Annotated in this window: 82 protein-coding genes and 1 tRNA gene (2 of these 83 cut by a window edge); 49 read left to right on the forward strand and 34 right to left on the reverse strand. The window is 45.3% G+C overall.

The window, feature by feature from the left end; genetic code table 11:
• From grpE to dnm_RS07965, 4 genes are all read right to left on the reverse strand, one after another.
• On the reverse strand, nucleotides 1-2,445 hold the 5' portion of the coding sequence (gene grpE, locus dnm_RS07950; RefSeq protein ID WP_207682141.1) for a nucleotide exchange factor GrpE. It extends 225 nt beyond the left edge of the window; 2,445 of the gene's 2,670 nt are visible here — the first part of the coding sequence; the start codon lies at nucleotides 2,443-2,445; its stop codon lies beyond the left edge, outside the window.
• A 63-nt stretch (nucleotides 2,446-2,508) separates the two neighbouring features.
• Nucleotides 2,509-6,063, reverse strand: coding sequence for a hypothetical protein (locus dnm_RS07955; RefSeq protein WP_207682142.1), 3,555 nt, complete (start codon nucleotides 6,061-6,063; stop codon nucleotides 2,509-2,511).
• 19 nt (nucleotides 6,064-6,082) lie between these two features.
• Nucleotides 6,083-7,696: a hypothetical protein gene (locus dnm_RS07960; protein WP_207682143.1), complete on the reverse strand. Its 1,614-nt coding sequence runs from the start codon at nucleotides 7,694-7,696 to the stop codon at nucleotides 6,083-6,085.
• A complete protein-coding gene (locus dnm_RS07965; RefSeq protein ID WP_207682144.1) occupies nucleotides 7,689-10,535 on the reverse strand; it encodes an Hsp70 family protein in 2,847 nt (948 codons plus the stop codon). The genes dnm_RS07960 and dnm_RS07965 overlap by 8 nt, the downstream gene beginning before the upstream one ends.
• A gap of 667 nt (nucleotides 10,536-11,202) precedes the next feature.
• Here dnm_RS07965 and dnm_RS07970 point away from each other — a divergent pair.
• The 8 genes from dnm_RS07970 (at nucleotide 11,203) to dnm_RS08005 (ending at nucleotide 18,785) form a co-directional block, all read left to right on the forward strand.
• On the forward strand, nucleotides 11,203-12,159 hold the full coding sequence (locus dnm_RS07970; RefSeq protein WP_207682145.1) for a hypothetical protein: 957 nt from the start codon (nucleotides 11,203-11,205) through the stop codon (nucleotides 12,157-12,159).
• Nucleotides 12,160-12,189: 30 nt separating this feature from the next.
• Entirely contained in the window at nucleotides 12,190-13,149 is a 960-nt protein-coding gene (locus dnm_RS07975) for a hypothetical protein (RefSeq protein WP_207682146.1), read from the forward strand.
• Nucleotides 13,150-13,179: 30 nt separating this feature from the next.
• Complete coding sequence (locus tag dnm_RS07980; RefSeq protein ID WP_207682147.1) at nucleotides 13,180-13,686, forward strand: hypothetical protein; 507 nt, start codon at nucleotides 13,180-13,182, stop codon at nucleotides 13,684-13,686.
• Between the two features lie 151 nt (nucleotides 13,687-13,837).
• Entirely contained in the window at nucleotides 13,838-15,313 is a 1,476-nt protein-coding gene (locus dnm_RS07985) for an IS4 family transposase (protein WP_207679109.1), read from the forward strand.
• A gap of 112 nt (nucleotides 15,314-15,425) precedes the next feature.
• Nucleotides 15,426-15,827, forward strand: a complete 402-nt coding sequence (locus dnm_RS07990; protein WP_207682148.1) for a hypothetical protein — start codon at nucleotides 15,426-15,428, stop codon at nucleotides 15,825-15,827.
• Between the two features lie 30 nt (nucleotides 15,828-15,857).
• Nucleotides 15,858-16,826, forward strand: coding sequence for an RpnC/YadD family protein (locus dnm_RS07995; protein WP_207682149.1), 969 nt, complete (start codon nucleotides 15,858-15,860; stop codon nucleotides 16,824-16,826).
• 48 nt (nucleotides 16,827-16,874) lie between these two features.
• Nucleotides 16,875-17,795, forward strand: a complete 921-nt coding sequence (locus tag dnm_RS08000) for a hypothetical protein (RefSeq protein WP_207682150.1) — start codon at nucleotides 16,875-16,877, stop codon at nucleotides 17,793-17,795.
• A 48-nt stretch (nucleotides 17,796-17,843) separates the two neighbouring features.
• The gene (locus dnm_RS08005) at nucleotides 17,844-18,785 is read left to right on the forward strand and encodes a hypothetical protein (protein ID WP_207682151.1); all 942 of its coding nucleotides are present in this window, start codon (nucleotides 17,844-17,846) and stop codon (nucleotides 18,783-18,785) included.
• Between the two features lie 301 nt (nucleotides 18,786-19,086).
• On the opposite strand, the gene dnm_RS08010 is transcribed toward dnm_RS08005, so the two are convergent.
• The 8 genes from dnm_RS08010 to dnm_RS08045 all read right to left on the reverse strand — a co-directional run bounded on the left by dnm_RS08010 (nucleotide 19,087) and on the right by dnm_RS08045 (nucleotide 30,914).
• Nucleotides 19,087-21,165 carry an acetate--CoA ligase family protein gene (locus tag dnm_RS08010; RefSeq protein WP_207682152.1) on the reverse strand — a complete coding sequence of 693 codons (2,079 nt, stop codon included), beginning with the start codon at nucleotides 21,163-21,165 and terminating at the stop codon, nucleotides 19,087-19,089.
• 122 nt (nucleotides 21,166-21,287) lie between these two features.
• Entirely contained in the window at nucleotides 21,288-22,535 is a 1,248-nt protein-coding gene (locus tag dnm_RS08015) for a 2-hydroxyacyl-CoA dehydratase subunit D (protein WP_207682153.1), read from the reverse strand.
• A 201-nt stretch (nucleotides 22,536-22,736) separates the two neighbouring features.
• Nucleotides 22,737-23,510 carry an acyl-CoA dehydratase activase gene (locus dnm_RS08020; RefSeq protein ID WP_207682154.1) on the reverse strand — a complete coding sequence of 258 codons (774 nt, stop codon included), beginning with the start codon at nucleotides 23,508-23,510 and terminating at the stop codon, nucleotides 22,737-22,739.
• Nucleotides 23,511-23,590: 80 nt separating this feature from the next.
• Nucleotides 23,591-24,538, reverse strand: a complete 948-nt coding sequence (locus dnm_RS08025) for a ketopantoate reductase family protein (RefSeq protein WP_207682155.1) — start codon at nucleotides 24,536-24,538, stop codon at nucleotides 23,591-23,593.
• 21 nt (nucleotides 24,539-24,559) lie between these two features.
• Nucleotides 24,560-25,006 carry an ACT domain-containing protein gene (locus tag dnm_RS08030; protein WP_207682156.1) on the reverse strand — a complete coding sequence of 149 codons (447 nt, stop codon included), beginning with the start codon at nucleotides 25,004-25,006 and terminating at the stop codon, nucleotides 24,560-24,562.
• Between the two features lie 1,267 nt (nucleotides 25,007-26,273).
• The gene (locus dnm_RS08035) at nucleotides 26,274-26,963 is read right to left on the reverse strand and encodes an N-formylglutamate amidohydrolase (protein ID WP_207682157.1); all 690 of its coding nucleotides are present in this window, start codon (nucleotides 26,961-26,963) and stop codon (nucleotides 26,274-26,276) included.
• Entirely contained in the window at nucleotides 26,960-28,573 is a 1,614-nt protein-coding gene (gene ggt / locus dnm_RS08040; protein WP_207682158.1) for a gamma-glutamyltransferase, read from the reverse strand. The genes dnm_RS08035 and ggt overlap by 4 nt, the downstream gene beginning before the upstream one ends.
• A gap of 187 nt (nucleotides 28,574-28,760) precedes the next feature.
• Nucleotides 28,761-30,914, reverse strand: coding sequence for an ATP-grasp domain-containing protein (locus tag dnm_RS08045; protein ID WP_207682159.1), 2,154 nt, complete (start codon nucleotides 30,912-30,914; stop codon nucleotides 28,761-28,763).
• 2,469 nt (nucleotides 30,915-33,383) lie between these two features.
• Between dnm_RS08045 and dnm_RS08050 the strand changes: the two genes are divergently transcribed.
• Nucleotides 33,384-34,859: an IS4 family transposase gene (locus dnm_RS08050; protein ID WP_207679109.1), complete on the forward strand. Its 1,476-nt coding sequence runs from the start codon at nucleotides 33,384-33,386 to the stop codon at nucleotides 34,857-34,859.
• A 910-nt stretch (nucleotides 34,860-35,769) separates the two neighbouring features.
• Here the strand turns inward: dnm_RS08050 and dnm_RS08055 are convergent.
• Nucleotides 35,770-36,093, reverse strand: a complete 324-nt coding sequence (locus tag dnm_RS08055) for a type II toxin-antitoxin system PemK/MazF family toxin (protein WP_207682160.1) — start codon at nucleotides 36,091-36,093, stop codon at nucleotides 35,770-35,772.
• Nucleotides 36,087-36,341, reverse strand: a complete 255-nt coding sequence (locus tag dnm_RS08060; RefSeq protein ID WP_207682161.1) for an AbrB/MazE/SpoVT family DNA-binding domain-containing protein — start codon at nucleotides 36,339-36,341, stop codon at nucleotides 36,087-36,089. Before dnm_RS08060 ends, dnm_RS08055 begins: the two co-directional genes overlap by 7 nt.
• 418 nt (nucleotides 36,342-36,759) lie before the next feature.
• Here dnm_RS08060 and dnm_RS08065 point away from each other — a divergent pair, with 418 nt between their 5' ends.
• The 7 genes from dnm_RS08065 (at nucleotide 36,760) to dnm_RS31205 (ending at nucleotide 45,443) form a co-directional block, all read left to right on the forward strand.
• Nucleotides 36,760-36,933, forward strand: a complete 174-nt coding sequence (locus tag dnm_RS08065) for a hypothetical protein (protein ID WP_207682162.1) — start codon at nucleotides 36,760-36,762, stop codon at nucleotides 36,931-36,933.
• A gap of 146 nt (nucleotides 36,934-37,079) precedes the next feature.
• Complete coding sequence (locus tag dnm_RS31190) at nucleotides 37,080-37,214, forward strand: hypothetical protein (protein WP_276571864.1); 135 nt, start codon at nucleotides 37,080-37,082, stop codon at nucleotides 37,212-37,214.
• Nucleotides 37,211-37,591, forward strand: a complete 381-nt coding sequence (locus dnm_RS31195) for a Shedu anti-phage system protein SduA domain-containing protein (protein WP_207682163.1) — start codon at nucleotides 37,211-37,213, stop codon at nucleotides 37,589-37,591. Before dnm_RS31190 ends, dnm_RS31195 begins: the two co-directional genes overlap by 4 nt.
• 61 nt (nucleotides 37,592-37,652) lie before the next feature.
• Complete coding sequence (locus tag dnm_RS31200; RefSeq protein WP_207682164.1) at nucleotides 37,653-37,859, forward strand: Shedu immune nuclease family protein; 207 nt, start codon at nucleotides 37,653-37,655, stop codon at nucleotides 37,857-37,859.
• Between the two features lie 440 nt (nucleotides 37,860-38,299).
• Nucleotides 38,300-38,449 (forward strand): hypothetical protein, encoded by a 150-nt coding sequence (locus tag dnm_RS08080; RefSeq protein ID WP_207682165.1) that lies wholly within the window; start codon nucleotides 38,300-38,302, stop codon nucleotides 38,447-38,449.
• 161 nt (nucleotides 38,450-38,610) lie between these two features.
• Nucleotides 38,611-38,808, forward strand: coding sequence for a hypothetical protein (locus dnm_RS08085; RefSeq protein ID WP_207682166.1), 198 nt, complete (start codon nucleotides 38,611-38,613; stop codon nucleotides 38,806-38,808).
• A 203-nt stretch (nucleotides 38,809-39,011) separates the two neighbouring features.
• Nucleotides 39,012-45,443 carry a carboxypeptidase regulatory-like domain-containing protein gene (locus dnm_RS31205; RefSeq protein WP_207682167.1) on the forward strand — a complete coding sequence of 2,144 codons (6,432 nt, stop codon included), beginning with the start codon at nucleotides 39,012-39,014 and terminating at the stop codon, nucleotides 45,441-45,443.
• Between the two features lie 122 nt (nucleotides 45,444-45,565).
• On the opposite strand, the gene dnm_RS08095 is transcribed toward dnm_RS31205, so the two are convergent.
• Together dnm_RS08095 and dnm_RS08100 are read right to left on the reverse strand one after the other, a co-directional pair.
• On the reverse strand, nucleotides 45,566-45,790 hold the full coding sequence (locus tag dnm_RS08095) for a hypothetical protein (protein ID WP_207682168.1): 225 nt from the start codon (nucleotides 45,788-45,790) through the stop codon (nucleotides 45,566-45,568).
• Between the two features lie 254 nt (nucleotides 45,791-46,044).
• On the reverse strand, nucleotides 46,045-46,185 hold the full coding sequence (locus dnm_RS08100; protein ID WP_207682169.1) for a hypothetical protein: 141 nt from the start codon (nucleotides 46,183-46,185) through the stop codon (nucleotides 46,045-46,047).
• A 963-nt stretch (nucleotides 46,186-47,148) separates the two neighbouring features.
• Here dnm_RS08100 and dnm_RS08105 point away from each other — a divergent pair.
• Entirely contained in the window at nucleotides 47,149-48,045 is an 897-nt protein-coding gene (locus dnm_RS08105) for a YitT family protein (protein ID WP_207682170.1), read from the forward strand.
• A 4-nt stretch (nucleotides 48,046-48,049) separates the two neighbouring features.
• The gene (locus dnm_RS08110) at nucleotides 48,050-48,262 is read left to right on the forward strand and encodes a zinc-ribbon domain containing protein (protein ID WP_207682171.1); all 213 of its coding nucleotides are present in this window, start codon (nucleotides 48,050-48,052) and stop codon (nucleotides 48,260-48,262) included.
• A 145-nt stretch (nucleotides 48,263-48,407) separates the two neighbouring features.
• Here the strand turns inward: dnm_RS08110 and dnm_RS08115 are convergent, their stop codons facing one another.
• Nucleotides 48,408-49,652 carry a DUF418 domain-containing protein gene (locus dnm_RS08115; protein ID WP_207682172.1) on the reverse strand — a complete coding sequence of 415 codons (1,245 nt, stop codon included), beginning with the start codon at nucleotides 49,650-49,652 and terminating at the stop codon, nucleotides 48,408-48,410.
• A 418-nt stretch (nucleotides 49,653-50,070) separates the two neighbouring features.
• Here dnm_RS08115 and dnm_RS08120 point away from each other — a divergent pair, with 418 nt between their 5' ends.
• From dnm_RS08120 to dnm_RS08130, 3 genes are all read left to right on the forward strand, one after another.
• Nucleotides 50,071-50,346, forward strand: a complete 276-nt coding sequence (locus dnm_RS08120) for a hypothetical protein (RefSeq protein WP_207682173.1) — start codon at nucleotides 50,071-50,073, stop codon at nucleotides 50,344-50,346.
• Nucleotides 50,347-50,514: 168 nt separating this feature from the next.
• Nucleotides 50,515-52,518 carry a methyltransferase domain-containing protein gene (locus tag dnm_RS08125; RefSeq protein WP_207682174.1) on the forward strand — a complete coding sequence of 668 codons (2,004 nt, stop codon included), beginning with the start codon at nucleotides 50,515-50,517 and terminating at the stop codon, nucleotides 52,516-52,518.
• Entirely contained in the window at nucleotides 52,502-53,521 is a 1,020-nt protein-coding gene (locus tag dnm_RS08130; protein ID WP_207682175.1) for a succinylglutamate desuccinylase/aspartoacylase family protein, read from the forward strand. Before dnm_RS08125 ends, dnm_RS08130 begins: the two co-directional genes overlap by 17 nt.
• A gap of 133 nt (nucleotides 53,522-53,654) precedes the next feature.
• Here the strand turns inward: dnm_RS08130 and dnm_RS08135 are convergent, their stop codons facing one another.
• Complete coding sequence (locus dnm_RS08135) at nucleotides 53,655-53,930, reverse strand: hypothetical protein (protein ID WP_207682176.1); 276 nt, start codon at nucleotides 53,928-53,930, stop codon at nucleotides 53,655-53,657.
• Between the two features lie 222 nt (nucleotides 53,931-54,152).
• Here dnm_RS08135 and dnm_RS08140 point away from each other — a divergent pair, with 222 nt between their 5' ends.
• Nucleotides 54,153-55,619: a methyl-accepting chemotaxis protein gene (locus dnm_RS08140; protein WP_207682177.1), complete on the forward strand. Its 1,467-nt coding sequence runs from the start codon at nucleotides 54,153-54,155 to the stop codon at nucleotides 55,617-55,619.
• Nucleotides 55,620-55,691: 72 nt separating this feature from the next.
• Here the strand turns inward: dnm_RS08140 and dnm_RS08145 are convergent, their stop codons facing one another.
• The 4 genes from dnm_RS08145 to tadA all read right to left on the reverse strand — a co-directional run bounded on the left by dnm_RS08145 (nucleotide 55,692) and on the right by tadA (nucleotide 59,737).
• Nucleotides 55,692-57,083: a sigma-54-dependent transcriptional regulator gene (locus dnm_RS08145; protein WP_207682178.1), complete on the reverse strand. Its 1,392-nt coding sequence runs from the start codon at nucleotides 57,081-57,083 to the stop codon at nucleotides 55,692-55,694.
• A 164-nt stretch (nucleotides 57,084-57,247) separates the two neighbouring features.
• Nucleotides 57,248-57,661, reverse strand: a complete 414-nt coding sequence (locus dnm_RS08150) for a 2-thiouracil desulfurase family protein (RefSeq protein WP_207682179.1) — start codon at nucleotides 57,659-57,661, stop codon at nucleotides 57,248-57,250.
• Between the two features lie 228 nt (nucleotides 57,662-57,889).
• Nucleotides 57,890-59,179, reverse strand: a complete 1,290-nt coding sequence (locus tag dnm_RS08155) for an adenylosuccinate synthase (protein WP_207682180.1) — start codon at nucleotides 59,177-59,179, stop codon at nucleotides 57,890-57,892.
• Nucleotides 59,180-59,269: 90 nt separating this feature from the next.
• Nucleotides 59,270-59,737 (reverse strand): tRNA adenosine(34) deaminase TadA, encoded by a 468-nt coding sequence (gene tadA, locus dnm_RS08160; RefSeq protein WP_207682181.1) that lies wholly within the window; start codon nucleotides 59,735-59,737, stop codon nucleotides 59,270-59,272.
• Between the two features lie 221 nt (nucleotides 59,738-59,958).
• On the opposite strand from tadA, the gene dnm_RS08165 reads away from it, so the two are divergent.
• Nucleotides 59,959-60,035: transfer RNA gene (locus dnm_RS08165), tRNA-Arg, on the forward strand.
• A gap of 325 nt (nucleotides 60,036-60,360) precedes the next feature.
• A complete protein-coding gene (locus tag dnm_RS08170) occupies nucleotides 60,361-62,253 on the forward strand; it encodes a TonB-dependent receptor plug domain-containing protein (protein WP_207682182.1) in 1,893 nt (630 codons plus the stop codon).
• Nucleotides 62,254-62,385: 132 nt separating this feature from the next.
• On the opposite strand, the gene dnm_RS08175 is transcribed toward dnm_RS08170, so the two are convergent.
• The 4 genes from dnm_RS08175 to dnm_RS08190 form a co-directional block, all read right to left on the reverse strand.
• The gene (locus dnm_RS08175) at nucleotides 62,386-64,356 is read right to left on the reverse strand and encodes a monovalent cation:proton antiporter family protein (RefSeq protein ID WP_207682183.1); all 1,971 of its coding nucleotides are present in this window, start codon (nucleotides 64,354-64,356) and stop codon (nucleotides 62,386-62,388) included.
• Between the two features lie 1,148 nt (nucleotides 64,357-65,504).
• On the reverse strand, nucleotides 65,505-65,729 hold the full coding sequence (locus dnm_RS08180) for a hypothetical protein (RefSeq protein ID WP_207682184.1): 225 nt from the start codon (nucleotides 65,727-65,729) through the stop codon (nucleotides 65,505-65,507).
• Between the two features lie 602 nt (nucleotides 65,730-66,331).
• Nucleotides 66,332-68,365 carry an acetate--CoA ligase gene (acs, locus tag dnm_RS08185; protein WP_207682185.1) on the reverse strand — a complete coding sequence of 678 codons (2,034 nt, stop codon included), beginning with the start codon at nucleotides 68,363-68,365 and terminating at the stop codon, nucleotides 66,332-66,334.
• Nucleotides 68,366-68,576: 211 nt separating this feature from the next.
• Entirely contained in the window at nucleotides 68,577-69,233 is a 657-nt protein-coding gene (locus tag dnm_RS08190; protein ID WP_207682186.1) for a TetR/AcrR family transcriptional regulator, read from the reverse strand.
• Between the two features lie 470 nt (nucleotides 69,234-69,703).
• Here dnm_RS08190 and dnm_RS08195 point away from each other — a divergent pair, with 470 nt between their 5' ends.
• Nucleotides 69,704-69,952, forward strand: coding sequence for a hypothetical protein (locus tag dnm_RS08195; RefSeq protein ID WP_207682187.1), 249 nt, complete (start codon nucleotides 69,704-69,706; stop codon nucleotides 69,950-69,952).
• A gap of 811 nt (nucleotides 69,953-70,763) precedes the next feature.
• Here dnm_RS08195 and dnm_RS08200 read toward each other — a convergent pair.
• Nucleotides 70,764-73,607, reverse strand: a complete 2,844-nt coding sequence (locus dnm_RS08200; RefSeq protein WP_207682188.1) for a response regulator — start codon at nucleotides 73,605-73,607, stop codon at nucleotides 70,764-70,766.
• A 245-nt stretch (nucleotides 73,608-73,852) separates the two neighbouring features.
• Nucleotides 73,853-75,418, reverse strand: coding sequence for an ABC transporter substrate-binding protein (locus dnm_RS08205; RefSeq protein WP_207682189.1), 1,566 nt, complete (start codon nucleotides 75,416-75,418; stop codon nucleotides 73,853-73,855).
• Between the two features lie 1,192 nt (nucleotides 75,419-76,610).
• Here dnm_RS08205 and dnm_RS08210 point away from each other — a divergent pair.
• From dnm_RS08210 to dnm_RS08275, 13 genes are all read left to right on the forward strand, one after another.
• Nucleotides 76,611-78,527, forward strand: coding sequence for a response regulator (locus dnm_RS08210; protein WP_207682190.1), 1,917 nt, complete (start codon nucleotides 76,611-76,613; stop codon nucleotides 78,525-78,527).
• 366 nt (nucleotides 78,528-78,893) lie between these two features.
• Complete coding sequence (locus tag dnm_RS08215; protein WP_207682191.1) at nucleotides 78,894-79,289, forward strand: response regulator; 396 nt, start codon at nucleotides 78,894-78,896, stop codon at nucleotides 79,287-79,289.
• Nucleotides 79,290-79,613: 324 nt separating this feature from the next.
• The gene (locus tag dnm_RS08220) at nucleotides 79,614-81,626 is read left to right on the forward strand and encodes an ABC transporter substrate-binding protein (protein WP_207682192.1); all 2,013 of its coding nucleotides are present in this window, start codon (nucleotides 79,614-79,616) and stop codon (nucleotides 81,624-81,626) included.
• 76 nt (nucleotides 81,627-81,702) lie between these two features.
• A complete protein-coding gene (locus dnm_RS08225; protein ID WP_207682193.1) occupies nucleotides 81,703-83,652 on the forward strand; it encodes an ABC transporter substrate-binding protein in 1,950 nt (649 codons plus the stop codon).
• 834 nt (nucleotides 83,653-84,486) lie between these two features.
• Nucleotides 84,487-84,918, forward strand: a complete 432-nt coding sequence (locus dnm_RS08230) for a PaaI family thioesterase (RefSeq protein WP_207682194.1) — start codon at nucleotides 84,487-84,489, stop codon at nucleotides 84,916-84,918.
• 193 nt (nucleotides 84,919-85,111) lie between these two features.
• Complete coding sequence (locus tag dnm_RS08235; protein ID WP_207682195.1) at nucleotides 85,112-87,781, forward strand: calcium-translocating P-type ATPase, PMCA-type; 2,670 nt, start codon at nucleotides 85,112-85,114, stop codon at nucleotides 87,779-87,781.
• A gap of 560 nt (nucleotides 87,782-88,341) precedes the next feature.
• A complete protein-coding gene (locus dnm_RS08240) occupies nucleotides 88,342-91,449 on the forward strand; it encodes an Eco57I restriction-modification methylase domain-containing protein (RefSeq protein ID WP_207682196.1) in 3,108 nt (1,035 codons plus the stop codon).
• A 450-nt stretch (nucleotides 91,450-91,899) separates the two neighbouring features.
• On the forward strand, nucleotides 91,900-92,802 hold the full coding sequence (map, locus tag dnm_RS08245; protein WP_246556253.1) for a type I methionyl aminopeptidase: 903 nt from the start codon (nucleotides 91,900-91,902) through the stop codon (nucleotides 92,800-92,802).
• A 154-nt stretch (nucleotides 92,803-92,956) separates the two neighbouring features.
• Nucleotides 92,957-93,232: a hypothetical protein gene (locus dnm_RS08250; RefSeq protein ID WP_207682197.1), complete on the forward strand. Its 276-nt coding sequence runs from the start codon at nucleotides 92,957-92,959 to the stop codon at nucleotides 93,230-93,232.
• A complete protein-coding gene (locus tag dnm_RS08255) occupies nucleotides 93,233-93,397 on the forward strand; it encodes a hypothetical protein (protein ID WP_207682198.1) in 165 nt (54 codons plus the stop codon). It begins immediately after the preceding gene.
• A 184-nt stretch (nucleotides 93,398-93,581) separates the two neighbouring features.
• Nucleotides 93,582-94,373 carry an OS_HP2 family (seleno)protein gene (locus tag dnm_RS31210; protein ID WP_268815357.1) on the forward strand — a complete coding sequence of 264 codons (792 nt, stop codon included), beginning with the start codon at nucleotides 93,582-93,584 and terminating at the stop codon, nucleotides 94,371-94,373.
• Nucleotides 94,374-94,451: 78 nt separating this feature from the next.
• Entirely contained in the window at nucleotides 94,452-95,075 is a 624-nt protein-coding gene (locus tag dnm_RS08270) for an HAD family hydrolase (RefSeq protein ID WP_207682200.1), read from the forward strand.
• A 129-nt stretch (nucleotides 95,076-95,204) separates the two neighbouring features.
• Complete coding sequence (locus tag dnm_RS08275; RefSeq protein WP_207682201.1) at nucleotides 95,205-96,629, forward strand: TldD/PmbA family protein; 1,425 nt, start codon at nucleotides 95,205-95,207, stop codon at nucleotides 96,627-96,629.
• Between the two features lie 336 nt (nucleotides 96,630-96,965).
• On the opposite strand, the gene dnm_RS08280 is transcribed toward dnm_RS08275, so the two are convergent.
• Nucleotides 96,966-97,607 (reverse strand): hypothetical protein, encoded by a 642-nt coding sequence (locus dnm_RS08280; protein ID WP_207682202.1) that lies wholly within the window; start codon nucleotides 97,605-97,607, stop codon nucleotides 96,966-96,968.
• 581 nt (nucleotides 97,608-98,188) lie between these two features.
• On the opposite strand from dnm_RS08280, the gene dnm_RS08285 reads away from it, so the two are divergent.
• From dnm_RS08285 to dnm_RS08315, 7 genes are all read left to right on the forward strand, one after another.
• Nucleotides 98,189-99,085: a universal stress protein gene (locus dnm_RS08285; RefSeq protein ID WP_207682203.1), complete on the forward strand. Its 897-nt coding sequence runs from the start codon at nucleotides 98,189-98,191 to the stop codon at nucleotides 99,083-99,085.
• A gap of 41 nt (nucleotides 99,086-99,126) precedes the next feature.
• On the forward strand, nucleotides 99,127-100,494 hold the full coding sequence (gene rsxC, locus dnm_RS08290; RefSeq protein WP_207682204.1) for an electron transport complex subunit RsxC: 1,368 nt from the start codon (nucleotides 99,127-99,129) through the stop codon (nucleotides 100,492-100,494).
• A 16-nt stretch (nucleotides 100,495-100,510) separates the two neighbouring features.
• Nucleotides 100,511-101,497, forward strand: a complete 987-nt coding sequence (locus tag dnm_RS08295) for an RnfABCDGE type electron transport complex subunit D (RefSeq protein WP_207682205.1) — start codon at nucleotides 100,511-100,513, stop codon at nucleotides 101,495-101,497.
• Between the two features lies 1 nt (nucleotide 101,498).
• On the forward strand, nucleotides 101,499-102,164 hold the full coding sequence (locus tag dnm_RS08300) for an RnfABCDGE type electron transport complex subunit G (protein ID WP_207682206.1): 666 nt from the start codon (nucleotides 101,499-101,501) through the stop codon (nucleotides 102,162-102,164).
• The gene (gene rsxE, locus dnm_RS08305) at nucleotides 102,164-102,787 is read left to right on the forward strand and encodes an electron transport complex subunit RsxE (protein WP_207682207.1); all 624 of its coding nucleotides are present in this window, start codon (nucleotides 102,164-102,166) and stop codon (nucleotides 102,785-102,787) included. Before dnm_RS08300 ends, rsxE begins: the two co-directional genes overlap by 1 nt.
• An 81-nt stretch (nucleotides 102,788-102,868) precedes the next feature.
• The gene (locus tag dnm_RS08310; protein ID WP_207682208.1) at nucleotides 102,869-103,633 is read left to right on the forward strand and encodes an electron transport complex protein RnfA; all 765 of its coding nucleotides are present in this window, start codon (nucleotides 102,869-102,871) and stop codon (nucleotides 103,631-103,633) included.
• Between the two features lie 43 nt (nucleotides 103,634-103,676).
• Nucleotides 103,677-104,537 (forward strand): RnfABCDGE type electron transport complex subunit B, encoded by an 861-nt coding sequence (locus dnm_RS08315; RefSeq protein ID WP_246556255.1) that lies wholly within the window; start codon nucleotides 103,677-103,679, stop codon nucleotides 104,535-104,537.
• Nucleotides 104,538-105,023: 486 nt separating this feature from the next.
• On the opposite strand, the gene dnm_RS08320 is transcribed toward dnm_RS08315, so the two are convergent.
• From dnm_RS08320 to dnm_RS08340, 5 genes are all read right to left on the reverse strand, one after another.
• Complete coding sequence (locus dnm_RS08320; protein ID WP_207682209.1) at nucleotides 105,024-105,176, reverse strand: hypothetical protein; 153 nt, start codon at nucleotides 105,174-105,176, stop codon at nucleotides 105,024-105,026.
• 192 nt (nucleotides 105,177-105,368) lie between these two features.
• A complete protein-coding gene (locus tag dnm_RS08325) occupies nucleotides 105,369-106,133 on the reverse strand; it encodes a DUF4405 domain-containing protein (protein WP_207682210.1) in 765 nt (254 codons plus the stop codon).
• Between the two features lie 6 nt (nucleotides 106,134-106,139).
• Complete coding sequence (locus tag dnm_RS08330) at nucleotides 106,140-107,480, reverse strand: sigma-54-dependent transcriptional regulator (RefSeq protein ID WP_207682211.1); 1,341 nt, start codon at nucleotides 107,478-107,480, stop codon at nucleotides 106,140-106,142.
• 450 nt (nucleotides 107,481-107,930) lie between these two features.
• The gene (locus dnm_RS08335; protein WP_207682212.1) at nucleotides 107,931-109,793 is read right to left on the reverse strand and encodes a dockerin type I repeat-containing protein; all 1,863 of its coding nucleotides are present in this window, start codon (nucleotides 109,791-109,793) and stop codon (nucleotides 107,931-107,933) included.
• 401 nt (nucleotides 109,794-110,194) lie between these two features.
• Nucleotides 110,195-111,226, reverse strand: coding sequence for a group II intron reverse transcriptase (locus tag dnm_RS08340; protein WP_337833611.1), 1,032 nt, complete (start codon nucleotides 111,224-111,226; stop codon nucleotides 110,195-110,197).
• 297 nt (nucleotides 111,227-111,523) lie between these two features.
• Between dnm_RS08340 and dnm_RS08345 the strand changes: the two genes are divergently transcribed.
• The 4 genes from dnm_RS08345 to dnm_RS08360 all read left to right on the forward strand — a co-directional run.
• Nucleotides 111,524-112,852 (forward strand): hypothetical protein, encoded by a 1,329-nt coding sequence (locus dnm_RS08345; protein ID WP_207679484.1) that lies wholly within the window; start codon nucleotides 111,524-111,526, stop codon nucleotides 112,850-112,852.
• Entirely contained in the window at nucleotides 112,849-113,784 is a 936-nt protein-coding gene (locus tag dnm_RS08350; protein ID WP_207682214.1) for an ISL3 family transposase, read from the forward strand. The genes dnm_RS08345 and dnm_RS08350 overlap by 4 nt, the downstream gene beginning before the upstream one ends.
• Nucleotides 113,785-114,304: 520 nt before the next feature.
• A complete protein-coding gene (locus dnm_RS08355; protein ID WP_207683628.1) occupies nucleotides 114,305-115,012 on the forward strand; it encodes an IS1 family transposase in 708 nt (235 codons plus the stop codon).
• Between the two features lie 82 nt (nucleotides 115,013-115,094).
• Nucleotides 115,095-115,343: the 5' end (the start) of a hypothetical protein gene (locus tag dnm_RS08360; RefSeq protein WP_207682215.1), read on the forward strand. It continues 639 nt past the right edge of the window; the window shows 249 of its 888 coding nt (coding positions 1-249); it begins with the start codon at nucleotides 115,095-115,097; its stop codon lies beyond the right edge, outside the window.

Raw genomic sequence — 115,343 nt, forward strand, 5'->3', positions numbered from 1 at the left:
CAAGTTCCCGCTTCTTTTCTCAATTTTGGTCTCATGGTATCTGAGCAGCACTTTGTCAGCAATTTCAAGAAACTCCCCGCCTATCCATTTCTCAAGTTTGAAATCAAGCAGCCTTTTCACTTCCCGGGGGTTTTGCAGGGATGTGAGCAACTGAGACCAGTTGCGAAGGTTGGAGAGTTCCTTCTGATCTCCCCATTCCTTTGTTTCCAGGTCTCCTGCCGCATATCTGTCAATAATTGGCAGATTAATCATCTGAGGATAATATTCCTTCAGTTGCAACACGATATCACTATAAGATGAGACAAGCTGTTCGTCATCAGGATCAGCGTCAAGCAAAGCCAAGAGACGCTGTGACAATACCTCCGAATAAAAACTTATCTCACCGGATTCCTTAGTTCTGTTGGCAAGGTCAACAACTTCCCCATACTCTTTCTTAAAGCTGTTCCACCTGCTCTCCAGCATCCCTTTTTCCATTTCTACGATTGCGGACAGGATGGATTCTTTAGGCGGAGCGACCTCCTTATTTGAAACAGCTTCGGATTGTTTCTGGAGTTTAGAGAGTTCCTTTCGAAGCTCCTTAATTTCGCCGTCATTGTCGGGAGGAGATGAAACGTTGACAGGCACAGAGAACTTCTTGTTAAGTTTCTCAATATATCGCCAAATTTTTCCAATATTTTCTTCGATTCCATCAATTTTACTTTCCAAGCTTTTTAATTTGGCGACATCCTGTTTTAATTGGCTCAGGTCTGATTCCTCAAACTTCTTCTGGGCTTCCCCAATCTTTTTTTCCAAGCCCTCTGTTATTATATTCGATACTTCAGGAGCATTAGGAAAATGCGGTTGTTTTTTTTGTCTAATTAACTCTCTTAAACCATTTTTACGTACCTTCAATTCACCTATCTTTTTAGTCAGCTCATCATATATTTCTTTTACATAGCTCTCATGTGAAGGGAGGGAGAACTCTATGACATTTGTTTCAAGTTTTTTTAAGTCTTTTTTTATAGTTTCAAAATCATCAATTGCCTTGTCTGTTATAAATTCTTTTGAAAGTTCTGTCTTTAATTCGTTTATGCTTTTATCCAAGGCTTCTGCCTCACCTTTTAATCGCTTAATCAGTATACGAGCCTCTATAGTCTCTGGCATTCTACGAACCTCCCATTCTAGTTTACTAAAATTACGCTTATGTCTTTTATCAACAAGATATATAATTATAACTGCAACGGATAGAACACTCAATGAAACAATAAAAAGTAAACGAACCGAGATATCTTTATGATCACCTGTACTTTCCTCCAACTTTGTCTGAGTGGTTCCAGTTTTCGGTGGTGTTTCAGATGAGTTGCCTGACTCCTGATTACCTGTTTTGGGGGGAATGGTATTTACGAGACCTTGTCTGATTTTATCTCTCAGAGCCGGAAATCTGACTTTGGCATCCTCATAAGCTTTCGCCCAATAGATTCCGCCTTCGTTTATCTCAGCTTTCTGAATTATTTTCGACAGTTTCTTATAGGTGTCAAACTTTTCTGACATTTTTGTTATAAAACCATTGTAAACTGCGAAATAAGCATCAGAAAATCCCGCTGACTCCAATTCTCCCATTATTTTCTCTGTCAGAGTTATCAGCTTACCAAGTCTTTCGTGATACTTTAAACCCGGGGCTAGAGAATAAGGTTCTTTCTCAATTTCCCAAGCAATCTCGGCAAGCAGACTTCCCAATTCTCCGCCTTTTTCATTCCACTTTGTAGCAACGGCTTCCTTAATCCCAGCTTCTTCGGGTGTTGTCGGAAAAGGCAATTCACTAACTTCCAAAATATATTGCTGTAAATTTCCTTTGTTAACAATGTGTTCAATATATCTTGCCTCTTTCTTTATAGCTTCTTTTATTTGATTTTCAAAATCAGAAAACCTATCTAAAAGAAGCTTTTTGTGTTCATCGCTTTTTAACTCCCAAAAATTTGTTTTTATATCTATTATTTTATCTATTCTTTTATAATTTCCAGTATCCTCTCTTAAAATTCTTATGAAATTATTATAGGTTGCTGTACGTGCAGTTTTGAAGTTGGCTTCTTCAAATTGTTTTAATGTCTTATGTATGAATTCAAGTACTTTTAAAAGATTTTTATCATTATTCTCTTCTTCCCGAAGAATTTCAGCAAATAATTCGCCTAACTTCCGGGCGCATACGCTCTCTTCACAACAAGAATTGTCTTCTTTCCAAAATTTCTCGTTCTCTTTGTTCTCTTTGGCTTTATCATTTTCTGCTATTTCCTCCAATGGAAACATTTCAGCATCAGCTAAAATACGCCTCTTTAATTCTTCCTTATTAACAAGCTTTTCTACATCTTCACAGGTCAGTTTTTTTTCCGCATAAGCAAAATTAGATATTAATATTGTAAAACAAAGTACGCAGGCCAAAACAACATAATTTTTATGGAATAATTTCAAGATACACCTCTTTGTAATTATATGAAATATTTTGGCGTTCCTTCTAAGCTTTGCCAGTTATCATTAAACCTTGTTATATATCACCTGTGGTTGCTGAATCATTCTTCCTTCCGGAGCCTCTCGGAAACCGTTTCGGAGAACCTGCACAATCACACCGTCCCGGGTCATGTTCTGGGATACGGTGGAGCGGGCAGAATGTATCTTTTTGTCAAACAAGGTTTTCCCCAAAACAATTTCAACAGGCTCCAACTCCCCTGTGGAAAGAATGCGGAGTATAATCTCATGAGCTTCCCCCGGGAAATTATTGTGCTTTTTATCCTGGCTCTCCTGGGAAGCGCATAAAAATGTATCTGCAAACTCAATAAAATATTCACGCACCCATTTTTTCATATCAAAATCAAGGAACTGCTGTACCTTCCCAAAATCCTGCAATGATATCAGCAAATGTGTCCAGTTGCGGAGGCGGGAGATTTCTTTTTCCGGTTCCCCTGCTTTTATCGGATTTGATGCAAAATCGCTCTGCTGTTCGTTTATTGCTGCAAGGATAAACAAGGAGGGATAATATTCATTCAGCGGAATCAGCATCTTTTTACAGCGTGAGACAAGTTCTTCATTATGAGAGAGCAATCCGGGCAGGGGGCTTATATTTTGAATATAAAAATCTTTCTCTTCGGACAGACTGACTTTCATGGCAAGTTCTGTCAGTTCTCTATTTTCCGATTTAAAAAACTCCCATTTATCAATCAGTATGTTTTGCTCCATTTGTATGATTGCGGATGAGATGACATCGTTTTTCATTTTATCCGAGCGATTTGGGGCAGCTTGTTCCAGACCTGAAGCCATATCTGTCTGAACCTGATCATTTTGTGTATCTGTTAGCACAGTCCCATTAAGCTTATTCACAATCACCTGAGGCTTTTGAATCACTCTTCCGTCCAGTTCAAATCCGTTTCGGTGGATACCCATAATGATACCATTGGGGAAACAAATGTTGTTTGTTGTGGAATGGACACTATGCCTTGTGCTCTCAAAATATGTTTTCCCCAGAATGATTTTGACTGGTTTCACATTTCCTCTTTCAAGTACCTCAAGCACGGTTTGATAAAGCGTTTCCAAGCTCCCTATTCTCTCTTCAGATTTATATCTGAGCAGCAGTTTTTCAGAAGTCATATGCCGTTGCTCCAGAAAAATTGGATCGGATTTGGTCTCATAGTATCTGACCAGCACTTTGTCCGCAATTTCAAGAAACTCCCCGCCTATCCACTTCTCAAGTTTGAAATCAAGCAGCCTCTTCACTTCCCGGGGGTTTTGTAGGGATGCGAGAAACTGAGACCACATGCGAAGGTTGGAGAGAACTCTTTGCCCTTCCCATTCCTCTGTATCCAACTCTCCTGCCACATATTTGTCAATAATTGGCAGTTTGACCATCTGAGGATAATACTCCCTCAGTTGCAGTACAATTTCATTATAAGATGAAAAAAGCTGCTCGTCATCAGGATCAGCGCCAAGAAATTCCGGCAGACGCTCTGATAATACCTTCAGATAAAAACTTATCTCACCGGATTCCCTTGTTCTGTTAGCAAAATCAACAACTTCCTCATGCTCTTTTTTAAAACTACTCCAATTGTTCTCCAGCATTCCCCTTTCCATTTCTATGATTGCGGACAGGATGAATTCTTTGGACGGAGCAACTTCCTTCTTGGAAACAGCTTCGAATTGTTTTTGGAAGTCGGAGAGTTTATTTTGAAGTTCCTTAATCTCACTGTCATAGTAAGGAGGATCTGATACTTTTTCGGCAGGCTCAGAGAGTTTGTTTTTTAGCTCTTTAATATCTTTCAGAATTTTAATAATCTCTTTTCGGATTATTTCAGTCATTCTATTTTTTAACTTGATGTCCTGTTTTAATTTAATCGGGTCTAAGTCATCAAACTCTCTCCGAATTTCCCCAATCTTTTTTTCCAAGTCCTCTGTTATTTTATTTGGCAGTTCGGGGACATTAGAAATAGGCTGTTGTTTTTTTCTAATTAATTTTCTCAAATCATTTATATTTATTTGCAACTCCCTGATCTTCTCATTCTTCAATCTGTTAAGCTCGGCTCTGATATCGTTATCATCTTCGGGGAAAGAGGACTCTCTGACATTCTTTTCAAATTCAGCAAAACTTTGTTTTATAGTTTCAAATTCATTAATTGCCTTTTCTGTTATAAACTCTTTTGAAAGTTTTTCTTTTAACTTACTTATCGCCTCATCTAAATCCTTTACCCATTCTTTTAGGCGGTTAATTTTAAGAGTAGGAGGTAGTTTCTTATTTAAGTCTCTTACCCATTCTTCTATTTTTCCAACTCCGATAGAAGCAGGCCGTATCTGTGAATTTTTCTTAACCTCCTCTTCTAATTTGCTGCGTTTTTTATCAACAAGATATAATTCAATGGCAAATCCAAATAATATGACAGTCCATAAAGCAATAAAAAACGGAAGAACAGAGTTCTCCTGATCATTTTTCTCCATCGTCTCATCAGATAGCTTTATGGATAGTATGTGAAATCTTAGCTCGAAAAACCTGACTTTGGCATCCTTATAAGTTTCCGCCCAATATGTTCCGCGTTCGTTTATCTCCGATTTCCGAATTATTTTCGCCAATTTATCATAGTTATCAAAGCCTGATGATATTTTTGTTATGAAACTGCGATAAACTGCACCGTAAGCATCAAAAAATTCTGCTCTCTCCAATTCTAACATTATTTTATTTGTCAGAACTATCAGCTTATCAAGCCTCTCATAATATTTTAAATTTGGGCTGGGAGGATAATTTTCATTCTCAATTTCCGAAGCAATCTCGGCAAGCAGGTTTCCCAATTCTTCGGCTTTTTCATTCCACTTTTCTTTAACGGCCTCTTTAATCTTACCTTTTTCGGGTGTTGCCAGAAAAGGCAGTTGTTTATCTTCAAAAATATATTGTTGCAAATTTTCTTTGTTAACAATGTCTTCAATATAACTTAGAGTTTTTATAGCTTCTCTTATCTGACTCTCAAAAGCAGAAAACCTTTCTATAACTAAACGGGACATACGTCTTCGGGACATATCCCTTCTTAAATTTCCGAAAGTTTTTATGTCTATTATATTATTTATTCTTTCGTAACTCTTATTATTGTATATTGTTTTGTATTTTAAGGTTCCTATAAATTTATTGTAAATTGTTGCAGATGCAGTAGCCAAGTTGGCATTTACAAACTGTTTCAAGGTATTATGTGTAAATGTCAGTACTTTTAAAAGGCTTTTATCATTATTCTGTTCTTCCCGAATAATTTCAGCTAATAATTCGCCTAACTCCCAAGCGCACCCACGTTTTTTCTCACAACAAGAGTTTTTTTCTGTCCAGAATTTGCCGTTCTCTTGGTTTTCTTCTGTTTTATCATCTTCTGCTATTTCCTCTAATGGAAACATTTCAGCATCAGCTAAAATACGCCTTTTTAATTCTTCCTTATTAACAAGCTTTTTTATATCTTCACAACTCAGTTTTTTTTCTGCATAAGCAGAATTCATAAAGATCAATGGTAATACGGCAAAACCAAGCAGGCAGGTCAGAAGAACATAAATTTTTTGATATGATTTTAACAAATATCTGACGGATAGCATTTTATAAACCACTCAACACTGTCATATCGCTTGATTTAGGAAAATGGAGTTTTCTCGGTGGCTTGGGCTTTCGTCCTCCCAATGCCGCTGTAACCTCGCCCCTCAGCCCGCCGGATGTTCCTTTCAGGTCAAAGGTAAGCTCCAGCATATTGTCATCCCGGATATCATCGGCAGTGACATCATAGCTTAACGTACACAGGCTTGTATTATATCTCGGAATCAGGTTATTTCCCCATAAGATATCCACCACCAGCAAGTCTCTTTCCATGCCAGGCTCCGCATCCAGCCCCAAAATCTGCTTAACAGACAAGCTCTTTTTTCCTGTTTTCAGTGGAAGAATAACCTCGGTGGGCACCAGTTCAATGCTGGAATCCTGTTCAGATGCGATTCGTACAGAATAATTATGCTGAACCGTAATGCGCCTGCTCTGACGCTCCCCGATCCATTTCAGCATCTCCGCAATCCCATAAGCTGTGCGCTCCATGGCAAGAATGCGCTGCACACGGGCCGGCTGATATTTTCCCACAGCATTCAGCATCAGGTTTTCAAACCCGCCACTCATAAAAAAAGAACCCGAAGTAACAAAAAAGTCCGCATCGTTTAGCCCCAGTTCATCTGTGGCACGCATCAGGTTCACAGATGCCTCATAGCTGAGACTCTCACCCAACTCTCCGCCAAGTTTTTCCGCAAGCAGCCTGTAAGTCATCCGCAGACCCGGATCAGGGGGGATATTCGTTGAAAACATTCCGCCAAAAAGACCGGACAGTGCCATGTCCACCTGCACCTGTTCATCCCGATTCAGCAGCAGGCCATCCCTGTAAAAAGCCTCGGCAATCTCATTCCTCACGGCCCCCCACCCCAGTTCTTTTACAGAACGAGTGCTGACATGCGCCACATTTACATCTTCATCATCCCTCACGACTTCCATCCTGGTCACATGCAGACAGTTTTCGTCCATATTCAGCACACCGATCTTCTGCACAGACGGCAGCCTCAGAAAGTGCATGGCCAGTGCGGCCGCATGATTGAGGATGACAACCCGCCGGAAAGCCATCCGCTTCAGAACCTTATATAAAATCCCCTCAGCCAGACGACTCAGATAAGCAGGCCCTGCCACGACGACATTTAACTCATGCGGATGAAAATTCATTTCACGAACAGAAGTGACCACCGGATACAACAGGAAAGCCAAAAATGCCGACGACATATCTGTAAAGGCTGATCTCTCTTCTCTCTCCTCTGTAATGCCATGTGAGGAAAGGGCATACAGCGGATGTCTCACAGGCATTATCATTTCAGCCGCAGACATTTCATAAGGTCTGAGCCACCCCAATCTTCCATCCCGGAGAAACATATCAGACTCATTTTCAGAAATGACAGCATTCAGTTCGTCCAGCCATTCATCCCCTTTCTGAGACTTCTTCGGATCCAAAAAAATATCAGCGGAGAAATAGCGTGACGTCATGCCGTGTCGTTTAAGGACGCAGGGCATAGTTCTTCCCTCCGGCGTGACGATCAGCGCGACAACATTTCTGCTTGACAGGTCTATGATCAGATAAGGATGCACACAAAAATCTTTCTGAAATTCACCAGATCGGAAAACTTCGTTAAGCAATCCAGCGATCTTCCTCTTCAAGACGTTCCGGTTTAATATCTACAGGTTCATCATTTGCGAATACATCCAATTTTCTATTCGCGTCAATGACAAATCTCACATCACATGTCCGATTTTCATCAGGTAAGTTTGTGGTAATCTCCCCGATTCTTTTGATATCAGGATTTCCACGAATTTTGTTATTTTTACCAGCGTTTTGAAAAAATGTCAGATGCAATATCCTGCCGACAATCTGATTCTCGTCATAATGCCTTATATCCTCAGCCGGATATGTTGATCCGAGTGGTATGATCTCATCAAATATACGCCGTGTTCCCACCTGTTTGGCTATCCCATAACTATGCGGCAGTTTCCTGCCCTCCGCGATCAGATGCACCCCACTTCCGCCGATAGCCCTTTTCTGAGCACCGTACATGGCCGCCCCCCTGGCCACACAGACTTTCAGATGTTCTGCCTCAAGAATGTCGTTCTCATCCGGCAGATGGGAGAAATTGCTTCTGATACGGGAACGAACAGCTGGTGTGAGGCTGGAACGCCCCGTATGGATAAGGTAATCAACAGAATCGGACGCTGTTCCGGCAAACTCAAGTGCGTCCATGACGAGCTTCTCACAGCCTGCAAGAATATCCTCAATCCACCCCTCGAACAGATATCGTGTAACCGTGAGACTGTATTTTTTTCCCCTGATTTCATGCACTTTGCCGTTCTCAATAGAAAATATCGGGAGCATAAGGCGGTCAGTGTCAAAAGACGTTTCCGTGTCAGTTGAAAGGCTCATTTTAATGTCTTCTGCTGCCTTTTTCCAATAATATCTTGATGATAATACAAATTTCCATACATCATCGCTCCACTTTTCTTTTTCTCTGCGATCCACCAGCTTTTTAAAGTTATCCGAGATAATCGTTTCATCAAAATCGGAAATTTCTGCCTTGCATCCCTCGAGCAGTTGCCTCATCAGAGCCAGATCAATACTGTCTCCTCCCAGCATATTATTCCCTTTGTTGGCCAGCACTTTTATACCAATACTGCCATTAGAAAGCCCTTCCACCTGAACAACGGAGACATCCAATGTTCCGCCGCCATAATCAAACACCAGGAAATTGACTTCCTTCTGACTATTCAGTTTGTCGTCCAGTTCCGGGTGTTCATCATAAAACACATCCAGGTAGAAAAGGGCCGCTGCCGAAGGTTCATCTAGGATAATCCCCGCCTGAACATTTTTTCCAACTCGCTGTTGTAAATCTCTGGATATCTCCCGCACAAGTTCTTCTTCTGTATCAAGATTTGCTATTTGGCAGGCTTTCAGAATGCCCCGTATCTGCAAGTCAAAAAAATTGGCAGGAACGGTGACAATGGCATGGGTGATATTATAATAGATACCGGTCATATTGTAATATTCGGTTTCGGCAAGCTCGATCAGTTTTTTGATAATGCAGCCGGCAAGCTCATCCGGTGAAAAATTTTTACCGTAAAATTCCCGGTCATTGCCATATCCCATCACCCTTTTGATGGAACGCACCGCCAATTCCGGCGAAATAACCGCCTCATTCTGCGCTTCCCACCCGACCTTATAATTGTCATGGCCGCCTTCGAAGAGCAACACACTCGGAATCAGACGATCTGTTTTGCCTGTGGCTTTGTCTTTTGTAACCTCCACCACGTATGTGTTATCGTCATTATTGTCATATATGGCGATTACGGAGTTGGTCGTTCCGAAATCAATGCCGATGTAATCCTGGCAGTCTGTCGGCTGGACAACATTTATCCTGATCGGAATTTCCAAAACAGATTCCTGGCCGGCTGTGTAAACAAAGATTTTCCCCTCCTGCCATCCTTCTGACTTATTGGGCAATTTATGAGGCCGCACAAGGGCTTTGAATTTATATGCTCCCAAAATTGTCGGGCCGGAAATGTACTTGGCAGCGGAATCCGATGAAAGCAGGGTGAAGGTCTTATGCTCTTGGATAATCTGAATCCAGTCCGCATCTGTTTCTATCCCGCTTATCTCGACATCCAGATCTCCGGTGTTTGTCACCACAATATCTTCAGTGTAGTTCTGTTTTGAAAGACAGGGATCAATGTCAATTTCTTTCCTGTCCGCAGTAAGCTCCATCCGAACCCCCTGCCCCTTTACAGGAATCCATATATCCTCTTTATAATTTTCAAAGATGAGGTGAAAGCCTGTTTTATCCGAAACAGCGGCAGAATTATAAAGATTGGAATCCCATATCACAGGAATGGTGATGGTGTCATTAATTTTTATTTTGATTGGAAAGTTAATATGTTTTGCGACCTGTAAATGCGCTCCCCCCTCTGGCTTGACCGCTTTCAGTGTCAGCGGAACAGCCCCCTGATTCTGAAGCTCCAATTTTCTTTGAACAACAGCGTCCTCTGTTATTTCACCAAAGTTAATTTTTTCTGACAAAAGAACAGGTTTCGGCCCAGTTTTTACTTTTACAGATAAATTCAAAGCCTTTCGTTCATCATTATTCACAATACACAAAAAGCTGTAATCCTGTTCTGTAAAATCAGATGGTAACACCCCATAATTTAAGGAAATATTAACCTCAGTCTGTGAGTTTGCTTTGACAGTGAAATCATTTGCTGGTTCAAAATGGACAAACTCAGGACTCGGGCCCTTGCACAAAATCCGGATATGGGTATCTTTGCCTCCGGAATTGATGAAAGTCGTTTTTTTCTGGGTAATAATCTGAGAAATCAGAGTCACTTCATCCGGTTTCAGTTCAATATATATGAGCTGATGACCACAATACCCACAATAATTATCACTATCCTTTAAATACCACTGATGACATTTCGGACATTCTGTGCCAGTCATTCAAATCACCTCATAATCTGTTGGGCTACACAGCTAAACTGATAAGCAATGGCTAATGCTTGTTCAAAGAAATTTTTATATACTTGTTTTGAGAGCAATCTGTCAATATTTTTTCTGAAATTCAGCAGATCAGATCGGAACAAGCTCTGTTATTCGAGATTGTTATGCAATGATATAAAAAATAGTCTATATTTGAGAGGGTATCATTATAACTCAGGTTTTGCATTTTGTTATTCGGATTAGAAGCATATTTTTTACTAATCGGAAACGCCGTTCCGATATGTGGGTATGTCCACCGGGCGTATTTAGAATTTAGGGGAGCGATTTTTAGTCCCGGAGGGACGAGTGAAAACAGCCCGGCAATTCACTGATGGGACAGATAGCCCCGTTTTCCCAAGTCCCGTAGGGATGGTTGAAATCCTCGGACTTTTCAGATTTCGGCAATAAATTGCCGGGCTATTTTCAGTCGTCCCTCTGGGACTGAAGACAGCCTCTCTTGTTTCCGATGAAGATATTGTTAATGAAACACCAAATCCCTTCTTATCGCTAATCCGTGCAGCCACGCAATTTGACATTTTTATTGATTCTGACTCTAATATTTGTTAGAAAAATAACAAGACTGAATTGTAAAAGCTGACAAAATACGCAAATTGGTGGGAGAATTTTTTTGAAAAGCAAAGACGGAACAGCATACGCACAGAATTATGACGTGATTGTGAAGTGGCTGGCCGCGGCACTTCGGGGAGAGACCCTGGAGGTGCTGGGTCTGAAAACCGGCCGCATAGAGGAGGTGTTCGCCTTCGAACCGGCGGACATATCCGTGAAGGCCGGCCGGGTGGATGTGATGCTGCGGGACGACACAGGCGCAATATATCATGTTGAGGAGCAGCGGAATCTGAAAAAAACGGACATTTTCCGTTTCGCAGCGTACCATTTTCTCGGAGCGGAGCAGTGGGGCGTGAACCTCACGGACATCATCCTGGCATCCGGCGAAGTTTGGGCTGGTGAGAAAGGCAGCAGGGCGGTCACGACGAAAAGCGGGAAATACGATCCTGTTGTCATTGACTTCACGGAACGGGACGGACGGAAACGGCTCGGAGAAATCCGAGAGGCGGTCAGTGCCGGGACATTTGAGAACTGGCTCGAACTGGTGTTTCTCCCGCTGTACGGCAGGGAGACCGGCGAGGCCCGTTCCGAAATTGCGGAGGAGGTGCTGCGTTTTGAAAACGAACTGTATTGTGAGAAGAAAATATCGGTCAGACTGCTGGCCGCAACCCTGGTCATGTCGAACAGACTCATTGACAAGGAGCGTCTGAGAGCGTTCTGGGAGGAGGTTAAAATGTTAGATATTTTTGAAATTGCCAGAGAGGAAGGCGAAATCATAGGGATCGGGAAAGGCGAAATTATAGGGATCGAGAAAGGAAAAAACCTGGGAATATTGGAGGACAGGCGGGAAATGGTCACGGATGTCCTGATTGAACGGTTCGGCGTAGTTCTGCCACGGATATTGGAGCAAATCAGAGCCATACAGAATCCGGATGTGCTGAAAATGCTGCACCGGCAGGCCCTGAAATGTCAGAATCTTCAGGAATTCGAAGCGGTTCTGGACTTAATTGACAATTGACAAAAGCAGGCAAACCGGTGAGGAATTTTTTTGAAAAGCAAAGACGGAAAAGATTACGCACAGAATTATGATGTGATTGTGAAATGGCTGGCCGCGGCACTGCGGGGGGAGACGCTCAAAGTGCTGGGCGTGAGCACAGGCCGCATCGAGGAGGTGTTCGCCTTCGAACCCGCTGACATATCAGTGAAAGCCGGGCGGGTGGATGTGATGCTGCGGGACGACACGGGCGCAATCTATCATGTGGAGGAGCAACGAAACCTGAAAAAGGCGGACATGTTCCGCTTTGCAGCGTATCATTTTCTCGGAGCGGAGCAGTGGGGCGTGAACCTCACGGACATCATCCTGGCATCCGGCGAAGTTTGGGCTGGTGAGAAAGGCAGCAGGGCGGTCACGACGAAAAGCGGGAGATACGATCCTGTTGTCATTGACTTCACGGAACGGGACGGACGGAAACGTCTCGGAGAAATCCGGGAGGCGGTCAGAGCCGGGACTTTTGAGAACTGGCTCGAACTGGTGTTTCTCCCGCTGTACGGCAGGGAAACCGGCGAGGCACGCTCCGAAATGGCGGAGGAGGTGCTGCGTTTTGAAAACGAGCTGTATCGTGAGAGGAAAATATCGGTCAGGCTGCTGGCCGCCACATTGGTCATGTCGAACAGACTCATTGACAAAAACCGCCTGAGGGCGTTCTGGGAGGAGGTCAAAATGTTGGATATTTTTGAAATTGCCAGAGAGGAAGGCGAGATTATAGGAATGGAGAAGGGCGAAATTCTGGGAATGGAGAAGGGTAAAATCCTGGGAATATTGGAAGACAGACAGGAAATGCTCATGGATGCACTGATTGTAAAATTCGGTGCTGTATCAGAGAAGGTGTCGGAAAAAATAAGATCGCTTCGGAACCCGGATGTGCTCAGGGGGCTGTTTCATCAGGCGATCAGATGCCAGAGCCTGAAAGAATTCGAAACTGTTATGGAATTGGTAATTGACAATTGACAAAAGCAGGCAAACCGGTGAGGAATTTTTTTGAAAAGCAAAGACGGAAAAGATTACGCACAGAATTACGACGTGATTGTGAAATGGCTGGCCGCGGCACTGAAAGGAGAGACGCTGGAGGTGCTGGGCGTGAGCACAGGCCGCATCGAGGAGGTGTTCGCCTTCGAACCCGCTGACATATCAGTGAAAGCCGGTCGGGTGGATGTGATGCTTCGGGACGACACGGGCGCAATATATCATGTTGAGGAGCAGCGGAATCTGAAAAAGGCGGACATGTTCCGCTTTGCGGCGTATCATTTTCTCGGAGCGGAGCAGTGGGGCCTGAAGCTCACGGACATCATTCTGGCATCCGGTGAGGTGTGGCCCGGGGACAGAGGCAGCAGGGCGGTCACTACGAAAAGCGGAAGATACGATCCCGTTGTCATTGATTTCACGGAGCGGGACGGACGGAAACGACTCGGAGAAATCCGGGAGGCGGTCAGTGCCCATAGGTGTAAAGTTAAGGAACTGCTGAATTGTAAAAATATCCTTTTATAACATATGGTTGTTGTTTAAATAAAATGCAAGAAATGCCGTGTCGCAAATTACTTTTTCATTGCATCTCTCAGCACATGCTGATATTCCGGACTGTGTGAAAAAAACAAAATATCCGACAATCTCATAAGATCATATTTGGGAGGACTGTGCAATGATAAATAAACAGATTAAAATTGATGTCAGAACAGTTAAAAAGTTTTTCAAAAAAGGAAAGATCAGAAAAATAGCTGAAAAAACCGGTTTCATAAAGAGAAAACGGAAATTGGACGCATTCGAATTTTTCATATCGCTGACTTTCGGTTCGCTGACAACGACCACAATAACTCTGGGTGCCATAGCGGAAAATCTGTCCGAATGTATTTCAAGGGCGGGAATAAATGACCGTTTTAATCAGTATGCCATTGATTTTCTGACAGAAGTTTTTTCATTTTTTTTCAGAACGGCGACTGAAAACGGACATAATATCAATATTGACGTATTAAATCAGTTCGGCAGAGTGAATATTATTGACAGTTCGTCATGGGAGCTGCCCCCGGGCCTGAAATCCGCATTTCCGGGATATAACATTGCGGGTTGCAAAGTTCAGTTAATGTATGATTACAAAACCGGAGTGATTCAGCTGTTTGATATAAAAAAACAAACGTGTAACGATCAGAGTTATTCGAAGACACTGGGCGATCAGATCAGCGCGGATGATCTGCTTATTTTCGATCTGGGATATTCAATTGCGGACATGCTGAAAATAACTGATGACAAAGAAGCCTTTTTCATATCCCGTTTTAATTATTCCGGAATCGGTCTGTATATAAAGAAAGGGGAAGAATATGAGAGAATCGGAATCTCGGAGATATTGAAAAAGCTGAACGGCAATGAGACAATATTTGAATTCGAATGTTATACGGGAAACAAAGAGAAAAAGATAAAGATACGCTTTTTCGCAGTCAGAGTTCCGGAAGAAGTTGCAAACAAAAAACGGAGAAAAATGTGTCAGAATGCCAAAAAGAAAGGAAGAACCCCCAAGAAAGAATCACTGCGACTGTGTGAGTGGAACTTTATGATGACAAATATTCCTGCTGAGAAAACGGAGGATGTGAGAACCATCCTTGCATTTTATCCGATCAGATGGTCTGTGGAATTATTTTTCAAACAGTTTAAATCGGTATTGAACATTCATAAAACAGAAGTAAGAAACAATGAGGACAGGCTCAGGTGCGAAGTATTGGGAAAAGCGATAGTTGTGATGTTCATATCCTACTGTTATTCGAATGCCAGATCAGAGGCATGGCGGATACTCGGCGAAGAGGTAAGTATTGACAAGACAGTGAAATATTTCAGAAGAAACATAGCCGGTCTGACAGTGCTGCTTTCGGATTCTGCTGACAAAGCGGCAAAACATGTCAGGAAAATGATAGCAAAAATAACTGACACATGCCGGAAAGAGAGGCAGAAAAGCAGAAAAAACTCCCTTGATGTACTTATCGACGGAGCAGTTCTTGAAAACTATAAATATGTAAAGGTAAACCTCTCGGAACTCGGGCAGCCGGGTAAAGGCATGCCTCTGTCTTTCCGTCTTTTCAATCTGATAAATGTGAATTTATTTTTTGAAATCATACCGTTAGCAGGTTAGTTAAGTATCCTTAACTTTACACCTATGGGTCAGTGCCGGGACATTTGAGAACTGGCTCGAGCTGATATTTCTTCCGCTGTACGGCAGGGAGATCGGAGATGCCCGTGCCGAGATGGCGGAAGATGTGCTGCGTTTTGAAAACGAGCTGTATCGTGAGCAAAAAATATCGGTCAGGCTGCTGGCCGCAACCCTGGTCATGTCGAACAGACTCATTGACAAAGAGCGTCTGAGGGCGTTCTGGGAGGAGATCAAAATGCTTGATATTTTTGAGATTGCCAGAGAAGAGGGCGAAATTCTGGGAATAGAAAAGGGAAAAATATTGGGAATATTGGAGGAGAGGCGGGAGACAGTCAAAGAAGACCTGATTGAGCGGTTCGGCGTGGTTCATCCCCGGATACTGGAACAGATCAGAGCCGTACAGAATCCTGATGTGCTGAAAATGCTGCGTCGGCAGGCCATGAAATGTCAGAGTCTTCAGGAATTCGAGGCGGTTCTGGACTTAATTGATAATTGACAAAAACATACAGACCGGTGAGGATTTTCTTTGAAAAGCAAAGACGGAACAGAATACGCACAGAATTATGACGTGATTGTGAAGTGGCTGGCAGCGGCACTCCGGGGGGAGACTCTGGAGGTGCTTGGGCTGAAGACAGGCCGCATTGAAGAGGTGTTCGCATTCGAACCCGCCGACATATCAGTGAAAGCCGGTCGGGTGGATGTGATGCTTCGGGACGACACGGGCGCAATATATCATGTTGAGGAGCAGCGGAATCTGAAAAAGGCGGACATGTTCCGCTTTGCGGCGTATCATTTTCTCGGAGCGGAGCAGTGGGGCCTGAAACTTACGGACATCATTCTGGCATCCGGCGAGGTGTGGGCCGGGGAGAAGGGAAGCCGGGCGGTCACAACCGAAAGCGGGAGATATGATCCTGTTGTCATTGATTTCACGGAACGGGAAGGACGGAAACGGCTCGGAGAAATCCGGGAGGCGATCAGAGCCGGGACTTTTGACAACTGGCTCGAACTTGTGTTTCTCCCGCTGTACGGCAGGGAGATCGGAGACGCCCGTGCCGAGATGGCGGAAGATGTGCTGCGTTTTGAAAATGAGCTGTATCGTGAGCAAAAAATATCGGTCAGGCTGCTGGCCGCAACCCTGGTCATGTCGAACAAACTCATTGACAAAGAGCGTCTGAGGGCGTTTTGGGAGGAGGTCAAAATGTTGGATATTTTTGAGATTGCCAGAGAGGAAGGCATGGAGGAAGGCAAAGCCCTGGGAATAGAGGAAGGCAAAGTCCTGGGAATAGAGGAAGGCAGAGTCCTGGGGATATTGGAGGTCTGGCAGGAAATGGTCACTGATGATCTGATCGAACGCTTCGGGGTGGTTCAGCCCCGGATACTGGAGCAGATCAGAGCCATGCAGAATCCGGATGTGCTGAAAATGCTGCACCGGCAGGCCCTGAAATGTCAGAGCCTTCAGGAATTTGAAGCGGTGCTGAACCTGATTGATAACTGATTCTTGTTGTGGCAAAAATAAGACCACAGAACTCGGTGAGGAACTTCTTTGAAAAGCAAAGACGGAACAGAATATGCTCAGAATTATGACGTGATTGTGAAATGGCTGGCGGCGGCACTTCGGGGAGAAACGCTGGAGGTGCTGGGCGTGAAAACCGGCCGCATCGAGGAGGTGTTCGCCTTCGAACCCGCGGACATCTCAGTGAAAGCCGGGCGGGTGGATGTGATGCTACGGGATGAGATGGGCGCAATATATCATGTTGAGGAGCAGCGGAATCTGAAAAAGGCGGACATGTTCCGTTTTGCGGCGTATCATTTTCTCGGAGCGGAGCAGTGGGGCGTGAAACTCACGGACATCATTCTGGCATCCGGCGAGGTGTGGGCCGGGGAGAAGGGAAGCCGGGCAGTCACAACCGAAAGCGGCAGATATGATCCTGTTGTCATTGACTTCACGGAACGGGACGGACGGAAACGGCTCGGAGAAATCCGGGAGGCGGTCAGAGCCGGGACATTTGAGAACTGGCTCGAACTGATATTTCTCCCACTGTACGGCAGGGAGACCGTGGATGCCCGTGCCGAGATGGCGGAAGATGTGCTGCGTTTTGAAAACGAGCTGTATCGTGAGCAAAAAATATCGGTCAGGCTGCTGGCCGCAACCCTGGTCATGTCGAATAAACTCATTGACAAAGAGCGTCTGAGGGCGTTTTGGGAGGAGGTCAAAATGTTGGATATTTTTGAGATTGCCAGAGAGGAAGGATTAGAGGAGGGGAAAATTCTGGGAATATTGGAGGACAGGAGGGAAATGGTCACGGATGTCCTGATTGAACGATTCGGGGTGGTTCAGCCCAAAATACTGGAGAGGGTCGGAGCCGTTCAGAATCGGGGGGTGCTGAAAATGTTGCACCGGCAGGCCGTCAAATGTGAGGATATTCAGGAATTTGAAGCGGTGCTGAACCTGATTGATAACTGATTCTTGTTGTGGCAAAAATAAGACCATACAACTCGGTGAGGAACTTTTTTGAAAAGCAAAGACGGAACAGAATACGCACAGAATTATGACGTGATTGTGAAGTGGCTGGCCGCGGCACTGAAGGGAGAGACGCTGGAGGTGCTGGGCGTGAGGACGGGCCGCATCGAGGATGTGTTCGCCTTCGAACCCGCCGACATATCAGTGAAAGCCGGGCGGGTGGATGTGATGCTTCGGGATGACACAGGCGCAATATATCATGTTGAGGAGCAGCGGAATCTGAAAAAAGCGGACATGTTTCGTTTCGCAGCGTACCATTTTCTCGGAGCGGAGCAGTGGGGCGTGAAACTCACGGACATCATTCTGGCATCCGGCGAGGTGTGGGCCGGGGAGAAGGGAAGCCGGGCGGTCATAACCGAAAGCGGGAGATATGATCCTGTTGTCATTGATTTCACGGAACGGGACGGACGGAAACGGCTCGGAGAAATCCGGGAGGCGGTCAGATCCGGGACTTTTGACAACTGGCTCGAACTTGTGTTTCTCCCGCTGTACGGCAGGGAGAGCGGGGAGGCCCGTGCTGTGATGGCGGAAGAGGTGCTGCGTTTCGAAAACGAGCTGTATCTTGAGAAGAAAATATCGGTCAGGCTGCTGGCCGCAACCCTGGTCATGTCGAACAGACTCATTGACAAGGAGCGTCTGAGAGCGTTCTGGGAGGAGATTAAGATGTTTGATATTCTTGAGATTGCCAGAGAAAAAGGGATAGAGGAAGGCAAAGCCCTGGGAATAGAGGAAGGCAAAGTCCTGGGGATATTGGAGGTCTGGCAGGAAATGGTCACTGATGATCTGATCGAACGCTTCGGCGTGGTTCAGCCCCGGATACTGGAGCAGATCAGAGACATACAGAATCCGGATGTGCTGAAGATGCTGCGCCGGCAGGCCCTGAAATGTCAGAATCTTCAGGAATTCGAAGCAGTGATGAGCCAGGTGACATAATTGATAATTGACAATTGATAATTGATAATGCTTCACTTGGTAGTGTTCCAGTGCCGGATCAACTTATGGGAATATGGGGAGGGAAATAAGTACCTAACCATAAGTTTTTAATATCTGCCAGGGGAAGAAACCCGGCTTTTTTTTCCGGAATGATGCTTCTCCGATAAAGGAAAAACCCGGGTTTCTCTGCCGCTCACAGAAAAAAAGCTGTATAAAAAACTTTTGCTCAGGTACTTAAATTGCGAATTGCGGATGCTGAGACACTGACACTTTTTTACAGACCCGCAACCCGCAAATTATTTTATATTGCTATCCTGGCATCCACTGCAAAGACTTTGTCTTCATAGGCGATCACAGGATTAAGATCCATTTCCTGAATCGCAGGCAGATCCGTGACTAGCTGGGAAAGCCGCTGAATGATTTCAACAAGCCTGGCCCGATCAACACCCTTTTCTCCTCTCACTCCTTCCAATAACGCTGCGGTTTTGATGGAGGAGAGCATCTCTTCGGCCTCAAACTTCGTGACAGGCGTAAGATTGAAGACCACATCCTTCAGCACTTCCACATAGATCCCCCCGAGTCCGAACATGATCAGATGCCCAAGCCCTTCCTCAGCTTTTGCTCCGATAATGATCTCTTTTCCGCCCGGCATGTATTTCTGGATGAAGAATTTCAGGTCATCAGCCTTCAGCTTCCGCTCCATGTCCTCCACCGCGGCCCGCACAGCAAGACCATCCTCCAGATTCACTGCAACGCCGCCCATGTCGCTTTTATGCACGATGGTTTCCGAGTCCGCTTTGATCACCACGGGATAGCCGATATCTCCGGCAACCTTTTCAGCATCCTCGGCATTAGCAGCCATTCCCCATCCTGCGACAGGAATACGGTACGCCTCCAGAATTTCATAAACCTCGGCCGCTGTGAGAATTTCACGCGCTTTGGCCTTCTCAATAATGCCTGCTGCTTTGGCCTTATCCACATCATTGAAACATGTGGGCTCGCCAATTTCCCGGGAACGAATCTCATTATATTTAACCAGCGCGGACAATGCCCTTGCCGCTTCTCCCGGAAAATTATAACACGGAACCTCAGCTTCCTTGAGTATTTCCACAACCCCTCCCCACTGGTTCGGATCTGTCATCAGGTTGCAGATAATGGGCTTTCTTTTCTGCTTGTTCACCTCGGCGATTTCTTTGGCAATACTTTCCGTATCCACAAAGAACGGCGTGACAAAATTGATGAAAATGCTGTCAATCTGTTCCTCTTCCATCATCATGTCCATTGCGGCCCGGTAATGTTCCGCAAGCCCTGTCGCGAGGAGGTCCGTGGGATTGCTGACCGAAGCTTCGGGAAATACTTTTTTCCTGAGCGTGCTGATTGCTTTCTCACTGAGAGGCGGTATTTCCAGCCCGTTATCTCCGAACACATCTGTGGCAATGACCGCAGGACCGCCTGTGTTTGTGATAATGCCGACCCTGTTCCCTTTCGGGATAGGCTGAGAAGCAAATGCCACGGCTGCCTGACAGAGTTCGGCCTCATCTCTGAATCCGAGAATACCGGCCTTTTTGAAGATCAGTTCTGTGGCAATGTCTGCCTTTGCCAGACCGCCAGTATGAGAAGAAGCAGCTTTCGCACCGAGTTCGGTACGGCCCGCTTTCATGGCAAGCACCGGTTTTTTCGCAGCAACTTCCGTGGCGACTTCCATGAAAGTCGCGGCATCCCTGAGACCCTCCACATATAATATGATGGTCCGGGTCCCGTCATCATTGCCGAGATATCTCACAATCTCCGGGATGGTAATATCACACGCGTTTCCATTGGACGCGTATATCCGTGTGCCAATTCCCATCTGGGCAAAAGCCTGATGGATCACCTCGGCCACGCCGCCGCTCAAAGCGGTGATGGAAATATGGCCCGGGTCCGGTTTTGTAAAAGTAAAATTACAATACGCCCTGATATCAGGGTCAGAATTAATAATTCCCTGGCAGTTGGGACCCAACACCCGGATACCATACTTCTTAGCCCGTTCCATAAAATCATTTTGGATGGCTTCGCCAGCAGGACCGATTTCTGAAAATCCGCCCGAATTAATGATAATATTCTTTACGCCTTTTTTCCCGCAGTCTTCAAAAGCCAGAGGAACAAGTTTGGCAGGGATAACCATGTGAACCACATCAACCCCATCCTCCTCCGGGACATCCATAATAGACTTGTATGCCTTAATCCCCCGAATCTCATCCGCCTTGGGATTGATGGGATAGATCGGCCCTTTAAACCCAAAATCCAAAAGATTCTTAATGACCCGATTTCCAATATGGAGTTCCCTGGTGGATGCGCCGATGACCGCCACTGATTTTGGCCTGAATAATGAGTCTAACATGATATGTTCTCCTGTGGTTAATGATTTGGAATTTGTGATTTGTGATTTGGAATTTGTGATTCGAAATTTGATATTTTCAAATCACCAGTCACCAATCACCAATCACCAATCACCAAATCACATTATTTTTTTTCCTCCAGTTGTTCGATGAATGCCTCGACATTGGTTTTGGTCTGTTCGTCGGACACGAGCCGCATATCATTGAGATCGCCGTTAATGGTCAGACTGGGAAGACCGGTTACCTTTTCAAGACGCTGGGGCATGCCGTAGCGGCAATTGGAGTTGTTGGGACAGGTTTTGGCGTCGTGATAGATGATGCCGTCCACCTTGAAGAAGTCCATCATGTTCTTTATGTATTTTTCCTTGGCCTCGTCCGAGCGAACAATAAACAGCTCGGTGTATGCCTTTGCCATGCTGTTAAAAGGGTCGTCCGCGTCAAACGCAGTGAATATCCAACTGTTGCAGTAAGTGGATGCAAGGACATTTGTCCTGAGTTCGGAAAACAGCTTGGAGTGGTTGCTGAGTCTGCCCCAGACCGGCATACCGTCCCAATAGAGTCTGAAACGCTCATCCTCCACCGCACCGTCCTTGTTTTTGATCCTTTCCTGCAATTCCGCAAGTAACAACTTGTAGTAGTCAACAGGCTGCTGTGTGCCTCTCAGCACCACCGCAGGGCCCATGTGTATGGTTCCGTCAAAAAATGTCAGCGGAGACGGAACTGCGGAAGCCGTGTCCAGCACTTCTTTCCACAGATCAGAACATTCACGGGAAAGCGACACAGTATGCCTGAGCGCATCCATGTCAAATTTGGTGCCTGAAATTTCCTCCAACGGCTCGACCAGCGCCTCCATCTGTTTGGCAACAGATGTGATATGACTCTCTTTGACATCTCCCACGCCTCTGTGGGTGTGGATACCGATACACGGGACATTGAACTCTTTTGCATACCACATGAACCAGTCCTGCACATCCCGGCACTGATTTGTGTTATAAACCAGAACGTCAGGCTTTGGCACACTTTCAATGCCTTTATACGCTTTTGACAGCGGTGTCACGCCTTTCATATACGCGCCCACATCCGCGGTAAGATATGAACAGATGTCAGGAGAATATCCCGCGGCATTGGCAACCGGTATATAATCCGTGGACATGCGGGTGGCCCCCAGCATCGCGCCGTGATTTTCAGGAAAATGAACCAGGAGTCCCATGGCCCTCAGCAGTTCCGCGGGTCCTACGCTTGTACACCAGGCTATCTTTTTTTTACCTGTTTTTGCAGCATCATCCATTTCATAAAAATAGTCAGCCATGATCCGCTGCATTTCGCCAGTGGCTTTTATTTTTTTTCTTACAGGTTTTTTTTCTTCGGCCATAGTGTTTCCTCCATTATATATTTTAATGCGAATTAAGGGTTAATTTAATTCAGCCCCCAATTCGCATATTTAATCAAAAAAAGAAAGAGAACTTAATTGGTGTATATAAATAAAATGAATTTGATTCAGCAAAAAATATATGGCCCCCCTTATTTTAGTCTTTCATGACGCACATAAAAAAACTAAAATACTGCGGAACAGCTACATCGCGTAAATTGCCGCGCCAATGGCCCCGGTAAGCTGAGGATATTCAGGAACCAATATGTTTCTCTCAATGATCTCCTCGGTCATCTTCACCAGCAACGGATTGTGAGCCACCACACCTCCTGTCATGACCACATTCTCACTCAGCGAATCCATCTCCAGAACTCTTTGGATGACTGAAAAGAAAAGACCTTTTACAATATCCGGGACTTTTTTGCCGTTTCTTATGTTTTCCAAAACTTCTGTGGCTGAGAACACCGTGCAGAAGCTTCCCAGTCTGACCATATCTTCGGACTGTCCGGCCAAAGCATTCATTTCCTCAAGGGGAATATCAAGACGCGGGGCCATCTCTTCCAGAAACGCGCCTGTCCCGGCCGCACATTTTCGATTCATCTTAAAACCGGAGCGATTTCCCTCCTCATCCAGTTTGATGATCTTATTATCCTGGCCTCCGATATCAATGATGGTGATGGCTTTGGGAAAATAGGAGTAGCATCCCTTTCCATGACAACTGATTTCCGTTTTGGTTTCCTGGGTGATAAAGGAGACATTTTTTCTGCCATATCCGGTTGATATCGCTCTGATAATATCCTTTTCCTCAGCCTTTGCCATTTCAAGAGATATTTTAAGACAGGCTTTTGCCGTGGCAGAGAAATCTGTTCCGGACTTCTCCACCGCGTGACCAATCAAGTTTTTCTCAGCGTCGAGAATCGCCACTTTTGTTCTCGACGCTCCCACATCAATACCTGCAAAAATCGGTTGTGATGTCATTCGTTGTTCCTGATAGTCTTATGCTGCAAAAAACTGAGTCTTTGCGGAAAACTCAGTTCCTTGCAAAATTCGGTTTCTGATTAGAATTTCGCTTCCAAAGCTTTCACATAAGCTCTGATCGCGGTGTTGCACGGGGTCTCAATGCCGGCCTGTTCCCCATATTCAATGATTTTTCCACTCAGATAATCAATCTCGGTTCTGCGTTTCATGGCAAAATCCGAGGCCATGGAAGGCTTGTGAGCGCCGCCGCCCATCATATATTCCATACAATAAGGATAATAATCCCATCCCAGAGATATCTCATTGCCTCTGGCGACTTTTATACATTCCTTGACCAGACCTCTGACAGCCTGAGAAACAAACGGGTCGGTGAGGGCTTCTCCCAGTGTCATGTCTGTCACCGCACATACGGGATTTGTAGACGCGTTCATGACAGATTTTCGCCAGACCATGGAAACAATTTGGTCTGTACGACTGGTGGCAAGGCCGCTTTTGGTAAATGCTTCTGCAATTGCCTCGGTGGCAGGTGCTGATTCCGGGTCGAGTTCCTGGATATAGTGGGGGGGATGATGGAACGGTATGCGGACATGACCGGGATTCACAAGGCCGCATCCGTAATTCACGACTGCCCGCATCACAGGCTTTTTCCCCAGGATCTTGGCAATATCCAGTTCCGTGTCAATGCCGTTTTGCCAGCTCACCACATACATGCCCTCTTTGTAAAAGCTTTCAATGGCTGAGGCAATCAGCGGTGTTGCTGTTGCTTTTACTGTGATGATGATCACATCAGGAGGATTGGCTGCCAGATCATCCACATTGGTGCATGTGCGGGTGACAGCCTGTTGGAGATTTTCCGCACCTTCGAGAATGATTCCGGGGGTTGTCGCGGGTTCGATCAGTTCGGGAATCACATCGCAAAGGGTCACATCATATCCGCCTTTTGCGAGGAAAGCTGCCACAATGCAACCCACAGGGCCTGCACCTATCACCGCGAATGACTGGGGATTAAATCCTGTTTTTTCTTTCATCTAAACACCCTCCCTTCCTAATTAGCTTCCGTTTTCAAGAATTCCAAAGGCTTTGGCATCCAATATACTAATACCGCTGTTTTGTAAGATTTCAACTGCCTTGTCATTGTCGCTGAAACGAAAAATCATGACAGCGTTTCCCCCTGAAAATCCTACAAAAGCATACGAATAAAGCACATTTACTTTGGCATCTGTAAGCGGCTTGAGTACTTTTGCGAGACATCCGGGCTTATCTTCGATTTCAACGGCAATCACATCATCCACACGGGCGGGCATCTGCTTTTCCATCATAATACGCCGGGCACCAGCCACATCTGAGACAAGAAGCCGTAGTTGTCCGAACAAACCAGTGTCAACCAGATTCAGGGCTCTGAGATTAATTCCCGCTTCACCAAGGGCCTGAGTCACTTCATATAAACGGCCCGGTGAATTCTCAATGGATACGGAAATTTGTTTTAGCTTCTTCATGAGAACCTCCGTTTTTTTCGTTGTGATTAATGTTTCTGTCTGAACTTTTTAAGAAAATGTTTTTGGGGATTACCTGGCTCAACAAAAGGTGAGTTACACTTCACTTCCCTCACCCTGCCATGATCAAAGTGCGTTACACGAATCTGCTCGCGCTTACCTGCTTCCGTTAACAGAGAAGGACTGAACGATGATATAACTATAATGTGACATATAGCCCGTATAGCATAAAGTTATAGTGTAGCTATGATGTAACTAAAAAAAAAAAGCTTGTCAATAATTTTTATGGGCGATTAAAGGTTTTGGTGAGTAAGGTTTTGTCCCCTGTCCCCGTGAGGCAACATTGTTGGCTTAATAACTAAGTATTATTTTATCTCTTTTCGTCTTGTTCCGCGCTCCCCGGGTGGGATCGCGTACACCAACAGCTCAGTCGCCTGCTACCTGACCAAATCGATTTTGGTGTATAAAATATCTGAAAAGGTTTGAAAACCTCGCAGCCCTTTATTTGTCACAGAACAGCCATATGAAATAAATTCAATCTCTAACCACCTGATTATAATTTCAAAAAAATTTGCAGAGCGAGTTTCATAACTGTTAGGTATCATTGAACATGAGAAGGAATTTCTGATTATAACGGAGTTAGGGGAGGCTCCGGGAAAACACAGAATACACGGAAATCCCCCTTCGGCAACCGCGACCGTTCGCTGAACCTGTCGAAGGATTATAACCCGGGCAGGCCGGGCTTGACGCTTGGGCTGGGACCAGTTCGCTCAACCTGTCGAAGCCGCCCCCCTTCGACAAACTCAGGGGACTGAACTGGGGTGATGAAAATGTTTCCAAGGCTCTGAAAAAGCTGATCCCGTTTTTGTTCCCCTCACTTTTTAACTGCCTGATTTTTAAGTCATAAAAAATTTGCGGAATAAAAATGGGATCGCAATTGTCAGCCCGGTTTGTGACATTTTCATCACCCCAGGACTGAACCGGCCTCCCCAACATCCTTTATAATCAGGAAATAAGAAATGGCAATTGGCATAAAAGTTGCTATAGGTGATGTCTGGGGTGATGAAAATGTTTCCAAGGCTCTGAAAAAGCTGATCCCGTTTTTGTTCCCCTCATTTTTTAACTGCCTGATTTTTAAGTCATAAAAAATTTGCGGAATAAAAATGGGATCGCAATTGTCAGCCCGGTTTGTGACATTTTCATCACCCCAGGTGATGTCTGGATCGTCTGAAAAAATTGTCTCGAGTGCCGTATCATTTTCAAATGATTATCAGATACCGTGTTCAAACCATTTTTTTAATGATTCCAGTATGCTTTCAAATTTTTCCGTATTACTCATAAACGGCTCCCTTGACACTTCGATCTGAAACCATGGAATTTTTTCTGAGTGGTGCCGTATGATATAGCCCCCTTTAAAAGGCGTGTTAATCTCTGCCTTTGCCCCAAGTTCTTTTTCAATTATGTGAGCCAGGGAAATCAGCCACGAGTCCGGGCATGTGCCGTGTCCGTTACTGAGACATACTGAAGGACGAATTTTTCCCGGATCCGGACTACCGGGCGGTCCCGAAGCGGCCATGGTATGACAGTCAATACCAACCATTACGCTCCCTGTATATTTATCAAGGCGTTGATGATATGGGCGATGATATCGTTCCAGCAACTGCTCCGCCAGCCTGTCCGAAAGCGGCTCCCGGTATATGGGAACATCCCAGCATGTGTGCGTTTTGACGACCCCGTCCTTTCTGCGGTCATCCTCGGCCCGGTTCATATCAATAACGGCCCGGGCGATCTCGGTGGTAACCAGCGCGTCAACCTGCTCTTTCATGGGAAGGTAAATCTCCGCGGCCCCTTCGTCTCCGTCTCTGATAATGTCATCCTGGCTCAGAATGATTATGTCTGCTACTTCCGGAGGTACGTTCAGACCGGCATGAGGAACGCTCAGAAGAAACGGGAGTCTCATGTTGCGGGTCCTCCCGCGGCTCCGTCTCTTCGGGGATCAGCCACACCGATAAACGAGTCTTCCTCCCTGAGCACCATCTGAACACACCCGAGATAAAAAGACAAAGGCTCACGGATATCTATGGTAAACCCGTGTTTTTTAAGAAGCGGGGGGATGTCGTCACGGAAATAAGCGGCCTCAAGAGAAACCTTGCCGTCAAACGAGCAATGTATCCGCGGCGCAGCCACCGCATCAAAGGGAGACTGTTTTGCCAGCCGTACCACCACCTGGACAATAGTGGAAACGATTCGTTCGCTGCCCGGTGACCCGATTGCCAGCCATGGCTTCTTTTTTCGGAATATGATCGTCGGTGCCACGCTTGCCCAGGGAACAGCATTGGGCCTGAGATAATACGGATGTGAAATATCTTCGTATTCAAAAGCACTCATATAATTATTGTACAGGAAACCGAGTTCAGGACACAGCACTTTTGCACCGTAAACACGCTCAACAGACTGGGTGAGAGAAACAACGTTGCCAGCCTTGTCCATGACAGAGAGGTGCGTTGTCTCACCGCCTGCCTCTGTCCTTTTACGGATCTGTTCAGCCACCAGCCTGGCATAATCATTGTTGAGCATCCTGCGATCCTGAACCTGGGGATAAAAATTAGGGTCAAAGGGACGGTCCCGCCGATCCAACTGCGCTCTTCGCATGATCTCGGCGAAAAGAAGCGCTCCCCGCGGGGTATCAAGATTTCTTTTTTCTTTTGGGAATTTACGTAAAATATTGAACATCTCGATCAGGGACTGGCCAGCACCTGGCGGCGGCATTGTGAAAACTTCCAGGGATCTGAAATGGCATGAAAGCGGCTCGCGCTCAATGGGATAAGGTATTTTTGCCAGATCATCCCTTTGGATCAGCCCGTGATTCTTTTCCATATCCCGATGGATGATATCAGCGATTTCTCCGAGGTAAAAATCTTCAATACCCTTATCAGCAAGGTGTTGTAAGGTTCTGGCGAGTACAGGCTGCTGAAAGACACTGCCCACCGGAAAGGGCCGTTCGCCGTTTTTCAGAAAAAAAGCCCCGCCGCTCCGCTTTTTAAGGGCTTTGCGCTCCCGGCGCTGAAGCCTTTGCTGAAGTTTGGTAATCTGATATCCCTCCTCTGCCAAGGCAATCACCGGCTCTAATATCTGAGCAAGCGTTAATGTGCCAAAGCGTTCCAAAGCATATCCCAATGTTGCCGGTGTGCTCGGTACGGTGGAGGCAGTATGCCCGAACAGCCGCGGCTTTTTCTCCGCATAGAGTTCTTTTAATGCTCTGTTGGGAGCGCGTGAAGAACCGTCAAACGCCACGCTTCTTCCTTCGCTCTCAACATGAATGAGCATCATGGTCTGGCCCCCCAGTCCCGAAGCCTGAGGCTCGCAGACTCCCAGGGCAAATGCGGCAGCAACCGCTGCATCAATGGCGTTTCCGCCCTGTTGCAAAATTTGGGCACCGATTTCTGTTGCCCGAAAATGGGCAGTTGCAATCATCCCGTCTGCTGATGCGGCAATCCGCTGAGGTTCCGGCACCACAGATGGCTCCGGCTCAATAAAATCAGTATCAGTATAAACTTTTTTTCTTGTCATAATTTTAGATGAAACTCGATGATCAAGTTTTCTGACCTGATTCGAACAAAAAGCTTGTCATTCCTGCTTTCGCAGGAATGACAGAAAAAAAATGACTATCGAGTGAAAGTAATTTGTGATTTCAGATAGTTATCAGAATACTTTTAAAAAATTACGACTGACAACTGACAACTTGCGACTGACGAGATTACTGATTCTCCAATTCCTCCGCCAGAAACTCTGTGAGAAGAAGCGTCCGCTGAATCAGACTGATGCGGCTTATTGCTTCCTGCGGTGTGTAACGATCCCTTGCCACAGGGCCAAGCCCGCAAATAACAGGCACCTTAACCGGAATCAGACCCGCGGCCGAGGGCACAACCGATGATTCCACGGTCAAAGGAATATCCCATTTTCGGGCCACTTTGTCCAATGTTTTTGCCAACTGGTCGTTTCCTTTTGTTTTCTTCATGGGCGGGCGCTCTGAGATTTTTTTGAGAGACCATCGGACTCCTTTATGGGCAAGGACAGCATGAACATTTTCTTCGCAGAGATCGGCAAGTTTCGGGTCCAGATAGCTGATCACAAATGTAACTGCCACGCGATGTGCCGGAGAGGACAGAAAGGATTCTGTTTTCATGTCCACCACTGCCAGTGCCAGGCGGTCTTTGCGTGAGGAAAGGCTGATCATCTTCTCCAGCTTGTCAATACACCAACTGACTGCATCGGGTGTTTTTTGCCGAACACCGATTCTCTGAGGCGATCCCTCAACAATCAGATGATATTTCCGCCGGCCTCTTCGCTGAGTTCGTATGTTGGACGGAGGACTTCCAGGCCGAAGCACCAGTACGCGTTTTGCTCCTGATGCGGCAGACCGGATAAGATTAGCACTGTAACAGCAGTCATGCCCCTCGTCAAAATAGTAAAGCACACCAAGGGGCAGTTTGGCCAGACGACGAATATGGCGCAATGCGCGTAATGCGAACAGCATCATGACCAGGGGAGACCGGGACATGGCGATCCCTTCGCCATAGAGCCACTCGGGGTCGCGCCGAAAAGACTGGATGTGAATATTCTGATCAAATGGCACATCCAGATGCCCCACAATGAGTGTTCCTCCGTCCATTCCGGCACGCGTCTCCCAGGCACACACCGAGCGCGTGTCGGTGAGTCGGTTTATTGGCCTCATTTTTAACTCTTGCAGTGCTGAATCCAGTTTTTTAATTACCATGGCATTGCCTACCGGATCAGATGTGCGGCTGGATAATGCGCACCATTCTTTGATCTGCTTTTCAATCAGGTCTCTTCGCTGGGTGATGTATTGAAACACCTTTTGTTCGGCATTGTTCTCTCCCTGCCTGATTTCCGGAGGCGTGGGCGTGCCAAAGTATCGGGCACTGGCCTCCTCAGCCAGCCGATTGATAAGGGCCGGAAAATCAAGTCCCGCGTTCTTTGCCGCGATAGTATAAGACCCGTGTTCTCCGAGACTGGGAAGGCTGTTGATCTCAAGGATATGGAGATTGCCGTCCCTGTCAAGGCGCATGTCCACCCGCGCACAATCGTTGCAACCCAGGGCGGTAAAAGCACCGATAGCGATCTCCCGGGCTTTTTGCGTCAGTTCCTCGCCAATGGGAGCCGGACATATCCAGTCAATCTCACGGCCCGAGTTTCCCTTCTTATCCTCAATGGTATAGATGTTCGGCCCCTCTCCTCTGATCACGATCTCACATGGCGACAGGGCCTCCGGAGGATTGTTTCCGATAATCCCCACGTTAATTTCCCGGCCCTCGATGTACTGCTCCACGAGCGCCCCCTGTTGAAACAGATCAAAAATCGCCTGTACGGCATCCATAAGCTCTTCCTGATTATAGACAACGCGTATGCCCATGGAAACCGCTTCATTTCTGGGTTTTACAATAAGCGGATATGGAAGCCCGGGATATTTCAGCTCCGGCGGATTGATCACGGCAAAACTCGGGGTTGGCAGGTTGTTCTGAACAAAAATCATTTTTGCCACCACCTTGTCCAGCGCGAGCGAATGTGCGAGGGGGCCTGATCCCACATAGGGAATGCCGATCATCTCCAGGATCCCCGGCACATGGGTATAACGGGCCTGCCCCTGAATCCCGTAAGACAGATTAAATGCCATGCCCGGACGTTCACCTTTCAGAACCCGGGGCATGAACTTTTCAAGGTTTTCAATGAGGTCTTTGTCGCCCTCAAAGGCTTTCACCTGATGCCCATATTTTTTGAGGCCGTTAACGATTCTTCTGATGGACTTTTTACCATATTTTTCCCTGTTGGGAAGGCCAAACAGGTTAATGACGCTCTGGCTCTCACGGTTGTAAATGACTGCTACTTTCATGATATCTTTCATCTCATCATATTATTTCGGTTTCTTAGCATAAGTGCCGGTTGAATGCAAGGGAGTCTTTGCAATGCAGTGATTTTGAAATATAAATATTGAGGCGGTAACATCTGTGACAGAACAATTTAATATTATCAGCAGATGAAAACTCCCCCTTTGAAGAGGAGGCCGGGGGTGATGTCCTCTCAAGCACTCACATCTCCCAGGCCCCTTTCAAAAAAAAGGGGGGGCTGATACTTTCCATCTACTGGATTATATAAATAGACCGCAACGCAATTATATGCAAAAATCATTCCAGAACAAAACTGCCGGCAAGCATTTATTAAGCTCGTCCTCCCTTTTCGCGAGGTGGGGCCGGAGATTTTCGTAAGCTTATAACCGTTCCCTGGAATGATATTCACAGAAGAAATAAAAAAACGGTACTCAGAGTTCCTGTTTTCTGATCAAAACAGAACTCGGAATTCTCATGCTTGCGGCGATTTCGGTTGGCGAAGCGAATCCTTTTTTTAAGTCCCGGAGGGACGACCGAAAATAGCCCTGCAATTCATTGCCGGGAGCCGGATTTCTCCTTTTTTTTAAGTCCCGGAGGGACGACTGAGAATAGCCCGGTAATTTATTGCCGGGAAGCGAATTCCCCCCTTTTTTAAGTCCCGGAGGGACGACTGAGAATAGCCCTGCAATTCATTGCCGGGAAGCGAATTCCCCCCTTTTTTTAAGTCCCGGAGGGACGACCGAAAATAGCCCTGCAATTCATTGCCGGGAGCCGGATTTCTCCTTTTTTTTAAGTCCCGGAGGGACGACTGAGAATAGCCCGGTAATTTATTGCCGGGAAGCGAATTCCCCCCTTTTTTAAGTCCCGGAGGGACGACTGAGAATAGCCCTGCAATTCATTGCCGGGAAGCGAATTCCCCCCTTTTTTAAGTCCCGGAGGGACGACTGAGAATAGCCCTGCAATTCATTGCCGGGAAGCGAATTCCCCCCTTTTTTAAGTCCCGGAGGGACGACTGAGAATAGCCCGGTAATTCATTGCCGGGAGGCGAATTCCCCCCTTTTTTAAGTCCCGGAGGGACGACTGAGAATAGCCCGGTAATTCATTGCCGGGAGGCGAATTCCCCCCTTTTTTAAGTCCCGGAGGGACGACTGAGAATAGCCCGGTAATTCATTGCCGGGAAGCGAATTCCCCTTTTTTAAGTCCCGGAGGGACGACTGAGAATAGCCCGGTAATTCATTGCCGGGAGCCGGATTTCTCCTCTTTTTTAAGTCCCGGAGGGACGACTGAGAATAGCCCTGCAATTCATTGCCGGGAGCCGGATTTCTCCTCTTTTTTAAGTCCCGGAGGGACGACTGAGAATAGCCCTGCAATTCATTGCCGGGAAGCGAATTCCCCCCTTTTTTAAGTCCCGGAGGGACGACTGAGAATAGCCCTGCAATTCATTGCCGGGAAGCGAATTCCCCTTTTTTAAGTCCCGGAGGGACGACTGAGAATAGCCCGGTAATTCATTGCCGGGAAGCGAATTCCCCTTTTTTAAGTCCCGGAGGGACGACTGAGAATAGCCCTGTAATTCATTGCCGGGAAGCGAATTCCCCCCTTTTTTAAGTCCCGGAGGGACGACTGAGAATAGCCCGGTAATTTATTGCCGGGAAGCGAATTCCCCCCTTTTTTAAGTCCCGGAGGGACGACTGAGAATAGCCCTGCAATTCATTGCCGGGAAGCGAATTCCCCCCTTTTTTAAGTCCCGGAGGGACGACTGAGAATAGCCCGGTAATTCATTGCCGGGAGGCGAATTCCCCCCTTTTTTAAGTCCCGGAGGGACGACTGAGAATAGCCCGGTAATTCATTGCCGGGAAGCGAATTCCCCTTTTTAAAGTCCCATAGGGACGACTGAAAATAGCCCTGCAATTCATTGCCGGGAAGCGAATTCCCCCCTTTTTTAAGTCCCGGAGGGACGACTGAGAATAGCCCGGTAATTTATTGCCGGGAAGCGAATTCCCCCCTTTTTTAAGTCCCGGAGGGACGACTGAGAATAGCCCGGTAATTTATTGCCGGGAAGCGAATTCCCCCCTTTTTTAAGTCCCGGAGGGACGACTGAGAATAGCCCTGCAATTCATTGCCGGGAAGCGAATTCCCCCCTTTTTTAAGTCCCGGAGGGACGACTGAGAATAGCCCTGCAATTCATTGCCGGGAGCCGGATTTCTCCTCTTTTTTAAGTCCCGGAGGGACGACTGAGAATAGCCCGGTAATTCATTGCCGGGAGGCGAATTCCCATAGGTGTAAAGTTAAGGAACTGCTGAATTGTAAAAATATCCTTTTATAACATATGGTTGTTGTTTAAATAAAATGCAAGAAATGCCGTGTCGCAAATTACTTTTTCATTGCATCTCTCAGCACATGCTGATATTCCGGACTGTGTGAAAAAAACAAAATATCCGACAATCTCATAAGATCATATTTGGGAGGACTGTGCAATGATAAATAAACAGATTAAAATTGATGTCAGAACAGTTAAAAAGTTTTTCAAAAAAGGAAAGATCAGAAAAATAGCTGAAAAAACCGGTTTCATAAAGAGAAAACGGAAATTGGACGCATTCGAATTTTTCATATCGCTGACTTTCGGTTCGCTGACAACGACCACAATAACTCTGGGTGCCATAGCGGAAAATCTGTCCGAATGTATTTCAAGGGCGGGAATAAATGACCGTTTTAATCAGTATGCCATTGATTTTCTGACAGAAGTTTTTTCATTTTTTTTCAGAACGGCGACTGAAAACGGACATAATATCAATATTGACGTATTAAATCAGTTCGGCAGAGTGAATATTATTGACAGTTCGTCATGGGAGCTGCCCCCGGGCCTGAAATCCGCATTTCCGGGATATAACATTGCGGGTTGCAAAGTTCAGTTAATGTATGATTACAAAACCGGAGTGATTCAGCTGTTTGATATAAAAAAACAAACGTGTAACGATCAGAGTTATTCGAAGACACTGGGCGATCAGATCAGCGCGGATGATCTGCTTATTTTCGATCTGGGATATTCAATTGCGGACATGCTGAAAATAACTGATGACAAAGAAGCCTTTTTCATATCCCGTTTTAATTATTCCGGAATCGGTCTGTATATAAAGAAAGGGGAAGAATATGAGAGAATCGGAATCTCGGAGATATTGAAAAAGCTGAACGGCAATGAGACAATATTTGAATTCGAATGTTATACGGGAAACAAAGAGAAAAAGATAAAGATACGCTTTTTCGCAGTCAGAGTTCCGGAAGAAGTTGCAAACAAAAAACGGAGAAAAATGTGTCAGAATGCCAAAAAGAAAGGAAGAACCCCCAAGAAAGAATCACTGCGACTGTGTGAGTGGAACTTTATGATGACAAATATTCCTGCTGAGAAAACGGAGGATGTGAGAACCATCCTTGCATTTTATCCGATCAGATGGTCTGTGGAATTATTTTTCAAACAGTTTAAATCGGTATTGAACATTCATAAAACAGAAGTAAGAAACAATGAGGACAGGCTCAGGTGCGAAGTATTGGGAAAAGCGATAGTTGTGATGTTCATATCCTACTGTTATTCGAATGCCAGATCAGAGGCATGGCGGATACTCGGCGAAGAGGTAAGTATTGACAAGACAGTGAAATATTTCAGAAGAAACATAGCCGGTCTGACAGTGCTGCTTTCGGATTCTGCTGACAAAGCGGCAAAACATGTCAGGAAAATGATAGCAAAAATAACTGACACATGCCGGAAAGAGAGGCAGAAAAGCAGAAAAAACTCCCTTGATGTACTTATCGACGGAGCAGTTCTTGAAAACTATAAATATGTAAAGGTAAACCTCTCGGAACTCGGGCAGCCGGGTAAAGGCATGCCTCTGTCTTTCCGTCTTTTCAATCTGATAAATGTGAATTTATTTTTTGAAATCATACCGTTAGCAGGTTAGTTAAGTATCCTTAACTTTACACCTATGGGCGAATTCCCCCCTTTTTTAAGTCCCGGAGGGACGACTGAGAATAGCCCGGTAATTCATTGCCGGGAAGCGAATTCCCCTTTTTTAAGTCCCGGAGGGACGACTGAGAATAGCCCGGTAATTCATTGCCGGGAGGCGAATTCCCCCCTTTTTTAAGTCCCGGAGGGACGACTGAGAATAGCCCTGCAATTCATTGCCGGGAAGCGAATTCCCCTTTTTAAAGTCCCATAGGGACGACTGAAAATAGCCCTGCAATTCATTGCCGGGAAGCGAATTCCCCCCTTTTTTAAGTCCCGGAGGGACGACTGAGAATAGCCCGGTAATTCATTGCCGGGAAGCGAATTCCCCCCTTTTTTAAGTCCCGGAGGGACGACTGAGAATAGCCCGGTAATTCATTGCCGGGAAGCGAATTCCCCCCTTTTTTAAGTCCCGGAGGGACGACTGAGAATAGCCCTGCAATTCATTGCCGGGAGCCGGATTTCTCCTCTTTTTTAAGTCCCGGAGGGACGACTGAGAATAGCCCGGTAATTTATTGCCGGGAAGCGAATTCCCCCCTTTTTTAAGTCCCGGAGGGACGACTGAGAATAGCCCTGCAATTCATTGCCGGGAGCCGGATTTCTCCTCTTTTTTAAGTCCCGGAGGGACGACTGAGAATAGCCCGGTAATTCATTGCCGGGAAGCGAATTCCCCCCTTTTTTAAGTCCCGGAGGGACGACTGAGAATAGCCCTGCAATTCATTGCCGGGAAGCGAATTCCCCTTTTTTAAGTCCCGCATGGACGGCCGATAATAGCCCGACGATTCATTGAAATTGTTACTTTGATCAGTCAATTGTTGAAGGTGATATTTTGTCCCGTTCAAACACTCCTTCTGCCCCGGCCGATATCAGAACGAAAATAACTGCTGTAAGACGGAGATAACTTCTGTCTGAGTTTTCAGATCAATAACGCCGAGCTTTTTAATGACTCGGGTTTTGTCAACAGTGCGTATCTGATCAAGAACAATCTGTCCCTTTTTTCTTTTGAACATGCATTGAACCCGCGTGGGGTAATTTTTTCCGGCCGTGGTCATGGGGGCGACAATTACCGTGCGTATATTATGATTCATCTCGTCCGGGGAAATGACCAGACATGGTCTGACTTTTTTTATCTCGGACCCGACAGTGGGATCAAGATTGACAAGACATACATCGAATCTGCTGACTACCATTCCCATTCATCCTCATCCCATGAATGCGAGATGACATCCGCACCGCTTTCAAGGGAATCATCGCCATTCTGAGCCATCTGTTTGAAGGCATTGTCCCATCCGGCTCTCACATCCGGGACCGGGCGAATGATTATCCGATGCTTCTCCACTTCCAACTCGACATCCGTGCTTATCCCGCTCTGATCCAGCAAGGGCTTCGGAATTCTGATGCCCTGCGAATTGCCAATTTTTATAATACGCGCTCTCATTATGTGACCTCCTGTCGTTCATAAGTAAACACATTGTAATTACATTTGTAAAAAAGTCAAGCTCTGTTTTATCCGTGTTTTCGGATTTGTCCTTTGTCCCGGAAGGACGACTAAAAACAATCCGACAATTCATTGCCGGGAACCCGGCTTCCCTTTTTTTTAGTCCCGTGGGGACAGGGCTGAATAGTGTCAGTTATCAGGCTGTTACAATTACAAAACAGTTCTTGACCTGTTCATATTTTCTGGCTATCATTACACTTATTATGACCCGAGTTTTTCATCTCGGTTCGTTGATTTCCATTGAGTTCATATTTTCTGGCTATCATTACACTCATTATGACTCCGGCAACCCGACGATATTTTCCTGGCCGGAGATGAAAATAGCTTGCTGATGAAAACTAAAATTACGGAGTCCGACATGATTCATTTAACAAAATCGTCAAGAATCGCATTTGAGGCGCTCGGGAATAATGACAAGGAGGAATTCATGAGGTTATATCGTCATGAAGATGATCCCGGGGCTGTGCTTGACTTGTTTAAGGCAATAAAACTGCCAGATATGGAAAATATATATATGTTGAAGCTGGGGTGATGAAAATGTTTCCAAGACTCTGAAAAAGCTGATCCCGTTTTTGTTCCCCGCATTTTTTAACTGGCTGATTTTTAAGTCATAAAAAAAATACGGAATAAAAATGGGATCGCAATTATCAGCCCGGTTTGTGACATTTTCATCACCCCATGTTGAAGCTTTCTGACCAGTTAAGAGCCATAGCAAAGATTTCTGAAGGTAAGCTGACAATCCTGGAGGTTGTAAAACAGAATACGCTTCAACGAATGTTCTCCTCATCCAAACTCGGCGGGGAATCTTTATGAAGGATTTCGAGACGCTTGAGTTTGATATAAAAAAATGTATGAAGGAGATGGATGACTTGAAAATTTTATTGGATTCGAAGTCGGACATCAGTGAAAAAGACGATATCCTCCCTTTTTTCAGACAAAGGAAACATCTTTCCGCATTTACAGGCTCTTTTAATCCGAATATATCTGTGTGTGATAAAATCGCTTATGAATTTGATATCTGGGGCGATTTTAAAACAGATCTGGCTGTCGGAGATTCTTATTCCAAAGCATATTGTTTTGTTGAGTTTGAAGATGCCAAAAAAGACAGTGTTTTCAGAAAGGTGGCTAACAGAGCAACAACGGAGTGGTCTCCCCGGTTTGAACATGGATTAAGCCAACTGGTTGACTGATTTTATAAATTGGAGGATCAGAGGCCGATCAGGGATTTCAGCGTCAGATTCGGCGGCGAGGATGTCACCTATTACAGGCATTCTGGTTGTGGGACGTTCTTATGCCATAAGCGAAAAGGTTCAGTCAAGGCTGAATTGGCGATCAGACAAGATGGTTCTGAATTCTGTTCCCATCCTGTGCATAACATTCGATGAATTATATGAAAGGTTGGATAACCGACTTAAATTGTTCAGACCCGCTTACGAGATTGAAGAAGCAGGACGTTGATTTCTCGTATATTTCAGTCCCGCAGGGACGACAGATAATAGCCCTTCAATTTTTTTCGGAAAATGAACTTATGCAAAACCCCGTCAATTGTATATCCAACTGGCAGATATTTTTGTTCAGCCCAATTATCAATTGGTAGCATTTTGTCCCCCAAATACTCCTTTCACCCCATTGACCCCTCTTCTTGTCTTATAAAATAAAACCTCAGAGTCTGTTCAATACAATTCGATCATAAATTATTGTAATTACAAGATTCAGATATGTCATACAGTGTTGATCTCCCTGTGTGAGATTCGGACAATCCGTCGAAATCTCTCGCTTCTGTCTATCAGTGGGCCGTGAAAAAGGCATGAGAGAACATTGACTGGTATGTCAAAAGGCAGGAGGAAATTCAGTCTTATTCGGATATTGAGATTTGGAATTTATTTGGAAATTGGTGTTTGGAATTTGTTATTTCCGGTTTATCAGGCTCAATGGCCGCCGCCTTTGTAAGTTATAACAGATTGCTCGGGTTGTCCATCGGATGGATGCACTATGCCATGACACAGTTGTCGCTGGAAAAGACGTTAAAGGAGTTTCAGTATCAGTAGATCGAAAAGTTTTCGGGCTGTCGCGGGACAGACACGGCGAACGGGGGAGAAACCCGGCTTTTTCCGGCGGGGGGAGCCTTCTGTCCGGGGAAAAAAAGCCGGGTTTCTCTGCCATGCCCGCACACAGTCCGGAAACTTTTCGATCTACTGAGTATGATTGGATGATGCTGATTGCCGAGCGGCAAAGTAATGAGCCGCTGAAGCTGATTCAACGGGTGAGGGATTTCAGCCTTCAGATTGACGCGGCAGTTCAGAGGAAGACAGATGCATGGGTGGCTGAATTTCAGAGGAACATCATAAATCGGATTATATCCGGAATCACCACAGCTCTGATTTCAAAAAAAGCCGTTTGCTTTTAGTAAACGGTCTTTTTAATTTGATTCTCTTCTCTCATAATTATAGGCTCTTACAAAATTAGGTAGCATTTAGCACCCCTGAAATACTCTTTTCACCCCATTGACTTCTTATGATTTATGAAATAACCAGCACAATCTGATTATTTGATTAGAAATATCCCGTATGGTGAACTAATTGAAGTCGTTACAGAAAAGGAGGCAGTGTGATGAACAGGCTCAAAAAATCATCAACGAGCATAGGGATGGAAGCGTTAGCATTTGCAGTATTGATGCTGACAATTTTGACATCAGCGGTACAGGCGCAATCCACAAGCGGAATTTCTGGAAAAATAACCGCAAGCGACGGACAGCCAATTCCGAGTATATGTGTGAATGCTTCCGAAGATAAATACGGAGCCGTATGGAAAGGCGGAGGAACTTCTGATGAGAACGGAAATTATTCCTTTGAGGTTCCGGCGGGGAGTTATTTTGTTGGTACAGAAGTTTTATGCAACAGTGAAAACATTCATCTGAACTTTCATAATGAGTTATGGAATGGTGAAGACGGTACGTTTGATGTCGAGCAAGCCAAAGCGGTAACTGTTGTTTCAGAGAAAATTACTTCGGATATCAATTTTTCATTGGCTGAAGGCGGCAGAATTTCCGGGAAAGTCACCTCAAAAGACGGTCAGCCAATCGCGGGTATGGGGCTGACCGCACGTTTTGAGTGTGAGAGTTTTTCACCTTTTATGACTGAGACTGATGAAAACGGGGATTATGTTTTCGTAGTACCGGAAGGTACTTATTATGTGGAAACATGGAACGGTGTTCAAAATTATCTGGGGCAATGGTGGAACAATGGAGAGGGAGCAAGTGAATGTAATAAAGCTGAACCAGTAAGTGTAATTAAAGGACAGACCACATCAGACATCAACTTTTCACCGATTGAAGGCGGCACAATTTCCGGGAAGGTGACCACAAAAGACGGTCAGCCCATTGCCAATCTTGAAATAGGAGCTTATTCAAACTGTGACGATGTGTCTAAAGACATATACTATGGATGTTTCACTGACGAGAACGGAAATTACTCTGTCACGGTGTCCGATGGAGAATATTATCTCACCGCATGGACTTATAATGCCCCGGAATATTTCATGGAATGGTGGGACGGCGGAGAGGGAACAACTGACTGCAATGACGCAGAACCAATAACTGCAAAAACGGGACAGACCACATCGGATATCAACTTTTCACTGGCTGAAAGCAGCGGGGTTTCAGGAAGAATAACAGCAGTCGACGGACAGCCGATTGCGAATGTATGCGTATATGCTTCTGATAGTGAGAGAAGCTGGGGAGCCAAGACAGATGAAGACGGGAAGTATCTGATTGCCGAAATGCCCGAAGGGAAGTATCGAATTCAAACGGATTCGTCATGTGAGATTCGTCAGAATTATGCGGATAAGTCATGGACTGGCGACGGCGGGGTAGGCAATTTGGACGGCGGCGAGCTGGTGTCCGTTATTTCGGGACAGACTGCCGGTGGAATCAATTTCGTACTGGAACGGGGCGGCTTTATCGAGGGAAGTATTGTCTCGGCCGACAACCGGCCCTTAAAGGACATATGCAGCGTGGATGTCTATGATGATGAGGGCGCAAGGGTCGGCGGACACGGTGCGGATGAAAACGGCGACTATTTTGTCGTGGCTCCGCCCGGAAGCTATTATGTGTGTGTCAATGCGTCATGTGTTCAGGAAGCCAGCTACGTCAATGAGTGCTGGAACGGTGAGGAGGGCGTGCCAGTTCCTGAAGAAGCCTCGCCTGTGAATGTCACAACAGGACAGACCACACCGGATATCAACTTCTCGCTGAACCAAGGCGGCAGAATTTCAGGAAAGGTAATCACGGCCGACGGGGAGCCGGTTCCCAATATATGTGTAAATGCGACAGATTCATGCGGTGGCCAGTTGCAAGGTGGCAATGTGACGGATGAGAACGGAATCTATTCCTTTTCTGTTCCCGAAGGCATCTATTTTGTCAATACAGATATATTTTGCGGCGGAGGGAACACCTCGTCAAATCTGGTTGACGAGTTCTGGAACGAAGCGGGCCAGACAGTCGGATGCAACGGAGCTGACTCGGTGACCGTGGCAGCCGGACAGATCACATCGGATATTAATTTTTCACTGGAGGAGGGCGGCAGGATTTCAGGAAAGGTAATCACAGCCGACGGGGATCCGGTTCCCAATATATGTGTAAATGCGACAGATTCATGTGGCGGCAGCTTGCAGGGTGGCAATGTGACGGATGAGAACGGAATCTATTCCTTTTCTGTTCCCGAAGGCATCTATTTTGTCAATACGGATATATCTTGCGGCGGAGGGAACACCTCGTCAAATCTGGTTGACGAGTTCTGGAACGAAGCGGGCCAGACAGTCGGATGCAACGGAGCTGACTCGGTGACCGTGGCAGCCGGACAGACCACATCGGATATTAATTTTTCACTGGAGGAGGGCGGCTGGATTTCAGGGAAAATCACCACGGCCAACGGACAGCCGCTTCCAAATGCACATATAGGAGCTAATGAAACACAATGCGGCGGAAGCGTGTGGTTTGAAACCGGTACTGATGAAAATGGCAATTATTCCGTTGTGGTTCCCGAAGGCGATTATTATATTAATACGGAAGTTGGTTGCAGTCTTAGTAATACCTCACTGAATTCTGCTGGTGAATTCTGGAACGGGAAAGAAGGCACATACAAATGCAGTGAATCTGTTCCGGTAAACGTTGTCAAGGGAGAAATTACTCCGAATATTGATTTTTTACTGGCAGACGGTGGCAGAATTTCAGGAAGGGTAACCACAAGTGACGGCCAAGCTGTTTCCAATATATATGTATATGCTTCCAAAACAGGCCATTGGTGGGGGGTAGAGTACACTACTGATAAAGACGGATATTATTGTCTCATTGTTCCGGAAGGCAGTTGCTATGTTTGCACCAATAATTCATGGAGCGAAAGCAGTCTGCCGCTGGATTACGTTAACGAATGCTGGGACGGTGAGGACGGCGTGGCAAACGCCAATGATGCCAAGCTTGTGAATGTTATTGCAGGACAGACCACACCGGATATCAATTTCTCTCTGGAACAAGGCGGAGTAATTTCCGGAAAAGTAACCTCTGCTGACGGACAGCCGATTCCGAATGTGTGTGTGAACGCCAGCACCGGAGGGCAGTGCGGAAATGTGTGGCAGGGAGGCAGTGTCACCGATGGAAACGGAAATTATTCTTTTGCAGTTCCTGAAGGTTCCCATTTCATCGCCACTGATGTTGCGTGCGGAAACAGTAATCCCCCGAGAAATTTCGTTAATGAGATATGGAACGGTGGAAACGGAACATTTCACTGTCCCAACGCTGCGCCGGTAGATGTGAAAACAGGAGAAACCACAGAGAATATCAATTTTTCTTTGGAAGAAGGCGGAATAATTTCTGGAAAAGTGACTTCAAGTGATGATCAGCCAATAGCAAATATAGAAATAGGAACTTTTACGAACTGCAAAGATGAGTACAATTCAGGTTTCAGCGATGAGAACGGAGATTATTATGTTGCCCTGCCCGAAGGTGAATATCAGCTTCTGGCCTGGACGTATAATGTGCCGAATTATCTCAGAGAGTGGTGGAACATTGAAGATGGAGCCTCTCAATGCGATGAAGCCTCGTCAGTAGAAGTGAAAACAGGAGAGACCACATCGGATATCAACTTTTCACTCGCAACAGGAAGTTCGGCAATTTTATCTGTCACTCCGACTTCCCGGCAAGTTTCTGAAACAGGCGGAACAACAAGGTTCTCTGTTGCGAATACAGATACAGTTATGATGGAGTGGACAGCATCGGGAAATGCTGACTGGTTCTCCATTGAACCCAGTTCCGGCACAAATAACGGGAAGATTACTGTAAATTATGACAGCAACCCTGACAAAGCAAGGACTGGGACAATTACTGTTACGGCTCCCGGAGCAATGAACAGCCCTCAGACGGTTGAACTGAGACAGTCTCCCGGATTCCAACCGATTCTGTCTGTTATCCCGCCTTCCGGTGACTTGCCCGAAACAGGCGGCACAGCCACAGTGGAAATCACAAACACAGGCACAGGCACAATGGAATGGACAGCATCGGGAAATGCTGACTGGTTCTCCATTGACCCGAGTTCCGGCACAGATGATGGGACAATTACAATAAATTACGATGCGAATACTGATGATATAAGAGTGGGGAAGATTACCGTCACAGCACCCGAAGCAGTGAACAGTCCTCAGATTGTTGAAATAAGGCAGGTTTCCGGGTTCCAACCGGTCTTATCAGTTACTCCGGCTTTACAGGAGATTCCTGAAACAGACGGAACAACAAGCTTTACTGTTGCAAACACAGGCACAGGCACAATGGAGTGGACAGTATCGGAAAATGCGGACTGGCTTTCAGTTGATCCGATTTCCGGCACAAATGACGGCATAATTACTGTGAGTTATGATGCCAATTCCGGAGAAATCAGAACTGGCAAAATTACAATTACGGCTACTGATACAGCCGACAGTCCTCAGACTGTTGAAGTAAAACAGAGCAGCGGTTTGCAGCCTGTCATATCAGTCATACCGGAAAGTCATGATTTTGGAAGTCTGCCAGTACAAACTTCATCAAAACGCAGATCATCACAATATCTCACATCCCAGATGTTTTCATCTGAATTTGAAAAACCGACACCCGCTATCCAAATTGCCAGCGAATATATTGAAAATCAGGTTATTATCAAAATGAAACCTGGCAAACGCAGATCACGCGGTCCCATAATCCAGAAGAGCCTTAATGCCACTGCAATCGCCGAACTTCCCAGTATTGGTGCCGAGGTATGGGAAGTGCCTGAAGATGTTGAGGATGTATTGACACGCTACTGGAACGATCCGGCCGTTGAGTACATTGAGCCGAACTATATTATTCGGCTTAACAATGCAACACCTGACGATCCTGGTTTTTCCGAACTTTGGGGCTTGAACAATACGGGACAGACCAGCGGACAGACAGATGCGGATATTGACGCGCCTGAAGCATGGGAAATTGAAACCGGAAACGAGGTTGTTGTTGCAGTAATTGATAGTGGCGTAGATTATAATCATCCTGATCTCGCAACAAACATGTGGAAAAATCCGGGTGAAATTCCTGATAACGGTATTGATGATGATGGAAATGATTACGTTGATGATGTGTATGGCTATGATTTTATAAATGGGGATAGTGATCCCTATGACGGTGATTACCATGGAACCCATTGTGCCGGAACCATTGCTGCTGTCGGAAATAATGGAATTGGTATTACCGGAGTCAATTGGTCGGCAAAAATAATGGCACTGAAAGCAGGTCGGGTGACGGATGCTGTACGAGCTATAGGGTATGCAGTAAAGATGGGTGCAAAAATTACCAGTAATAGCTGGGGGATAGATGAATATTCCAGATCGTTACACGAGGCTATTCAAAAAGCGAACGATGCGGGACAACTTTTTATTGCAGCAGCAGGAAACGATGGTTTGGATAATGATAGCTCTCCTCATTATCCCTCCAGTTACACCTTGGATAATATTATTGCTGTTGCATCAACAGATCGCCATGACCATCGTTCTTCTTTTTCTAACTATGGACTAACATCGGTTGATCTCGGAGCTCCGGGCTCGGCCATTTACAGCACAATACCAAATGGATATCGTACCATTAGCGGAACCTCAATGGCAACCCCCCATGTTTCCGGTGTTGCGAGCCTGATATGGTCAAAATATCCTTGGCTAACGGCAACTCAGGTAAAAGAAGCGATTCTTTCCTCTGTTGACCCGGTTGCTGACTTACAGGGCAAAACTGTAACCGGCGGGAGGCTGAACGCTTACAACGCACTTGTCCGTGCCGGGCAGAATCAGCAGATATTTACCGTTTCCAATATCGGAGGCGATGATCTGGCTATTGGTCAGCTTTCTGTCTCCAGCGCAGATTTTTATATGCAGGATGACACCTGCTCCGGTCAGACTATAACACCAGGGGAAAGCCGTACTGTGAAAGTATTTTTTAAACCAAAATCCACAGGCATGAAAACAGCTTCGCTCATCATTCCGTCAAATGATCCGGATGTGCCGACACTCAATGTGACATTAACCGGGCAGGGTGTAACTGATGATGATGACAACGACGGCATGACAAACCAGTTTGAATCGCAATATGGCCTTAATCTGAACAGTGCTGACGATGCCTCCGAAGACAGTGATAATGACGGTCTGACAAATCTGGAAGAATCGGAATTGGGAACCAATCCGGTTCAGGAAGATACGGACGGAGACGGGATGCCGGATGACTATGAATTTCGCTATAATCTCAACCCGTTTAATCCTTTTGATGCACAAAGCGATTCCGACGGGGACGGTTACACAAACTTTCAGGAATATAGAGTTGGCACTGCCCCGAGTTCCTATATTGTCGGAGAAATTGATTTGGGTGATGCCATATTAGGTTTGAAGATGCTGGTTGGTATAGATGCAGATACTCATTATCTTGATTCAGATATAAACGGAGATGGAAAAATCACGTTGAGCGAAGTCATTTATATATTGCAAAAAGCTTCTGGTATGAGGTGATAAACGAAGGCAACAGTTCCGTAGGTTGGGTTGAGGAATGAAACTCCAACCTACGGTGTCCATAAAAATGTCGAGTTTCGTTCCTTAACCCAAGCTACATTGGCTAAATCCTGATGAGCCGGTCATGCGGTTCGGGAATGTCCGTCATCTCCGAGGCCGTTTTCGGAATCTCCGGTGTCAGCGCCTCGAATTGGCAATTCCCGCCCTCCACAAGCTTCTCCGTCCGAAGCGATCTGGTCAGAACGGACAAAAACCCTGTGCGCCGACATGCCGGGGAATGCTTCTTCCCAACAGTGGCGGTGTCCGCCCGCCCTGAGAATTCTGAAAGCGGCTTGACTTCTGAACATATTTATGATTTAAATATCTGTGTCAGCAATGAATTGCCGGGCTGTTTTCAGCCGTCCCTTCGGGACTGAAGCCTCATGGGGAGAATCCGTGCCGTCTTTCTGAATATCTGGGATCGGAGTAGTTGTAGGGTGGGTGAAGCGGAGCGAAACCCACCATTTTCCAGAGAAGGTCATCATTTCTGACGATGACGGCGGGTTACGCTGCGCCTCACCACCCTGCAACCACTTTAGACAATTTCGAGAAATTCGGAATCTCAGATAACAGGATCATTTATAACAATCGGAATATTGAAATATCCTGCGGTGACGGCGACAAGCCGGTCATGCAGTTCAGGATATCCGTTATTTCCGGTCAGCAGTCTGTTTTCTGAGAATCGCCAGTCCTGCGCTTCCACACGGAGGCAAGGTCTCTCACGCCATGTATGAAAGCTGGAACAAACACCTTATGAGTTGTAACCTGACATATCAGTCTGCAGCTTTTTATGAATATTTCCCGAATGTCCGTTCTGCCGCTTTCCGGCACACCCTCGCCTTTCCGAAGAAAAATTGAGAGGACGTGTTGCTTTGCGAACTTCTCTCACCAAGGCGGAGAATCTCCTGCAATAAATTTCGGGTAGTGTTCTAAAACTGGACTTAAACTTTTTAACCCCTTGAATCAATTTAGCAAATATCGGATCAAGTCCAGTTTTAGAACACCACCAAATTTCGCAGCCTCATTAAGATGTCCTTAACGGCCGTCTCTGTCCATCTTACGGTTCCAGCCTTAACCGCATGCTCCCATCTTTCGTGTGTGGCTGAGGCCGGTCTGGCTGTCACTCTCCTCATAACCGTTCCTTGGAATGATATTCACAGAAGAAATGAAAAAATGGTACTCCGAGTTCCTCTTTTCTGATTAAAACAGAACTCAGAATTCTCATTAATGAGTGCTTTATTATCCAAAAAGATTTGTTTTTATCATATCACTGTCATCTGCATTCAGGAATGATAATTTCCTGACTGTATTTTTTATAATTATATCAGATAATATAATCAAATTTTTCTGGTAATACTGACGCTCTCCTGTTCTGTTAAAATATCAGCGTTTCGAAGTTTTGAATTAAGAAATAGCGGTTGGCATAAAAGTTGCTATAGGTAAAGTCTGACATATTTTTTCATTCAAAACTGCCTATAAAAAATTGTCCGGTGCCAAACTTACAGTTTGGCAAAGTCAGCAGATGGGAAGTGTCTGTGAATTGCTCGATCGGGATTGATAAGTCCCAAGCATTTCAGGCGGATTTGTCAATCCGCCCGAAGCGATTTAAGGATATTTTCCATCTGCTGAAAATATAAAAAATAATTTGCAAAGGATTTACATTAATATGGAAGCAATTGCCTTACCTAAAAGAATAGAATTTCACAAACATCTCATGTCTGCCAGATCAGTTCTGACAAATGCGGGGCTGATAGCTCTGGGAAGTATTGTATATGCCATCGGGATAAACAGCATTCAGGTTCCTCACGGGTTTCTGAGCGGGGGAGTTTTGGGCATATCCATACTTGTTCACTATCTGTTTTCCCACATTGAAATCGGATGGAGCTATTTTATGCTGAACATACCGCTGATTATTCTGGGATGGGGTCATATCAGCCGAAGATTTATGCTATATACATTGTTTGGCATGATTTTTTTCTCTTATGCTGCCAATACTGTTCACCTGCCGATCCCTGAGATCAGAGACCCCATGCTTGCGGCGATTTCGGCTGGCGTGGTCTGCGGCACCGGATGGGGACTGATTCTGCGTTCCGTGGGTTCGGCCGGGGGACTGGACATACTCAGCATTTATCTGAACAAGAACTTCGGATTCCGGATCGGCTCAATCAGCTTTGTTTCCAATACCTCGGTTCTCATAGCAGGTGCTTATATTTACGATGTGCAGGTGCTTCTCTATTCAATTGTATTTCTGTTTGTCAGTTGCAGAGTATGTGATACCATTCTTTCCGGTTTCAACGCAAGGAAATCTCTGATTGTCATTTCTGACTATGCGGATATGATTGCAAAAGCCATAAATGAGACCAAAAGCCGGGGAGTGACTTTTCTCAGAGGGGAGGGGGCTTTTACCGGAAAAGAAAAAAAAGTAATTTTTACAATCACTGCCATGACCGAACTCAGCAAAATGAAGGCGCTTGTTCTGGAACTGGATCCTGACGCGTTTATGGTGGTGAATGATACATTGGAAGTATTGGGTAAAAGACATGGAACAGGACGAGTATATTAAAAAAATGGAAGACAAGGTAATCTATTGCATTCAGTGTGACGAGCCGTTTAATTTCAGTATTTCGGAACAGAACTATTTTGCAGCCAAAGGCTTTGACGAGCCAACGCGCTGTTCGGAATGCAGGAAAAAGAAGCGGTCTGCCGGAAACGGCTTCCAGGGAAAAAGAAAGAAAAAGTACAACAAAAAAATTCATCATAATGATGAATGGGATGAATAAGGTTTTAGTTAATTCGAGCAGCTCTTTATCATCCGGAGTACAAACCTTGCTTTGTGAGTCTCTGGAATTCGGAGGCTTCCGGGGCATGACTCGCAAAGCAGGCTTTACACTCCGGATAATCTTTTTCTTAAAAGCCATATTTCTCTCAATGCGGTCGGACCCGCGAGGTTTTGGAAACTCCGAAGGTCTTTATCCTGAGATTCCTAAAAGGCACTGGAAAATCTGAAAACTCGCGCATTACCCATTCCAGCGGGCCTTTTTTCCATCTTTTTTTCCAGAAAGACGCGAACATAAAAGCCCCTGTTAAAAAAACAAGCGCGGAGGTGACAGAGAAAACAATACCTTCTTCCTCACCGTATTCGAGCATATCCAAAATATTTATTCCAAGAAGCACATGAGCCGCATAAAAAGTCAGTGACAACTGTCCTGCTGTTTCAAAAAGTTTGAGCCATTTTGCAGTCGGATATTTTTCTGCAAGAATGATACTCAGCATGATAACAATCAGGGCTGTTGCTCCGCCGGAGATCATGAACAGAGGACTTGGCGGAAAAGGAGCTACGTCAGCCCAAAGACTCACCTCATCGGGAACCGTGCTGTAAGATATGACTTTTCCCTGACCTGTCTCAAAATTATTAACAGTCGAATACGCCTGGTTCAGATAAAATGAAGCAAATTCCGCTGCAAAAATCATACAAAGACTTGCAAATATGATCTTTTTTCGGAATTGAACATTGCCAGCGTCCTTTCTGCCAAGCCACATACCGACAAATAGAAAAACAGTCCACGGAAAAATCGGGTAAAATCCATTGAAACACAGATTGCGGATCATTCCCTTAATGGTAAAAATGTCAGCATAGTAAGATGTTTCACCATCCCAGCCTGCCCCGTAGTCAAAAAAGAACAAAAGAACATAAAATACAATTGCGGAAAAAAAAGCTGTCATTAATAAACGCCGGTCAGAAGCAGTCAGAAAGAACACTGCTATAATCAGATAAATACCATAAAAATGCAATATGTCAGGGGGCCATGTATAACAAAAGGACAGGCCGGTAATAATAAGAAAAAAGGCTCGCCTGAGCAGCATTTTCTGATTGTTCCTTATGCCCGCCTTGTCATTTGCCAATCGGGCCGGTCTGCAAAGAAGTGAGATTCCCACACCTGCAAGAATAACAAATGTAGCGGCCGCCCTCCCTTCAAATGTCTCTACGATCCGAAAAAGCCAAAGGGGATCAGATTCAGTAACTGAAAACACGCAGCTGAAGTTTATAATAATCATGAAAAAGATTGCCACTCCCCGGGCGATGTCGTAGCCTGCGATACGTTCAAGAACAGCCTTGGGAGTCTGAGAATCCGCCAGGGGATGATTTCTGATATTTTTATTTTTTTTCATATGGTTTGGTTTCCTTCTGTTTTGAAATGATTAAAGTCCGGCCAGATGAATATTTAGCAAAATACATGCCAGAGATGTTCAGCAGGCTCAAAAAATTACACATCACCGCCATATTTTTTCATCCCTTATTCCAATTTGTTTCTTTTGCATTTTTGTGGATGGGCTAGTGTTTAGCGAAATCGGACATATGAGTTCCGATTTTGACAGATGATAGGAAATCAGATTTCCGATTCTGATTTCACAGACAGGTCTGATCAAAATTATTTTTTTTTAACTATCTAATATTTATTTAATTTTTGAATTTGAAGTTTGAAAAAATATTATTTGGCAGGGATTTTGCTTATGATAAAATTCAGGGAGCGGTTTACTGAATCAGAAAACCAGAAAAACTGTTAAACCAAAATTAAGGAGTAGAAAAATGAAAAACAGAATGATTATAATTGCGTGTCTTATTGGCGCAATATGTTTGTTTCAATTTGTCGGCGCAGTTTATGCGAATGAAAAAACAGCAGATGTGATCATTGCAACTGCTGAAAATACAAGTGACGAGGCAGCGGTTTCCGGAGATGAGGAAGGATCGCTTGAAGGCGGGACGGAAACAGAAATGCCGGATGATGAACTCCCCCCGGCTGATGAAGAATTACCGGCTGATGAGGAATTACCGGCTGATGAGGAAAATTCGAACTCGGATTAAAAATCAGCAGATCAAAAATTGGGACTCTTTTTTTAAGAAAAATTTTCGGTCTGCCTGACTGAGAAGTTCATCTGTGTAAACCAACCCCCTTTTCCCGGGCAGCTTTCTGATATCATAAGGCTGCCCGGTTTTTCTTTTAACCTTCCTGAATATCAGGGATAAATAACAATGGACGCTTTTCATAAGAAGTCTTCTGAAAAAGCTTCAAAACAAACTAAAAGCAGCAAAGCTGTCTCAAAATCACTGGGGCCTGTTTCCTCTCTTGAGGATTATGTTCACCCGGAATGGTGGCGGCACATATTCAACGCGCTCTATCTGAAAACCGATGCGGATGTGGTGGAAGATACAAAAATCACCAGGAGGGAAGCTGACACATTTATAAATGTTCTGAAACTTACGCCTGAAGATACAATACTTGATTTATGCTGCGGTCAGGGGCGTCATGTTCTTGAACTGGCACAAAGAGGCTTCAAAATCGAAGGATTGGATCGTTCCAGGTATCTGATTCAGAAAGCCAAAGCCCTTGCCAAAAAAGAGAACCTGCATGTCAGATTTCGAGAAGGGGATGTGAGGAAACTCCCTTATCCTGCGGATAAGTTTGAAGTTGTCACAGTGCTTGGCAACAGCTTCGGGTATTTTGAGGCAGCCTCGGATGACCACAGAGTGCTGAGGGAGATATTCAGGGTTCTCACTCCCTGGGGAAGACTGCTTCTTGACGTGACGGACGGGGAATATCTCAGGAAAAATTTTCAGGCCCGTTCATGGGAATGGGTGGACAGAAAACATTTTGTCTGCCGGGAGCGTTCTCTTTCTGCTGGCACTCAACGTCTTATATCAAGAGAAGTGATAACGGACATAACAAAAGGTGTGATCGCGGATCAGTTCTATGCGGAACGACTTTATAATAAAGACGAACTGATAACGCTGCTGGAAAAAGCTGGCTTCAGCAATGTGGAAATACACGGTGAAATGCTGACAGACTCTGTGAGAAACCAGGATCTGGGGATGATGGAGAAACGCATCACTGTCACTGCCCAGGTCAGAAAAGAATGGACACCGGTTAAGAAAAAAGCCAGAAAATCTCAGAGGAAAAATTTTGTTGTACTCTTCGGAGATCCGAACAAACCAGATCCGCTGAAACCGTGTGCTGTTTTTGATGATGATGATTTTTACACCATTGACCAGCTCAAGTCCGCGCTACGCACGCTCAAAGGTTATAATTTCAAATATTTGACAAATCACAACACCGTCATTCAGGATCTTCAGAAGCTGTCAGAAAAGCCTGTTTTTGTTTTAAACCTGTGTGACGAAGGATATAATAATGACCCTCGTATGGAGCTTCATATTCCGGCTCTGCTGGATATGCTGAATATTCCCTACACAGGATCATCTTCCCAGTGTCTGGCCTTCTGCTATGACAAATCTCTGGTTCGCGGGATTGCCAAGGAAATGGGCATTCCTGTTCCCCAGGCTTTTTTCATCGAACCGGAGGATACGATGTTCAACCTGCCGTTTTCTTTTCCTGTGATTGTCAAACCCAATTTCGGAGATTCCAGTTTCGGCATCACACAGCAAAGCGTGACAGAGAACTACGAAGACCTGATCAATGCGATTTCAATCATACGGGAGAAATTCGGATATGAAAAGCCGATTCTGGTGGAGGAATTTCTCACCGGAAAAGATCTGAGTGTCGGAATTATCGGGAATTCTTTTACTTCTTACACGGTTCTCCCCATTACCGAGGAGGATTATTCGGAAGTTCCGCCTGATCTGCCCAGGGTCTGCGGTTATGAGGCAAAATGGCTCCCGGATTCTCCGTATTTCAAAATTAAATCTGTTCCGGCAAACCTGCCGGATGCAACTGAAAAATATATTACAGAATGCTGCATGAAACTGCTGGATCGTCTGGAGTGCAGAGATTATACCCGCATGGACTGGAGGCTGGATGCAGAGGGAAATCCCAGGCTTCTGGAAGTGAATCCGAATCCGGGGTGGTGCTGGGACGGGCATCTGGCAAAAATGGCAAAGTTTGCAGGCATATCATATGCAGAAATGCTGGAGATGATTTTGCAGGCCGGGGAAGAGAGAATCGAACAAACGCGAATGACAGACTCCTCGTTAATATATAACGGTAATGCTTTGAAAACAGAAGCAAATGGAATGCCGAACTAAAATGCCTGGCACATCCGCAAAAATCAAATATTCGTTTATTAAAATATTTACCGGTTCCGACCTGACCCGGAGACGCCTGCCTTTTATGTCAGCAGAAAGCAGCGATCCGGGTCCTTCGGTCTGGCTCACCGCATGCGGGCACGGCGATGAAGTGGGCGGTATCGTCATTATCCAGGAGCTGTTTAAAAAGATAAGAAAAACCGGCCTGATTCGAGGGGCGGTTTACGCTTTCCCCCTCATGAACCCTATTGGATTTGAGAATGTCACACGCCATATCACATTAAGCAAAGAAGACCTGAACCGCTCTTTCCCCGGAGATAAAAACGGATCCCTGGGGGAGAGGATAGCAGACACAATATTGACCACAATCCTGGAAAAAGATCCTGTTCTTGTTCTGGATCTTCACAATGACTGGATAAAATCCATACCTTATGCCCTGATAGACCCGAATCCCGGAGTCTGTTGCCAGGAAATATATGACAAAACCAGAATGTTCATTAAGAAGACAGGTTTCTTAATTATCCGGGACTCGGAAACGCTCCATAAAAGCCTTTCTTTCAATCTGCTAAGAAAGAAGATTCCTGCTCTGACGCTCGAACTGGGCGAATCTTACATCGTTAATGAAAAAAATATTGAATACGGAGTGAAATCGGTTTGGAATATTTTGTCATATCTGAAAATGACAGAATCAGCGGACCGGCCTTTTGCTTATCCGCTGCCGGAAATTTTTAAAAATAAAATTCTGACATACACCGACAAACCTTTCAGTTCTTCAAGCGGCATTGTCAGATTTATGGCAACCCCCGGGGATGTTGTAAAAAAAGATCAGCCCATTGCCAGAGTATATAATATGTTTGGAAAACTACGGGAAACAATTGTTGCTCTCAATGACAGCATTGTGCTGGGACACTCGGATTCTTCAATGGCTTTTCCGGGGATGCCTGTCATGGCGTTTGGCATATTTGGAAGATCGAAAAGCACCCGCCTGAGAATTGAGAATTGAGAATTGAGAATTCTGCTCTCATTTTCATTTTTCGTTGTGAGCGACAGTCCATGGCCGTTTATATGAAACTTGAAACTCGGAATTTAAAGCTGATCATGTTTCATGCTTTGTTGTGATCATCAGTTCATGGCCGCTATTCGGAACTCCGAATAAAATATTTTTTGACAGTGATTGTCCTGCGATTTTTTACTTTCTTTCCAAGCACGCCTGTGAGTTCTATCTCCTGATGTAAAATTTCCAGTAATTCATCTGATTTTTCATCATTTTTATCAATAAGATATTCCTGTTCTTCGTGTGTGGCGACTGCAATTACAGTGGGATTTCCTTTTTCATCCCATTCAGCCGGAATGACGATGCCTTTTGTTGTGATTTCACGGTAACCTGTCCGTCCGCTTTTCTGCCCTTTCATATATCCCTCTCCGATTTTCAGTTTCCACATTCTTTCCCAAATATGATGCAATATCTGTGCCAAAATGAAAAAAATCGAAACATGATATTGAGAAGGTATGAAAACTGCTCCTAAGCATATAAATACGCTCCTTTTCAAATGGCATATTTTTTGCATATACTTTGAACAGGCAGCGATCTCCGATGGCCTAACACAGATCACATAAGAGAAAGGGTTTATCAAATGAACAATATCAGCCTCGCAGCAAAGCTGGGAAGCATTTTGATCTTTATGACATTGGCAGGACTGGTTATTTCCCTGACAGCGATTTATAAATTGGACGCTATGAACCAGCGTCTCAATCATATCGTTGACGTATCCGCTGAAAAAGTAAAACTTGGCGCAAGAATCAGTCAGGATATCATAGCGTTGTCCAGAGCGGAAAAGAATATTATTCTGGCACACAGCAAACACGAAATGGAAATATATCTGAAAAACACCATTAAAATAAAAGATGATATGAAGGAAAGGCTAAGGAGGCTTCGTGAATTGCTTGATGATGCAGGCAGGAAGAAGATGGATGAATTCGGAGACATCTGGAAAAATTATCTGGAAATTCATGATGAGACTGTAAAACTGACACGTTCGGGACGGAATGCGGAAGCTTTTGAATTATCACGCAGCAAAGCCCGGGAATTGACTGACCAAGCCAAAGCTGCCATGGTTTATATCGTTGACAGGAACCTGAAAGATATGGAAAATGACAGAGTCATAAGTGATGAAAACTATTCAACTTCAAAAAATTATATGATTCTTATAAGCATTCTGGGATTGATATTACCTCTCGGTGCAGGCTTTTATATAATAAAATCTGTTGTCATGTCATTCAAAAATGTTTTCAAAGGGTTGAACAAATTAAGCAGCGGAGAATTGAAAAGAACAGCCTATGCCTTCAGAAAAGTGATTGATGGTGTGAATGATTCTTCCAGACAGGTGAATGCCGCTTCCTCACAAGTCGCTTCATCAAGTCAGTTTCTGGCGGAAGGAACTTTGGAACAGGCAGCCAGCATAGAGGAAACCTCAGCATCCACGGAGGAAATATCAGCAATGACAAAAAGTAATTCAGATAACGCATTACAGTCTGACAAGCTCATGAAAATATCTGCAAAACTTATGTCCGAACTGACAGACACAATGAAAGAGATTTTTCAGGCAAGTGAGAATACATCGAAGATTATAAAAACAATAGATGAAATTGCCTTTCAGACCAGTCTTCTTGCATTAAACGCGGCAGTGGAAGCCGCACGCTCGGGTGTGAGCGGGTCAGGATTTGCTGTCGTCGCGGGGGAAGTCAGAAATCTTGCCCTCCGTTCCGCAGACGCTGTCAGAGACACAACTCAGTTGATTGAATCCATCGTGGAAAAAATAAGACAGGGATCTGAAATCGTCATCAGAACCAATGAAGGTTTCATCAGGGCAAAACAACTGAGTGATGAAATTGCAAATACCTCAAAATACCAGGCCCAGGGAATTGAAGAGGTGAACAGAGCCATAGCAGCATCTGAAAAGGTTGTTCAGCAAAACGCAGGAAATGCCGAAGAATTAGCATCAGCCTCGGAAGAACTCAGTTCTCAGGCAGAACAGATGAGAGAATTCGTAAAAGAACTGGCAGCGATCGTGGATGGGAAAACAGCCCATCCGCACATTTAAAAATCGGCCATGCTCATCATTCCGCCCTTTAGCTCGGCTTCGGATTGACACACAAGTTTCAAGTTTCAAGTTTCAAGTCTTAAATTCTTCTTTTCTGAGGCTGTATTTCTGCATCAGTTTATTCAGTTGGCGGGTGCTTATCCCGGAATCTTCGGCAGATTTATTTATTTTTCCCTTGTTACGGGACAGGACATCTTTGAGATACTGCCGTTCAAAATCCTCAACAGCTTTTCGTCTTGCTTCTGCAAGCGGAATCGCAGAATCCACAGGAAAAAATGCTGCCGAAGGTTCGGCTTCAAAGAGTTCTGTGGGAAAGCTCTCAGGCGTAAGCACAGATGATGTTTCAAGTATATATGCTCTCTCCATGAGATTCTCCATTTCTCTTATATTCCCGGGCCAAGAATATTTTTCAAAGGCCTGAAAGACCCGGGAATGAACACTGTGTATTTCCTTTGTATAGGACTTATTCAGCCTTTTTAAAAAAATATCTGCCAGAAAAGAAATATCCTCGGTTCTTTCTCTCAGTGGCGGAATTTCAATGGGAAACACATTCAGGCGATAATAGAGATCTTTTCTGAACATACCGTCATCGCTCATTTTCTTCAGGTCCGCATTTGTGGCCGCGATGATTCTCACATCTGTTTCAATGGTTTCATCGCCTCCCACAAGACACAGTGTTCCGTCCTGCAGCACCTGTAAAAGTTTGATCTGAACCGACGGAGAAATGGTGCCTATTTCATCCAGGAAAATTGTCCCGCCCCTGGCAATTTCAAATTTGCCCGGCTTTTTTCGAACGGCCCCGGTAAACGCTCCTTTTTCGTGTCCGAACAGATCACTTTCAATAAGCGTCTCAGGAATTGCCCCGCAATGGATTCCTATGAACTGGGCATTTCCCCGGTTGCTGTGCCAGTGGATAAGTTTTGCCAAAACACCTTTTCCCGTGCCTGTCTCGCCGGTAAGCAGAACAGTTGTCTTTGTGGGCGCGGCAGACCTGATCTTATCGAAAACTTTTTTCATCGCGTTATTTTTTGTCCGGACAATTTCCTGAAAATCTGATTTCCAAAATTTGTCTCTCAGGTAATCAAGCTCCGACTGCAGAATAAAAGATTCTTTTATATTTTCAACAACAAGCCTTACTTCCGCAGGATCAATAGGATAAGTAAGATAGTCACTTGCCCCTGCTTTGACAGCTCTGACAGCCTCTCTGATCGTGTTTTGGGATGACATGACCACAATTTCAACTGAGGGATAGAGGTCCCAAAAAATGTTCAGTGCCTTTTTGCAGTCACCTCCTGAATTAAGGATTTTAAGATCAATAAAAATAATATCATAACGTTTTTTTCTGAGTATTTCCAATGCGTCTTCTTTTCCGGACGACTTATTTATTCTATATTTTGAACCCAGAGAAGTTTTAATGATACGGAAAACTTCAGGTTCCGCTGATACAATAAAGGCAGACCTCACCTATTCCTCCCCACAATCATAATTTTTTCTCGGTCCCACAATTTTCGTCCCCGGATTTTGACATAAAAATGCAATTCAGGGACCTCAACGTCCCATGAGCAGGGCGAATTTTTCTCCATGCCTTCAAATTTTTCGTCTGAGTTTGGAGGTGTTTAATTCTCAATTCACAGCATTTCTTCCGAAATAACCCGGATTCCATTTTCCATGAGAATCTGAGCTGTTTTTCCGGAACCGGGCCGCAATATCCCTGAAAACGTGCCGTCATAAACCATTCCGCAGCCGCATGACGGGGACATGGCTTTGAGAACAGCTTCTGTCACACAGGCCATTTTCGTAAGTTTCAGAATTTCCTTTGCGCCCTTCTCAAATGCCTCGGTCACATCTTTTCCGCTCAGAGACAGGACGCGGTTTCCCACAATCTCAGCCCGTTCCCGGGGGGTGGGCAGCCCGCCCATCTGTTCCGGGCAGACAGGAATCCACTGTTTATCCTGAATATATTGAATAACTTTTTCATCGGCTTTGCTCATACCGTCATAACGGCACGCTATGCCGATGAGACACGCACTCACGATAATCATTTGTCACCGTTCTTTTCTTTGCTCGGAGTTTCAAGGCCTGCAAGCTTTTAGCGATTGGGAACACCTATTCAGTTACCGGACAGGACCTTGATAACGAGCGGATAAAAGCTAAAACGTATAAGTCAGCTTCCCCATAAAATGCCGGTCCCGCCAAGGCAAAATCCCTCCGCATCATGGCTGCCCTGCTCTCTCCCTGTAAAGGGAGAGAAGCAGAGAGAGGAAATATAATTAACAAAATGGATTGGTTACAATAATTGTTTCATCTCTTCCCGGTCCCACGGATATAATATATATAGGTATCTCTGTAATTTCTTCAATACGACTGAGATACTTCCTCGTGTTATAAGGAAGGTCTTCTTTTTTCCGCACATTTGAAATATCTTCTGACCAGCCCGGAAGGGTTTCGTATATCGGTTTGCACGCGCCAAGGACGTTGAGGCTTGCCGGAAAATTATGCAGAATTTCTCCCTCATATTCATAGCCTGTGCAGATATTAAGAGATTCCAGACCGCCTAGGACATCCAGCTTGGTGACTGCCATGCCTGTCAGGCCGTTCAGACGTACTGCATTGTTCAAAATAACAGTGTCAAGCCATCCGCATCGCCGCCTTCTGCCGGTGGTGGCTCCGAATTCCGCCCCCTTTTCCTGGATTTTATTACCGATATCATCAAAAAGTTCTGAAGGAAAAGGCCCTGCCCCGACCCGGGTTGTGTAAGCTTTGACAATACCGATGACCTCTGTAATGTCTTTCGGGCCTACGCCTGCTCCCGCACATGCGTTTCCTGAAACCGTGTTGGATGAGGTGACATATGGGTAAGTACCATGATCAATATCAAGATGAGTTCCCTGGGCACCTTCAAAAAGAATCTGCCCGCCAGCTTTGAGCGTTTCCTGAAGTGTCACGGAAATATTTGTCACATGAGGGGCAAGCCGTTCCCCATATTTTTTGTATTCGTCAATGATAGCTTCCGCGTCCAAGGTCTCGGATGAAAGGTAATTTTTAAGGTAAAAATTTTTTTCCTCCAGGATTGTTTTCACCCTTTCGCTGAAAACTTCCGGGTCCAGCAGTTCAACAAATCGTATTCCCCTGCGGGTGGCCTTATCTTCATAAGCAGGCCCGATGCCGCGGCCCGTGGTTCCGATTTTTTTATCCCCTTTCATTTTTTCCCGGGCATGGTCAACCTGTTTATGATAAGGCATAATAATATGCGCTCTTTCACTGATTTTCAGATTATCAGGCCCGGCAGCCGTCCCCTTCTCGGTCAGATAATCCAGCTCTTCCACCAGCACTGCGGGATCAACCACCACCCCGTTTCCGATAAAGCAGGTTTTTTTCTGTAAAATTCCCGAAGGCACCAGATGGCTGATAAACTGTTCACCATTGACAACCATGGTATGACCGGCATTATTTCCGCCCTGAAACCGTACAACAGCATTGGCAAATTCAGCCAGAAGATCCACAATTTTGCCCTTGCCTTCATCTCCCCATTGTGTTCCGACAATAACAATATTTGACACGAGTTACTCCTTTCCTTTCCTTACACTTTAATTTTCAATACTCGAATTTCAAGTTTCGAGTTTCAAGTTTCAAGCATCAAGTTTCAAGCATCAAGTTTCAAGTTTCCGTCTTGCCCGGAAAAAATCCTGAATCAGTGTTCTGCATTCTGCCTCACATATACCAGGTATGATGCTGAGGCGGTGATTTAACCGGCTGTCATTTGAAAAATCATATAAAGAACCGGCACTGCCCCATTTGGGATCATTTGCGCCAAAAACAACTGCTGATATTCTGGCATGAATAATGGCTCCCATGCACATCATACACGGTTCAATCGTCACATACAAGGTTGTATTTAATAACCTGTAATTCTGAATTTTCCGGGCGGCTTCACGTAAAGCCAGTATTTCCGCATGTGCCGTAGGGTCTGAGCGCGTTATGGTCTGATTATGGGCCGCAGAAAGGATGTTTCCTGTTTCAGCAACAATGACTGCCCCCACAGGAACCTCCTCTTTTTGTCCGGCTTTTTGGGCCTCGGTTAATGCCAGTTTCATCATTTCTATGTGATTTTTATCCATGATATTGATCATTATCAATATTTTTCGTTTTGATCAAAAAATATTTTTCAAAAAAATAGTATAAAAAATTCAAATGTTCAAAATCCAATTATAATTTTTTGATATTTAAATAAATATAAATTTTAATGCAATTGTTATAAAAATATTTCAACTTATCATTGACATTGCGATTAATATAGCGTAAAAGGCATTTAAACATGCTTCAGAGAGGTGTTTTTTGTGCGCCCGTAGCTCAGCTGGATAGAGTGCCGGACTACGAATCCGTAGGTCGCAGGTTCGAATCCTGCCGGGCGCGCCACTGAATTTAAAGGGTTATGGCTTTTATTGCCATAACCCTTTTTTGTTTTTTGTAAAGAGGGGTTAAGAGGGTCGGGCCACGCCAACCAATGGAAAAATCAGCAACCTTGTTCCGATTTCAGGCATTTTCAGGGGCTATGTCGTGTTTTTTTTGCTATCAAAAAGGGAGTGATAGGATCGGACCCGGGACAGCTATATAAAATTAAATAAAAAAAAGGGGCAGGAAAGCTTTCAGTTAGCCGGGATTATTTATGAATTTGATGATTTTTTCAATTGGCCGGCGTGGCCCGATCCTGGTACCCCTAACAAACAAGAAGCGAGAAATTATGATGAAATATTTTAATATCGTGTTCTGTATTCTGATTTGTCTGTCTTTATGCACCAGCTTTTCCCTGCCGGCTGCGGCTCAACATCATTCCCCGGATACAGAGGCGCATACACTGGAAGCTGTCACTGTGACCGCTGAAAAGCTGGAAGAATACGTCAGAAATCATCCCCGGCGGGTGACGATTCTTGAACGAAAAGAGATACAGGAACGCCATTTCATGGATATCGGAGAAGCCATTGACACCATGCCGGGAGTGGATGTGCGCCAGTCCGGCACAGGCATGGGCACCCGGATTTCAATCCGCGGTTCTGCCGGGTCGGGCAGCGTGCTGGTACTCATCAACGGCAGACCCATGAACACCAGTCAGTATGGCAGTGTTGATCTGAGTACGATTCCCATTGACATTGTGAAATCCGTCACCGTATTTAAGCCGCCGGTTCCGGTGTGGCTGGGTCCCGGGGCTTCTGCCGGAGCCATCAGTATCATCACGCATGAATTGGAGGAAACGCAGACTGAGAAAAAGAAAAAACATGCCATACAACTGAAGATAAACGGCGGTTCTTATGGTAATGCAAGCATCGCAGGGAGTTATGTCATTCCCCGGTCTGAGGGCACTGTCATGCTGACGGCAGGCGGAGGACATCGTGACGGCAAACGGGAAAACAGCGACAAAGATACCGGAAATTTCAGCTTTCACTGGGATAAAAAAACAGAAAACCAGAGTCAGTATGATCTGAACGGCAGATATTATCACTCAGAACACGGTTCAGCAGGTCCGACTGACAATCCCACGCCCGATGCCAGGCAGCAATACGACAAAGGCTCGCTTGATTTTCGCTTTAAAGGTTTTATCGGGGAAACTGGTGATTTTTCTCTTAAAACTTATACAGATGCGGTGCGTCTCGAAGACACCTCTCAGTCCGGTGCCACCTCCACATTGGATGTTTTCAAAATCGGAATAAAGGGAGACAGTGTATGGGCCAAAGATGACACGCACGCGCTCCGTGTGGGGGGAATCCTTGAAAGAGATGCTGTGGACCATACTCTTTCCGGGGATCATCACCGGGAAAAACTTTCTCTCCATACCCAGTTTGACCGGGATATCAGCAACATCACCGGGACCTTCGGGCTTCGGGGAGACTATACCAATGACTTTGGATGGTTTCCCGCGTTTTCTTCGGGAATGAGCTATGCCCCGGGGAAAAACAGCTTACTGAAAGCAAATGTCGGATATTCTGTAAAAGTGCCGAGTTTCAGCCAGTTGTATCAGCCTGCTCACGGATCAATGGACCAGGTCGGGGGGAACCCGGACTTAACCGAAGAAAACATATGGTCATACGATATTGGGATTGAGCATAAATTCGGGAAAAACTCAGTTTTTGAAGCCAGCCTGTTCAGAACAGATAACAAGAACCTGATTGCTTATGACAGAGATAAAGATATGATTTACCGCCCGAGAAATATTTACAAGGCTTACAGACAGGGCGCGGAGCTTTCCCTGAAATACCAGGGATGGGAAAATGTTTCCACAGATATCAGCTATATTTTACAAAAAACTGAAAACAGGGAAACTGACAAAGAACTGACGTATGCGCCCCGCCATAAATTCAAACTTACGCTCAAGTATTCGCTGCCTGACGCGGATACAAAAATCGAGGCCATATTCAGAGCAGTCAGCCGTCATTACGGCAGTCTGGATAACAGCAATACTCAAAAGCTGGACGCGTACCATTCCGCAGACCTGAAAATCATTCAGCCGTTTACTTATAAAGCCCTTTCATCCGAAGCTTTTGTCCATTTCCAAAACCTGTTTGACAATGATTTTGAAGTCCATCACGGATATCCGGATGACGGATTCAGGGTTATGTGCGGATTTGTACTGAATTTCTGAAAGTTCCTCGATTTTTTTCTCCTCGTTCCCACGCTTTGCGTGGGAATGCAGAGAGGACGTTTCACGTCCCGTATCTCAATTTGTAAGAGAAAGAGAAAACAAGAAAAAAGTTTTTCGCCTATCAGTTCTGAATCATCTCTCGGCAGATTCGGATAATGTCTGAAATGCACCGCACTCCTGATAACAGCCGATCACTGCGGCTATATCGCCTTCTGCAAAGCGGTATTCTGCATCGGGATTGGGAAAAAATGTTCCGTCACGCAACACCCCCACAACAGAGGCACCGGTACGGCTCCGTATGTCTGCTTCTCCGATAGTCTGTCCGTTCAGAGAACTGGCAGAATCCAGTTTCACCCATGTCAGTTCCAGCAGATTTCCGGCGTTTTGAAGTTGAGCAATTGTCCGGTATTCATAGGTTGTCTCATAAAGCGGCGCGTATAATTCCCGCCGTATTTCGTCGGTATATCGCTGGATATCAGGCGCGGGAATCTGTAAATGAAGCAATGCCTGCCGGGTGATTTCCAGACCGGCTTCGAATTCTGGCTGCACCACTTCGTAAACCCCGCTGTCATACAATGCTTTCATCTGATCTATGCCTTCGGCTCTGGCAACAACATTCAGCATCGGATTCAGCTGGCGGGCATGTCGGACAATGGTTTGTGAGACAATGATCGCTGGCACGGTGATCAGCAGCAGACGGGCGGTTTTGATTTTCGCTGCTTCCAGAACAATCGTCTGGCTTGCATCTCCGTAAATCACTGGCAGCCCCTCGGCTTTGAATGCTTCAAAGCAACGGTAATCCGATTCTGTGATGACAAAGGCCAGTTTCAGCCCTTGCAGAACCTTTGCCACATGCTGACCGACTCGTCCGCCGCCGGCAATAACCACATGATCCCGGAGTCCTGTTCGGGGCAGGTTGACAGTCTGTAATGGCTCATGTCTGAAATGACGCCTTCGGAATGCGTACAGAGGCGCGGTCAGTCCGGAGACAAAAGGCGTGAGAATCATGGTCATAATAGCTGTCGTGAGGATTAAGGAATATACCTCGGGGCCGATGGATTTTGTATGAATACCCATTCTGGCCAGCACAAAAGAAAATTCTCCGATCTGAAAAAGCCCCAGCCCCACGGCCAGCGGAACAACATTCCCATATCCGAAGGCTTTGGGCAACACAGCAAATATAATGCCTTTTCCCAGGGCAACAAGCACTACCATGGCCAGCACTTTGCCCAGATTGGCGATTAAAAATCCCGGGTCCAGGAGCATGCCCACGGATGCGAAAAACAGCAGTCCGAAAAGGTCTCGCAGAGGAATGATGTCACTTAGTGCCTGATATCCGTAATCAGACTCGCTCAGAACCATGCCGGCCACAAACGCGCCAAAAGCAAATGACAGTCCGAACAGGTAAGTGGCATAGCCGATTCCCAGCCCGATGCCGGTGATTGCCAGAATAAATAATTCCCGTGAGTTCCATTGGGCAATATGACGCATCAGTCGGGGAAGCAGCCGGGTGCCGATGAAAATCATCAGCACCAGAAACAGGGCGGCTTTCAGAAATGCCGGTATCAGAAGCGGAAGACCGGTCTTGGGATTGTTCAGCTGGGGCAGAATGATCATCATGGGCACGACTGCCAGGTCCTGAACAATCAGCATCCCGATCATCACCCGGCTGGAGAGCGTTCCCATCCATCCCTGGTTCATCAGTGTTTTCAGAATGACCATGGTGCTGGACAGTGACATCAGCGAACCTAACCAGAGTGAGGAAATCCAGTCCCATTCCAGCAGCCACCACCCGATGGCAAAACCGTAAGCAATGGTCAGGATGATTTGTATGGGCGTGCCGATGAGCGCGACATGGCGCACGGGTTTCAGTTTTTTCAAAGAGAATTCCAGGCCCAGTGCAAAAAGCAGCAAGGCTACGCCGATTTCGGCCAGCAGCTCGATTTCATGTATTCCGGAAACCGTCACACCGCCGGTGTAAGGGCCGACCAGCACTCCGGCCAGAATATAGCCCAGAATCAGGGGCTGTCTGAGTTTTTGGGCAATCAGGCCGCCGACTAGCGAGGCCACCACAATAATGACAATATCTCCTGCTATTCCCATAGATTTATGTTTTCCTTCATGGTTTCGTTCCCACGATCCGGAGTGGGAACTCAAGTTCGAGATGCTCCGCGGTGAGTGAGGATACATGCCTCGGACCAGTATCGCACATTGAGTGTTAAGTACCAGGCCATAATTTTTTTGATATTTCCCTGGAAAAGAAACACGGTTTTTCCTGGGATTATGCGCTCTCCTTCACAGGAAAAACTCGGTTTTTTTCGCCGTTCGCAGGAAAAAATATATAAGAACTTTTGCTCAGGTACTTATTTATACTGATTATAACTCGATGATCAAGTTTTTTTGATCCGATTCGGACAAAAAAAACTGTCATTCCGTCCGACGGTCCGACTGAGCTTGCCGAAGTCTGAGCTCACGCTGAACGGAATGACAGCAAAAACTTGAACATCGAGATCGAATATAACGGATTTAGGCAGGCAAAGCCCCATATGCATCAGGCTAAGATCGTAACTCATTGTTTTTATTAACTCGTGATCTGCCGGACGGGGTTTGCAACCCCGTCCGAAATATTTTCCGACCCCCGAAAACAAACGTTTCGGACGGGGTTGCAAACCCCGTCCGGCAGTCTTAGCCTGATGCATATGAGGCAAAGCCCCGCGGGGCGACATATTTGGGCAAATCATGCCGCGAATAGACCGCCCTTACGGGGCCTGTCGGGCAATACTGTTGACTTAAGCGTAAGCGGGTTTTCCGGTATCTTTTCCGGAGTGCGAAAAATGCTTTTTCGCAGGCGCAAAAATATAATTTTTGCACTCCGGATCTGTTCGGAATTGCCGAAGTCAACAGCATTGGGCCTGTCGGGGGGGCTGTGAGCCTGCTGCTGCAAATATGCCCGCCCTTACAAGGCTTGGTCGTCCCTCCTCTAAATCCGTTATAATCAGTGTTTATGCAGGACGCGAAGCGTCTTTGCTGCATTCCCACGCAAAGCGTGGGAACGAGAATTTGAAAAAAATTTTCATGGGATGTTATGCAGGACGCGAAGCCTCTTGCTGCATTCCCACGCAAAGCGTGGGAACGAGAAACGAGAATTTGAGAAATCAAAAAAACAAGATCGGATTTGAATTTTAATAATAATATCAATTGGCGCTTCATCAGTTTCCACTACTGCGACATTATTCATTCTTCACTTATATTTACCCCCAAGTTCCCCATCCCAATGATGCGGTAAACAGTATTGAAAAAATAATAATGCCTGCTATCCATAACGCTTCTGCTTTCATGCCTGTTCCCTCCTTATTGATGATTTCCGATTTTAAGATTGACGAGTTTCCAATGGTCAGTCTTAACTCGCTAAGTGATAACAGGGATACATAACCAAAAATAAAATACCCGACATGCAGGACAGGCGCGGAGAACATGACATTTTCTGATTGAAAAGCCAGGTTTTTTATCTGAAAATATTTTCATAACCGGGGGCGAAAAACCCGGGTTTTTCATGAGCGTTTATTTGAAGTTCCCTGAGTACCTGTCCATCATTTTTCAGGTACTTTTATCATCAAAAATGATAAACTTGTATCTCTTACCTGACAGTCATGTTCTTTTGGAAAAAAAGTCCCGCTGGTGGGAAAGGTGAGGATGTAAGACAAGGCAAAAATATAAGCCGGACCGTATCTCCGAATGAGACCCGAGGGACTGATAACTATCCGACCGCCAAGAAAACACCTGTCGTAAGTATGAGAAAAGATGAGCCATCAGCTTTCAGGAGTCAGCGTTTACCAAATATATGTTTCCGCATCTGTCACCCCTCCTTTTTGCAGGCAATGCTGTCAGACCGAAAAAGTTCCGGGCGGCTCCGGAGTGCAAAAATTATATTTTTGCAATTGCGAAAAAACATTTTTCGCACTCCGGAGCCTTAGGTCAACCGCATTGCCTTTTTACCGGACGGGGTCTCTGTTCCGTCATAACAATCCTGATAGCTGCATGAATGTGATAGCTGATCGCTCAATCTTCAGGCGGATGATTATCCCTGAACCATCTTCGTAATTTCCTCAACAATCTCAGGATTTGCCAGTGTCATGACATCTCCCACATCCGCTTTGTTGGAAATGGCACCAAGTACCCTGCGCATGATTTTACCGGACCGGGTTTTTGGCATATCAGACACAAGCCAGACTTTTCTGGGCCTGGCAATGGCTCCGATTTCATCCACAATCGTCTTTGAAACTTTGGCAGCCAGTTCATCAGTGGCCTCAAATCCCGGTTTCAAAGAAACATAAAGATCCGGTTCTTTTCCTTTGATATCATGGGCCACAGGAACAACTGCCGCTTCTGCCACTTCCGGCACAACCAAGGCGGCAGACTCAATTTCTTTGGTTCCCAGACGGTGTCCTGAAACATTGATCACATCGTCAATCCGGCCCAGAATACGATAATAGCCGTCCTCGGCCTGTGTTGCCGCGTCACCGGTAAGATAAGGCCAGTCCCGCCAGTCCTTGCTGTCCGGATTCTTGCAATATCTTTCATAATAATTTGTGACAAACCGGTCCCGGTCCCCCCATATGGTCTGGAATGCCCCGGGCCACGGATTTTGTATGCAGATATTCCCTGCCTTGCCCGCGCCGGCCGGAAGCTCATTTCCATCTTCATCATAGATGATCGGATGAATACCCGGCATACCCGGACCCGCGCTGCCCGGTTTCATGGGTGTAAGTGCCGGCAGTGTGCTACAGAGAAAACCGCCGGTTTCTGTCTGCCACCATGTATCCACGATAATGGCCTCACCTTTTCCGACCTCTTTGTGATACCATTTCCAGACTTCAGGCTCAATCGGCTCTCCCACGGTGGTCATATGTTTGAAGTGGTAAGTGTATTTTGCAGGTTCATCAGGACCGACTTTCCGCAGTGCGCGGATGGCGGTGGGGGCAGTATGGAAAATATTGACATCAAGGTCCTGGGCAATTCGCCAGCAACGGCCCGCGTCCGGATAGGTGGGGACGCCTTCGTAAATGACAGTGGACGCGCCTAAGGACAGGGGACCATAGACAATGTAGGAATGGCCGGTGATCCATCCGATATCCGCCATGCACCAGTAAACATCTTCGGGATGAATATCCTGGACAAATTTTGATGTGCCAGTCACATAGGCAAGATAACCGCCGGTGCTGTGCTGGCATCCCTTGGGTTTTCCCGTGGTGCCGCTGGTGTACATAAGAAAGAGGGGATCTTCGGCCGGCACGGGAACCGGGTCCACTCTTTTGCCGTAATAGTCTTTCAGTACATCATTTACAAAATAATCACGGCCCTCAACCATGGGGGTTTCTGCGGAAACCTTCCCCGGATAGCGTTGCCAAATCAATACCTTGTCAACAGTCTGCCCTTCTTTTTTGGCTTCCTCAAAAGCAGTATCTGCTTTTTCTTTGTGGTCAATGAGTTTGCCGCCCCGGTAGTATGCATCCATGGTGATCAGAACATTGCTTCCGGAATCCACAATTCTGTCCGCGCACGATTTGCCGCTGAAACCGCCGAATACCTGGGAGTGAATCACACCGAGCCGGGCGCAGGCCAGCATGGTGATGGGGAGTTCCGGACTCATTGGCAGATGAAGCGTGACCCGGTCTCCTTTTTTTAAACCTGCAAAATCCTGAAGAAGCGCGGCCATCTCGTTCACCCTTACATAAAGTTCCTGATAGGTGACGTGTTCGACTTTTTCTTCTTCAAGTTCCGGGACAAAATGAATGGCTGTTTTATTTTTGTGTTTGGCAAGATGTCTGTCAACACAATTGTAGCTGGCGTTGATTTTTCCGCCCACAAACCATTTCCAACACGGCGCGTCACTGGTGTCAAGGATCGTGTCCCAGTATTCGTACCAGTCTAAAAGGTCCGCATATTCTTTAAAGCAATTAGGAAAATTATCCAGACTGAACCGGTCATAAATGTCCGCATCTGTCATGTTTGCCTGTGCAATAAACTGCGGAGAAGGATGATAATATTCCTCTTCCCCCCAATGAACAGCAATCTGAGCCTCGGATGTTTCCATAACTTCTTTCTCTGCCATGTGTCCTCCTTAAAAAGTGTCGGGAGTGTTCCAAATCTGGATATCCTCTGATATTTACCAAATTGATTTAAGGTATTACATCGCTTATATCCGGAACTGGAACACAACCAATGTGTTTAAGTGTTTTTAATTTTTTTAATGTGTTAGGTGTTAAGTACCGAGGTTTAAGTCCTTTCATGACTCAAATCTTCGGACACTCAGATACCAACACCTATTTGTTATATTTTTTATTCCTTTCTGATTTTATTCCCCTTCCGAATATTTCAAATGCAACTTCAAGGGTCTCTTTTAAATAGTTTTTATCATCATTAATAATTCGTTTGCTTTCTTCCCAGAGAACAAGGCCCGAAAATATCGCCCAGACGATATCAGCAAGTGCTATCGGATGCTTATCTGTAAAATCCCCTTTTTTTATTCCCTCTTCAAATATCCTGGCCATGAGGCCAAGAGAGTTGCGAGACAGGCTTTTAAGGTCAGCCAGAAGCTGAGGGGATAAGTTTTTAAGCGTATCACTTGACTGAAGATGAAACATGTTGATAAGAATTAACGGATCAAACTCGTAAACATCGTACATGACTTCCTTTAATGCCTCAATTTTCTGGTCAGAAGTCATTTCTTTCTCGTTATTGACAACATGCTCCAGTCTCAGATTCAGATATTGAAGGATTCTGATAGACAGGGACGAAAACAGTTCATCTTTGTTTTTGAAATAAAGATAAAGGGTACCCGGGCTAAGTTCCGCTTCTTTGGCAATATCTTCCATGGTTGCCCTGTTAAAGCCCCTGACAGAAAACACCCTTTTGGCAGCGATCATGATCTGTTGCCGCCTTCTTTCTCTTTCCCGTTTTTTTCTTTCTTGTATTCCCATAATTAACTGAACCGTATTTATTTGTTAAAGACCGTATATATTATTCCTTATTTTTAGTCAAGAAAAAAAATCATAAATTTATATATCATTCATTTTTTAATTATTCGAGCAGAAATTTGATAATATTCCATTTATAACTGATATTTTATTTAAATGATAAAAAAACAAATAGTTATCTTTTGATGCGCAAGCAGTCTTTCCCCTTATGTCAACAGACATTTTCATGTCTCCTGATATCAAAAAAAATGTGTCAGAATTCTTTCGATAAAAACAGGAAAGTGTAATACAAAAGTTATATTTTGAGGATCGGATATATGAGAGATGTCGGGGAACCGGGCAAAATCATCAGAAATCAGTTTTCCTTCCCTTCCCTTCGACAAGCTCAGGGAACGCGTGAGCCTGCCGAAGGAACGCCGTGCCCTGAGCCTGCCGAAGGAACGCCGTGCCCCTGAGCCTGCCGAAGGAACGCCGTGCCCCTGAGCCTGCCGAAGGAACGCCGTGCCCTGAGCCTGCCGGGGGAACGCCGTGCCCTGAGCCTGCCGGGGGAACGCCGTGCCCTGAGCCTGCCGGGGGAACGCCGTGCCCTGAGCCTGCCGGGGGAACGCCGTGCCCTGAGCCTGCCGAAGGAACGCCGTGCCCCTGAGCCTGCCGAAGGGGGAACAGAAAGCGGACAAATAAAACTCAGTAAATCGAAAATCTTTTCCGGAGTGCAAAAATAGAGCGAAGCGGTTTTTCGGACAAATAAAACTCAGTAAGTCGAAAATCTTTTCCGGAGTGCAAAAATAGAGCGAAGCGGTTTTTCGGACAAATAAAACTCAGTAAGTCGAAAATCTTTTCCGGAGTGCAAAAATAGAGCGAAGCGGTTTTTCGGACAAATAAAAGTCAGTAAGTCGAAAATCTTTTCCGGAGTGCAAAAATAGAGCGAAGCGGTTTTTCGGACAAATAAAACTCAGTAAATCGAAAATCTTTTCCGGAGTGCAAAAATAGAGCGAAGCGGTTTTTCGGACAAATAAAAGTCAGTAAGTCGAAAATCTTTTCCGGAGTGCAAAAATAGAGCGAAGCGGTTTTTCGGACAAATAAAAGTCAGTAAGTCGAAAATCTTTTCCGGAGTGCAAAAATAGAGCGAAGCGGTTTTTCGGACAAATAAAAGTCAGTAAGTCGAAAATCTTTTCCGGAGTGCAAAAATAGAGCGAAGCGGTTTTTCGGACAAATAAAACTCAGTAAATCGAAAATCTTTTCCGGAGTGCAAAAATAGAGCGAAGCGGTTTTTCGGACAAATAAAACTCAGTAAGTCGAAAATCTTTTCCGGAGTGCAAAAATAGAGCGAAGCGGTTTTTTGCATCCTGCCGGAATTTTTTTAATACACGGTGCAAAAAACCGCTTCGCTCTATTTTTGCACTCCTTTTGTGCCGAAAACTTTTCGATCTGCTGAAAGCAGGTAATTTAGACGGCCTGGTCCTCAGCCTTCAAAATTTATTTAATCGTGTGGTCCGTAAGTCAGACGGCATAGGAAGATCAGACATTCGAAAGTTATGGCTTTTCAGCTAATTTCCCTGAGCGGCCAGCAGCTATCAGATCACGCACTTCTCTGAGCAGCGTTTCCCGGGTATAAACGCCTTTCTGAAGAATCTTATGCACATATCCGTTTAACTGCTGACGCTCTTCCCGGGTGATATCTTTGGCAGTAATGACCACCACAGGAATGGATCGCCAGGACTCATTGGCCCGCAATTCAGTTATAAACTGAAATCCGTCCATTTCCGGCATCATAAGGTCCAGTAAAATCAGACCGGGCCGGGTTTCGGCAACCCGCTCCAATGCCACGCGCCCATTCTCCGCCTCAATCACCGCACACCCTTCTTTCTCCAATATCTTCCGAAGCATGTTACGCATGGGATCAGAATCCTCAATCACCAATACATGGAAAGGCGGGGCAGTGCTTCGGTATTTTCGCAGAATAGAAACAAGACGATCACGGTCAACCGGCTTGGCCATATAATCGGACGCGCCCAGCGCATAGCCCATGTTTTTGTCATCTATAATGGTGAGCATAATTACCGGAATATCCGCCAGTTCGGGATCAGCCTTGAGCCTTGTCAGAACAGTCCAGCCATCCATGCTGGGCATCATCACATCCAGGGTGATGGCATCAGGGTGCAGCTCCCTGGCCAGCTGAAGCCCCTCCTCGCCGCCTGAACTGGTCTCCACCCGAAAACCTTCTTTACTGAGGAAACGATACATCATGTCACACACGCTCGGGTCATCATCAATCACCAGGATCGTCGTCGCTCTTTCCGAGACCGGCACTTCCGAAGAGGTTGCTGCGACATCTGCCGGTTCATTTTCGGATTCGGTAACTTCTGTTGGGATTCGGATGGTAAAGGTGGTTCCCTTTTCATATTCACTTTCCACGGTGATATCTCCGCCCATCATCTGGCAGAATCGTTTGGTGATCAGCAGGCCCAGGCCCGTGCCGCCGAACTTGCGTGTGGTTGAAGCATCAGCCTGGGAAAAAGCCTGAAACAGCTTTCCCATCTGCTCCTCAGTCATACCAATGCCAGTGTCACTCACACTGAAAATGAACCAATTTTCAGGTCTCATGTGTTCCGAAGCCTCGGAAATATCAGCCAGACTCACGGTCTCTCTTGCCACGGTCACGGTAATTGTCCCATGATCCGTGAATTTGCAGGCATTGCTTAACAGATTAAAAAGTCCCTGTCGGATTTTGGTGAGATCCGCATGCATTTCCCCGATATCATCGGGGCAGCGGATTTCCAGGGTATTGCCATTCTTTTCTACCAGAGGTCGGATGGTGTTTGTCACGTCTTTAATAAGACTTGGAACGTCAAAGGTTTCCAGATAAATATCCATTTTTCCGGCTTCAATCTTTGACAGATCAAGGATATCATTGATAAGGGCCAGGAGATGCTTTCCTGCCGCGTGAATTTTTTCCAGGTCTGGAACGGCCTCTTCCAAAGAGGCCTCCTCCCCCATGTCCTCGGCATCCTCCATGAGCATTTCACTGTAGCCGATGATGGCGTTCAGCGGGGTACGCAGTTCATGGCTCATATTTGCCAAAAATCCGCTTTTGGCCTGGTTCGCGGATTCTGCCAGCTCTTTGGCTTTTTCCAATTCCTCCTGAACTATTTTTCGTTCGGTAATTTCCCGCCAGTTGACAATGGTACCGATAAACTCCGCGTCAGTCAACGGCTTGTTGGCAACACATTCAAAAAAACACCAGGAACCGTCCTTATGGCGAAAGCGGAACTCTGCCGCCCGTATGATACCGGGATTCTGGTTCACTTCCGTAAAAACATCCATCACCTCCGGCAAATCGTCCGGATGAATAAAGTCGTAAATCTGCTTGTTCATCAGGGTTTCTGTTGAATATCCGAGGACCCGTTCAACAGAGGGACTCTCATAATGTATGAAGCCGTCATCGTTTAGGATGGTGATGATATCCGAAGCATTTTCAATAAGGGAACGGAAACGCTCTTCATTGTGCCGTAACACTTTGAGATTCTGCTGCAACTGGGCGGCCATTTTGTTGAAAGCATCCGCGAGCTTGCCAAATTCATCCCGGGTAAACACGGGAATATAAATCTCCAAATTTTCATTACTGATCTGCTCTGCCCCCTCTGTGAGCAGGCGCAGCGGCGATATGAGACGCCGGGTGAGACGCATCAGCGCCAGGGCCATAATAACCAAAACCGCGACCGCCAGAATCAGCACATAGCTTCCTATTTCACTGACCTGCCCGTAGATCTCTTTTTCCGGGCCTGCAACGAAGATATACCAATCCCAGTGTTGAAAATGTTCATACATTGCCAGATGATTCTCACCTTGTTGTGAGGGATAGAGGATCCGCTCCTTCGAGGAAGAGAGGTGGGAAATGTTCACAGGCAGTTCAATCTTCAGAACAGATAACAAATAAGCAATGCCGGATGACACTTTGGACGCGATGGCAGGGGGGGAAGAACTGTGATTCGGGTTCTGATTAATGATGTTCTCATACCATTTTTGTTTTGTCACGTCGCTTCCTACCAGGGACGCATCAGAATGTTTGATAATGGTTCCCTGACTGATGACAAAGACATAACCGTTTTCGCCGATTCTGACGGATTCCATGTTCGCGAGCGTGTCGTTTTGAACTTCCCGCACAAGGGGAACAGAGTCGTCCATACCGTACCGGATCAGTTCTTCTTTATATTTTTCAGCGATATCTGTCACTTCGGCCAGTCTGTCTTTCAGCCAGGTGTCGCCCATGCTGTTCAGGGCATTAAGCGAAAAAAAATAGGTCATGCCCGCGACCAGCAACAGGGGAAAAAGAACCAGAGGGAAAGTGGTAAGCAGTATTTTGGGATAAATTTTCATTGTCAGATCAAAGGAGGTGTTAAGTGTTAGGTGTTAAGCGTTAAGTGCCAGGCGATTTCCGGAAAAGAACAGACCCGGCATGTTCATTCTTGGAAATCGCCCTAAGTATCAGCAGATCAAAAACTTTTCAGAATAAAAAAGGAGTGCAAAAATGAAGCGAACGCGGAATTTTTGCAAAAATTCCGCGTTCGCTTCATTTTTGCACTCCTCGAAACTGCTGTCGGAAACAGTATGTATGCTGAAAATTACTTAACAATTCTGGTTTTTTCTGTAATATAAGGATAAGGTGTCATCCGCGTAATATCGTATCCATAATCAACATATTTCCTGCGCGCGTGAACCGGCTTTATGTAATGAAGCGGATAGGCTGCCATATCATCAAGGACTTTTATCTGGGCATATTTCCAAAGCCTGTTTTGTTCTTCTGTGCTGATTTCGGTCCGGGCCGCGTTAATTAATTTGTCTGTTTTATCATAATGCGAGAAATTAGCGTCCGGCTTCGCTCCTGTCAGCACAACAGAATCAGAGTGAAAAAAACGGGTCAGAATCGCATCAGCATCAGGACGCCAGGCAATGTAAATCACAATGGGATTTTCCCCCTGTCGAATCCGTGTGTGCATGGAAGAGTGGGCCAGCACATTAAGATCACAGTCAATCCCTATCTCCTCCAACTGATCTCTCAGGCATTCATAATACTTGCGGTAAACTGGTCTTTCAGAAGTCACCAGCTCCAGAGAGAACCCGTCGGCATACTCTGTTTTATCCAATAAGGACATGGCTTTTTCCAGGTCCGCTGTATAATCCAGTTTAAGTTCTTTAACCTTTTCTTGTTTCAGTCCTCCGGTCAGTTGCGCAGGCACAGGAGAATAAAGTTTCTCAAGCAGGTGACCGCCAAAACAGTTCAGAAATTCGTTTCTGTCCAGCGCGTAAGCAATGGCTTTGCGAACCCGCATGTCATTCATGGGTTTTACCGAGGTATTAAAATGGAGCATGGTTGCCTCGCCGATTCCTTGCAGATCAACGGTAACATCAGCCAGGCGTTTCATCTTCCGAATCCATTTAGTGTCAGACACACCGTCAATGATATGCAGACGACCTGCTTTTAAACCTGCCTCCCGTGTTTTGAGTTTGGGAATAAAACGGATATCAATGCTTCTGAGAAGCGGCCGGCTCCGGAAGTAGTCTTTATTGGCTCTCAGTCTGAGGCTCTTTTTGGGGGTGAGTTTGTCAATCATAAAGGGGCCTGTGCCTACGGGATGGGTTTTAAAGTCTTCGTAACGCATTGCCAGGAGCGCTTTTTTACTGACAATAAAACCGCCCGGATAGGCTGCCAGTCTGGGGATAAAAAGGGTGGGGGACATGGGTTTTTCCAAAATAATTTTCACGGAATAGTCACCTGCTTTTTCCACGGTCATGCCGCTGTAGTCACCTGCGTAGATCGGGCTTACCCATTCCGCGGCTTTTTGCAGAGAATAGACCACATCATCAGCTGTCATTTCATAGGGGTCTGTTTCCGGTCCCTTGTGGAACATCACCCCTTTTCGCAGCTTAAATGTCCAGACTTGTCTGCCATCTGCAATTTCAGGTTCCCGGGGGATATTTTCAGCCAGATCAGGTTCAAGCGTTCCGGTTTCATCACCTGGTTTGTAACGGATCAGCCTGTTAAAAACCATTTCCGCGATGGCACGTTTCCGGGAGTCATTGGCAAAATGCGGGTCCAGCGTAGTCATATCTTTAATGTTAAACCCGAGTCTGAGAATCTCTGCTTTTGCTGAAACTTGGCAAACCAGGAGAACAGAAAGGATTATCATTAAAGTTTTCAGGCAAGGTGTTAAATTCACTAAAGGCAATGCAGAAATTTTATGTTTCATAAGCTGTTTTTTATAAAAAAAATAAAGTGTTTCAGACGGATTGGCTGACAAAATTCAGAAAAAACATATGTTAATTAACATAAATTCTGACACTCGGCAATAAAAATTCTGCATATCGGGGTCGGACCACGATAATTGTCTGTAAAATAAATAAAATCATTCCATTTATAGGCGGTTTTGGGGCCTATGTCGCATTTTTTGCCGCCAGAATGAGCGTTATGGGATTCCATTTTTTTATAAAGCAGGCTGCCTTTGCTACGAGGATTTGATATAAGAAACGCTCATGACAAAGCCGGGTTTCTCACCCCATATGCATCAGGCTAAGATCGTAACTCATTGTTTTTATTAACCCGTGATCTGCCGGACGGGGTTTGCAACCCCGTCCGAAATATTTTCCGACCCCCGAAAACAAACGTTTCGGACGGGGTTGCAAACCCCGTCCGGCAGTCTTAGCCTGATGCATATGGTTTCTCACCCCCGGTCATGAAAATATGTGGTGGGAACAGACAAAAAAACCCGGCTTTTCCGAATGTATTTTCATGGTAAAAGGATTTATAATGAATATGTCAGAATCTTTTTTATATCAAATCCTTGTAGTGAAAAGTCCGACCCGGTTGTGATAAAATTCCATAACTCCCTTTTTGATAGTAAAAAATGCAATATGGCCCCTGAAAAAATCTGTTATTTAAATGATTTTTTTATTTTTCAATTAGTTGACGTGGCCCGATCCTCTTGATTCTGTCAAAAGTTTTGCTAAACATCGGCTTGACGGCGAACTGAAAATAGTTAAAAATAAAAGAATCTAATTTATCATCAACTTTCAGAACATATAAAAAAAGTTAGTTTCCGGTTTCAAGTTTAAACTTTAAACTTTAAAATATCAAGTTTCCAGTATCAAGTATCAAGTTTCCAGTATCAAGTTTCCAGTATCAAGTTTCCAGTATCAAGTTTCCAGTATCAAGTTTCCAGTATCAAGTTTCCAGTATCAAGTTTCCAGTATCAAGTTTCCAGTATCAAGTTTCCAGTATCAAGTTTTCAGTATCAAGTTTCCAGTATCAAGTTTCCAGTATCAAGTTTCCAGTATCAAGTTTCCAGTTTCCAGTATCAAGTTTCAAATATTAGGAGAGCACAAATGGATAAACAACACCTTCTTATTATTGATGATAATTCAGGAATTCGTGAAACCCTGAGCCTGATTCTGAAGGCAAAGGGATATGCTCCGATTTCTGTCAGCAACGGAAAAGAAGCGATTGAGATGGTATCGGACAGATTTTTTCACCTGGCTCTGATAGACCTGATGCTCCCTGATATGTCAGGCACGGAGGTTCTTGAAGAAATCAGGACATTATCTCCCGAGACCGAGGCTGTGATCATCACCGGACATGCTTCGGTGGATACAGCAGTTCAGACAATGCACAAGGGCGCTTTCAGTTATGTGACCAAACCGATTGATATGGATTACCTGCTGGCGATTATTGCCAGGGCCATGGAAAAACAGAAATTGCAGAGAGAACATAACAATGCCCTTGCAGCATTGCGGGAAAGCGAGGAACGTTATCGTCAGTTCTTTGAAGACAATCTTTCAGGGGCATATATATCGGACCCGGAAGGACATCTGATTGCATGCAACCCCGCATTTGTAAACATCTTCGGGTTTTCATCTGTTGATGAGGCAATGAATACAAATACTGAATCTCTTTATGCTGATCCTTCTGAACTGACGGTATTTCTGGATCAGCTCAGAAAAGAAAAAAAGCTGGAACATTTTGAATTAAAAATGCGCCGTACTGATGGCACGCCTGTCCACATTGTTACAAACACTGTGGGGGTTTTTAATGAGCAGGCTGAATTAAAAGAGATCAAAGGATATCTCATGGATGTGACGAATCGCAAACATCTTGAAATGCAGCTGCGCCAGTCCAAAAAAATGGAGGCCATAGGTACCCTGGCAGGCGGCATTGCCCATGATTTCAATAACATTCTTTTTCCTGTTATTGGTTACACAGATATGGCAATGGGATCACTTCCTGAGGATAGCCCTGTCCGAAGCGATCTGGAAGAGGTGTACAAGGGAGCGAATCGCGCCAAGGAACTGGTGAAACAGATTCTTACCCTCACCCGTTGGACCGAGTATAAAAAGACATCAGTTAAAATTCAGCCCGTCATCAAGGAAGCAATGAGGCTGCTGAGATCCTCACTGCCTTCAACCATTGAGATACGCCAGAATATCAGCAAAGAATGCGGCTATGTTTTTGCCGATTCGACCCAGATACATCAGGTGATAATGAACCTCTGCACCAATGCCTACCATGCCATGCGTGAAAAATACGGCGTTCTGGAGGTGTCTCTGGAAGAAAAACAAATCAGTTCCCAAGACATTGCTTTAAAAGATGATCTGGCCTCCGGGTCATATCTGAAGCTGACTGTGAAAGACAGCGGGCAGGGCATGTCTCCTGAAGTCATGGAAAGGATATTTGATCCCTATTTCACCACCAAAGATACTGGCAAAGGCACCGGCATAGGACTCTCTGTTGTGCATGGGATTGTCAAAAGCCATAAAGGGCATATCACAGTTCACAGCGAACCCGGCAAAGGCAGCGTATTTCATGTGTATCTGCCCTGCACTCATTCAGAGACCCGGACATCAGAAACGACATCCGATGAATCTGTTATCTCCACAGGACACGAGCATATTTTGCTTGTTGATGATGAGGATAAGATTGTTCAGATGGAAAAACGGATGTTGGAGCAGTTAGGTTATCATGTCACAACTTTCACTGACAGCAGAGACGCTTTGGAAGCATTCGGTGAACAACCGGAAAAATTTGATCTTGTCATCACTGATATGACCATGCCATATATGACAGGTGCGGAATTATCCAGAAAAATGATGCGGATCCGGCCTGATATACCCATCATCCTTTGTACCGGATTCAGCGAGATGATTACTAAAGAAAAAGCCCGGGATATGGGAATCCGAGAGTTTATAACAAAGCCTGCCCGTAGAAATCAGATAGCGAATACGATCAGGCGGGCTTTGGGGAATTGAGAATTGAGAATTGAGAATTGAGAATTGAGAATTGAGTTTTTTTAAAAAACAGCTATGGTTTTTCAGACAATGTTTTTCAGGAATTCGTAGGGTGGGGTTCTACCCTATCAAAGATAATTATCTGAAATTAAACGGAAAGTGTGTGTGGGGGGGTAGAACCCCATATGCATCAGGCTAAGATCGTAACTCATTGTTTTTATTAATCCGTGATCTGCCGGACGGGGTTTGCAACCCCGTCCGGCAAAATCAGAGTTAATAAAAACAGTAGGTTGTAATCTTAGCCTGATGCATATGGGGTAGAACCCGACCCTACGAATTCCTCGGCTTCCGACAATCTTTTGCTTAAAAGCTATAGCTGGAGATGATATGGAGGAAACTGTCATGGGAGAGAAAGCCAGCATTCTGATTGTGGATGATAATACCAGCCTGAGCATGACCATGTCGTTTGTGCTGAAGCACAAAGGCTACAGCGTCGCTACTGCTGCTGACGGGCCCGAGGCTCTCGAAAAAATCAGGGAAGAATTCTTTGACATTATTTTTATAGATATCAAGATGACTCCCATAAATGGCGTGGAGACTTACAAAAAGATCAGAGATATCAGGAGTGAGTCTGTGGCGATCATGATGACTGCCTATACTGTTGATGAACTGGTTCAGGAGGCTTTGCAGGAAGGCGCGTATGGTGTTTTGTATAAGCCTCTGGATATGGATGAGATTCTTACCTTGCTTGAAGATATTCAGAAAAAAAAAGCCATGGATTAAAATGAAAAAGAAAGATACAGACGCTAAAAAAGATTTTCCGGACTGCAAAGCCTGCTTTGTGAGTGATCTGACAGAATACCTACGGCAGAGGCTTTTCGCAAAGCAGGCTTTGCAGTCCGGATAGCCCGATAATTTAAATATCTGAGCAAAAATTTTTATACATCTTTTTCCGAGGACAGGGGAGAAGCCCGGGGTTTTCCGAAAGGGGAGGCGAATCATTTCAGGGGAAAAAAGCCGGGTTTCTTCACCGGGCAGCTATCGAAAACTTGTAATGAGGTACTTAATTCCTGATTGTTGCCACCTGAGCCATTTAAGGACATTCTTATGATACAAAAAATAATTCTGACACTTTTGAGAGGATTTTTCTGCAACTTCGAAAAAAGTTTTCAGGCTTTTCGGGGAAACATACGGTGTCTGAACACTGAAACTCGGATGTCTCTCAATGTGCTGTTCGTCGGTCTGATCATCTTCGTTTTTCTGATTCTCATTTCTTTTAAAAATGTAAATGCCACGGAAAAAGTGACGCTCCAGCTGCGCTGGGACCATCAGTTTCAATTTGCCGGGTATTATGCAGCCAAATGGCAGGGCTATTATGAGCGGGCCGGTTTTGATGTGGCAATACAATCTGCTGTCACACCGGACGGGCAGATTGTCAGCTCGGTGGAAGCAGTTGCCAAAGGAGACGCTGATTTCGGTGTGGGTGCGGCTGATATTATCATGGGAAGGGACAAAGGATATCCGCTGGTGGTCCTGGCTGTGATTTTCCAACAGAGCGCGGCTGAGTTTTACGTCAGGGAAGGAACAGAACTGAATTCTCTGGCAGATCTGACCCGTCTGCGCGTGGCCCGGAATGTCAATGATCTGATTGATGTGGAGTTTCAGGCCATGCTCCAGTCCGAAGGGATAGACTCCGCACTTGTTCCTCCCTATCCCCATGAAATCGGGCTTGAGCATCTCCTAAAGGGGCGTGTTGATGTGATGCCCGGATATAGAATCTCAGTACCTTATCACGCACACTTCAGGGGAGTGAAGCTGAAGAGTTTTCGGCCTTCAAGCTATGGCATAGATTTTTACGGAGACTCGCTTTTTACGCGTAAACAGCTGATTAAAGAAAATCAGGAGGCAGTCAGACGTTTTGCCAAGGCAACGCTGGAAGGTTGGAAATATGCCCTTGATTATCCTGATGAGGTTGCCGACAGAATTACTCATGAATTAACTCGTTCGGCTCCTTCAGTTAATCTCATTGGTCTGAATAAGTTTCAGATCAAAGGTATAAGGGAACTCACTCTGTATCCGGTTGTGCAGCTGGGACACGTCAATCCGAACCGATGGCGGCGTATGCATACCTTCCTGAAAAGAGCCGGGGTGGTTGAAAGCGAATTTTCTGAAGATATTATCTTTGATCCTGTGCGACGGGGGCAGGAGAGAGCAAGCAGAATTCAGAAAATACTGCTTACCGGACTTTTCTCCATTTTCATGGTTGCGCTGCTCTCTTTATGCTGGATAATACTACTTCGCAAGGCAGTGGCAAAACGAACCCGGGCCCTGATTTCGGCCAATAAAGAACTTGAAGATGAAATCGAAGAACGTAAACACGCGGAAAAACTGCTGGAGGAAACTGTAAAAGACCTCAGAGAGACCCGGGACAAACTGGGCAGACAGGAAAAGCTGGTCATGCTGGGGCAGTTGTCCGGAGGCATTGCCCACGAACTTCGAAACCCCCTGGGAGCCATCAGGAATGCGGTCTATTTTCTCAATATGATCATGGATGATGCAAAGCCGGAGATGAAAGAGACAGTCGGGATCATTGCAAAGGAAGTGGGAATCTCTGAGCGGATCATTAACAGCCTTCTTGGCTTTGCCCGTTCAAAACCGCCTTGCTTTCAAAAAACAGACATCAGCAGTCTTATTCAGGAAATTCTGGCTCAGACCTCAGTTCCGAAAACTATTGAAGTGATCATCCGAACAGATGACATCCCCACCGATTTTCAGGCGGATGCGGACCATCTCAGCCAGATATTCAGAAATTTGATCCGAAATGCCGTACAGGCCATGCCTGAAGGTGGAAAACTGATCATCGGCTCAGAAATTCAATCCCCGGATTGGATGATCATTTTTTTCACGGACACAGGAGAAGGCATTGCCGAGGAGCATTTGGATAAAATTTTTGAGCCGCTGTTTACCACAAAATCCAGGGGAACCGGCATTGGTCTGTCGTTGAGCAAGTCACTGGCAGAGGGACACGGTGGTGACATCGAAGTACGGAGCGAAGTGGGAAAAGGGAGTACATTTATGGTAAAACTTCCTTTGGAGAAAAAAATAAAAGGAGATGTCTGATGATAGCATTTTTCTTTGACATTAAATACTTATTTTATAAATTACGGAAACCTGGCTGCTTACCAAATGTAAATATATGGTCTCCCCGATCTCTGGCATCCGCTTTGTTTATGTGGGGGGGGTCTTTCTCTTTTCTGTTACCGTTGCAAATGCCTCGGAAAAAGTGACGCTCCAACTGCGCTGGGACCATCAGTTTCAGTTTGCCGGATATTATGCAGCCAAATGGCAGGGCTATTATGAGCAGGCCGGTTTTGATGTGGAAATACGATCCGCCCTTGAAGCTGACGGTAAGATACTCAGCGCGGTGGAAGCGGTCGCCAAAGGAGAGGCGGATTTTGGCGTGGGTGCGGCTGATATTATCATGGGCAAGGACAAAGGCTATCCCCTGGTGGTGCTGGCTGTGATTTTTCAGCAGAGCGCGGCGGAATTCTATGCCAAAGAAGGAACAGAACTGAATTCTCTGGCAGATCTGACCCGCCTACGGGTGGCCCGGAAGGTCAATGACCTGATTGATGTGGAGTTTCAGGCCATGCTCAAATCAGAAGGCATAGATATTTCCCTTGTGCCGCCGTATCCCCATGAAAGCGGATTCACCCATCTGATTCCGGGGCGTGTGGATGTGATGCCCGGATACAAAATATCTGTTCCTTATGAAGCTGAACACGCGGGGCTGAAACTGATCACCTTTCGTCCGTCAAGTTATGGCATAGATTTTTACGGGGATTCGCTTTTCACGCGCCAGGACTGGCTTGAACACCATCAGGATTCTGTCAGACAGTTTATTGATGCAAGCTTGAAAGGTTGGAAATATGCCTTGGAGCATCCGGAAAAAATCACGGAAAAAATCACCCGTGAACTGCCGCGTATTTATATGGTCAAGGGAAATTTTCTTGATTTCAATCGGTTTCAAAGCAAAGGCGTGCGTGAACTCACGCTGTATCCCATTGTGCAGCTGGGACATATGAATCCGAACCGCTGGCGGCGTATGCATGGGTTTTTGAAAGATGTCGGGGTGATAAAAGGCGAATTTGATGCCGGAGATTTTGTCTTTGATCCGATTCGGAAGCAGCAGGAAAAAGCAAAGCGGATTCAGAGAATGCTTTTTATCGGGCTTTCTTCCATACTCGCACTTGCGGCACTGGCATTGTGCTGGGTAATGATGCTGCGAAGGACCGTAGCCAAACGAACAGAAGCCCTGGCCTCTGCAAACAAAGTGCTTGAAAGTGAAATCGAAAAACGAAAGCAGGCTGAAACAGAGATAAAGATCTATTCAGAGCGTCTTGAAGAAATGGTTGAGGATCGCACCAAGGAACTCCGGGAGGCTCAGGATCAGTTGGTATATCAGGAAAAACTGGTCACGCTGGGGCAATTGGCTGGCAATATCGCCCACGAGCTGCGGAATCCTCTGGCGGCAATTAAAAACGCCATTTATTTTCTCAACATGGTTATCAAAGAGAGAAAAGAAGAGGTGAATTCATCTCTTGAAATTATGGAGAGGGAAGTGGCGGTCTCTGATAAGATCATCAGCACGATTCTCAGCTTTGCCAGGCTCAAGGAGCCGGTCCTGCATCATACAGATATCAACGAGGTTATCCGGAAATCGCTGTCCTGTGCGAATATGCCTGGAAATATTAATATTGTCAAACATCTCTCTGAAAGCCCTCCTGGGGTCATTACGATGACAGACGCGGACCAGATCGAGCAGATATTTGGAAATCTTATCTGCAACGCAATTCAGGCAATGCCCCGGGGAGGAGAACTCATCATCAGCTCGGAATGTTCAGGAACGGAAAGGGTGGTCTCTTTTAAAGATACCGGTGAGGGGGTCCCTGAAGAGAATCTGGAAAAGATTTTTGAGCCGCTTTTCTCGAGCCGGGCCAAAGGCATTGGTCTGGGTCTGGCATTTGCCAAAATTCTGGCAGAAGGTCATGGCGGCACGATTGAAGTTCAAAGCAACCTGGGAAAAGGCAGCACCTTTACGGTAAGACTGCCTTTTTCGGATATTGGGGTCAGTTCTGAAGCATGAAATTTAATTCGTTGATACACAAAGCTTTAATTAAAACCTTAATTTTTTTGTCGCGCTGTTTTTTGGGGAAGACAAAATTTATTTTTTGTACTATATTGGCACATATATTGCGTCAGATATTTATATTGCATCAGAAAGGAAAAATCATACCTGAAAAACAGACAGCATCCGGCCGTCCTGACACCGCTGAACTGACAAATCAGAGAGCGGAGAAAAAAAAGGTTGAAAAGCAGCTGCGCGAGCATCAGAAAACAGAAGGTCTGAAACCCGCATACCGGGACTCCCTTCCGAACTGCGAATGTGTCTGTAAGCTGGACCGCCTGAATTTTTTTTGACATGATACCCTCCTCTCTGATATTATTATTTTTTATGTCAGAATTCAGGAGATCATTTTATACTGTTATGATTCAAGCTCAAGAAATTTTTAATATTTTATCTTAACTTAATGGCAGTGACGCCTCGCGTGGGAATGCAGGACAGACGCTTCGCGTCACGAAGAAGCTGCAAATATGCCGCCCCCACGGGGCGTGCAGGGGATTGCAAACCTGTTGCTGCAAATATGCCGCCCTTACAGGGTCTGGTCGGCCCTCCCTTAAATCCGTTATAATCAGGGTTTTTCTATTGACAATCTTCAAAATATGAGACATTCATCCTGAATTCATATCACTCGATGATGATGCAGCGTTTCCGGAAACTGTGGATTCCTGCTTTCACAGGAATGACAGAAAAAGACTTGATCATCGAATATCAGCGTATGAGCGGTCAGACCGTGAGAGGAAATGGCAATTGTTAAAGGTTTCATTCCGTGCAGCAGAGTAAGGGAGAATAGAAATTATGGAATTATCACAAGAACTTAAAAATAACATACTTACTGAGATAAATAAGATTCCGATAGTTGACACGTTAAAAATTGAAATTGTTTCTCTTGCTGATGGATATTGTGAGACAAAGGTTCAGAGAAAGTTAAGCTATGACGGGGTGTTTAAATCATTCCACGGCGGATTGTTAATGACCATTGCCGACAGTACGGCCTGCTTTGCAATTTTCACGAAAACAGGACCCTTTGTCAAGCTGACGACCACGGATATGAACATACGGTTTCTTGCTCCGTGTTTCAGCGATGTTACTGTAAAAGCAAAAGTGATAAAGTTAGGTCGGACTTTGTGCCCGGTTTCAGTTGATCTTTATGATGCAACAGAAAAGCATGTTGCTGTGGCCCAGGTGAATTATATTTTGATAGACAGCTTATCAATAAATGACGTTTAACAAGGAATTTCATTTTTGCCGGATTTTCCGGACAGGGTTGCCCCGTCCGGAAAAAGAAACCCTGTCCTGCAAAATAAGCTGATATGTCATGGTCATTTGGCGTTCTTTCCGAACTCACATCAAAGTATTAGCGGAAAGGGGCCTGTTTTTATATGAAACAAATGAATTCAACACTTATTGAGGAGGAAAATGAATGATTAAGATCAAGGGGCTTACGGACCAGCAAGTCGAAGAATCAAGGCGTAAGCACGGCACAAATCAGCTCACGGTTCAGGAAGTGGAAACCTTCTGGGACAAACTCATGGATAATCTTAAAGATCCCATGATCGTTATCCTTGTGGTTGCACTCGTGGTTGTGATTGTGCTTGCAATTCTCGGTTTTACCGAATGGTATGAGGGGGTCGGAATCGCAGTGGCAGTGGCGTTGGCAACGCTCGTTTCCACCGCTTCCGAGTTTAAGAATGAACAGACCTTCCAAAAACTCCAGGAAGAGGCTTCAAGGATATTTATCAATGTCTTTCGTGGTGCGGAACTGAGGCTTATCGGAATTGCTGATATTGTTGCCGAAGACAAAGTGTTTCTGCAGCCAGGGGATAAAATCCCGGCTGATGGAAAACTGATCCAGGGAAAAATCAAGGTCAACCAGGCAATGCTCACCGGAGAGCCTGAAGCAGTTACCAAAACCCCCGGGGATACAGATGATACAAATCTGGAAAATCCCCATGTGGTGTATCGCGGCACCATTGTCGAAGACGGTGAGGCAGTCATGGAAGTTCAGACGGTGGGTGATGAAACCCATTTTGGAAAACTTGCCAAAGACCTGGTGTCTGAAGAAAGACCCGGGCCGCTTCGTCTGAAACTCGCAAAATTAGCTGATGACATAGCCAAATTCGGCTATATCGGCGCGTCATTTATTGCAGTCGCGTTTATGTTCAAAGTGATCTATATGGATCATACCGGAGAGTTCGCACTCTACTTTTCCCAGTGGGGACAGGTGATAAAAGATGTTGTGACCGCACTGATTCTGGCTGTGATCATTATCGTTGTGGCCGTGCCTGAGGGACTTCCCATGATGATTGCCATCGTGCTGGCGCAGAACATGAAAAAGCTTCTGAAATCAAACGTGCTTGTCCGGCAGCTCCTCGGCATCGAAACCTCAGGAAGTCTGAACCTGCTTTTCAGTGACAAAACCGGAACCATTACCCAGGGACAGTTGGAAGCAGTGGGCTTTCTTTCGGTAAACGAAGACAACGAAGATCATCTGAATACTTATAAAAAATTTGATGAAATGCCCTCAAAACTCAGCCATCTTCTGAACATCTCCTTCAGGGAAAACACCTCCTGTGTTGTCAATCCCGGGGCAGAGAGGGAAGCTGAACGTATTCTGGGCGGCAATACAACAGAAAGGGCTTTGCTTAAATTTGTCAAAGCTGACAAAAATGGTTATGACTCAGACGGACTGGAGATGATTTCCCAGGTTCTTTTTAATTCCACACGAAAATTTTCCGCTTCCCGTCTGAAGATGAAAGACAGCAGTGAAATAAGCTTTGTAAAAGGGGCTGCGGAAAAGATTCTGGCCCAATGTTCTTTTTATTACGATGCGGACGGAAATATCCAGGAACTGGCTGAAGAGACAAAAGCCTCGCTTTCGGATCAGATGGATAAAAAAGCAGATGACGGATTTCGGATCATTGCCGCGGCAACCACGGAAAAAGAGGTTGCGGAAGATGAACTGTCAAACAGTCTGGCGCTGCTGGGCTTCAGCCTGATCCGTGATGATCTGAGAGAAGATTCCAAACCTGCCATTGAAACCCTCCAGGGTGCGGGCATTCATGTGGTCATGCTTACGGGAGACCGGCACGGCACGGCAAAGGCCATTGCAAAAGATGTGGGACTGAAAACATCTGATGATGACATTGCCATAGAATCTGCGGAAATGGCAAAGCTTTCTGATGAGGAAGTCAAAAAGATACTTCCGAATCTCAAGGTGGTGTCCAGATGTCTTCCCCAGGATAAAACCCGTCTGGTAAAGCTGGCTCAGGAAATTGGTCTTGTCGTGGGCATGACCGGTGACGGTGTGAATGACAGTCCGGCCCTGAGCAACGCGGATATCGGTTTTGGTCTGGGAAGCGGCACCGAAGTGGCAAAAGAAGCATCTGATATTGTCATCCTGGATGATAATATTCATTCCATAGCCAATGCGGTTCATTACGGCAGAACCATTTACAGGTCCGTACAGAAGTTTATCACGTTCCAGCTTACAGTAAACGTCAGCGCGATTATGATCGCTTTTCTGGGGCCGTTTCTGGGGTTTGAACTTCCCCTGACAATGATCCAATTGCTCTGGGTGAACCTGATCATGGACACGCTGGCAGCGTTGGCATTCAGCGGAGAACCGCCGCTTCCCAAGCATATGGAAGAAAAACCCAAAGCCAGAGAGGAAAAACTCATTACCAAGAGCATGTGGTCTTCTATTCTGTGTAACGGGATTTTTATTGCCATCCTTTCCATTATTTTTCTGAAAAGCGATTTTATGCGATCTCTTTTCCAGAGAGACGGCGCATTCAGTCAGGAAGCTTTTCTTACGGCCTTTTTTGCCATGTTTGTTTTCCTGAACAATTTTAATAAATTCAATGTCCGTGTGGAAGAATTTAACCTGTTTCACCATATTTTTCAGAACAAGGGATTCCTTCAGGTGGTGGGGATGATTTTTATCATTCAGGTGCTGATCACCTATTTTGGCGGGAATATGTTCCGAACCATCGGGCTGTATCCGGTGGAATGGTTGTATGTTCTCATCTTGTCCGTTGTCATCATTCCTTTTGATCTTATGAGGAAATATATCTACTGGATTCTTGAATAAATCCTGGTTAATGCTATATGCAACTTTTTTTAATGCCACAAAGGCACGAAGGCTCAAAGGAACACAAAGAGCCTTCGTAAGCCTTCGTGGCATTATAAAGTCGCACATTTCTTGAATAAATCCTGGTTAATGCTATATGCAACTTTTTTTTAAATGCCACAAAGGCACGAAGGCTCAAAGGGACACAAAGAGCCTTCGTGGCATTATAAAGTCGCACATTTTTTTGAATGCCACAAAGAGACAAAGGGGCACAAAGAGCCTTTGTGAGCCTTCGCGCCTTCGTGCCTTTGTGGCATTATAAAGTCACACATTTTTTTGAATGCCACAAAGAGACAAAGGGGCACAAAGAGCCTTTGTGAGCCTTCGTGCCTTTGTGGCATTATAAAGTCGCACATTTTTTTGAATGCCACAAGAGACAAAGGGGCACAAAGAGCCTTTGTGAGCCTTCGCGCCTTCGTGCCTTTGTGGCATTATAAGTTGCACATAGCGTCTGTTTAGCATTTTCATTAAGAAACCGGGTTGTTCCAAAAAACCCGGTTTTTGTCTGATTGTGAAAAAACATGCCACAAGTCACAACACATATTTTTAACAGAAAAAAACTCCGTTTAATTCTGAATACGGTTTCAACAGATGATCTGACAGCGCATTCCTCCCTTTCTGAAATAAAGACAAAAATAAAAAACTGGCAGACCTTGTCTCAAGAGAACATTTTAAAAGGGAAAAATGAAATTTCCCTCCAGGATGCTTTCTTATCTGACATTTTCGGGAAAATCCTGGATTACAAATCCATCCATGAAAGCCCGGATGAATGGCATTTGTTCAGAGAAAAGAAAACCATTACAGATGCCACGAGAAGTGACGGCGCGTTAGGCTTTTTTACCTCGGAGACTGAAGATGTCAGGGCAGTGATTGAATTAAAAGACGCAAGAACCCCTCTGGATGCCAGGCAAAAGCGGAAAAGTGCCAATTACACACCAGTTGAGCAGGCGTTTTTGTATGCAGGCAAATTCGGCAAAAAATGCAGATGGGTCATTGTCAGCAATTACAAAGAGATAAGACTTTATAATCGAAACGCTTCCATGAACGAATATGAATCATTCCTGATTCAGCATCTGGAAGATGAAGCATTGCTGACAAAATTCCTGTATCTCCTTTCACGAAAAAACCTCATTGAAAAAGACAAAGAAAGTGTCATTGACCTGCTCTACAATTCAGATGAGGCGGAACAGGAGAAGATATCAAAAGCCTTTTATAAAAAATACAAAACGTTGAGAATTCATCTGTATGAGCATTTAAAAGAAAAAAATGCGGATTCTGATGAATTCATACTCTTGGAAAAAACTCAGAAAATTTTGGATCGGTTCATTTTTATCTGTTATTGTGAAGACTTCGGGTTGCTGCCGGAACAGATTTTCAGAAAAATGATGGACGCGGCCAGGAATCCGAATATGCTTGTAAATGTCACCCTATGGGATCAGTTGAAAAGCCTTTTCAGGGCAATAGATCAGGGCAGCCCGTCTCACAATATCAATAAATTTAACGGCGGACTTTTTGAGTATGATGAAATGCTTGACGGGAAGCTGATTATCGGAGATGATATTTTTGACGAGCTTGCAGAAATCACCAACTATGATTTTCATTCGGAACTGAACGTCAATGTGCTGGGTCATATCTTTGAACAGAGCATAAGCGATATTGAGGAAATAAAATCTTCAATTGCCGGACAGTCCTTTGATAAAAAAAAGGGAAAAAGAAAAAAAGACGGCATTTATTACACCCCGGAATATGTCACCCGCTATATTGTGGAGCAGGCTGTGGGCGGCTGGCTTGAGTACAGGAAAAAAGAAATCGGATTTGACAAACTGCCCGAACTTACAGAAGATGATTTTAACTCTGTAAAATATTTCAAACAGAAAGCCGGTATCAGATCATCCAATCGGAATATAAAAAATTATCTTGAATGCTGGCAATTATACAAAGAAAGCCTTTCAAATATCAGAGTGCTTGATCCCGCGTGCGGCAGCGGCGCGTTTCTTAACCAGGCATTTGATTATCTTTACAAAGAAGGACAGCGTGTCAACGACCAGATTGCCAAACTGCAAAAAGGACAATTGGAAGTCTTTAAACTTGACGAACATATTTTAAAGAACAATCTTTATGGGGTTGATCTTAATCCTGAATCTGTTGAAATCACAAAACTCAGTCTGTGGCTGAAAACCGCAAACAGACGCTCGGAACTCACTGCCCTTGACAGCAATATCAAATGCGGAAATTCACTCACAGATGATCCTGAAGTGGCCGGAAAAAGAGCGTTTCAGTGGGAGAAAGCATTCCCTGAAATCATGGAAAATGGCGGGTTTGATGTGATCATTGGAAATCCGCCGTATCTGAACATGACGAAAAATAATACCCGGGCACAGGATCTGGCTTTTTATAATGATAGATTTATAAGTATCAGAAAGGCAAACTCGAAAAATATTTTTGTGTTGTTTATTGAAAAATCAATCGGTCTGATGAAAGAAAAATCTGTTTTATCGTTTATTGTCCCTGAAGGACTGTTTGACACAAGAAGCTATTCGGGCTGTGCAAATATGATTTACAAAAACGGGGCTGTTGAGGCCATCGTCAGATTTGAGGACCGGGTTTTTGAAGATGCGGTGACAGGAAGCATTATCTTTAAATTTATTAAAGGATTATCAGATACAGAAACAAATTCTTTTTTATTCACAAAACAGAGACATCTGAAAAAAATCACAAAATCTGTTGATCCTGTTATTGAAAAAATAGATAATGATCATGTTGAAAATCTTGGCGACATTGCAATGTTGTTTAAAGGAATGGTTGTCAAGGACAGAAAAAAAGTTTTGTTTCATAAAGATAAAAAAAAACTGACCCCTGATATTTTTCTGTTAGGAAACTGCATAAACAAATATATCATACATGATAAATATTATTGCAAATATGAAAACCTGAACATTGTCGGGGGAACAAAAGACAGGAAAAAATATGATATTTTTCCAAGAATTTTAATCCGAAGAACCGGGAACCGTCTTTGCTGTTCTTTGCTGCCTTACAAAGCCTTGTCTGAAAGCACGTTATATTCTCTGATAGCAAATTCAGATAACTGTCATTTGAATTTTCTGTTAGCTGTTCTGAATTCAAAACTATATACTTATTACATCAGACAAAAAATGGTAACAAATCAGCAGGCGTTTCCCCAAATTTTAATGGCGGATTTAAAGGCATTGCCCATAAAAAAAATAACAAAAAATCGTCAACAGCCTTTCATAGAAAAAACAGGCAACATGCTGGAACTCAGAAAAAAATTTCATAAAAACACAGATCGTTTCATCCGATTTATTGAATCCGCCCACAGCCCCGAAAAAGTTTCAAACACGCTTAAAACATTTCATACCCTTTCATTCAAAAATTTTTGCAAAGAACTCAGAAAACAGAATGTGAAACTGGCCCAAAAAGACGCGTTTGAACTCATGGACCTCTTTGAGCAGGAGAAAGACAACGCACTTCACTTGAAAGAACAAATCCGTCAGACAGATAAAGAAATTGACCAGATGGTTTATAAGCTTTACAACCTGACAGATGAAGAAATAAATATGGTGGAAAATACAATAGAACTACAAGGAAGAGAGATAAGAAAAGGAAAATAATTCCTTTTTCTTATCTCTCTTCCCTGTACTTTTTTGGTATAGAAAATTATAAAAATTGTTTTTATTTTGCCACAAGGATTTCATATAAGAAGAGGATGATAAAAAAGGCATTGAATCCTTTACCATGAAAATACATTTGGAAAACCCGGGTTTTTTCTCTGTTTTTACCACATATTTTCATGATCGGGGGAAAACCCGGCTTTTTCATGAGCATTTCTTATACAAAATCCCTGTAGCTAAGAGCCATGGCTCTGCGGTCTCAACGAAACATAAAAGATTCAGAGTCTTTTTCTAACACCTAACATTTAGCACCTAACATTTAGCACCTAACACTTAACACCTGACACTTAACACCTGACACCTAACACCTAACACCTAACACCTAACACCTAACACTTAACACTTAACACCTAACACTTAACACTTAAATCAACTTTTACAATGGGTTAAATGATGAAATTCCAGACAAACAAAAAAAAGCTGAAAATAGGCAGAAACGATCCCTGTCCCTGCGGAAGCGGACTGAAGTATAAAAAATGCTGTCTCCGCAAAGAGAAAACCCAGGGGTTTCAAAGTAATAAGGACCTGTATTACAAAAAATACAGAATCCGGTTAAAAGGCGAGGATGATATTCAAGGTATCCGAAAAGCCGGCCGTCTGGTACTGGACACCCTTGACTTGGTGGAGGCAGCAATAAAACCGGGAATGACCACCAATGAGATTAACACCCTGGTTCATGAATACACCATTAAAAACGGTGCCACGCCTGCCCCGCTTCACTATCGGGGATTTCCCAAAAGCGTTTGTGTTTCCGTTAATGAAGTCATCTGCCACGGAATCCCCGGAGAAAGGGTTTTAAAAGAAGGGGATATTGCCAATGTGGATGTCACCTCTATTTTGAACGGATATTATGCTGATGCCAATAAAACCTTTTTTGTAGGAACCCCCGGGCCGGATGCAAAAAAAATTGTTGAGATATGCAAGGAAAGCATGAAATTAGGCATATCAATGGTGAAACCCGGAAACACCATTGGTGATATTGGCTGGGCCATTCAGAATTATGCAGAAGGAAAGGGAGCGTCAGTTGTCAGAGAATTTGTGGGACACGGTGTGGGCTTTGATTTTCACGAGTCTCCCCAAATTCCGCATTACGGTCAGGAAGGAGAAGGGATTGTCCTGATACCCGGTATGGTATTTACCATCGAACCGATGATCAATCTCGGGAAAAAAGAACTTCGTGTCCTTAAAGACAACTGGACCGCCGTGACTCAGGACGGATCGCTTTCCGCACAGTTTGAACAAACCATCCTTGTCACCAAAGATGGCTTTGAAAGCCTGACGCCTTATAATTGAGAATTGAGAATTGGGAATTGAGAATTGAGAACTGAACCTGTCAATGATTTAGCTGAGGGTGTGTTTGAAAAGTCCCGATAGGCACGGTATATTTGCAGAGATATGTTGTCCCCGCGCGGGACTCGGGAGGGAAGGAGGATATTATGCTACAAATATGCTGTCCCTATCGGGACTTTTCAAACAGAATCTGACCTGTAAGTTTCAAGTTTCAAGTTTCAAGTTTCAAGTTTCAAGTTTCAAGTTTCAAGTTTCAAGTTTCAAGTTTCAAGTTTCAAGTTTCCAGTTTCCAGTTTCCAGTTTCCAGTTTCCAGTTTCCAGTTTCCAGTTTCAAGTTTCCAGTTTCAAGTTTCAAGTTTCAAGTTTCAAGTTTCAAGTTTCAAGTTTCAAGTTTCAAGTTTCAAGTTTCCAGTTACAAAAAAAGGAGGGTTAAATGGGAAATGTTGATGAACAGATTCTCAGAGCATCTAAAGAAATTATTGTCAAATTTATCGAAACCGGGAGAGTCTCTCCGACGACCTTCTCAGAAGCATTTAAAAATATATATAATACTATTGAAAAAACTGTAAAAAGCACAAAAGAAGTATCCGAAGAATAAAATTCCAAAAGTTTTTCATACGTCAGACATGCGAAAAAGAAGCATGATTTAAATAAGCAGGTCTTGACATTTTCTGAAAAAGTGTAAATTATTTTTTTTATAGTTGAAAAATGTTATCTTGTCACCATGAGTTTCCGGGTGAGGGAAGATAACTGTTAATCCATTATGTTATAAGGAGTTAGCTATGAAATTGAAAACATTTGTCACTGCCTTTGCAAGTTGTGTTTTGCTCTTTGTATCGGTTTCTTTCGGAGCCGAAAACGAAAGTCGGCCGCTTGTCGAAAGTCAGTTGTCTCTTGAAATTCAGGATGTTCCGTCCGCGTTTGTGCCGTCAGATAAAATTGAGTTTCCGTCTGCTATTGAGGGGGACAGTGTCAGTCATACATTTATCATACAGAACAGAGGCACTGCTCCGCTGAAAATTAAAAAAGTCAGAACGGGCTGAGGGTGTTCAGCGACCTCTTATACAAAAGGGGATATCCCTCCCGGTGGTGAGGGAAATGTTACTGTCAAAGTGAATACAACCGGTCGTGTCGGAAAACTGACGAAAAGCGCAACTGTCCATACAAATGATAAAAAGCATCCGAGACTTAAACTGACAATTTCGACCCATGTGGAGAAGTTTGCCAACATCACCCCCAAGAGAGTAAGGCTGAACGGTCTGGTGGGAGATCAGATCAGCTCATCTGTTACGATTGTACCTAAAAAGAAATATCCGTTCAGGATTGTTGAAGCCAAGGCATCAAGGGGAGAGAACATCAGCATAAAGTTGGAGGAAAAAAAACAGGAAAAAGGGGATGAATACCTGCTGGCGATTCAAAATATGAAAAAAGAAAAAGGCCGTTATTTTGACACGGTTCTCCTGAAAACAGACAGCAAGGTTAAGCCGGAAATTAAGATAAGTGTTTATGGCAATATTTCCGATCCCAAACCTAAAAAGAAACCCTCTGACACCAAAGATAAAACAATGAAATAGTCCGTGTCTCAGAAAAAAAACCGGGTCTTATGAAACACCCGGTTTTTTCGATAAAGAAAAAAGGGAAAAAAGCCCGCTATGAAAGATATCAAACTTGTTATTTTTGACTGTGACGGCGTCATGTTTGACACAGTAAAGGCAAATACTGCTTTTTATAATCGGATTCTGGCGCATTTTGGCAAACCTGAAATGACACCTGAGCAGTTTGATTTTGTCCATATGCATACCGTGAACGAGTCTGTTGCCAATCTTTTTGATGATGAAAAGGAACGTGAAGCCGCAAATGTTTACCGAAAAGCCATGAGCTACGATCCCTTTTTCAAAGAGATGGAAATCGAACCTTATCTGAAGCCGCTGCTTGAAAACCTGAGACCCGAATACAAAACAGCCATTGCCACAAACCGGACAGATACAATGGATCGGGTTCTGTCTGAATTCGGTCTTGAAGATGATTTTGACTTAGTTGTCACAGCCCTTGATGTGGACCGTCCCAAGCCTTATCCTGATGAGCTCGTCAAAATTTTAGAGCATTTTAAGACCGAGTCGCATCAGGCGGTTTATGTAGGCGATTCGCAACTGGATGAAATAGCGGCAAAAGGGGCAAACATCCCTCTGATTGCATATGACAATCCTTCCCTTGACGGGGCATTTCATATTAAAAGTCTGAGAGAAATTGAAGAGATACTGGATGTCAGTTCGTAGGCCACAGGTTTCATTTTTGTATCATCTACATGGATTAGCGATAAGCAAGGATTTTTTTCCGGCTCTCTTTTAATCCCTGCTTATCACTAATCCTTGTAGATAAAAAAGGATGTCAATAGCAAATCACAAATGGACTTAGCATATTATTACAATCAGTTTGGTGTTGATGAAAAAATTATCCATGATATCATGTCCCTGGCGATGTCCCGAGGGGGCGATTATTGTGACCTGTTTTTTCAGCACAGCATCGGAAATCATATCAGACTACAGGACAAGGCTGTCAACAGTGCCAGTCACAGGGCGGTTCTCGGTGTGGGCATCCGTGTTTTAAAAGGCGACCAGACCGGCTACTCTTTTACAGATGAAATGATGCCCGAGGCCATGAAACTGGCGGCAAAAACCGCTGCAAACATTGCGGATTCAGGTAAAAAAACTGAACCTGCCCAGGTAAAATTACATAAGATTCCGAATTATTATCCTATTGAAACATCCTGGGAAGATGTTTCCATTGATCAGAAAATTCCTTTTCTGGAACAAATTAATGACAAAGTCTTTGCCCAGGATAACCGGGTGATTAAATGCAATATTTCATTTAGTGACGCAACCGCCTATATTCTGATTGCAACTTCCGAGGGAAGAATTGTGCATGATTATAAGCCCATGGTACAAATTTCCGTTAGCTGCACAGCCGAACAAAAGGGCCGGCGGGAGCAGAATTATCTAAATCTGTCAGGCCGCAATGGTATTGAATTTTTAACACCGGAGATCGTTGACCGGCTGGCAAAAGAACCTGTCCGCCGAACCGTGGCGCTTTTTGACGCGGTGAAGCCTGATGCCGGAGAAATGGAGGTGGTTCTGGCAGCAGGCCGTTCCGGCATACTTCTGCACGAGGCAATCGGCCACGGCATGGAAGCGGATTTTAATCGGAAAGCAGTTTCAATTTTTTCCGACAAGATGAACACACCGATTGCGGAAAAATTCGTCACCATTGTGGATGACGGCACAAATCCCAATGTCCGAGGGTCTGTGAACGTGGATGACGAGGGAAATGACACGGAAAAGACTTATCTTGTGGAAGAAGGCGTGCTGCGGAATTATCTGCATGACCGAATCAGCGCCAGGCATTACAAGGTGAAGCCCACAGGCAATGGCCGACGCCAGTCCTTCCGTTTTGCGCCGATACCCCGTATGAGAAACACTTATATGCTCCCGGGACCGCACAAAAAAGAAGAGATCATCCGCAGTGTTAAAAAAGGGCTGTATGCTGAAACATTTACCAACGGCGAAGTGCTTATCGGCGCGGGAGATTTCACGTTTTATGTAAAATCCGGGTATCTGATTGAAGACGGCAGGCTGACAAGACCGGTCAAGGATGTCAATATCATCGGTAACGGTCCCGAGGTGCTGAGAAACATTGTCATGGTAGGGGATGATCTTAAAATGGCAGAAGCCGGGGGAACTTGCGGTAAGGAGGGGCAGCGGGTTCCTGTATCCCTGGGACAGCCCACGGTAAAGGTTTCAAGGATGACTGTTGGCGGCATCAGCTCTTCGTAACAGCGTATCTTTCAGCGTCTTTTGCCTGTCCGTATGACCGGAAGGATATTTACGGGAAAATCCGTCAGAACAGAGGAATCCCTGTCATAAGCCACAATCCCCGCAACAAAAATTTCTCCGAAGATGCGTTGCCGTCCCGGGGCTATGACGAAAACGGCACACCTTACGCTCCGTGCGGACGGCTTTGCCGTTCCAACAGATACGACCACGGCTCGGAAAGCCGTCGGTACGTCCTCGGACAGGTCTGGCCGATGAACGGGAAGAGTGCCCTCACGATCATAAGGTCAGAGGCTACAGCCGCCGGATGTCCTTCGACAATAACCCCCGTCTTGTCGGTCATCCGGATAATTGCCAACTGAATTGCGAAAATTCCGCTTCGCTCCATTTCCCCACGCCGGATAATGCCATCTGAATTGTGAAAATTCCGCTTCGCTTCATTTCCGCACTCCGGATAATTGTCATCTGAATTGCGAAAATTCCGCACTCCGGATAATGCCATCTGAATTGCGAAAATTCCGCTTCGCTCCATTTCCCCACGCCGGATAATGCCATCTGAATTGCGAAAATTCCGCTTCGCTCCATTTCCGCACGCCGGATAATGCCATCTGAATTGCGAAAATTCCGCTTCGCTCCATTTCCGCACTCCGGATAATTGTCATCTGAATTGCGAAAATTCCGCTTCGCTCCATTTCCGCACTCCGGATAATTGTCATCTGAATTGCGAAAAATCCGCACTCCGGATAATGCCATCTGAATTGCGAAAATTCCGCTTCGCTTCATTTCCGCACTCCGGATAATTGTCATCTGAATTGCGAAAATTCCGCACTCCGGATAATGCCAACTGAATTGCGAAAATTCCGCTTCGCTCCATTTCCGCACTCCGAATAATGCCATCTGAATTGCGAAAATTCCGCTTCGCTTCATTTCCGCACTCCGGATAATTGTCATCTGAATTGCGAAAATTCCGCTTCGCTCCATTTCCGCACTCCGGATAATGCCATCTGAATTGCGAAAAATCCGCTTTGCTTCATTTCCGCACTCCGGATAATGCCATCTGAATTGCGAAAATTCCGCTTCGCTTCATTTCCGCACTCCGGATAATTGTCATCTGAATTGCGAAAATTCCGCTTCGCTCCATTTCCGCACGCCGGATAATGCCATCTGAAACAAAAAAGAATTTGATCTGCTGGTTTTATTTAACATTATGATAATAAATGGAAAATAACGCTTAAAATTTTTCATTTATTTTTTATGATTTTTTTTCTTGCTTTCTGTTATATGATCTGATATAGAAAACGGTTTGAAAAATTGGAGCATGTTTTCCATGTTTTGGGGTGTGATGTGGGAGAGCATATGGAAAATTCTCCATCGTATAAGAGGATTGTATGGAAAACTGACAGCCTTATGATGATGGTATGGTTACAGAACTATAGGTAATCCTTTTGTATTTATGGGTGAATGTTTAATATATAACTATGGTAATATACGACTATGGTGATAAAAATAACATTTGGTCAGCCCCGATCCATGGTGTAAACTAAAACAGGATATTATTTGCCATGACAGAGTTAAAAAAAATTAAGATTCTGCTTGCCTATGACGGTTCAAATTTCGCCTTGGATGCAGTGCAATACATAGGAACAGTTTTTCCCAGTGACAGAACTGAAGTTGTTATTTTCTATGTGGAAACGAAGCTGCCCATATCCTTCTGGCATATGGAAAAGGAACTTGACTTCCGTTTTCATACACCTGAAATCAGAGCCAGCATGGCAACAAGGAAAAAAACAGTCAACCTTGCCATGGAAAAGGCCCGAAAAGTGCTGACAGACTCAGGCTTCCCGTCAGATTCGGTTCATACGGTGATTTATAGAAAAAATCAGGGAATTATCCAGGATATCATTGAAGAATCCCATCAGGGATATGACGCTCTGATTATCGGACGGAAGGGGCACAGCAGGATAAAGGACTTTTTCATAGATACGTTGCCAATCAGACTGTTGGGAAAAATTAAAAATATTCCCCTGATCGTTGTCGGAAGAAAACCTTCCCATAAAAATATCCTGGTTGCCTTTGACGGGACCCGGGAGATTATGAAGGCTGTAGAACGCATGAGTTCCCTGATTGATACCAGCGGATGCAAATTGTTGTTATGTCATTCGCAACAGCCCCTGAGGATGTTCCGAACCCCCCCGGAAAAATCTCCATCAGAACTGTTTGATTTGTCTGTGAATTATTTTTTAGAAGCAGGCTTTTCCCCTGATCAGGTCTCCTTTGAGATTATAGAGGATGAAAAAGATCCCACGCGCTGTATCCTGAATAAGGCCAAATATGGTGGTTACGGTACCATTGTTATTGGAAGACGGGCGCTTACGACTTTGAAAAGAATGATGTTAAACAGGGTTGGCAACAGGATTTTCAGATATGCGGAGGGTCATGTTGTCTGGGTCGTTCAATAATTATTTTTAGATGAAAACATGAGAAAGGGTAATACTGGCTTATGGGTCTATTCAGGTTAAAAGGTTTTCCAGGTACCGGCAATTTTCGCCATGGCATCCATCCTCCTGATAATAAAAGCTTATCAGCCGAATCAAAAGTTGAAGTGATGCAGACACCTGAAACTGTTGTCTTACCATTGCTTCAGCATATAGGGGCGCAGTGCAAACCTGTTGTGAAGCCGCGGCAGATCGTAAGATATGGAGAAGTTGTCGGGGTCGGCAGGGCATTTATTTCAGCCTCCCTTCATTCACCTGTTGCAGGAAAAGTAAAAAAAATCGGAATGGTCACCCTGCCCAACAGCATGCATCTTCCTGCCATATCCATTAAGACTGAAGGTGATCAGATCAACCCTCAGAGATTATGGGATGAGATGACAGCAATGGACTGGCCAAGGGACTGTATTTCAATCTATGCCCCTGAGACCATTGCCAAGATAATTCATAATTCAGGGATTGTCGGGTTGGGCGGTGCGGCATTTCCGACCCATGTGAAGGTCGCACCGAATGATTCAAGGATGATTGACACCCTCCTGATTAACGGCTGTGAATGCGAGCCTTATCTCTCCTGTGATGACAGACTGATGAGGGAGGCGCCAAAGGCCATTGTCACAGGCGCTCTTTTGGCAGGTCGTGCCGTGGCAGCAAAGGAGATCGTCATCTGTGTGGAGAATAACAAGCCTGAGGCTATCCTAAAACTGCAACAAGCCACTGAGAAGACGCTGATAAAGATTGCCGTGTTAAAGACCAAATATCCCCAGGGAAGTGAGAAACAACTGGTCAAATCCGTACTCGGCCTGGAGATTCCCCTGGGGGGGCTGCCGTCAGATGCGGGGGTTGCCATAAGCAATGTCGCAACCATAGCGAGCGTGGCAAGGGGCGTGATTAAGGAGGGGCCTCTGACCCACAGGGTGATCAGTGTCTCCGGCAGGGGCATAAAACATCCGAAAAACCTTTTTGTTCCCATTGGTATTTCCATGGGAGAGGTGATCGAATACTGCGGCGGCATCACAGAGGATGCGGCGAGAATCATCTCAGGCGGCCCTATGATGGGATTTGCCTTTTCAGATATGACCACTCCGGTCACCAAGGGGACTTCCGGTATCACAGTGCTGACCCATGATGAGATTTCCGATGAGCAGGAAACCTCCTGTGTCCGGTGCGGACGCTGTGTTGACGCCTGCCCCATGAATCTTGTTCCCACACGGCTTGCTTTGGCTGCGAGATATAATAATCCGTCCATTGCAATCCGATATCATATTAACGCGTGTTTTGAATGTGGCTGTTGCACTTATGTTTGTCCTGCAAAGATCAAACTTGTCCAGCTGATTCGGACCGGAAAAAAACTGGTTGCCGCCATGGCAAAAAGTTAACACAAGGGATTTTTGCGTGTCAGATACAATAAAACAATCAGAAGACATATTAAAGGAGGCTGCCATTCATGTGGCACCGTCTCCGCACATCCTCAATACTGCAAACACCACACAAAGGATGATGAAGGATGTCCTGATAGGACTTTTACCCATTATATGCATGTCCGTCTGGCTGTTCAGGGCCTACGCCGTAAAACAGCTAATTATCTGCACATTGGCATGTCTTATCTCGGAGTTCCTTTTTGTAAGAATGCGAGGCAGGTCCGCATCTCTTGGCGATTGTTCGGCTGTGGTAACCGGCATTATTCTTGCGCTTTCCTTGCCAGGGTCAGCCCCTTGGTTTGTCGGTGTTATTGCTTCAATGATTGCCATGGGCATCGGAAAGATCATCTTTGGTGGCCTTGGCATGAACATTTTCAATCCTGCCATGGTCGGCAGGGCCTTTGTTATGATCGCCTTTGCCCAGTTGATGGGAGCCTCTGCTTATGAGAATATGACGGGCCTTGCGGATGCTGTCTCAGGGGCAACCCCCCTGAGTGCATTAAAATTCAGCGGTTCCGCGATTAAGATTTCAGAGCTTTTCTGGGGTGTCACCAACGGATCGCTGGGTGAGACAAGTGCCTTTGCCTGTCTTGTGGGAGGCCTGTTTATTGTGCTCAGAAAAACAGCTTCCTGGCAGATCCCTCTGAGCATCATTTTAACGGTCACAGGCATTGCCGGCATCACAGATATTGCGGGTTCCCATTCTGGTGAATTCCTTTTTCACCATCTCTTTGGCGGTGCCCTGATGTTCGGCGCATTTTTCATCGCGACGGATCCGGTCACATCTCCCCTTACTGCAAAGGGAAAATGGTATTTCGGATTTGGCACAGGAGTCTTAATCATGGTCATCAGACTTTTCAGCGGTTATCCCGAGGGGGTGATGTTCGCGATTCTCCTTATGAATGCCGTGACACCGTTGATTAATCGCTGGACAACCCCTTTACCGATGGGAGAAGCCTGATATGGAATCATCAATTAAAAACACTAATCTGTTCCAGGCATGGCTGGTACTCCTGCTTGCCACTGTTTTCGGGACAACCCTTGCCGGTGTTCAGACCAAGCTGGGCCCCGTGATTGAGGCAAACAAGATCAATGAGACCATGGAAAAAATTCCAACGCTTACCCTGGGCGAAGCTCAGGCTGAAAAAATGACTGAGCAGGGCAATGCCCTTGTCATTGAGCCTCGTCTTATTGAAATCAGCAAAAATGGCATCAAAAAGTTTTATACGGTCTATGATGCGTATTATAAAGACGGCACCAGGGCAGGATTTGTGGCCAAGGCCTCAGGCCAGGGCTATGCGGATAAGATTGAATTGCTCCTGGGTCTTGATGCGGATGCCAGTACCATCACAGGTCTCTTTATCCTGGACCAGAAAGAGACCCCGGGCCTTGGAAATAAAGTCATAGAAAAACACTGGCGGGACCAGTTTCTGAACCAATCCTCAGACAAGGGCCTTGTCGTCGTAAAAGGGAAATCAGAAGGGTCCCATGAAATTGGCGCGGTCTCAGGGGCAACCATTTCATCCAAAAGCGTCACCGGCATTGTGAACAGAACCATTGCCGACATAAAGCACCAGCTTATTTTGCCCCCGGTAAGTGAGAATGATAAAATTAAGGAGAACAAGTAATGGCTGATCAACCCACAGCCTTTGAAAGATTCGTTCAGGGCATTTTGCCTGAAAATCCGGTATATCGTCAGTTGCTTGGTCTTTGTCCGACCCTGGCTGTCTCCAATGGTATGAAACCGGCACTGACCATGGCCTGTTCCGTTGCCTTTGTGCTCTTGTGTGCCAATGTTGTCACCAGCCTGATCAGGAATCTTTTGAAGCCTCATCTCCGCATTGTTGTTTTCACGCTGACCATTGCAACGTTTGTGACAATAGCGGACCGCTTTCTTGCGGCGTATCTGTTTCAGATGAGCAAAACCCTGGGCCCCTATATTCCTCTGATCATTGTGAACTGCCTTATTATCTGCCGATGTGAGGTGTGCGCTTCCAAACAGTCTGTGTTCACGGCCGCATCCGACGCCCTGGGCCAGGCCCTGGGCTTTGGTCTTGCCCTTTCAAGCATTGCCACGGTCCGGGAAATCTTTGGCACGGGCATGTTTTTTGGCATAAGGCTGCTTCCTTCAGCCTGGCCCGACTGGGTCATAATGGTGCTGCCTCCCGGAGCGTTTATCACACTGGGCCTGCTTCTTGGTCTTGTCAACTGGATTGGCATCGTTAAATCAAGGCGGTCCGTCAATGACTAATGGCTGCCTGAGGATTTCAATCCCGGGATTTTGCCAACAAGTATTCTTCCCAACAAGCTTAATTTTTTACAGGCGGTTTTTATGATTTATTTTTTGGATATAATGCTTATTGCCCTGACAGCATCTTTGATTAATAATTTTGTACTTTACTATTTTGTGGGCATCTGTCCCTTTGTCGGTGTTTCAAGAAAGGTTGAGATGGCCTTTGGCATGGGATGTGCCGTCACCTTTGTCATCAGCATCGCTGCCCTGATCAGTTGGACGATAACCACCATGGTGCTGATACCCGGTGCGCCATTGTCTTCCTTTATTGCGGGTTTCTTTCTTCCGGAGGAGGCCGCCGGAAAGATAGACCTTACCGTATTAAGTTATATTGTTTACATCTTTGCAATCGCTTCCTCTGTTCAGTTTGTGGAAATGTATGTAAGAAAATTTTTTCCCCTTCTGTATCGGTCCTTTGGTGTCTTTCTTCCTCTGATCACCACCAATTGTGCCATCCTTTTTGCCTGTCTCACCATCATGAGCCATATTGTCGGCGTTGACAACCCTGCGGATGCATGGGATATCGGACGCTCCATGACCCTGGCTTTCTTCGGTGGTGTGGGGTTTACCATTGCCATTGTGATTATGTCCGGCATCAGGGAAGAACTGGAGATTTGTGATATTCCCGAACCTTTTCAGGGTGCTGCGATAACACTTATCATCGGCGGCATCCTTGCGCTTGCCTTCATGGGATTCACAGGGGTTGATTCTGGCATAAGGGACACTATAATGCCAGCTCCGACAGAGCAAAATCTGACGATGGCTCCCCTGCAAGCAGAAATTCTTGCACAATCTGATTTTTAATTCGACTTAATCCTGAAATCTTTGTTTCCCAAGTGAGGTTATCATGATCGTTATCACTCTTGCCATAGCTTCCGGAACCATGTTGCTTATGGCAATCATACTCTCTTATATTCTTGGCTGGGCAAATGAGAAATTTAAAGTTGAGGTTGATCCCAGAATCGAAGCGGTGCTGGAAATACTTCCAGGTGCCAACTGCGGCGGATGCGGGTATCTCGGATGCAGTGACTATGCCGTGGCCATTGTCACGGACAATGATCCTGTCAATAAATGTACTGTGGGAGGAGAAGCCTGTGCCAAGCAGCTTGCTGAGATCATGGGGGTTGAAGCCACTAAGACCAATCCGCTTTATGCCGTTGTCCATTGCGGTGCCCATAGCGATGACCGCCTTATGCCAACGGAATACCGCGGGGAAAAGCGATGTTCCGCGGCCCATCAGGTGGCAGGGGTTCAGGGCTGCACCTTTGGCTGTCTGGGGTTCGGGGACTGTGTCAGGGCCTGTAATTATGATGCCATTCATATTGTGGATTCTCTTGCAACAGTTGATTATGAAAAATGTATCGGCTGTGGTGCCTGTGCAAAGGTCTGTCCCAGAAACATTATCACCATCGTGGGGTTTCAGGAGGATATGATTCCCACAGTTGCCTGCTCCAATAAGGATAAGCCAAAGGAAGCAAAGGCTGTCTGCCAGGTATCCTGTATCGGTTGCAAGATATGTTCTAAATCTTCAGATATTTTCAATGTCAATGACAACCTCTCAGAATGTGATTATGAGAGGTACACGGCAGATAATTATGAAGAGGTGGTAGAAGCGATGGAAAAATGCGCCAGAAAAAGTATCTGCTTCATTGGCAAAGGCATTGGTCAGAAAGCTGATTCCAGGCCCTCCGTTTTAATGCAAAAGTAATTCTGATGATAACGGATTTAAGGGAGGCCGACCAAGCCCCGCAGGGGCGGTGTATTTGTAGCAGCAGGTTTTTTGCCGGACGGGGTTTGCAACCCCGTCCGGAATATTTTCCGGATCGCCGCCCGCAAACGTTTCGGACGGGGTTGCAAACCCCGTCCGGCAGCCGTCCCTCATTCTTAGCCTGATGCATATGCGACCAAGCCCCGCAGGGGCGGTGTATTCGTAGCAGCAGGTTTGCGCCCCCCCCGCAGAGGGCGGTATATTTGCAGCATGCCGTCCCTGCGGGGCTTTCCCGCATATGCATCAGGCTAAGACTGCCGGACGGGGTTTGCAACCCCGTCCGAAACGTTTGTTTTCGGGGGTCGGAAAATATTTCGGACGGGGTTGCAAACCCCGTCCGGCAGATCACGAGTTAATAAAAACAATGAGTTACGATCTTAGCCTGATGCATATGGGCTTTCCCGGCCTCCCCTGAATCCGTTATAATCAGTCAATATCATCGGTAACGGCCCCGATATGCTGAGAAACATTGTCATGGTCGCGGATGATCTTAAAATGGCAGAAGCCGGGGAGACTGGTTCCTGTGTCATTGGGACTGCCCACGGTCAAAGTTTCCAGACGGATATGGAATAAACACATTTCCCCATCCTGTTTTTAAATTTAAACTGCATCTTATCAACGAATCATATTTTACTTATTATAACGGATGGTAAGAGAACCTGTTTCAGGAGAAAATAATCCAATGCCTCCTTTTCCCTTCTCAATGTCCTCTCATTTGTTCAAACACCTCCATAGGAGATAATCCTCCGGCCTCTGCCACTTCTCTGAATGTCATGTCCGGTGACGCTTTGATGTTTTGTTCCGAAAGCTTTGAAATCCCGGCTTCCAAATCAAAATGATATTCCCTGGCCCCTGAGCCAATGTTTTTCTTCCCAGACCCGAAGGCATCAGTCCGCTGCCATTTCCTGAAGGCTGATGCTCTGAAATTTTGTTTGACGCTTTGATAAACAAATATACCTGCTGGGGGGCGATACCGTTTGTTTTGGCGATCTCCTTCAGTGTCTTATTTTTGCTTATCTCCCTGAGATTTTGCTGATTCAGTAGTTTTACAGCGTTATCCGCGTCAAGCTCCATTTTCTTACAAAAAAATTGTAGGGAGGAGAGTTCCGCATGTCCGTAAGGCGGACTTCCCCACACCCTTTCATGTCTGGCTTTAATGCTGTCGTTGATGTCAATGACAGTCTGAAACGGCGGTATGCTGAAATAGGTTCCCAGAACAAAAATAACGGCCACGGAAAGAGATATGACAAACTCTGTGTTAAAGACCACCAGTTGCTTCAGTTTGTTTTTAAGATACGCAAGAAGGGTGTTCCAGTTGTAGTAAAGGTGGAACCCCGAGGCAATCAGAAACAAAAGCGATATGTTGATGTGAATGTTTGTCCAATCTGTTTTACTTAATCCGAGTAATCGCCAATCTGCCCAGTACGCCACCCTGCCCTGGGGAACAATGTAAAGCATAATACCTGTCAGCCCCAGAAAAAAGAATGATGTCAGAGAAGTCAGAGAGACAATTCTCCGAAATCTGATCTCCTTCATAAATTATTACCTCCTGATTAAATTTTTTTTTATGTTATATTTTTTCATCTTATACCTTAACACTCGTTCACTGATTCCCAAAGATTCAGCCGCCTTTGTCTGAACCCATTCATTTTTTTCCAGCGAGGACATCAGCATCTCCCGCTCCACAGCTTCCAGCCGTTCCACAAGATTTCCCTCTTCTGTCACCTGCTGGTATCTGACTTCGGGAGGCAAATCCCTTGCCTGAATCACTCTGCCGCGGCCCAGGGTCACGGTGCGTTGAATCATATGTTCCAGTTCTCTGACATTCCCGGGAAACGAATATTTTACCAGCGTTGTCATGGCGTCCGCACCAAAAACCACCGGGCGGGAACTGTATTTCTCAAGAAAAAACTCGATCAGATCAGGAATATCCTCTTTGCGCCGGCGTAACGGGGGGAGTTCAATGTCAAACACATTGAGGCGATAATAAAGGTCTTCCCGAAACAGTCCTTGTTCAACCAGGGTTCTGAGATCACGATTTGTGGCCGTTATCACCCGCACATCCGCTGAAATCTCTTTTTCACTTCCCACTCGGGATATCTGTTTTTCCTGAAGTGCGCGCAGGAGTTTGGGCTGCAAGCTCAGGGGCAGTTCTCCGATTTCGTCTAAAAAAAGACTGCCGTTCCGCGCCAGTTCAAAACGTCCCCGCCGGTTTGAGGTCGCACCGGTAAACGCGCCTTTTTCATGTCCGAACAGTTCTGATTCAAACAGATTTTCAGGAATCGCACCGCAATTGACTTCAATAAAAGGACCGTCACTGACCGGACTGAGCAGATGAATAAGGCGGGCGATAAGTTCCTTTCCTGTGCCGCTTTCTCCCCGGAGCAGGACGCTCCACGGCGTGGGGGCAACCCGTCTGACCAGAGAAAGCACCTCTTTCATGGCCGCGCCCTGACCGACAATTTTAATGGGAAGTTCGCTCTGATCCAGGGTGTCGGCCGCATCCGCGGCTTCTTCTTCAACAATGATATGCTGTTCAGTCATCTGAATTTTATCCAGTAGCTGAACCAGATCAACAGGTTTCTCAAGAAAATCGTCCGCACCGAGTTTCATCACTTCAACCGCGGTGTCCACAGTGCCGTAAGCTGTGATCATAATCGCCCGCACCAGGGGATTGATGGCTTTCATATTGGCAAGCACTTCATCCCCCGTAAGATCGGGCATCCGGTGATCCAACAGCACCAGTTGGAAGGGAAGCTCCATAAAACGCCGCAATGCCTCCTGACCGTTTGCCGCGGTAACGACTTCATATCCCTTTTTCCTGAGAAAACCTTTTAAAATATCGCGCTGCATATCTTCGTCATCTACGATGAGAATTTTCATGGTGTCCTATTCTTTCGTGTCTTAAATACATTCCCAGCCAGCCGAAAGTAGAAGCAATGGAAAAATGCGCCAGAAAAAGTATCTGCTTCATTGGCAAAGGCATTGGTCAGAAAGCTGATTCCAGGCCCTCCGTTTTAATGCAAAAGTAATTCTGATGATAACGGATTTAAGGGAGGCCGACCAAGCCCATATGTATCAGGCTAAGATTACAACCTACTGTTTTTATTAACTCTGATTTTGCCGGACGGGGTTTGCAACCCCGTCCGGAATATTTTCCGGATCGCCGCCCGCAAACGTTTCGGACGGGGTTGCAAACCCCGTCCGGCAGCGGAAGCAATTCATTGATATTTTTAATTAAAATCATATAATTAAGTCCTTAGCTTGATGCATATGCGGTGAATGCCCCCCGAAAATGTACCCAAAGGAGTGGCGTTTGCCTCAGTGTTTTCTTTATAGGCTTCCAAGTATTGCGAGAACTTCGGCCATGCCGATTTTTCCGTCGCAATTGACATCCGCAGCTATCAGATAATTATCCGGCAAACCTGTCGGAACCATGCCTGCAATGATTTGCAAAGCCAAAACAGCATCTGTCAGACTGACACCGTTCCCATCAATATCTCCGTTGCCGGGCATGCAATACTGATCCCAGAATATTCCGACCCAACCGGTCGTGCTGGTTGAACCTTTGGGCGCTCCCAGGATGAAATCTTTTGAGCCGCCATTATTGAATTCGCCAATCAGAAAGCTTGATCCCATGCGGCCGGATGAGTAATTGTGCGGCGGATCCGGTGTTATGAACGCTATGTCATAAGTTGTTGCCAGATCATACTCGGAGCTGAGTGATGATTTTCCGAAAACGGTATAGAGATATCCGTTATAGGCCGTCTGCGCTCTTGCCTGGGGAGCGCTCATCGTGATATCGGCAATTCCGTCATCATTCACATCTTCCGCAGAGACTGCAAAACCGAGTTTGGTGTCCGGTCTTGACGTATCTAATGTAATGCGGATATCGGCATTGTCACGCATACTGTGCAATTCGGTCACTTGCGGAAAGGAAGCCTGTCCGAACACCACCTCGACCTTGCCTGTCCCGGTTGTTTTGGTGCCGTCAATCTTTGACATGGGTGAACCAATGATAATATCGTTTATCTGATCCCCGTTCACATCACCGATGGCAATTGATCCGCGGCCGGTCAGGGGGGTAACTTCGGTTATATTGTGAAATGGCCCGCCTAGTTGATCTTCCTTCCATCCTCCATAAATCACTTTACAGGCAAGCTCTCCACCCGGAGCTATATCAACAACCTTTCCCGAAGCGGCAAAATCCGCGCCCACGGCTTGCATGAAAACAGCGCCCGCATTTTCAGAACTTGTCGGATTTGTTTCATACTGATGACCCATCAGAAGCTCGGCCTGCGCATCGCCGTCAATATCGCCCACAGCCAGACTTGTGACCTGAAAACGGTCATCTCCTTCATTTTTCAAGATATAAATGTCGGCATCTGTCACCAGATTGATGGGACCGCCTGCGGAAAGGGGGCCTTTGACGACATATACGCCCCCATTGATACCTTTTTGAGAATCCGTGGGATGAAGGTGAGTCGTAACCAGAGGCGTCCAGCCAGTTTCCAAAGCGCAGATATCCGCAATAAGAAGATCTTCCTGATTGTCACCGGTGACGTCTTCAACGATGATGGCGCTGATCCACATTTCATCGTTGTCCCGTTTCAACACCAAATCAGCGTCCTTCTCCAGCTGATAGGTTGCATTCAGGTTCTGGGAGCCGAACACCACATAGACCTGACTGGCTGATGTGTCAGTTGCGTTCTGCTCCACGATCAACAGGTCATCAATATTGTCGCCGTTCAGTTCTCCAGCCGCCAATTTTGAACCTGTCTTGGCACCGTCGGTAACTCCGAAAAGCCGGACATCCGCATGATGTTCGGTCTGATTTCCTGTGTTAAACGAGGCCGGGAGGTTGCTCATGTCTGATCCGCCATAAAAGATCATAACCATTCCGCAGGGGTCGCCTGAGAAGGGGTTTGGTTCTCCCGCGGCTGAAACGGCAACGTCGTCAACCGAATCTCCGTTGAAATCACCTTTTACCATTGCATAACCAAGGTTGGACCCCTGCAAGCCTTCCGTGCTGATAAAAACATCCGGATCAACGCTTTCCAAGTCTGTCAGGGTTTGTGCAAAGCTGGTTGTCACAAAACCAAAAAAGAACACCAAGGACAGTATGGCATATACTTCAATTGCTCCAGTCCTCCTGTTTCCGATCAAATGATTAATTACGTTTGTTTTCTTCAGCATTTTTACAATCTCCTTTCATTTTTTGCAATTAAAAAACTGAACAGTAAAGAGTTCCTTTGACATTATGGATGCCAATATACGATAACCTTCTGAAATCATTAATATCAAATTCTGGTAGTCCTGCAAAGGTAGTGATGAATCCCGTTCAGTCCCCCGGTTATCAGGACACTGAATCTCATTCATCACTACTTGTGCAGGACTACCCAAATTCTTAAGATCTCATCTTGCTGATTCCAATCATTTCAGTATGTTAACCGAGGCAATCACAATGAAAAAAAATATATAGTCGGGTAGGTGAGGGCTGTTGCCAGCCCGTAGAATTGTTACCAATTCACTCACCCCCCTAAGAACCGAGTATGTAAGTTTCCAAACTGACGGCTCAGGCCTTTCAAAGACCCTGTTTAGAAATCCGGCTTTTCAACTTTCAACTTCAGGCTGTGAACTTGTCTGTGGCAGTTTGGGTGCAGCAGAACGAGATTATCAAGCGTGTCTTTACCCCCATGTACTTTCCATCTGATGTGGTGTTTATGCCATTTGGTCCTGTCATCTGTTCTTTGCTGACAGACCGGACATATGCCGTTCTGCTTCTTCCACAGAGAGAACATCCGCCCCCGATCTTTCAGGTTTTCGGCAGCCTGCCTGTTCAGGTGCCGTTTAAAATAAATCTCCCATTCCGGATCGTATGGGTTGGCCAGCCCTCTGATTTTAACATGACGCTTGATCCTGACATCCATAGCCTTCGTCAAAGTAGCCTTTTTCTCACGTTCCCTGCCAAAGAAGCACCAGTCTCTTCCTCTTTCAGTTTGGTAAAAATACTTTGCTTTGATTTTCTTCACAGGCATATTCTGATGTCTGCTTTTTGCCCATTTCCAAAGCGTTTTTGTTATTTCAAAATCCACATGGCCGAATACGACTTTGCTGACCACATGACGGTGAAAATTTGCCCATCCCCTGATTACAGGGTTGAGTTCCCATATCAGATGAACGGGTTTCCCGCTCGGACTGTTTCTGATGATCCCCTTCACTTTATGCAGGAAATTTCTCACATTTTTCTCTGACGGTTTTATCAGAAGTCTGCCATCATATTTTCGGATATTTTGCCCCAGAAAGTCAAAACCTTTGCTGATATGCGTTATATGGGTCTTTTCCTCGGAGAGTTCCGGACCTCTTTCCCCGTAATGCTGTTTTACTATGGGAGCGACCTCATCTTCAAGTATTTCTTTTGTGTTGCCTGTGATGATGAAGTCATCCGCAAATCTGATCAGATGTACTTTGTCCTGCTTGGGAAAGGCATCCTTCAGTTTGCTTTCCAGACCGTCCAGTGCGATGTTGGCCAACAGAGGTGAAATAATTCCCCCCTGGGGAGTGCCGTCTTCTGTCGGATAACGTTTGCCTTTTTCAATAAAACCGGCTTTCAACCACTGGCTGAGAATCGTATTATCAGTAGATGGAAACTAAAAAAAACTCTTGATTTTTAAAATTGACCTTTCCAGTATTGAAATTAACATGCTGTTTATATTGAGTTTACATAAATTAATCTCATGAAAATGCGTTTGAAACCAGCTTATATTTTAAGAATGCGAATCTGTAGTCAGACACTCGGATTTAAAATTTTTCTTGGCATACGACGGACTTCGTGATATACTGTACAAATATACGGTTCGGAAATATATGTCCGAGCCTCTGACCGCCCTGATTCCGGGTGCCGATATTATAAGGAGGTTCTTATTATGACAACGAAAACCGCTGAGGAACATTTTACCGAAGAAATGCTTCGTGCCGCCGAGGAGTTCGGAAAAATACTCCGCCCGTATTTCCGCCGGATGCCTGATGAGGATATGGAAACCCTTCTTCTCATCAGCATGGCGGTATTTCTCGGAGCGGACAATGTTTACCAGGTTATGCAGGTGCTCGGACTCCCGAAAACCGCCACCTATGACCGTGTTAAAAACGTCAGTGTTTACTGCTGGCGTAAGTTCCTGCAGAATCACCTTTACAGCATCGCTGTTCCTCTCCTGCGGGAGAGGCTCACCATGAGCGATGCCACAAAAAGCCGGGACGGACTGATTATGGCAGTCGATGACTCCGTGATTGCCCGTATTGCCACGGAACTCGGCTATGTATGGAAATGGTGGAGCGGCCAGCTTAAACGCGTGGCGAACGGGCAGAACGTGATCGCTCTGATTCTGGTAATCGGTGACATTATTCTCCCTCTCGACGTGCGGATAGTCTCCAAACAGGGCAGGGGGCTTAAAACCAAGCCTGAGATATATGAGGAGATGCTGAAAGCCGCCGAAGCAAAATTCGAAGCCGCGGGCATTGACATCAGCCGCCTCGGAACTACAGGTGATGCGGCATATTTTTCTCAGGATATCGCGGCATTCTGCCGCGGTGAATGTTCGGAAGAAGCCTCGTCCGAATCGGATGCGTCAGCTACAGACACCGGCCTTGCGAACGAAGATGCCGAATCGTCCGATCCCGCACTCTTACTGACTCTTACCGGAATTTTCCGCGGCAAGGACAACTACGTCTTTGAAATTGACGGAGAAATCCGGAAGGCCGGCCAGTGGCGGAAAAATTTCAAAGATCGTCTTACTCCCGGATGGGGAACAGACGGACAGCCGGTGTATCGAACCGAAGCAGTAAGCGAAACCTTCGGCGAGGTTATTCTCGTCTTCTATATTCCGAAGGGGAAACGGGCGGTCAGCTACCTTATTATAGCAGGACGACCTCTGCGTAGCAGCGAGGCACTGCATGCCTTCGCCTTCCATCATCGCATCGAAGAATTCCGGAAGCTCCTCAAAGACACTCTCGAACTGGGAGCAATGCATCTCCGAGATCGGAAGGGGGCTCATGCCTGCGTCGGCGTCAAAGTCATCGCATACCTCGTCGTCAATATGATGAAGCAGAATCTGAGGAAGCTCCGACGCTTCCGAAATGTGACCATTAACAAGTTAGTCAGACTCTGCCCGAAGTTCGTTGACGTCCGAAAAATTTTCAAAGAGCATTTTCAGAGTATTATTCCCAATAATCACACGTTGGATAAGGCTTTAGCGTGATTTCAGAAAGGTCAATATTACTTCAGACGGTTAACAGCACCACAGAAGATGTGAGTGTCAGGGAAAATCTCGGATACGAGGCTGTGACAGGAATTATCAGCCGTCGGATTGCCGCCGAAGCAAAGTGGGACGAAATAAAGAGAATCGATATCATAGGAACTGATGAAATTTCTCTGAGAAAAGGGCATAAGGATTTTGTGACAATTGTGACATCGCTTACACAAGGAGATATCCTGATATTGGCAGTTCCCGGAGACCGTAAAAAGGAAACTGTGAGGAAATTTCTGAAAACAATTCCGAAAAGGCTGAGGAAGACAGTCCGGGGAGTATGTTCGGACATGTACGAAGGTTTTATCAATGCGGCGAAGGAGGTTTTCGGAAAAAGAATGAGAATCATAGCAGACCGGTTTCATGTCGCGAAGTTGTACAGAAAAGACTTTGACGGACTTCGCAAAAAGGAGATGAGGCGTCTGAAAAAGGAATTGTCGGAAGAGGAATACGGAAAACTGAAAGGAGCAATGCGGGCATTGCGGAAAAAAAAGGAGAAACTGAGCGATAAGGAAAAGGAGGTTCTGAAACGTCTGTTCGGATATTCTCCTGACCTGAAACTCGCTTACGATTTCTGCAGAGAACTCACAGATATTTTCGAAGAAGATATTTCAAAGAGCGAAGCGAAGCGGAAAATCAGGATCTGGAAAATACGGGTCGGAGTGAGCGGGCTGAACTGTTTTGACAACTTCCTCAAAACATTGAAGAAACGCCATAATGAGATAATAAATTATTTTACTGACCGACAGACAGGCGGCTTCGCGGAAGGACTGAATAACAAGATAAAAGTGATAAAACGGCGGTGTTACGGTATTACGAATATTGAAAATTTATTTCGAAGAATATTTCTCGATCTCAGAGGATATTCTTTGTTTGCCTCATAATAATGAGAACAATAAAAATGAATTGTCAAAGAGCTACTAAAAACGATAACATATTATTTTGTATGATAAAAAGCTTTAACACGAATTACCAGAGAACCAAGGATATCTCTGCTGTCTGCGAATGTTCTCCGCCTCGGATGCGAAAGTCATGTTCCTGCCTCCCTGTTCTTTATTTCTGATTTTTAATATATATTGACAAAATGTCATACAGTATAATACAGGTTTGTCGTCAGGTCATCCGAAAACCTTGTCAGACAGGAAAGAGAAGACATAAAACTGCCACCCTGCCACCCGGATATTTATGATAACATTCTGATTTGCAAACAATTTATTTTAAACACGAATTGCCAGAGAGCCAAAATTATCCGGCGATGTGGTTCAGGATGAAGAGCAGCTCTTCGTCATCCACGGTGAGAATTTTCATGGTGTCCTATCTAAGTAAATCAAAAATTGGTAGTCCTGAACAAGTAATGATGATATGTTGAATGTAAATACATAAAAAAAATAAAAGGAGCAAAAGCTGACGAACTGTCCCAAATGTAAATCTGACAATATTGTAAAAAACGGAAATATTCACAACGGAAAACAGGGATTTCTGTGCAAAAAATGCGGAAGGCGGTTTGTTGAGAATCCTTCCAAAAAAATTATTTCTCAGGAGACAGAGGATGTCATTGACAGACTTCTGAGGGAACGCATCCCGCTTGCCGGTATAGCAAGAGCTGTCGGGGTTTCCGAGCGTTGGCTTCATAATTATGTCAATGAGAAATATAAAAATATTCCGAAGAAAGCGGATGTAAAAAAAAAGTCGAAAGGACGGCTCACTCCCGAATGTGACGAACTGCGGTCCTTTGTTGATAATAAAGGCAATAAGGTCCTGATATGGCTGGAAAAAGACCGGGACACGGGTGAAATTGTCGGTGTTCATATCGGAAGCCGGGACAAAGCGGGCGCAAAGGGTCTCCGGGATTCCCTGCCTCCTGTATATCGTCAGTGTGCGGTCTGTCACACTGATTTCCGGGAAGCGTATAATTCTGTCTTTCCATCGGAAAGGCATCGTGCTGTCGGCAAAGAGACAGGGCAGACCAGCCATATTGAAAGATTTAACAACACGCTTCGGCAGAGAGTTTCGCGTCTTGTGAGAAAAACGCTTTCCTTTTCCAAAAAAATTGAGAATCATATCGGTGCGATATGGTATTTTATTCATCACTATAATGCTTCGCTTGGTTAATTCGTAATATATGCCATCATTACTTGTTCAGGACTACCCAAAAAATTTTTCCGGAGTGCAAAAATTGCATTTTTGCAAGCGCATGCAAAAAACCGCTTCGCTTTATTTTTGCACTCCGGATATAAAAAAACCGTCCGGTGAAATATTTCACTGTGTGCTTATGCAAAAATACAATTTTTGCACTCCGGATATAAAAAAACCGTCCGGTGAAATATTTCACTGTGTGCTTATGCAAAAATACAATTTTTGCACTCCGGATATAAAAAAACCGTCCGGTGAAATATTTCACTGTGTGCTTATGCAAAAATACAATTTTTGCACTCCGGATATA

This window comes from Desulfonema magnum, from assembly GCF_017377395.1.
Lineage (GTDB): Bacteria > Desulfobacterota > Desulfobacteria > Desulfobacterales > 4be13 > Desulfonema_C > Desulfonema_C magnum.

What these genes read in the sequence shown, in the direction of transcription:
- dnm_RS08020 (WP_207682154.1), bottom strand. Translation starts at nt 23,510, where the DNA reads ATGACATCACAACCGATTTTTGCAGGTATTGATGTGGGAGCGTCGAGA.
- dnm_RS08105 (WP_207682170.1), top strand. Translation starts at nt 47,149, where the DNA reads ATGGAAGCAATTGCCTTACCTAAAAGAATAGAATTTCACAAACATCTC.
- dnm_RS08270 (WP_207682200.1), top strand. Translation starts at nt 94,452, where the DNA reads ATGAAAGATATCAAACTTGTTATTTTTGACTGTGACGGCGTCATGTTT.
- dnm_RS08180 (WP_207682184.1), bottom strand. Translation starts at nt 65,729, where the DNA reads ATGTTCTCCGCGCCTGTCCTGCATGTCGGGTATTTTATTTTTGGTTAT.
- rsxE (WP_207682207.1), top strand. Translation starts at nt 102,164, where the DNA reads ATGGCTGATCAACCCACAGCCTTTGAAAGATTCGTTCAGGGCATTTTG.
- dnm_RS31205 (WP_207682167.1), top strand. Translation starts at nt 39,012, where the DNA reads ATGAACAGGCTCAAAAAATCATCAACGAGCATAGGGATGGAAGCGTTA.
- tadA (WP_207682181.1), bottom strand. Translation starts at nt 59,737, where the DNA reads ATGGATAAAAATCACATAGAAATGATGAAACTGGCATTAACCGAGGCC.
- dnm_RS08150 (WP_207682179.1), bottom strand. Translation starts at nt 57,661, where the DNA reads ATGATTATCGTGAGTGCGTGTCTCATCGGCATAGCGTGCCGTTATGAC.
- dnm_RS08095 (WP_207682168.1), bottom strand. Translation starts at nt 45,790, where the DNA reads ATGTTCAGAAGTCAAGCCGCTTTCAGAATTCTCAGGGCGGGCGGACAC.
- acs (WP_207682185.1), bottom strand. Translation starts at nt 68,365, where the DNA reads ATGGCAGAGAAAGAAGTTATGGAAACATCCGAGGCTCAGATTGCTGTT.
- dnm_RS08045 (WP_207682159.1), bottom strand. Translation starts at nt 30,914, where the DNA reads ATGAAAGTAGCAGTCATTTACAACCGTGAGAGCCAGAGCGTCATTAAC.
- dnm_RS08015 (WP_207682153.1), bottom strand. Translation starts at nt 22,535, where the DNA reads ATGGCCGAAGAAAAAAAACCTGTAAGAAAAAAAATAAAAGCCACTGGC.
- dnm_RS08280 (WP_207682202.1), bottom strand. Translation starts at nt 97,607, where the DNA reads ATGGAGCGAAGCGGAATTTTCGCAATTCAGATGACAATTATCCGGAGT.
- dnm_RS07985 (WP_207679109.1), top strand. Translation starts at nt 13,838, where the DNA reads ATGATAAATAAACAGATTAAAATTGATGTCAGAACAGTTAAAAAGTTT.
- dnm_RS08225 (WP_207682193.1), top strand. Translation starts at nt 81,703, where the DNA reads ATGGTCTCCCCGATCTCTGGCATCCGCTTTGTTTATGTGGGGGGGGTC.
- dnm_RS08205 (WP_207682189.1), bottom strand. Translation starts at nt 75,418, where the DNA reads ATGATAATCCTTTCTGTTCTCCTGGTTTGCCAAGTTTCAGCAAAAGCA.
- dnm_RS08285 (WP_207682203.1), top strand. Translation starts at nt 98,189, where the DNA reads ATGACAGAGTTAAAAAAAATTAAGATTCTGCTTGCCTATGACGGTTCA.
- dnm_RS08310 (WP_207682208.1), top strand. Translation starts at nt 102,869, where the DNA reads ATGATTTATTTTTTGGATATAATGCTTATTGCCCTGACAGCATCTTTG.
- dnm_RS08320 (WP_207682209.1), bottom strand. Translation starts at nt 105,176, where the DNA reads ATGTGTTTATTCCATATCCGTCTGGAAACTTTGACCGTGGGCAGTCCC.
- dnm_RS08335 (WP_207682212.1), bottom strand. Translation starts at nt 109,793, where the DNA reads ATGCTGAAGAAAACAAACGTAATTAATCATTTGATCGGAAACAGGAGG.
- dnm_RS08230 (WP_207682194.1), top strand. Translation starts at nt 84,487, where the DNA reads ATGGAATTATCACAAGAACTTAAAAATAACATACTTACTGAGATAAAT.
- dnm_RS08175 (WP_207682183.1), bottom strand. Translation starts at nt 64,356, where the DNA reads ATGGGAATAGCAGGAGATATTGTCATTATTGTGGTGGCCTCGCTAGTC.
- dnm_RS08125 (WP_207682174.1), top strand. Translation starts at nt 50,515, where the DNA reads ATGGACGCTTTTCATAAGAAGTCTTCTGAAAAAGCTTCAAAACAAACT.
- dnm_RS08235 (WP_207682195.1), top strand. Translation starts at nt 85,112, where the DNA reads ATGATTAAGATCAAGGGGCTTACGGACCAGCAAGTCGAAGAATCAAGG.
- dnm_RS08120 (WP_207682173.1), top strand. Translation starts at nt 50,071, where the DNA reads ATGAAAAACAGAATGATTATAATTGCGTGTCTTATTGGCGCAATATGT.
- dnm_RS08025 (WP_207682155.1), bottom strand. Translation starts at nt 24,538, where the DNA reads ATGAAAGAAAAAACAGGATTTAATCCCCAGTCATTCGCGGTGATAGGT.
- dnm_RS08345 (WP_207679484.1), top strand. Translation starts at nt 111,524, where the DNA reads ATGACAACGAAAACCGCTGAGGAACATTTTACCGAAGAAATGCTTCGT.
- dnm_RS08110 (WP_207682171.1), top strand. Translation starts at nt 48,050, where the DNA reads ATGGAAGACAAGGTAATCTATTGCATTCAGTGTGACGAGCCGTTTAAT.
- dnm_RS08115 (WP_207682172.1), bottom strand. Translation starts at nt 49,652, where the DNA reads ATGAAAAAAAATAAAAATATCAGAAATCATCCCCTGGCGGATTCTCAG.
- dnm_RS08275 (WP_207682201.1), top strand. Translation starts at nt 95,205, where the DNA reads ATGGACTTAGCATATTATTACAATCAGTTTGGTGTTGATGAAAAAATT.
- dnm_RS07965 (WP_207682144.1), bottom strand. Translation starts at nt 10,535, where the DNA reads ATGACTGGCACAGAATGTCCGAAATGTCATCAGTGGTATTTAAAGGAT.
- dnm_RS08330 (WP_207682211.1), bottom strand. Translation starts at nt 107,480, where the DNA reads ATGAAAATTCTCATCGTAGATGACGAAGATATGCAGCGCGATATTTTA.
- dnm_RS31195 (WP_207682163.1), top strand. Translation starts at nt 37,211, where the DNA reads ATGAAGGATTTCGAGACGCTTGAGTTTGATATAAAAAAATGTATGAAG.
- dnm_RS08135 (WP_207682176.1), bottom strand. Translation starts at nt 53,930, where the DNA reads ATGAAAGGGCAGAAAAGCGGACGGACAGGTTACCGTGAAATCACAACA.
- rsxC (WP_207682204.1), top strand. Translation starts at nt 99,127, where the DNA reads ATGGGTCTATTCAGGTTAAAAGGTTTTCCAGGTACCGGCAATTTTCGC.
- dnm_RS08300 (WP_207682206.1), top strand. Translation starts at nt 101,499, where the DNA reads ATGGAATCATCAATTAAAAACACTAATCTGTTCCAGGCATGGCTGGTA.
- dnm_RS08030 (WP_207682156.1), bottom strand. Translation starts at nt 25,006, where the DNA reads ATGAAGAAGCTAAAACAAATTTCCGTATCCATTGAGAATTCACCGGGC.
- dnm_RS08050 (WP_207679109.1), top strand. Translation starts at nt 33,384, where the DNA reads ATGATAAATAAACAGATTAAAATTGATGTCAGAACAGTTAAAAAGTTT.
- dnm_RS08210 (WP_207682190.1), top strand. Translation starts at nt 76,611, where the DNA reads ATGGATAAACAACACCTTCTTATTATTGATGATAATTCAGGAATTCGT.
- dnm_RS08190 (WP_207682186.1), bottom strand. Translation starts at nt 69,233, where the DNA reads ATGGGAATACAAGAAAGAAAAAAACGGGAAAGAGAAAGAAGGCGGCAA.
- dnm_RS31190 (WP_276571864.1), top strand. Translation starts at nt 37,080, where the DNA reads ATGTTGAAGCTTTCTGACCAGTTAAGAGCCATAGCAAAGATTTCTGAA.
- dnm_RS08200 (WP_207682188.1), bottom strand. Translation starts at nt 73,607, where the DNA reads ATGAAAATTTATCCCAAAATACTGCTTACCACTTTCCCTCTGGTTCTT.
- dnm_RS08130 (WP_207682175.1), top strand. Translation starts at nt 52,502, where the DNA reads ATGGAATGCCGAACTAAAATGCCTGGCACATCCGCAAAAATCAAATAT.
- dnm_RS08060 (WP_207682161.1), bottom strand. Translation starts at nt 36,341, where the DNA reads ATGAGAGCGCGTATTATAAAAATTGGCAATTCGCAGGGCATCAGAATT.
- dnm_RS08035 (WP_207682157.1), bottom strand. Translation starts at nt 26,963, where the DNA reads ATGAGACTCCCGTTTCTTCTGAGCGTTCCTCATGCCGGTCTGAACGTA.
- ggt (WP_207682158.1), bottom strand. Translation starts at nt 28,573, where the DNA reads ATGACAAGAAAAAAAGTTTATACTGATACTGATTTTATTGAGCCGGAG.
- dnm_RS08315 (WP_246556255.1), top strand. Translation starts at nt 103,677, where the DNA reads ATGATCGTTATCACTCTTGCCATAGCTTCCGGAACCATGTTGCTTATG.
- dnm_RS31200 (WP_207682164.1), top strand. Translation starts at nt 37,653, where the DNA reads ATGTCACCTATTACAGGCATTCTGGTTGTGGGACGTTCTTATGCCATA.
- dnm_RS07990 (WP_207682148.1), top strand. Translation starts at nt 15,426, where the DNA reads ATGGCGGAAGATGTGCTGCGTTTTGAAAACGAGCTGTATCGTGAGCAA.
- dnm_RS08220 (WP_207682192.1), top strand. Translation starts at nt 79,614, where the DNA reads ATGATACAAAAAATAATTCTGACACTTTTGAGAGGATTTTTCTGCAAC.
- dnm_RS08240 (WP_207682196.1), top strand. Translation starts at nt 88,342, where the DNA reads ATGCCACAAGTCACAACACATATTTTTAACAGAAAAAAACTCCGTTTA.
- dnm_RS08255 (WP_207682198.1), top strand. Translation starts at nt 93,233, where the DNA reads ATGGGAAATGTTGATGAACAGATTCTCAGAGCATCTAAAGAAATTATT.
- dnm_RS08010 (WP_207682152.1), bottom strand. Translation starts at nt 21,165, where the DNA reads ATGTTAGACTCATTATTCAGGCCAAAATCAGTGGCGGTCATCGGCGCA.
- dnm_RS08215 (WP_207682191.1), top strand. Translation starts at nt 78,894, where the DNA reads ATGGAGGAAACTGTCATGGGAGAGAAAGCCAGCATTCTGATTGTGGAT.
- dnm_RS08055 (WP_207682160.1), bottom strand. Translation starts at nt 36,093, where the DNA reads ATGGTAGTCAGCAGATTCGATGTATGTCTTGTCAATCTTGATCCCACT.
- dnm_RS08065 (WP_207682162.1), top strand. Translation starts at nt 36,760, where the DNA reads ATGATTCATTTAACAAAATCGTCAAGAATCGCATTTGAGGCGCTCGGG.
- dnm_RS08325 (WP_207682210.1), bottom strand. Translation starts at nt 106,133, where the DNA reads ATGAAGGAGATCAGATTTCGGAGAATTGTCTCTCTGACTTCTCTGACA.
- dnm_RS08085 (WP_207682166.1), top strand. Translation starts at nt 38,611, where the DNA reads ATGATGCTGATTGCCGAGCGGCAAAGTAATGAGCCGCTGAAGCTGATT.
- dnm_RS08140 (WP_207682177.1), top strand. Translation starts at nt 54,153, where the DNA reads ATGAACAATATCAGCCTCGCAGCAAAGCTGGGAAGCATTTTGATCTTT.
- dnm_RS08250 (WP_207682197.1), top strand. Translation starts at nt 92,957, where the DNA reads ATGCTGTCCCTATCGGGACTTTTCAAACAGAATCTGACCTGTAAGTTT.
- dnm_RS08170 (WP_207682182.1), top strand. Translation starts at nt 60,361, where the DNA reads ATGATGAAATATTTTAATATCGTGTTCTGTATTCTGATTTGTCTGTCT.
- map (WP_246556253.1), top strand. Translation starts at nt 91,900, where the DNA reads ATGATGAAATTCCAGACAAACAAAAAAAAGCTGAAAATAGGCAGAAAC.